The sequence below is a fragment of the Ensifer adhaerens genome (genome assembly GCF_013283195.1).
Classification (GTDB): domain Bacteria; phylum Pseudomonadota; class Alphaproteobacteria; order Rhizobiales; family Rhizobiaceae; genus Ensifer; species Ensifer adhaerens_G.
The window spans coordinates 1,196,243-1,309,750 of record NZ_JABEKT010000001.1; the positions used below are offsets into that span (position 1 = coordinate 1,196,243).

Sequence of the window (113,508 nt, forward strand, 5' to 3'; positions counted from 1 at the left end):
CGATCAGGCGGCCGCAGTGCCGCTGGTCAGTCATGTCGTGGTGACCCTGGTGTTGGCGCGTGCGGTGCGCAGTAGCAGCAGGTCACTACGGGAGATCGTTCACATTCTGACGCGCGTGACGTCGGTCGTCACGCTGAATGCGCCACTCGACGGCTTCGAGCGGGAAGTGCTGCGGCTGCTGGAAAAGTCTCCAATGGTGCCGGGCGGTCCGTTCGCCATCATCGATGCCGATCATATGTTCAACGACGATCACTTCGATGTTCACGACGGGGAGGTTCGCAAACGTCTTGTGGTGTTCTCAGGCGCCGGGGTGCATCGTGTCACCGGCAACGCCCTGCGTCGGAGAATGATCAGCGCGCTCTCGCGCGAGTTCCCGATCCTTGCCGTTGCGGAAAAACGATCGGACATTCCCTCCCTGCTGCGGATCTCCGCCGACCTGTCGCTGGAGACGGGAAAGCTTGATCGGAGGTTCGTCGCCGACTTGGTCGAGGTGTTTTATCCGGACGTGGCAATCGAGACGTTGGGCTGGCCGGCGGATGCCGATGCGCGCTGGTTGTCGCTGGAGGATCTGGTTCTTGCCTTCCGTCCGGGTCGGCACATCAGGGACGTGCTGCACGTCCTTGCGATCCTCATCGAGCGGAATCGCGGCGACTCTGAAGACGAGGACAGCGACGACGAGGAAGGCAGTGCAAGTGGCGACAACGTCTCTTCCTCCGGAACAAGGGGATCACGGACAGCTCCTTCCAATACCGAGAAGACGTCAGGTTCAGACGAAAAGCCGAAGCCCACTGACACTGAAAGCAACGGCCGCTGGAAGAAGGACAAGCCGTCTGGCGCCGAAGTGATCCAGCCGGAGCCTCCACTGAGGGCGGACGAGACTGGCCACAAGCCGCCGCTGACTGTCGAGGCTATCTCCGGATATGGCAGGGCGAAGGACTGGGCGCTCGATCTCAAAGTCGACCTCGATGACTACCGCGCGAGCATCCTATCGTGGTCGGAGATGAGCACCAAGCTGCTGCTATCAGGCCCACCCGGCACCGGCAAGACGACCTTTGCCCGGGCGCTGTGCAACAGCCTACAGGTTCCGCTGGTCGTCACCTCCGTTTCCACCTGGCTGCAAGGTGGACATCTGAACGACGTGATCGAGAAGATGGCCAAGACCTTCATCGAGGCGCGGGCCATGGCACCGGCGATCCTGTTCATCGACGAGATCGACGGTATCGGCAAGCGGCAGCCCGCTGAGCGAGAATACTCAGACTATTGGAATGCCGTCGTCAACAAGGCGCTGGAGCTGCTCGACGGTGCGGTCAAGAGCGAAGGATTGATCATCGTCGGCGCCACCAACCGGCCCGACGATATCGACGAGGCGATCAAGCGCTCCGGACGGCTGGAGACTCATATCGAAATCCCAAAGCCCGACGTCCCGACGCTTGCGGAAATCCTTGCCCATCATCTCGGTGACGATGTGAAGGCACTGATTGAGGAGCCGGAAGCCGACGCCGGCTCAGATACCGATGATGGCTTCTCACTGAAGAAGATTGTCGCCGACCATCTGAGGGATGAAGCCGAGATTGAACGGAAGGGAACAGGCCGATGACCACGACACAGCATGCCAACACGACGGACACGGATGTTGCTGGGCACGCGATCTTGCGGCGTCTCGCCACGCGGGCCATGGGCCTGACGGGTGCCGATATCGAGCGCGTCGTCCGGGAGGCGCGATTGAAGGCGCGACGCGGCAAGCGGGCGATCACCTACGTAGACATCGAAGAGGGTATCCGCGGTAATCGTCCACAGGTGCCCTACAATTTGCGTTGGCGCTGGGCGTTCCATGAAGCGGGGCACGCCGTTGTCCATCACGTGCTCGATCTTGGTCCCGTTCGCGGCCTCAATATCGACACCGGCAAGGGTGGTTATAATCTGGTGGGCTTCCATCTCTGGGCGGCCGATACCCGCGATTGGTACGAAAACATGCTGACCATGCTGATGGCCGGGCGGGCTGCTGAGCAACTCACTCTCAAGCGCATCTCCGCTGGATCCGGTGGTACCGAAGACAGCGATCTCGCACGGGCCACGCGGCTTGCCTTCGACATGGAACGCATCCTCGGCTTCGGGGCCGAGCATCCGCTGCTCTATCGTCCCCATCGCGATCCGGGCGCGGTTCTCGATGGCGATCCTGAACTGGCGGCGCGCGTTCATGCCAGGTTGGAAGCGGCGCTCGACCGGGCAGGGACGATCCTTAGGCGACGCCGGCCGACCTTCAATGCCCTCGCCAAGGCGTTGTTCGAAGCGCAGGCCATGGATGAAAGTGCGGTGCTACAAATTTTGACAGACGGTGATCCGCCGCCGTAAAGCTGGTAGTCGTCATGCGGTAGTGAGGAAAGTCGGAGGGCGGGATGGGCGTAACGGTCGTTGCCCATTGCGATTGGAGCATGGATCCGAAAAAACGCTGGATGGCTGTGGCCATCAAGCGCGGCGGACATTGGCATGTTCTGTCGCCGGAACTCGTCGGTGACACATCGAGCTTGTTCGATCGGCTGCAGCGCCGCGCGGTAGAGCCAGGCTCGCTCGTCATCGGCTTCGACTTCCCCATCGGCCTGCCGGAGTTCTATGCGCGAGCAGCGGGTCTTGGCACTTTCCGAGAGGCTCTGACATTGTTCGGCTCCGGGATTTGGTCGGATTGGTACAATGTCGCCGATCATCGCGACCGTATCTCACTGCATCGGCCGTTCTATCCCATCCGCCCTGGCGGCACAGCGCGTGCCCATCTGTTCGACGCTCTTGGGATTTCTGACGCGTCGTCGATCCTGCGCATCTGCGAGCGGGCGACCGCCGATCGGCAGGCCGCCTGCATGCTGTTTTGGACGCTTGGCGGCAATCAGGTCGGCAAAGGCGCGATCTCGGGATGGCGGGAAATCATCGTTCCGAGACTGGACGAGATTGGACTGTGGCCTTTCGACGGCAGCGTGTCCGAACTCGCCAACAGCAAGCCAGTCGTCCTCACCGAGACATATCCTGGCGACGTGTACCGTCAGATCGGTATGCCTCGAACTGGCTGGAGCAAGCGGCGTCAGGCGGACCGAATCCGAATGGGACACAGTATAAGACCTTGGCTTGCAGCACGGCCGGACCTCGATACCGATCTGCTGCAACCGTCAATCGACGATGGCTTTGGTTCGGACAAGGCAGGTGAGGATCGTTTCGATGCCGCCATCGGGCTTTTCGGCATGCTTGACGTCGTTGACGGCCGGCGGGATGAAGGCGTTCCGCCGATTGACGCTATCAGAAGGTTGGAAGGCTGGATATTCGGCCATCATCGTGATGATGTGATGTGACTTGGAATGAATTGCGGAACGTTTTCGGCAACGCACGTCAAGTCTCCGGCAACCTGAAACAAATTGCGCTCATTTGATTCTGGGTTCGACAGTTTTGATTCGGAATTCGAATATTCTGATTCACCAACGCCGTTCGCGGCTGATCGAGTCATCCTGACATGAGATGACGTGCCCGCAACTCAAGAAAAATTGCGGTCATTTGATTCAATGTTCTGAGCCATCGATTCAAAAATCGATATTTCCGATTCGGCGGAATAGGGCTTGCGCCGACACGCCGGTCCCCTGACCATTGATAACAGGTCAAGGATTGGGAGAAGGCAGCATGAACCTTAAGACAGCACGGCGGCGGCAGAAGGCACTTCGCGACGCCAACAGAATGGCCAGGCGGCCGGATAGGGACGATGTGGCCCGGGTGGCACTGTTCTGGCTGATCCGGCGGGCGATCGACAAGGGCCAGCAGGCCGAGCTTGAGAAGTTCCGGACCAAGATCGTTTCGATGTTGGTCGATCAGGGGTTCGATGAGCGCGAAAGCGACGCGGTGTTTGACGATCTGATCGCCAGATACCGAACGGGCGGCTCGCCCTTCCGCCGAAAAATTCATCTGCTCTATCCCGACGGAGCCGACCAGGAAGTCTGAGCGACACGCCCAACCTGGTCTGCCGTTGTCGAATTGGCTTGCTTGGCGGGTACAATGCACGCCTGACGGCGTTTGGCGAAATGGCGACTTCTCCCCCCATTACTTCGTAAAACGCCGTTTGATTCTGAATCGGAATTCCAGAGAAGCAGATGGGATTTGTTCTTCAGTTCGTTTAGCTCCGTCGGCCACACGATCCCGAAGGTGTTGGAAGGCAGCCTCGTTTCACAGTAGACCGGGGCGGAAATCATTTCCGCCCCGGTCTACTCACTTCTTGCGCTCGCGCGCCCACGGAGGTGGTTGATTGTTTTCGATCCACGGGAGGAGTTGCAACGGTTTCGGCTCGATGGCGGAGGTAATGATCGGATAGTGCTTCAAGGCGCTCCGCATCAACGGAAGGCCTGCTGGATTGGTGTAGCGCGTGTTTGTTTCGCTGCCCTCGCTCAACCGTCCCGAGATGTCATCAATGACGTCTGGCGAGACGCCTGCCTGCTTCAGTGTGTCCGCCATCCCATGCCGGAAAGCATGAAGCGCTCGTTTCCACATGTTTTCGCCAAGTGCTTCCTGCATCGCGGGCGTAAAGACGTCGTAGAAACGATCCCCCGGATCGTTGTCGGTCTTGTCCGAGAACAGATCTGGAAACAGTGCATCATAACCAAGCTTCTTGATCGCGTGATAGTAGTCGATGAAGCCCAAACGAACGAGTTCGTCGGGAAGGGGCAGCCATCTTTCCGACTGCACATTTTTCAGCCGACGAAGATCGTTGGTGCGAATGATGATTACGTATCCGTGCTCATCCCGCGCAATGTCCCTGACAGAGAGACCTGCAAACTCTTTTCGTCGAGCTCCGAGATAGGTGAACAACATGGGCAGGTAGTAGAGGGCGTCGTGGAAAACTTCACTGCCCGGCTCGTATCTCTTCCCCCGCAGATGGCCTTGCGCACCCGTATAGATCGGGCTGGCAAAAATCGGGGTAACGTCCTGCGGCTTCGGCTTGTATTGCTTGCCTCGGATTTCACCGGCTTTCGGCTTCCGGGGCCGGAGACCCTCGAATGTCCATTGCTCGATTTCGAACCCGTGGCCTTTCAGGTGCTTCAGGAAGTGTTGCAGGTTCCCGAAGTGTTTGCGAATTGTAGTCGAGGCCAGCCCCACCTTCGCCTTGGTGCCGGTAGCATCCGCTGCCTGGTACAGTTTCTCGCCCTCCGCGCGCAGCTCCGGCGCCGACATGCTTCTCATCCGGGCGCTTTTGCCCCAGTTGGTCGGAATGTCGTTGAAATGCTGTCGCAGCAGGCCGATGTGGTATTGCTCGATCTGCCCGGAATGCTCGACTCCATGTTCATGGAGCACCGATTTGAACATCCGTACCAGCGCCATTGCATCTCGCGCTGTTGCCGGCTCCCAATCTTCGCCCATGTTCTTGATGAGCTTTTCACACTCCTCCTCAAACTCCGATACGGCAACGACCCGTTGTTCAGCTTCCCGAGGTTTGGGTGACGCCTTCGCGGCGTTTGCGAGGCCCGGCGATAAGTCGAGGTGGGCGAATGCCGCCACCTCCGGAACATCCGGCGCGGGCGTTGCCGGTGTGCTCTCTACGGCCAGCTTCAGGGAAGCGGGGGGTGCTGGTTCGACCCTTGCAGGCTTGGCCTCGGTCAAGGATTTGTTGCCTGCGTCACCACCTGTGAATTCACTGAGGCGTCTATCGACGAGCTCGTGACGTTCATCGATGTCGAAAAATGCTTGTGCGCGGGCTTCGCAAAACTTCGTCATGGCCCGCTCCCGATTTATCGGGGTGTCAGGAATGTCGAAAGAGACCATTACGCTTCGGACCGCTTCCTGTACGGCGTGGCTTCGTACCGTATTCAATCCGTCGATATGATTTGCCCGGATTGCATCCACGTGGGAGATCGGCACGCCGCTTCTCAGCAGGTAACTCAGCCCGCTGCAGTCTCCTGCCAGGGTGAGGTCCTTGGCTGCGCCGAACTTGGCCAGAAGGCTGTAGGCCCAGCCTGCCTCCAGATCGAGTTCCATCTCGTGGACGTCACCCGCCCGACCTTTCCGCTTGGCCAGCAGACTGATGTCGTCAAGGTCCCTGAGCATGGCGTCGCGCGTATGCTCAAAAAACTTCTGAAGCTGTTCCCTGTCAGCCATGATTTCCTTCGGTTTCAATTTCATCTCGGCAAGCCGCATGTTGAGTTGCCGCGCGATCATCTGTGCTTTCTTATGATCGGAAACCTGAAGACTGAGTGAAAGCCGGCTCCCTGGGGTGCATTGGATGAAGGAGATTGGAACACGCGCGCGCCAGTAGAAGATGTTTCCGCGGCGAATGAGGTTCTCGACGTCGTGGCGGACCGCCATGAAAACTGCCCTTGCTCGCCACCGATGATGGCACGCAACTTTTCGCGTGGGCATCACCTGTGGGCATCAGTTATGGGCATCAGGTCGCCAATGATGCCAAAACGATATCCGGCACGACTGGAAAATCAAGGAATTAAGGGCTTTTTGGGAGAATTGGCTGGGGAACCTGGATTCGAACCAGGACTAACGGAGTCAGAGTCCGTGGGTCTACCGTTAACCTATTCCCCAAAGCCGCCGTCGGGGCGAAGCCCGTCGGTGTGGTTGGCGGGCTTATAAACAAATCAGCGGCCGATGCAAATACCTTTTGCAAAAAAATCGTGCATGAAGCGAAGATCGTCTCGCGGTGGTGAAGGGAACGGGACGGCTTGGCGCTGAACTTGCCTTGTTTGCGAGGGGATAGGCCGGACCGGCCGCTCGTCCGAATTGTTGTGCACAAGCCGTTTCTCAAAAAAAGTTTGGCGAATGGGGGCGGCGCTGGTACAGTCGCCCCAACGAAAAATCGAGAAAGCGCCTTGAGCGGCTGATAAAGCTTTGCGCGGCGCGATGGTTGAGACAAGTGAAAGACCCCGATCACGGCGAAAAGCCGTCCGAATCCGGGGCGTCGGCAGCAGGCCGTAGCGATGGACACAAGATGGTTCCGCGCAACGGCAAGGGCAAGCGGAAACGGCGCAAGTCGTCTGCTTCGCCGTCTGCAATTGCCAGCCAACCCGGCGGTGCCGGCATGGCAGGGCGTCCCGCAGGACCAGACGATGCGGAACCGGCGCGCAAGCGCAAACGGCGTCGTCGTTCGAAATCCGCAAAACAGCAGGCTCAGGCTGCACCCGCATCTGCGGGTAGCCGCGATGTGCAGCTTGTCGACCCGGCCATGGGCGACAGGAAAGGGCACAAGCGCAACAAGAAGGCGCGGCATCGTCGTGGCATTCAGGGGCGGCCACTCACCTCGGGCGAGCGGCAGCAGGCGCAGTCGCGCCCCAATGACGGGGCGGCCGTATCCAGGCCCGCGGCGCCTCAGCCTGGCGGACAAGCGCCGTCGCGTTCCGACCAGCCTCGCGCACCCTTCGTTGCCGCCAGCGAGCCGCCGGCGCCGCTTTATGCGGCACTGGATCTCGGCACCAACAATTGCCGTCTGCTGATTGCGCAGCCGACCCGTCCCGGCCAGTTCCGGGTGGTCGACGCCTTCTCGCGCATCGTCAGGCTGGGTGAGGGATTGGGCGCCAGCGGCCGGTTGTCCGACGACGCGATGGACCGCGCCGTCGAGGCGCTGAAGGTCTGCGCCACCAAGCTGGGCGGGCGTCTCATTCGGCGCAGCCGGTTGATCGCAACCGAAGCAGCGCGTGCGGCAGCAAACGGCGAAAGCTTCCTTGAGCGCGTTGCCAAGGAAACGGGGCTCGAGTTGGAGATCATCAACCGCGAGACGGAGGCGCGGCTTGCAGTGTCCGGCTGCTCGTCGCTGGTTGATCGCGAGACGCGCTCCGTCGTTCTCTTCGATATCGGCGGCGGATCTTCGGAGATCGCGGTCATCCGCATCGGCGACAACAGATCCAACCGTCTCGCCAACCACATCACCCACTGGACCTCGCTGCCGGTCGGCGTCGTGACCCTTTCCGAGCGCCACGGCGGCCAGCATGTGACGCCTGCAAGCTTCGAAGCCATGGTGCAGGAAGTCGAGGGCATGCTGTCGCGTTTCGACAGCCCGCCGGTCGAGGCGCTGGCAACGGGCATTGCCGGCAGCGGCTTCCACCTGATCGGCACCTCGGGCACGGTGACGACGCTTGCCGGCGTTCACCTGGATCTGCCGCGCTATGACCGTCGTCGCGTCGACGGGCTCTGGCTGTCCGACGACGAGGTCTCCGCCATGCAGGCGCGGCTTCTGTCCTGGGATTTTGATGCGCGGGCGGCAAACCCCTGCATAGGCCCCGATCGCGCCGATCTGGTGCTAGCCGGTTGCGCGATCCTCGAAGCAATCCGCCGCCGCTGGCCCTCGACGCGCATGCGCGTTGCCGATCGCGGGCTGCGGGAAGGCTTGCTCACCGACATGATGGCCGACGATGGCGCCTGGCGTCGCTCGCGGCCGCGCAGGCATCAGCGCAGCTCGACCACATAATTCCTTCAATCGGAAATCGATTTAGGCAATTGTGCGATAACATCTGCAGATACGGCAGGCCCGGCGCGTCCGAAGCGATGCGCGGCCGTCGCCGCCACGAAGGAAAAAACATATGACGAAACCTCCTGTTGGCGGCAACCGCAGCGGCCGAAAGCTTGGCCAGAAGGTCAAGAAGGGCAAGCTCAAGGCGTCGTCCCGTCGCTGGATCGAGCGCCACATCAACGATCCCTATGTCCAGCGCGCCCAGCTCGAAGGCTACCGGGCCCGCGCCGCCTTCAAGCTTCTGGAGATCGACGAGAAGCACAAGATCCTCAATGGCGCCCGCCGCATCATCGACTTGGGGGCCGCCCCCGGCAGCTGGTCGCAGATCGCCGCCAAGGTGACCAATTCGACGGATGGCGACCCGCGTGTTGCAGCGATCGACTTCCTGGAGATGGATCCGCTGCCTGGCGTGCGCATCCTGCAGATGGATTTCCTTGACCCTCAGGCGCCTGAAAAGCTGATGGAAGCGATCGGCGGCACGCCGGACCTGGTCATCTCCGACATGGCGGCGCCGACGACGGGGCACCGCCAGACGGACCATTTCCGCACCATGCATCTCTGCGAAGTCGCGGCGCATTTCGCCGTCGACGTTCTCGCCGAAGGTGGGCATTTCCTGGCAAAAACCTTCCAGGGAGGCACCGAGCGCGACCTGCTCAACATGCTCAAGCAGAACTTCCGCCAGGTCATTCACATCAAGCCGGCGTCTTCGCGCGCCGAATCGGTGGAGATGTTCCTGCTTGCCAAGGGCTTCAAGGGACGCCGTGCGACCGACGCGGATGAGCCCGCAGAAGACGAGGCGGCGGACTGAGCCATGCTGCTTTACGTGACGGTCGGCACCAACGATCTCGACGGCGCGGGCGCGTTTTACGACCCGGTTCTGGCGACGTTGGGGTACCGCCGTCAGCGGCAGGACGAGACCGAAATCGGCTATGGCGCCGACGGCGACATCAGGTGCCGGTTCTGGGTGGTGACGCCGTTCAATGGTAAGCCGGCAACCTTTGGCAACGGGGCGACGATCGCGCTCGTGGCCGAAACGCGCGCGGCGGTCGACGCCTTCCACGCGGCAGCCCTTGCCCAAGGTGGCATCGACGAGGGAGCGCCGGGCCTGCGTCCATTCCACGCCCATTTCTACGGCGCCTGGGTCCGCGATCTCGACGGCAACAAGCTGTCGGCGGTCTGCGAGCGGCCCGAATAGCCCTTAGGCCAACCCGCCCCGATATTATTTTCCTGCCGACGTTTCGATCTCGCGCACGGGCAGCCTGTGTCCGGAGACCGAGGCGCCGGCATTCTTCGCCATCGTCAGGAAAGGTATTGCTGCCAGAAGGTTGGCGATCGCAATGATCATGAACGCTGTGTGGAAGTTGTCGAGCTGCAGCGGGCCGCCGCTGAGCGACGTCTCGATTTCAAGAATCGCGCCGGCAACGGCAACCCCAAGCGCCAGACTGATCTGTTGCAGGACGGCGCTCATCGACGTTGCCTTGCTGGCGTCGGCGTCGTCGATATCGGCAAAGGACAGCGCATTGACGCTGGTGAAGAAGAACGAGCGGGCAAAACCGGCGATCAGGAGGATCGTGATCATCACAAGATAGGGCGTTGCCGGTGTGAAGAAGCCGTTGGCGAAGGTGGTGACTGCAGCAATGATGGCCGCGATGATCAGCGTCGTGCGGAAGCCGGCAAAGGCGAGCACCCGGCGCGCGTAGAACTTGGTGGTGATCGCACCGACCGCGCCGATGAAGGTGATCATGCCGGACTGGAACGGGTTGAGGCCGAAGCCGACCTGCAACATCAGCGGCATCAGGAAGGGCACGGCGCCGACGGAGATGCGGAACACCGTGCCGCCGATCTGGGCGGCGCGAAAGGCGCTGTCCTGAAACAGCTTGAGATCAAGGATCGGGTGCGGATGGCGCCTGGCATGGGCGATGTAGAGCAGGGTGGCGATCACGCCCGTGATCACCGAACCGATGCCGATGATCGGCGGCAGTGCCGGCAGGCTGATGACCGACAGGCCGAAGACGACGCCGGATGCGGCGATGCCGCCGAGCAGGAAGCCGACAATGTCGACCGGCGGCGGATTGCGTGGTTCCATGTGGGGCAGGTAGATGCCGGAGAGGATATAGCCGGCGATGCCGACGGGCACGTTGATCAGGAAGATCCAGTGCCAGGAGAAGTAGGTGGTGATGAAGCCGCCGAGCGGCGGGCCGGCAAGCGGCCCGACCAGCGCCGGGATCGTCAGGAGCGCCATCGCCGAGACGAGCTCGCTGCGCGGCGCGCTGCGCACCAGCACCAGGCGGGCGACCGGCGTCATCATCGCGCCGCCCATGCCCTGCAGGAACCGCGACAGAACGAAGGCGAGCAGGCTGTTGGAGACGGCGCAGAGGATCGAGCCGGCGATGAAGACAAGGATCGCCGCGCGAAAGATCTTCTTGGCGCCGAAGCGATCGGCCATCCAACCGCTCAAGGGAATGAAGATCGCCAGCGACACCATGTAGGCGGTCAGCGCCAGCTTGAGAGTGATCGGCCCGACGCCGATGTCGCGGGCAATGGCCGGCAGCGACGTGGAAATGACGGTGGAATCCATCTGCTCCATGAAGAGCGCGACGGCAAGGATCATCGGGACGATACGGTTCATGCGAATGTGCCTTGGGGGTGGGCGGCGTCAGCTTGGGCTCCAAGCTAGCGCTTCCGATGGCTTTGTCGGGACCAAACCGACGATTGCAGATCAAAAGCCTGTGATCCCGCCTGTCCATTGCTGTCAAGACGCTACTTCTCGCCCGGTGATAGCAAGAGGCAGTGATCGCGGGAGAAAATGATGACGAGCGACATGACGATGAAGCGCCGCACCTTGATGACGGCGGGAACAATGGGTGTATTGGCGGCACCCTCATTCATGACCGGGTTTGCCACGGCCCAGGAAAAGACGGACAGTCAGAACATGCAACCAGCCCATCCGCCCATCCGGGCGCTCAAACTCGGCGCTTTCAAGGTCGTGGTCATCTGCGATGGCACACGCACCTCTGCCAAACCGCACGAGACCTATGGCACGAACCAGTCGGAACAGGCGGTATCCGAGCTGCTAGCGCTGAACTTTCTCCCGACCGACAAGCTGGTCAACAGCTATTCACCAGTCCTTGTCGATACCGGGACAGAGGTGATCCTGTTCGACACCGGCTTGGGCGAAGCCGGGCGCGAAGCGGGATCCGGCCGTCTCATCGATGGTATCCGTGCTGCCGGCTACACGCCCGAGGGCGTCTCCGTCGTCGTCCTCACCCATATGCACGGCGATCATATCGGCGGCCTGATGGAAGGCGGAAAGCCGGCCTTTGCCAATGCCCGCTATGTCATCGGTGAAGCGGAATTTGCCTTCTGGAAGGATCCGGCCCGGGTCGGCACGCCGGCAGAAGGTGGCCACAAGGGCGTGCTGGAAAAAGTGGTGCCGCTCGCCGAAAAGGCGACGTTCATCGGCGACGGGGCGCAGGTCGCTCCGGGCATTTCGGCGATCGCCGCCTTCGGTCATTCGCCCGGCCATATGGTTTTTCGTCTGGAATCGGACGGTAAGGCGATGATGCTGACAGCCGATACCGCCAACCACTATGTCCTGTCTCTGCAGCGACCGGACTGGGAGGTCCGTTTCGACATGGACAAGGCGGCAGCTGCCGCCTCGCGCCGCAAGGTTTTCGGCATGATCGCGAGCGAAAGGTTGCCTTTCATTGGCTATCACATGCCATTCCCCGCCGTCGGCTTCGTGGAAGCGCAGGACCAGGGTTATCGGTTCGTGCCGGCAAGCTATCAGCTCGATATCTGAGCATTTGACAGCCAAAATGTTGCTCCGCAACAACAATAGGGGGAGCCCGGGACATTTCCCGGGCTTTGCTATTTTCATCCTGACATATCCGTGTTACGAGCCCTCGCCAACTTCCAAGACAAGCTTTGAAGTCACCCGGTGGGCAAATCGCAGCCCGTTTCCCGGGGATTTTCGTTATTGAAGGGAATTGGCCATGGCGCGTATCATCGAAACGGCAACCGGTCTGGAGGCTCTGACCTTCGACGACGTTCTGCTCCAGCCCGGGCATTCCGAAGTCATGCCGGGACAGACGAATATCTCGACCCGCATCGCGCAGGATATCGACCTCAACCTCCCGATCCTTTCCTCGGCCATGGACACCGTGACCGAAGGCCGCCTGGCGATCGCCATGGCGCAGGCCGGCGGCATCGGCGTCATCCACCGCAACCTGACACCGGTCGAACAGGCCGAAGAGGTTCGTCAGGTCAAGAAGTTCGAAAGCGGCATGGTGGTCAACCCGGTGACGATCGGGCCCGATGGCACGCTGGCAGATGCGCTCGGCCTGATGAAGATCCATGGCATTTCCGGCATTCCGGTCGTCGAGAACGGCGGCAACGGTGGCCAGAAGCAGGGCCGCCTCGTCGGTATCCTCACCAACCGCGACGTTCGCTTCGCGTCTGATCCGAACCAGAAGATCTACGAGTTGATGACGCGTGAAAACCTGATCACCGTCAAGGAAAGCGTCGACCAGCAGGAAGCCAAGCGCCTCTTGCACATGCACCGCATCGAGAAGCTGCTGGTCGTCGACGGCGATGGCCGCTGCGTCGGCCTCATCACCGTCAAGGACATCGAAAAGTCGCAGCTGAACCCGAATGCCTCCAAGGATGCGCAGGGTCGTCTTCGCGCCGCCGCCGCCATCTCCGTCGGCGATGATGGCTTCGAGCGCGCCGAACGTCTGATCGATGCCGGCGTCGACCTCATCGTCGTCGATACCGCCCACGGCCATTCGCAGCGCGTTCTCGACGCGGTCACCCGCGTCAAGACGCTGTCGAACTCGGTTCGCATCATGGCCGGCAACGTCGCCACCGCTGATGGCACCAAGGCGTTGATCGACGCCGGTGCTGACGCCGTTAAGGTCGGCATCGGCCCGGGCTCGATCTGCACCACGCGCATTGTCGCCGGTGTCGGCGTCCCGCAGCTGGCCGCGATCATGGCAGCCGTCGAAGCCGCTCAGGCCTCGGACATTCCGGTAATTGCCGATGGCGGCATCAAGTTCTCCGGCGACCTCGCCAAGGCGATCGCTGCCGGCGCTTCGGCCGTCATGGTCGGCTCGCTGCTCGCCGGTACTGACGAAAGCCCGGGCGAAGTGTTCCTCTACCAGGGCCGCTCGTTCAAGGCCTATCGCGGCATGGGCTCTGTCGGTGCAATGGCGCGCGGCTCGGCCGACCGCTACTTCCAGGCTGAAGTTCGCGACACGCTGAAGCTTGTGCCCGAAGGCATCGAAGGCCAGGTTCCGTACAAGGGCCCGGTCTCCGGCGTTCTGCACCAGCTCGCCGGCGGCCTGAAGGCCTCGATGGGCTACGTCGGCGGCGCGACGATCAAGGATTATCAGGAGCGCGCCACCTTCGTGCGCATCTCCGGTGCCGGCCTGCGCGAAAGCCACGCCCATGACGTCACCATCACGCGCGAAAGCCCGAACTATCCGGGTTCGCACTAAGCATCTTCTCGGGGGCGCTTCCGGCGCCCCCGTTCCTTCCTGATACGAGGCGCCGCCCGGCGCCCCTGTCTTTCCTGAGTGGATTGTTTCGAGTGGAGTAAGAGCGATGACGGGCTTCGAGATCTTCTGGCCGATGGTGGCGCATGTGCTGCTCGTTTTCGTCCTCTACGCCCTCCTGTCGTTCCGTCGCGTCGGCCTGGTGCGGGCGGGCAAGGTGCAGGTCTCGCAGTTTCGTGAGAACCGGGACGAGCCGGGCGAGAGCCTGGTCGTTCGCAACAGCATCGCCAACCAGTTCGAACTGCCGGTGTTGTTCCACGTCTGCTGCGTGCTCCTCTACATCACCGAGGCGGATAACATCGTCTCGCTGGTCCTCGCCTGGCTGTTCATTGCCTCGCGGTATCTGCATGCCTTCGTTCACGTGACCAGCAACCGCATCCGCTACCGTCGACCACTGTTTATGGCGGGCGTTGCGACGCTCGGAGGCATGTGGATCTGGCTTTCCGTCTGGATGGCGAACAGCTGACCGCTGCCTATGCCTTAGGGCCTGCGGTGTTATCGAGCGCGTGCCGATCAGGGGTTTCTGACGCAAATCTGCGACACTTTCCAAGGTGATCTTCGCGCCTTGATGCGTATCAATTGCTCGTCACTACTTTGCGGATAGTCTGGCTGTTGTTAGCGTAGCTCCGTCGTCGGCGCCCTCGTGCCCATCGACGTCGAACAGACAGCATCGGAGATCGAGATGACCGCAACGATGAAAGCCGCCGTGGTGCGCGAATTCCGCAAGCCGCTCGTGATCGAGGAAATGCCGATACCGGAGCCGGGCCCCGGCCAGGTGCTGATCAAGTTTCAGGCGACCGGCGTCTGCCACACCGACCTGCATGCGGTGAACGGCGACTGGCCGGTCAAACCCAACCCGCCGTTCATCCCGGGCCACGAAGGCGTCGGTTATGTCGCTAAGCTCGGTGCCGGCGTCAAGCGGCTGAAGGAAGGCGACCGTGTCGGCGTGCCGTGGCTGCACACCGCCTGCGGCGGCTGCACGCCGTGCCGGACCGGCTGGGAAACGCTGTGCGGCAGCCAGCAGAACACCGGCTACTCCGTCAACGGCACCTTTGCCGAGTATGGTCTCGCCGATCCTGATTACGTCGGACGCCTGCCGGACAAGCTCGAATTCGGCCCGGCAGCCCCCATCCTGTGTGCCGGCGTCACGGTCTACAAAGGCTTGAAAGAAACCGAGGTACGCCCCGGCGAATGGGCCCTGATCTCCGGCATCGGTGGCCTCGGCCACATGGCGGTTCAATATGCCAAGGCCATGGGCATGCATGTCGCCGCCGTCGATATCTTCCCCGACAAGCTGGCGCTGGCGAGAAAGCTTGGCGCCGATCTCGTCGTCGATGCCCGCGACAAGGACGCCGTCGAGCAGGTTCAGAAGGCGACCGGAGGGGTGCATGGCGCCCTGGTGACGGCGGTGGCCCCGAAGGCGATGGAGCAGGCCTTCAACATGCTGCGCTCCAAGGGAACGATGGCGCTGGTCGGCCTGCCGCCGGGCCAGATGTGCGTGCCGATCTTCGATACGGTGCTGAAGCGCATCACCATCCGCGGCTCTATTGTCGGCACCCGGCAGGATCTCGAGGAATCGCTAGAATTTGCCGGCGAGGGCAAGGTCGCCTCCCATTTCACCTGGGACAAGATCGAGAACATCAACGCCATCTTCCAGCGCATGGAGGAAGGCAAGATCGACGGCCGCATCGTGCTGGATCTCAACAGCTGAGCCTTAAGTAGCCAAGCGCGACCATGGCCGCGCATGCGCGGTAACGCAAGTTTGTATATCCGGAGCCGCCCGCTGACCTATTCTGTCGCGGGCGGTATTCCGTTGGGCTGCCGCAGAGGAAGAAACCGAAGGAGGCCGTCATGAACAAACCTGTCATCACGCAGGCAATGATCGACGCTTACGACGAATATACACACCTCAGTCTTGATCGCCGCCGGTTCATGGAAACGCTGACGGGGCTTGCCGGCTCGGCCGCGGCCGCCGCCACCATCGCGCCACTTCTTGCCGCCAGCAGCGCCAAGGCCGAGATTATCGCCGATACTGACAATCGCATCGTCGGCGAGGACATTTCCTATCCCGGTGCCGATGGCGAGATGAAGGGCTATCTGGTCCGTCCGGCCAACGTGACGGGCAAGCTGCCCGCCGTCATCGTCATCCACGAGAACCGCGGGCTCAATCCGCATATTCGCGATGTCGCCCGCCGGATGGCACTTGAAGGTTTCATCGCGCTCGCACCTGATTTCCTGTCGCCATCGGGCGGCACGCCTGTTGACGAAGACAAGGCACGCGAGATGATCGGCGCCCTCGATGCCGGCGAAACCAACGCGGATGCCGTGGCAACCGTCGCGTTTCTCGAACAGCACGCGCAGTCGACCGGCAAGGTCGGCGCCATCGGCTTCTGCTGGGGCGGCGGGCTGGTCAATCGGCTTGCGGTCAATTCACCGGATCTCAAGGCTGGCGTCGCCTACTACGGTGCCCAGGCCAAGGCCGAGGACGTGCCGAAGATCAAGGCAGCGCTTCTGCTGCATTACGCGGGCCTCGACGAGCGCATCAATGCGGGTATCGACGCCTATCGCAAGGCCCTGACGGACAATGGCAAGGACGCGACGATCTATGTCTATGACGGCGTCAACCATGCCTTCAACAACGATACGTCGGCCGCCCGCTACGACAAGGCTGCAGCCGACCTTGCCTGGAGCCGCACCGTGGAGTTCCTGAAGGCGAAGCTCGCCTGAGCGGCGCGATCGAGCAATCGGTTCGGGCCGACCGGGCAGGGATGATAATCCTCCTGCCGCCCGGACTCCGCGTTGCAACAAAAAGGCCTCGCGCCCTTGGATGCGCGGCATTGTCGTGTGCGCCGAAGTGCCTACCAGCCCGGAAGCATATGGCTCTGCCGCAGGCGCGGATAGCGCGGAAAGCCCTTGATGTCGCCATCGATGTCATCGTTGACGGTGATCGGCGTGATGTTGTCGAGGCAGGCGGTGATGTGGTTGGTGATCGCGTTCGACAGCGACGGCGAAAGGCCCGGGCGCTTCATGATGCCGATCTGTACCGGCGCAAGCGCCGGAAAGCCATCAGCGAGCGTCAGCACCTTCATGCCTGGACGGAGGGCCGATTCCGGCAGGACCGAAACCGCCATGCCGGCGAGCACGGCCGCGGCGACCACGGTCGACGACCAGCTGGTAAACAGGATCTGGTATTCCTTGCCGGTCGCGTCGAGTGCCGCACAGGCCGCCTGCCGCCACTGGCAGTCGCGTCGCCCGACCGCAAGCGGGATCGGCGCGTTTTCCGGTAGCGGATGGTTGATCGAGCTCACCCAACAGAGCGGTTCGGTGCGCACCACGTCAGACGCGCGGGCGCGCGGATTGTGCGTGACCAGCGCGATGTCGAGATCGCCCTTGGCCATCTTTTCCGCAAGGTCCACCGACGGTTCGCAGATGATGTAGAGCTCGACGTTCGGATGGGTTTTGGCAAACCGCACGATGATCTCGGGCATGTAGCGGTCGGCATAGTCATCCGGCGTGCCGATGCGCAGCGTGCCTTCCAGGCGATTGTCGTCGAAGGAGGCCATCGCCTCGTTGTTGAGGCGGATCATCCGGCGGGCGAAATTGAGCAGCCGGTCGCCCTCCACGGTCAGCCGGTTGCCGCGGCCGTCCTTCATGAACAACGGTTTGCCGATGCGCTCCTCCAGGCGCCGCATCTGCATGGATACGGCCGACTGTGTCTTGAAAACCCGGTCGGCGGCCTTGGTGAAGCTGCCCGTGTCGGCGATCGCGACAAAGGTTTGCAGCTGATCAATGTCAAGCGGTGCGGACATGGCCGTGATACATCCATAAGATTGTTTGATGAATATCATTAAAAACATTCGTTGGACTGATCAATAAGGATTTGCGATCTATCAGGGGCAAATTTCATTGATCCCGGCCGGCAGCAAGTGCTGGTTCACCCCAAGTTCCCTGGCCCACCCCTGCGCATGACCTCGCGCAGGGGACGGGTTTCTTCGTGCCTGAAAAAGGAGTCCCGTCATGCGCACGACCGACCACGTCCTCGATCTCGACCTCGTTGCAGGAAAGCAGTCCCATGCTTCCCGCGCCGCTGGCGTTGTCGGCGTGATGACGGCTGCATGGCGCATGTTCAGGAGCCGATGCGAAATCGCGCGTCTGAATGAACTGGATGACCGTCATCTGCTCGATATGGGGTTACGACGCGAAGATGTCCGCGAGGCGATCACCTCGCCCTTCTTCGACAATCCCGCCAGCTATCTGACGCGCGCTTCGCGAAACCGCGTGAGCCTCTTCTACAAGGGGATCCGTCACGACTGATTTCCCCATGGCGCATCCCGCCGCTTGAGATGCGCCAATCGAGCATGATCCGCGCAAGCTGCCGCCAACGCGGATCATGCTCCGAGTTTCGAAAGTTTCGGTGCTGCCGCTTCTATCGCGCGCCAAACGTTCCCCGCAGGGTAGAGCCAATAGACCCTGCCGCTTGGCCCGGTACATGAACCAAGACATGTACCGGGCCTTTTTCTTATCCGCGCAGTTTGAATGTGTGGGGAGTGCCTGGGCTTAGGCCTTGTTGCCGTTGCCCGACTTGTAGCTGTCGAACAGCGCCTCGATGTTCTTCTGATATTCCTTCTGCATCTCCAGTCCGCTGTCGAACATGCTGTTCATCATCTGCGAGAACTGGGCGGCGGCAGGGTTCTCCGCAGCCGGCTTGGCTGTCGCGCCTGCCCCTGGTGGCTGCATCATGTCCTGGAATGCCTTCAGGAAGGGATTATCGGCAAAGAAGTCGGGCGCCTTGGCAGCCTCTTCCTTCTTGCCGGCGCCGAAGAAGCCCTGCATTGCCTGGGTAAAGGGATTGTCGAAGGGGTTGGCCTGCGGCTCCGGCTTCCTGGCAAGACCGGACGCCTCCATCCACTGTTGCATCATCGTCGCCATCGGGTTGTTGGCAAAGGCAGCATTCGCCCCGGCAAACTGGCCGGTTGCCTGCTTGAACAGACCGCCCATCAGCGTATCGGCCATGGCTGGCAGCATCTGCTTGTAGATCTCCTGGCTGATGCCGGTGACCTGGGCCGCCTGGGCTGCGATCGCGCGCGACATTTCCTTGGAGCCGAAGAGCTGCCCGAGAATGCCGTTGCCGTCGGCCATGCCTTGCGGCGTGAACGCCTGGCTGACGTCCTCGAAATATTTGGCATAGTTGCCGCTGGACATGGCCGTCAGCAGCGCGCCGAAATCGTAAGGGTTGGTCGTGTTGCGCTTGAAGGCGGCGGAAAAGGCCGGCAGCAGTGCAGCCGTGGCCTTGGCCATCTGCTCCTGGGCAAGCCCGAATTGCCGGGCCATCAGCTCCGTGGCCTGTCCGTTCTGTGCCTGCGTGAACATGTCAAAAAGCGGTGCCATCCCCGGTTCCCTTCGGCCAAACGACGTATGTCGTTGCACTATAACGGGAAATGTGACGTGGGAAACCGCTTTTTGATCCCAGACTTACGGTCTCAGTACTGGTACTCGGCAAAGACCGGATCGACCGAGCCGTTCCAGCGGCCGTTGTAGAGCGACAGCAGATCCTCGGCGAGCGTCGCCTTCTTGGCGAGCACTTCGTCAAGCGGTGCCAGGAACTGGCTTTCGTCGATGCCGTCGCCGTTCAGCCGGTTGCGCCGCTTCAGGCCTCCACGCGAGATGAATACCGCTTCACGGGCGATATCGTAGAGGTTGCCGGTCCGGAATTTGGTGTTGAGTGCCTGGGCGGGGACCGCATCACGCAGGGTCCCGACCTCCTCGAAGGTCCAGTCGCGCGTCAGTTCTTCTGCGGCGGAGAGTGCTTCGCCGTCGTAGAGCAGGCCGACCCAGAAGGCCGGCAACGCGCAGATCCGGCGCCAGGGGCCGCCATCGGCGCCGCGCATTTCCAGGAAGCGCTTGAGGCGGACATCCGGGAAGAGCGTCGAGAGATGGTTGGTCCAATCGCCCATGTTCGGCTGCCAGTCGGCAATCTCGCCCTTGAGCGCCCCGTTCATGAACTGACGGAAGGTGACATGGGTGCAGTCGTGATAGTGACCGTCACGAACGACGAAATACATCGGCACGTCGAGCGCCCACTCGACATAGTCGATGAACCCGAAGTCTGGTCTGAAGGCTGCCGGCAGCAGGCCGGAGCGCTGGTTGTCGGTGTCGCGCCAGATGTCGCCGCGCCAGGACAGAAGCCCGTTCGGCTTGCCGTCGGTGAAGGGCGAGCTTGCAAACAAGGCGGTCGCCAGCGGCTGCAGCTTCAGCGACACCTGCATCTTGCGGCGCATGTCCTCTTCCGAGGAGAAGTCGAGGTTCACCTGGATCGTGCAGGTGCGGTACATCATGTCCAGACCCTGGGTACCGACCTTGGGCATGTAGCGGCTCATGATGCCGTAGCGCGATTTCGGCATCTGCGGCGTTTCGTCAAGCGTCCATTTCGGGCTGCCGCCGATACCGAGGAAGCGAATGCCGAGCGGCTCGGCCACTTCACGCAGGACGGCCAGATGCTGGTTCGATTCCTTGCAGGTCTGGTGCAGGTTTTCGAGCGGCGCACCGGAAAGTTCGAACTGGCCGCCCGGCTCCAGCGAGATCGCGCCATTGCCCGAATGTTCGGCGAGGCCGATGATGTTGCCCTCGTCGACGATCGGTTCCCAGCCGCTCTTTGCAGCCATGCCGTCGAGCAGCGCCTGGATGCTGGCATCGCCGAAATAGGGCACAGGGCTGTTGTCCGCCTTAAAGAAGGCGAATTTTTCATGCTCCGTTCCGATCCGGAACCGTTCCTCCGGTTTCGAGCCCGCCGCGAGGTAAGCGGTCAGGTCAGCGACAGAGGTTACCGGCGTCTGGTCGGTGGTATCTCGGGCCATGAGCGTCTTCTTTTGCTTGAGCGGTTCCGCCGCAAGGCGGAAGTGGATGGTGGCTGCTTGAACCGTAATCAGGTGCGGTGCAAGTCAATTTCTTTCAAGATCTATTCAAAAAAAGTATGTGCCGTGCTTGCTTGCAGGCGACCGGTCAATGCCAATCACCGACCGTTGCCTGTATGACGGCCATCGCCGCAACCGCTGCGGTATCGGCCCTGAGAATGCGGGGCCCGAGTGGGATGGCGGTGACGAAATCGAGGCTGCGCAGCAGGGTTCGCTCGCTGTCGGAAAAGCCGCCTTCAGGCCCGATCAGCAATGCCAGCTTCCTCTCCTTGATGCCGGTGAGGATCGGCAGTGGGTTCTGGCTGTCGCTGCCTTCGTCGCAGAAAATGATGCGACGATCCGCAGGCCACCCCTGCAGCAGGTCTTCAAGCCGCCGCGGCTCTTCCACGGTGGGAATGCCGAGCACGCCGCATTGTTCTGCGGCTTCGACGACATTGGCGCGTACCCGATCGAGATTGCCGATCTTGCCCTGGACATGTTGCGTCATCACCGGCTGCAACACGCCGGCGCCCATTTCCACCGCCTTCTGCACGAGATAGTCGAGGCGGCCGACCTTGAGCGGCGCGAAGAGATAGACGAGATCGCAAGGGGCCGGCTGCGGCCGGGTCTGCTCGACGGCGGTCAGGATCAGGCGTTTCTTGGAGGCAAGCGAAAGCTCGGCCCGCCACTCGCCGTCACGGCCGTTGAAGACGAGAATGGAGGCGCCGTCCTCGTAGCGCAGCACGTTGATCAGATAATTGAACTGTTCCTTGGTCGCCTCCTGTGTCGAGCCGGCCAGAAGCGGGTACTCAACGAAAAGACGCTGCATGCGAAAATTGGCGCGCATGGGAATACCTTCACATGAAAATGGCGGAAAGAACGAGATAGACGACGGCCGAAAGGGCGGCAGAGGCGGGAACGGTAATCACCCAGGCGGCAATGATCGTCAGGAAATGCGAGCGACGGACCAGGCGGCGACGGCGGACCTCGGCAAAGTTGGTTTCGGTCTGCTCCATGAAGTCTGCGTGTCCGGTCTTCTGGCGGACATATTCGAGCCGCCGTTTCGAGTGGCGGGTATACCATTCGCGGAAGAAGCCGACGCCGAAGACTGCCCCGACCGCCGTGTGGGTCGAGCTGATCGGCAAACCCAAGGCAGACGCGAGCAACACGGTGACCGCGGTTGCGAGCGCAACGCAGAAGGCGCGCATCGGGTTGAGGCGGGTAATTTCCTGGCCGACGACGCGGATCAGGCGCGGGCCGTAGAGCAGCAGGCCGATGGAAATGCCGATGGCGCCGATCGCCAGTTCCCAAAGCGGCGTCGGCGATGTCTGCGTGGTGATGACGCCATCAAGCGCGGAGACGATCGCTGCGAGCGGGCCGATGGCGTTGGAGACGTCGTTGGCGCCATGAGCGAAGGAGAGCAGCGCGGCCGACAGGATCAGCGGCGCACGAAACAGCTTGCGCAGCGACTGGTTGCGATTGTCCAGCCCCTCCGATTGGCGGCGGATCCAGGGCTTGCTGAGGAAGTAGGTGGCTATGCCGACGGCAACACCGAGGCCGAAGCCTGATGTCAACGAGATTGCGGCAACCTGAACCAGCGCGATCACGGCGAGATAGGTGGTGAAACTCCCGGCCGTCACGCCCAGAAGCACCGGCATCCAGCGTCGGGCCGATGCGATCTTGTCCTCGCGGTAGATGATGAATTCCTTGAGAAAGGCAAGGAAGGCGGCGGCAATGACGCCGCCGAGGATGGGAGAAATCGACCAGCTCGCGGTAATGCCGGCCAGCGGCCACCATTGCACGCTGGACACGCCGGCAGCGGCGATGCCTGCGCCGACGATGCCGCCGATGATGGAATGTGTGGTCGATACCGGCGCGCCGGAATAGGTGGCGATGTTGATCCAGACGGCCGATGAGGCGAGTGCCGCCATCATCACCCAGACGATCGTCTCAGGGCCGAGAATATGCTCGCCGTAAATAATACCCGCCTCGACGGTCAGGGTTACCTGCCGGCCGGCCAGCATGGCGCCGGCGATTTCGAAGACGGCGGCGATCGTCAGTGCCGTCACCATCGACATTGCCTTGGCGCCGACCGCCGCGCCGACGTTGTTGGTCACGTCGTTGGCGCCGATGTTCATGGCCATGTAGCCGGCGATCGCTGCTGCGGCGATGATGATCGGCGCGGTTGCCGAGTTCGTCACGAAGCTTGCGGCAAAGGCCATGCTGAGCAGCAGGAACAGGAAAGCGAGGCCAGGTGCGGCCAGACCACGCATCACTTGCTGCGACGCCTCCTCGGCAAGGCTGAACTTGTCGAGGTCCTTGTCGAGCGTCTGCTTTTCAAGGCGCATGCGCGGCTTTGCCAATGGTGATCTCCTTTGTCACAGTGGCCACTACTGCCACTGTGGGACGCATTCAAGCGGAATTGATGTTGGTCTGCAAAGCTGTGCAAAAGGCAGCGGCAAGATCGCCCGCTGGGGCTAGCCGCTGACGACCTTCGGGGCGGGCGAGGGCGGCGTCGCCATTCGGCTGCCAAAGGCCAGGATGAGATCCTTCAGCGTCGGCTCGGCGACGCGGCTAGCGGCTTCCTGGTAGGCGACCCATTCCAGTTTCCGCGTGCCTTCCTCGGGGAAGTGCTTGCAGAGGTCGTCGACCTCCAGGGCATGCACCTGGACCTTGACCGAGATCTTCAGGCCGTGATCCATGCGCTTCTTGTAGAGGTAGTGGCCGGCTGCAGCCTTCTGCACCCGACCCTTCACGCCAGCCTCTTCGTAGGCTTCACGTTCGGCCACTTCATGGGCGCGCTTGCCTCGCATCGGCCAGCCCTTGGGAATGACCCAGCGGCCGGTATCGCGGCTGGTGATCAGCAGAATCTCGAGCGCCTTGGACTTCTTGCGAACCCGGTAACAGAGCGCCGCATATTGCATGCGCGCCGGTCGACGCAGCATAAGCTGCACATCGGATGCGAGCCGGTTCAGGAAGTTCAAGGTCGTTTGCTCTCCTCTTAGCGAATCAGTGTTCCCTGGGTTTACCGGCCAGTATGCCAGCGCAGCGTTGCGTGTAAATGTCGCGCCGCATCGGCTGCCGGATATGCGGCCAGCATCGCTGCAAACTGTGGTCCCTATGCGACAGAATATGGTGCTTCCGCGCCGGCCTTGCCAGCAGGGCGGCAACCGGGCGCTGGCCAGGCTTCAGCTCGCCTGGTCGCGTTGCTGCAGCCGCAGCCTTGCAATGCGTGCCCATTCGCCGGTGCGCTCCGCCTCGCGGGTGGAAGCGGCGACGAAATCGATATGGCTTTGGGCGGCGGCCTTGGCGGCTTTCGGGTCGCCTGCCATGATCGCGTCGTAGATCGCTTCGTGCTGCGAAAGCAGCCGGTCGCGCGCGCCGGGTGCATCGAAGACCGAATTGCGGTGAAAGAAGATCCCCTGCGTCAACAGCCGATAGCAGGCGCGCAGCGTGTGCATCAGGATGATGTTGTGGGCGCTTTCGCCAATTGCCTGATGCAGCTCGACGTCTGAGGCCAGTTCGTCGTTGAAATCGCCATCGCGATGGGCGGTTCGCATGCGCTCGATGATGCGCGTGAGGATGTCGCGATCGAAATCCGTGGCGCGGGTCGCTGCCAGTTCCGCAGTCAGGCCTTCCAGTTCGCGGCGATATTCCAGATAGTCCTGCGTCGCCTTGTGGTGGCGGCCGATCAGCTCGATCAGCGGCTTGGAAAAGACTTCGCCGACGACATCGGCAATGAAGGTGCCGCCGCCGTGGCGGCTCTCGACCAGTCCACGCGTCTCCAGTTCCTTCAATGCTTCGCGCAGAATCGGCCGCGATACGTCGAAGCGCTTCGACAGTTCCCGTTCGCCTGGCAGCCGGTCGCCGTCGCGCAGGATGCCTTCGAGGATGAGAAGCTCGATCTGCTGGACCACCTCGTCCGCAGTGCGGCTGTGGCTGATGCGGGCATAGAGGTCGATCTGGTCTTCGGTCACGCTTGGGTCTCCCATGCGCCGCAATCTAGGCATCGGCAGTCAACTGGTCAATTTCCTTGTCCACTTCGCGGCCCTCACTCGCTGCGTCTGACAAAAGTCAAACTGCGGCAATGCGTCCTTTTGCTTTTGCTCATTCGGTTGATAAGAAAGTGATGATGAACGCGTGAGGGGGACAAAGCGCTTCATGGCTAAGGGAAGTTTTGCATTTCCGGTTGCGCCGATGCGAGCGCAGGCACTGGGCGAGGTCCATTCGCGGCCTTATGCCCTGGTGGCGACGCCGCGCGTGATCTTTCAGCTCGCCTTTATGACCGAGGGCGGCTCGATCGTCGATCATGCGGTTCTGTCGGAACTGTCGCGTTCGCGCGGTATCGCCCCGCCCGGACGCGATGCCAACCACCACGCCATGGCCTGGGGGCAGGGAACGCTGCGCTGGGAGCGGCATACGGAATTTTCCACCTATTTCTGGGACGGCCCGGCGCCGGACCGGTTTGGCGGCGAGGTGGCGATCCACCCGTTCGGCGATGGCTTTTCGCCCCCCGGTTCGCTCATCTCGGGCATTCGCCTCGAGATCCGCGCGGATTCGCCGGAGACCCGCGAAGCGATCAAGGCCTTCGACCCGACCAGCCTCTGTTACAGCGAGACGAAAAACGGCCAGGCGATCCTCGTCACCGATTTTCGCCAGAACGGCGACGGCCTGACACAGATCCTGGTGATCGACCGCGGCATGACCGAGGCCGGCACCGGCGCGCTGATCCAGCGTCTGCTCGATATCGAAACCTATCGCACGCTGGCGATGGTCGGCCTGCCGCTGGCGCAGTCGCTGTCACCGGAAATCCGCCGCACCGAAGACGGCCTGACGGCGATCACCCAGCGCATGAAGGAGAACGTCCGCGAAGAGGCGGACGACATGCTCGCGGAGATCACGAGGCTTGCAGCCGATCTGGAAGCAGGGGCGGCCCTCAGCCTCTATCGCTTTGGCGCAAGCCGTGCCTATTACGGCATCGTCCAGGAACGCATCCGGACGTTGGCCGAGACGGCCGTTCCCGGTTACGAGACCATCGGCACCTTTCTAGAACGCCGGCTGGCGCCGGCCATGCGCACCTGCCAGTCGGTCGAAGAGCGCCAGGCGAACCTGTCGCGCAAGCTCGCCCGCGCCACAGCCCTTTTGCGCAGCTGGGTCGATGTCGAACTGGAACGGCAGAACAGCGCGCTCTTGAACTCGATGGATCGTCGGGCAAAGTTGCAGCTGCGGCTGCAGCAGACCGTCGAGGGCCTGTCGGTCGCCGCCATTTCCTATTATGTCGTCGGGCTGTTCGGCTATCTCGCCAAGGCAGTCAGCCACGAGTTGCCGATCGATCCCGGCCTTTTGACCGGTCTTGCGGTGCCCTTCGCGGTGGCTGGCGTCTGGCTCATCGTTCGCCGTATCCGCCACCATCACGGCGACGGTGAGCACAAGTAGCGCCTACTGCTCCCAGTAGGGAACGGGCCCGTAGAGCGTGGCGAGATAATCGATGAACAGGCGCACCTTGGCCGGCAGGAACTGCCGGCTCGGGTAAACCGCCGACAGCGTCAGGTTCTTCGAACCTTCCCATTGCGGCAGCACCTGCACCAACTGGCCGCTGCGCAGCTCCGGGCCGATATCCCAGGTCGAGCGTAGCGCGATGCCGGCACCGGCGATCACCGCCGCGCGTACGATCTCCGACGAGTTGGTCACAAGCGGTCCTTCGGGATGCCAGACCAGCGAGCCTTCGGGGCCTTCGAGCTTCCAGTTGTCGTTGTTGTGGGCGGGCAGGCAGAAATGTCGGGCGAGTTCGCCGATCTCGGTCGGCGCGCCGTTGCGGGCAATGTAATCGGGCGAGGCGCAGAGCAGCCGGCGGACCGGCGCGAGCTTGCGCGCCACCAGGCTCGAATCGGTCAGTTCGCCGATGCGCACCGCCATGTCGAAGCCGTCGGCGACGATATCGGTGAAGTCGTCGGTCAGCACGATATGCAGCTTGAGGTCCAGATGGTCCTTCATGAAGCCGGTCAGATGTGGCGCGATATGCATGCGTCCGAAGGATGTGGGCGCCGAAATGCGAAGCACGCCCTGTGCCTGCGAAGAACGCCCCGAGGCATAGGCTTCCGCCTCCTCGATGCCCGTCAGGATACCAAGCACCCGGTCGTAGAAGCCCTGTCCCGCCTCGGTCAGCGAGATTTGCCGGGTGGTGCGCTGCAGGAGCCGCGTGCCCAGCCGATCTTCCAGCCGCTTGATGCGTTTGGAGATGACCGCCGGCGAAAAGCCGAGTGTCCGTCCGGCCGCCGACATGCTGCCTGTGGAAACGACGCGTGCAAAAATCTCAAGATCGCCTAAATTCGTCATCAATCGTTGCCATTGTTTCCGAAATGGAAAAACTCAATAGCATTTGCGAGGGCGCAGTCCTAGTGGTAAAGAAAATGAACCAATTGACATCCGGGCGGAGGATTTGATGGCGGAAACGATCGGCTTTCTGCAGCCAAGACCTGCCGTCATTGCCCGGCGTCGCGAGATCGCCGCCGATCTGGCTGACCTGCTGCCGGCAGGCTGTCTCATCAGCGACGAGCGCGGGTTGAAGCCGTTCGAGACCGATGCCTTCATCGCCTATCGCCGCATGCCGCTTCTTGTCGCCTTGCCCGAGACGACCGAACAGGTCGCAGCAGTGCTCAAATATTGCAGCCGCTACAACATTCCCGTCGTGCCGCGCGGTGCGGGCACGTCGCTTTCCGGCGGCGCCATCCCGCAGGAAGACGCTGTCGTGATCGGGCTGTCGAAGATGTCGCGGATCCTCGACGTCGACTTCTTCAATCGCACCGCGACGGTCCAGGCGGGCGTCACCAATCTCAACATTTCCGAAGCCGTTTCCGCCGACGGCTTCTTCTACGCGCCCGATCCGAGTTCGCAGCTCGCCTGCACCATCGGCGGCAATATCGGCATGAATTCCGGCGGCGCCCATTGCCTGAAATACGGCGTCACCACCAACAATCTGCTCGGCGTGAAGCTGGTGCTGTTCGACGGCACGATCGTCGACCTCGGCGGCAAGGCGCTCGATGCGGCAGGCTATGATCTGCTCGGGCTCGTCTGCGGCTCGGAAGGCCAACTCGGCATCGTGACCGAAGCAACCGTGCGGCTGATCGCCAAGCCCGAAGGCGCCCGCCCGGTGCTGTTCGGATTTGCCTCGTCGGAAGCGGCCGGCGCCTGCGTCGCCGACGTCATCGGTTCGGGCATCGTTCCGGTCGCCATCGAGTTCATGGACAAGCCGGCGATCGAGATCTGCGAAGCCTTTGCCCATGCCGGCTATCCCCTCGATGTCGAGGCGCTGCTGATCGTCGAGGTGGAGGGCTCGGAAGCCGAGATGGATGCGATGCTTGTCAGCATCATAGAGGTTGCCCGTCGCCATGGCGTCACCACCATCAAGGAAAGCCAGTCGGCGCTCGAGGCGGCGCTGATCTGGAAGGGGCGCAAGTCGGCATTCGGCGCGACCGGACGCATCGCCGATTACATCTGCATGGACGGCACGGTGCCGCTCAGCCAGCTGTCCCACGTTCTGCGCCGCACCGGCGAGATTGTCGCCTCCTATGGCCTGCGCGTCGCCAATGTCTTTCATGCCGGCGACGGCAACATGCACCCGCTGATCCTCTACAACATCAACGACCCGGAGGATGCGGCGCACGCCGAAAGTGCGGGCAACGATATCCTGAAGCTCTGCGTTGACGCCGGCGGGTGCCTTACTGGCGAACATGGCGTCGGTATCGAGAAGCGCGATCTCATGCTGCATCAGTTCACCCAGACCGATCTCGACCAGCAGATGGCGGCGCGCGCCGCTTTCGATCCGCAATGGATCCTGAACCCATCCAAGGTCTTTCCGCTCGAAGGGCGCCCCGCCGCATGATCGTGCATTTCGAACCCGCGAGCGAAGAGGGGATCGCGACAGTCGTTCGGGCGATGGCCGCTGACAGGGCGTCGCTTGCCGTCATCGGCGGCGGTACGCGATCCGGCCTCGGCAATCCCGTGCGTGCCGATCGGGTGCTGTCCACCCGTCGCCTCTCCGGCATCGTCAGTTACAATCCGGCGGAGATGACCGTCAGCGCGCTTGCCGGCACACCACTCTCCGAGATTGAGGCGGCACTCGCCGAAAACCGGCAGATGCTGTCCTTCGAGCCGATGGACCATCGCCCGGTCTTTGCAACGACCGGCGAGCCGACGATCGGCGGGGTCTTTGCGGCCAATGTCTCCGGGCCGCGGCGGATTATCGCCGGCGCGGCCCGCGACAGCCTGCTCGGCGTGCGCTTCGTCAATGGCAGCGGCGATGCGATCAAGGCTGGCGGCCGGGTGATGAAGAACGTCACCGGCCTCGATCTGGTCAAGCTTCTGGCCGGCTCGCACGGCACGCTCGGCATTCTGACCGAGGTGACATTTCGCGTGCTGCCGAAGCCGCCGGCCTCAGAGACCGTCGTGGTCTCCGGCTTGAACGATGCGGAGGCTGCGGCCGTGATGGCGGAAGCCATGGCGCAGACGGTCGAGGTTTCGGGGGCTGCGCATCTGGCCGAAAGCGTGCGCGGCCGGTTCATCGGCGGTGGCCTGCCGGATGGCGCCGCGACCGTGCTTCGGCTCGAGGGTTTGCCGGCGTCTGTCTCGATCCGCGCCGAAAAACTGGCAAAGGCGCTCGAAAGGTTTGGCGCGGTCACGCGGCTCGACGGGGAACGGACGGCGGTGCTCTGGTCGGAGATCCGTGATGTGAAACCCTATGCCGACGGTACGGACCGACCCCTCTGGCGCGTCTCGGTGGCGCCCTCGGCAGGCCATCAGCTGGTGGCCGCCTTGCGGCTGCAAACCGGGGTCGATGCCTTCTACGACTGGCAGGGCGGACTTGTGTGGTTGCGCATGGAAGCCGATCCCGAGGCGGCGCTGGTGCGCCGCTACATCAAGGCACTCGGCGGCGGCCATGCGACCCTCGTTCGCGCGAACGACGGTTTCCGCGCGGCCATCCCATCGTTCGAGCCGCAGCCGGCGCCCGTCGCGCTCTTGAGCGAACGCGTGCGAGAGAAATTCGACCCGCAGCGGATCTTCAATCCCGGCCGGATGCAGGCCGTCTCCTGAAAAACCGACACTTGAGCAGACAGGGAGGTATCGATGAGTGACAATGGTCCGCAGGCTCCGCTTCCCAGAGAGACCGACCGCTGGCTGGAGCCCGGAAAGATCAACGTCCAGGTCATCTATGTGCTCTACCTCGTCGCTTTTGCCGTCGGGATCACGGCCATCATCGGTGTGGTTATCGCCTATCTCAATCGCGGCAAGGGGGCGCCCTGGGTCCAGACGCATTATACCTGGGCGATCCGGACGTTCTGGATCGCAGTGCTGTTCAGCGTCATCTCGGCTCTGTTGATGGTCTTGCTGATCGGGTTCCTGGGGTTTATCGCCACCGCCGTGTGGATCGTCGTGCGCTGTGTTGTCGGGCTGCAACGCGCCGCCCGCGAAGAGCCGATCAGCAATCCCGAAAGCTGGATGGTCTAATCGCGCGCCGCGCGGAACCAGTGCCGCCTTGCGAGAACGGCACGCGAATACAAGAGCTTGAAGCCGCAAACGATCTCCGGGGGATCGCGATGCGCATCAGGGGCAGGGCCCCGACATTGGAGTAAGCGTTTGCAGACCAATTTTACGCCCGCGCAGCTTGCCGATCCGCATGTGGCCGAATCCGAGGCCATCCTGCGCAAGTGCGTACATTGCGGTTTTTGCACCGCCACCTGTCCCACCTATGTGACGCTCGGCGACGAGCTCGACAGCCCGCGCGGTCGCATCTACCTCATCAAGGACATGCTGGAAAACGGCCGGGCCGCCGACACCGAGACCGTGACCCATATCGATCGCTGTCTGTCCTGTCTCGCCTGCACGACAACGTGCCCGTCGGGTGTCGACTACATGCATCTGGTCGATCACGCCCGCGTTCACATTGAAAAGACCTACAAGCGGCCGTTGAAGGACAGGCTGGCCCGCGCGGTTCTGGCGCAGGTTCTGCCTTACCCCTCGCGCTTTCGCTTCGCATTGAAGGCGGCGGCTCTTGGAAGGCCCTTTGCCAGTGTCCTGAAACGAGTGGCGGCGCTCAAGACCTTTGGCGTGATGCTCGATCTGGCGCCGAAGGCGGTGCCGGAGCCTTCGATAACTGCGGTACCGGGCACGCATGCCGCCAGCGGCAAGCGCGTCGGCCGCGTCGCGCTTTTGAACGGTTGCGCCCAGCCGGTGTTGAAGCCGGAGATCAACGAGGCAACCATCCGTCTCCTCACCCGTCTCGGCATCGAGGTGGTCGTCTCTCCCGGGGAGGGCTGTTGCGGTGCGCTGGTGCATCACATGGGGCGGGAAGGCCAGGCGCTCGCTGCCGCCCGGCGCAATGTCGATGCCTGGCTGAGTGTGGCGGAGGAGGGTGGTCTCGATGCGATCATCATCACCGCCTCCGGCTGCGGCACGACGATCAAGGACTACTGCCACATGCTGCGCCTCGACCCCGCCTATGCGGAAAAGGCGGCACGGGTCTCGGCCATGGCGAAGGACATCACCGAATATCTGGCGACGCTCGACCTGCCGGCGCAAGACCCGCGCGGCATGACGGTCACCTATCATTCCGCCTGTTCGATGCAGCACGGCCAGAAGATCACCATGGCACCGAAGCAACTGTTGAAGCAGGCGGGATTCGTCGTGCGCGATCCGGCCGAAGGCCATCTCTGTTGCGGCTCGGCCGGCACCTACAACATCCTGCAGCCGGAGATCTCTGAAAAGCTGAAAGCCCGCAAGGTGAAAAACCTTGCGGCGACCAAGCCCGATGTGATCGCCACCGGCAACATCGGCTGCATCACTCAGATCGCCACCGGTACGTCCATCCCCATCGTCCACACGGTGGAACTGCTCGACTGGGCCTATGGCGGCGCCAAGCCAGCCGGATTGTAAAACGAAAAATGCCGGCGCCATGCGCCGGCATTCGTGTCTCAGGCAAGCGGATCAGCCGCCGAAGATCTGGCGAAAGATGTCGACGCCGCGGTCGTTGAAGTAGGTATCGCCGGTCTTGCTGCCAGGCCCGATAACGATGACCTTGGTGCCGACGTCGGCGCGCTCATAGAGGTGCTCGACGTCGTCGTTCATCATGCGGATGCAGCCGGAAGACATGTTCTGGCCGATCGTCCACGGCTGGTTGGTGCCATGGATGCGGAAGATCGTGTCGCGGCCGCCCTTGTAGAGATACATGGCGCGCGCGCCGAGCGGGTTGTCGATGCCGCCCTCCTGGGTGACCGGCAGGATGCGGCCCTTGGCCGCTTCGCGTACACGCATTTCCTTTGGCGGCGTCCAGGTCGGCCATTCCGCCTTGCGACCCACTTTCACCACGCCCGACCAGCCGAAGCCTTCCCGGCCGACGCCGATGCCGTAGCGGGTCGCGCGGTTCGGCCCGTCGATGTAGTAGAGAAACTTGTTGTTGGTATCGACAATGATCGTGCCCGGAGCTTCGTCGGTGCTGAAGCGAACCTTTGTGCGCCAGAACTGTTTCGGCGGCTTTTTCTGTGCCGCGACAAGAACGACATCGCTGCTCTTGGGAGTGCTTGAGGATGTCGGCGCTGGCGTGAAAGCCTGGGCATTGGCGGCGGCAAGAATAGTGCTGGTCGCGATGACGATCGCGACCAAATTGCTGGCATGACGTTTCATATATGATTCCCTCTGAGCCCTCGTTACATCAAGGCTATGCAAAACGACCCGAAGTGCAAGTCCGGGACACAACCGATAGATCAAACGTGATCACGGATTTTGTATCTTGGGCCTCGCCTGTTGCCTGAAGATCACGAACAGACAACAGCAAGACGTGCGGAGCGGGGGGAATATTCTATGGTCGGTGTCAATTATATGACGATAACCTTCGTGCCGACATTCACCCGTTCATAGAGATCGACCACATCCTCGTTGCGCATGCGGATGCAGCCTGACGAAACGGCGTAACCGATCGTCCAGGGCGCATTGGTGCCGTGGATGCGGTAGAGCGTCGAGCCGAGATACATGGCGCGGGCGCCAAGCGGATTTTCCGGGCCGCCGTCCATGCGTGCCGGCAGGTAGTGACCTTTGGCCGCTTCGCGCGAAATCATTTCCTTCGGCGGCGTCCAGCTCGGCCATTCCGCCTTGCGGGTAACCTTGTGGGCGCCGGCCCATTCGAAGCCCGGCTTGCCGACGCCGACACCGTAACGGCGCGCCTGGCCGTTGCCGGTGACGAGATAGAGGAAGCGATTGTTGGTATCGATGACGATCGTGCCGGCTTTTTCCTTGCCGTCATAGGCGACGGTCTGAGGCAGGTATTGCGGATCGAATTTCGACTTCACCGGGCGCTGGGCAGCGCGGGTGGCGTTGACCGGCTGGACCAGCGGCGCGCCGATGCGGCGCTTTGCCTGCGGCTGCACCGTCTGGCCCTGATAAAACTGTTTTCGGGTGGTTGCCGGAATCTGCTGGCGGTAGAGGACCCGGCGCGCCTGCTGTGGCTGGCCGCCGAGCTGCATGACCCACGGAGCGGTCAGGTCGGGGCTGACGATCACCGGCGGCCGGTTTTGGTACCGGTCCTGGGCTTCCACCTGGCCCGCGACGAGGATGAGCATGGATGCGGCTACAAGAAGGGATTTTTTCAACATCGGACGGACTCGCTACCTTTCGCCGAAACGTATCAAAATGGCGCGGCCAGCCGGAGAACGGGTCTCCTGGACGGTCGGCATGCGCCTTGGCAATGCGGCGATCGTGTCATCGCGGCGCCACGGAATGGTAAACGGCAGCCTGTCAAAGGGGCGAAGCGCCGATAAAGCTTTGGGTAGGGTTATCCGTCGCTTTAGGAATCTGGTTTGTGAATGGTAAATGGGCAGGAACAGGATGAAACGGGGCGGATGATGACGACCAAGGGCATAATGATCGGCGAAGACGGCCTTGGGCGCTGCGCCTGGCAGAGCAATCTCGACGACTACAGGCGTTATCACGACGAGGAGTGGGGACGGCCGGTGACGGACGACCGACGCCTGTTCGAGAAGATCTGCCTCGAAGGCTTTCAATCCGGCCTCTCCTGGCTGACGATCCTCAGGAAGCGCGAGGCGTTTCGCGCCGCCTTCGCCGGCTTCGACTTCGATGAGGTCGCGACCTTCGGCGACGCCGACATCGAGCGCTGCCTTGGCGATACCGGCATCGTGCGCCATCGCGGCAAGATCGTTTCGACCATCAACAACGCCCGGCGCGCCCAGGCGCTCAAAGCCGAATTCGGCTCGCTTGCCGCCTATTTCTGGTCGCACGAACCGGGTGTCGACGAGCGGCCCGCATTTGTCAGCTACGAGGTGATCGCCGCCAACCCGACGACACCGACCTCGACGCGCATCTCCAAGGATCTGAAGAAGCGCGGCTGGACCTTTGTCGGCCCGACGACGATCTATGCCTTCATGCAGGCCATGGGCCTCGTCAACGATCACATCGAAGGCTGCCATTGCCGTGGCGTGGTCGAGGGCCTGAGGCAGGGCCTCTCGCGGCCGGTGCCGCAACTGGCTTGAGTATTCTTGGTCGCGGCTCGCAAAGATACGCGAGCAGGGTCGAAGGCGCAGGCAAGAAGGCGCTTTGCGCCGCGCTAACCCTTGCCGCCCATGCCTCGATCCGGTAGGGAAAGCTCCAAACCCGCTGACAGCCCGGAATGCTCCCCATGACCGAGAAACAAAAGAAACCGCAGAAGCTCAAGGCGCGCCTGCCGCGCGGCTTCGTCGATCGTTCGGCCAACGATATTCGCGCCACCGACAAGATGATCGTCAAGATCCGCGAAGTCTACGAGCGGTACGGTTTCGATCCGGTCGAAACGCCGCTGTTCGAATACACCGACGCGCTCGGCAAGTTCCTGCCCGACAGCGACCGCCCGAACGAGGGCGTGTTCTCGCTGACCGATGACGACGACCAGTGGATGTCGCTGCGCTACGACCTGACGGCGCCGCTTGCGCGTCACGTTGCCGAGAACTTCAACGAGATCCAGCTGCCCTTCCGCACCTATCGTGCCGGCTATGTTTTCCGCAACGAAAAGCCAGGCCCGGGCCGGTTCCGTCAGTTCATGCAGTTCGATGCCGACACGGTCGGTGCCGCCGGCGTCCAGGCGGACGCCGAAATGTGCATGATGATGGCCGATACCATGGAAGCGCTCGGCATCAAGCGCGGCGACTACGTGATCCGCGTCAACAACCGCAAGGTTCTCGACGGCGTCATGGAGGCGATCGGGCTTGGCGGCGACGACAAGGCTAATGATCGCCTGACGGTGCTGCGCGCCATCGACAAGCTCGACAAGTTCGGCCCCGAAGGTGTGCGCCTGCTGCTCGGCGAGGGCCGCAAGGACGAAAGCGGCGACTTCACCAAGGGTGCAGGACTGAGCAGCGAGCAGATCGACAAGGTCCTGTTCTTTGTCGGCATCCAGAACTATGCCGAAAGCGCCGACGACCTCGCAGCACTCGTGTCAGGCACCGCCAAGGGCGGCGAGGGTGTCCAGGAACTCAACACCATCCGCAGCCTGGTTGTCAGCGCCGGCTATGAGGCCGACCGCATCAAGATTGACCCTTCGGTCGTTCGCGGCCTCGAATATTACACCGGCCCGGTTTTCGAGGCCGAGCTGCAGTTTGCCGTCACCAACGAGAAGGGCGAAAAGGTCGTCTTCGGTTCGGTCGGCGGCGGCGGTCGTTACGACGGTCTCGTCTCGCGCTTCATGGGCCAGCCGGTTCCGGCCACAGGGTTCTCGATCGGCGTCTCGCGCCTGATGACCGCGCTCAAGAACCTCGGCAAGCTTGGCGCGTCGGAAGTCGTGGCACCTGTCGTCGTCTGCGTCATGGACCGTGACATCGACAGCATGGGCCACTACCAGCGCTTCGTGCAGCAGCTTCGCCATGCCGGCATTCGCGCCGAGATGTACCAGGGCAACAAGAAGAATTTCGGTGACCAGCTGAAATATGCCGACCGTCGCGGTGCGCCGCTGGCGATCATCCAGGGTGGCGACGAGCGCGCTGCCGGTCTGGTGCAGATCAAGGACCTGATCGAGGGCAAGCGCCTGTCGGGCGAGATCGAGGACAATGCGGCCTGGCGCGAGGCGCGGGTCGCGCAGGTCTCGGTGCCGACGGGCGATCTTGTCGAAAAGGTGCGTGAAATGCTCGCGGCACAGGCCGAGGACCGGGCAAGGGCTGGCTGACGGCGATGCCTCTGATCAACCTTCCCGCCTTCTCCGCTGACCTGCTTGCCGATTTCGAAAGCCTCGGCACGCTTCGGGTCGACACGCCGGTGATCCAGCCGGCCGAGCCGTTTCTCGCCATGGCCGGCGAGGATCTTCGCCGCCGCATCTTCATGACCGAGAGCGAGACCGGCGAGAGCCTCTGCCTGCGGCCGGAATTCACCATTCCCGTCTGCCTTCGCCACATCGAAACGGCGACGGGCACGCCCAAGCGCTATGCCTATCTTGGCGAAGTGTTCCGCCAGCGCCGCGAAGGCGGCAATGAATTCTATCAGGCCGGCATCGAGGATCTCGGCGATACCGATATCGCCGCTTCCGACGCGCGTGCGGTCGGCAATGCCATGCGGGTGGTTGCCAATCGGCTTCCCGGCCGCAGCCTGACGGTAACGCTCGGCGACCAGGCGGTGTTCGAAGCGGTCGTTGGTGCCTGCGGCCTTCCCGGCGGTTGGCAGAAGCGGTTGATTCACGCCTTCGGCGATCAGAAACATCTGCAAAAGCTGCTGGCCGAGCTTGCCGATCCTAAAGCCGCTGGCGTCTTCGGGCCCGAAGTCGAGCGACTGGCGATCAATGGCATGCTCGATGACGAGGCGCGGCTTGTCGCTCATATCGGCGAAACCATGGAGGCAACTGGCTATTCGACCAATGCCAGCCGCTCTCCGCAGGACATTGCCCGCCGGCTCAAGGAAAAGATGGAGCTGGCCAATACAAGGCTCGATCCGGAAACGCTGGACCTCGTGCGTGAATTCCTGGCGCTCGACATGCCGCTCGCAGAAGCGCCGGCCGCCCTTTTCCGCTTTGCCGAGAAGACCGGCCTGACGCTCGACGGCGCACTCTCGCGTTTCGACGCCCGGGTGGCAGCGCTTGCCGCTGTCGGTGCCGACGTCTCCGTCATTCGCTACCGCGCCGCCTTTGGCCGCCCGCTCGATTATTACACTGGTCTCGTCTTCGAAGTCGAAGTCGAGGGCACGCCGGCCGTGCTTGCCGGTGGCGGGCGCTTCGACCGGCTTCTGACCCTGTTGGGCGCGCAGGAGCATATCCCCGCCGTCGGCTTCTCGCTCTGGCTCGACCGGATCGAAGCGGCAATCGCTGCCAGCGGAGGTGCCGCATGACCATCACCATCGCTCTACCGTCCAAGGGGCGGATGAAGGACGACGCCTCGGCGATCTTCGAGCGCGCCGGCATGAAGATCGTCGCCGTTGGCAACGACCGCTCCTATCGCGGTCGCGTCGAAGGCTGGGATGATGTCGAGATCGCCTTCCTGTCCGCCTCCGAGATCTCGCGCGAACTCGGCAACGGCTCGATCGATTTCGGCGTTACGGGAGAGGACCTTGTGCGTGAGGGCCTTGCCAATGCCGACGCCCGCGTCGAATTCTGCGCCCGCCTCGGCTTCGGCCATGCCGACGTCGTCGTCGCCGTTCCGGAGATCTGGTACGACGTCGACACCATGGCCGATCTCGGCGACGTCGCCGCCGACTTCCGCGCCCGCCATGGCCGGCGCCTGGCGATCGCCACCAAATACTGGCGGCTGACGCAAAACCATTTCTCCGGCAGTCACGGCATCCAGCTCTACCGGATCGTCGAAAGCCTCGGCGCGACCGAGGGCGCGCCGGCGTCCGGCTCGGCCGATATCATCGTCGACATCACCTCGACCGGCTCGACCCTCGTTGCCAACCACCTGAAGATCCTGACCGACGGCGTCATCCTCCGGTCGGAAGCCTGCCTGGTGCGTGCCCGCAAGCCGGCGCATGATAGTGACCCGGTCGTCGGCCGCATTCTTTCGGCCGTGCGCGACGCGCTTTGAACTCTGAAACGCGCCGCGCCGGTATGCTTCCGGGCGGCAGCTATCAGCCTTTGGAGACGTGCACCCAGCCGCCGGTCTCGCCGGCGAGCACGCCCTGGTCGGCGGGCGCCGGGCGCTGCATGGCCTTGAACAGGGTTTCGGTCGCCGTCCAGTAGGGCACGTACCACTCGCGATCGATGTCCATCACCAGCACGCGGTCGTGCGTCGCATCGTAGGCGCCAATCGGCGAGACATGCGGGCCATCCCAGTCGCCGGTGACCACACCCTGGTTGAAGTAGACGACGATCATGTCGTTTGCCGACTTTTCGTTTTCGGCAAGCGCCTTGCGGAAGGCGTCGAGTGTGGCGTTCGCATCGGGACCGACATGGTTGGCGGAAACGGTCGCCTTGATGTCGAATGCCCTGAGGCTTGCATCCGTCTGCGCGACAAGCTCTGAGAAAAGAACGCCGTCACCGTCCTCCTTCGTCTGCTCACGCCATTTGCGGCTGTCGACGGCTTCCAGCAATCCCTCCTGAGTGACCAGATTGTCTTGCGACCCGCCGGGCAGGCCGCGCAACGCGTTCGTCAGCATCGCAAGCGAGGCGAGTGAACAGGCACTCGATGTCTGCTGCGGCACGTAGAAGGATGCCATCGCCCAATAGTCGGGGGCCGCCGACATCCGCAGATGGCCGTTGTCGACGGTAACCGGCACGGCCATGGGGCCGAACTTCGGCTTTTTCGTCTCCTCGGCGTGAAGCGGTTGGGCAAGCGCCATCAGGCTGATAAGGGCAAGCCACCGGGTGGACTTTTCTAGCATGTTTTCCTCGTTGATCGCCGCCCGCGAGCGCGGGCCGTATCGTCCTCGTCCGGACGAGGCGATTAACGCAGCGCAGTAAATTTTGCCTCACCGGCTGACAAATGCGCATGAATGACCTTATCTACGCGGCGCAAGCGGCGGGCGCCGCCTGCGCCGTTCGTTTCGAGGAGCATTTGATGGCCGATCTTTCCGCCTTTCCGATCACCAAGCGTTGGCCCGCGAAGAACCCTGGTATCGTCCAGCTTTATTCCTTGCCGACGCCGAACGGCGTGAAAATCTCGATTGCGCTTGAAGAACTGGGATTGCCCTATGAGCCGCATCGGATTTCCTTCGACACCAACGACCAGAAATCGGCCGAATTCCTGTCGCTCAATCCGAACGGACGCATTCCGGCGATCATCGACCCGAACGGCCCTGGCGGTAAGCCGATCGGCCTCTTCGAGTCCGGAGCCATCCTTCTCTATCTTGCGGAAAAGACAGGGAAACTTCTGCCTTCGGATGCGGCCGCTCGCTATGAGACGATCTGCTGGGTGATGTTCCAGATGGGCGGCGTCGGCCCGATGCTCGGGCAGTTCGGCCACTTCTTCAAATTCGCTGCCGACAAGGTCGCCAACAATTCTTATCCGGTCGAGCGCTACCGCGATGAATCGAAGCGGCTGCTGAGCGTTCTAGAGGGCAGGCTTCAGGGACGGCAATGGCTGATGGGTGAGGAGTATACCATCGCCGATATCGCCACCTATCCCTGGGTGGAGGGCGCGCGCCGGTTTTATGGTGGCGCCGACGAACTCGATTACAGGAGTTTCCCCAACGTGATGGCCTGGGTCGAGCGTGGTCTGGCGCGTCCTGCGGCGCAAAAGGGCATGGAAATCCCCGCCAAGGGTTGAGCGATCGGTGGGCATGGCCGTTCGTACGAGTTGACGAGGCTCGGGCGGAAAGGCTACGCCTTGTTGTACGGACGGATAAATGACGGGTGAGAGCGTGACCAGAAGGCTTGTTGTAATCGGTGGTGGTCAGGCCGCCTTTGCGTTGGTCGCCAAACTGCGGGCTTTGAAGGACGAAAGGCCGATCACCATCGTCGCGTCCGAGGCTAGTCTGCCCTATCAGCGTCCACCGTTGTCCAAGAAATTCCTGCTTCGCGAGATGAGCCTCGACCGGCTGCTCTATCGGCCTGAGGCCTGGTACGGCGAGCACAATGTCGACGTCAGGCTATCGACCACTGTAACGGAACTCGACCGCGTCGCCCGCCGCGTGACACTGAGCGACGGAACGTCGCTTGACTACGAGACGCTGGCATTTGCAACCGGCGCCACCCCACGCCGTTTGCCGGCCTCGGTCGGCGGCGACCTGGACGGTGTTTTCACAGTCCGCGATTTCAGGGATGCCGATCTCCTGGCCGAAGAGATGAAGCCCGGCAAGCGGGCGCTCGTCGTCGGCGGCGGCTATATTGGCCTCGAGGCTGCCGCGGTCGCGCGTACGCTCGGGCTCGAGGTGACGGTCATCGAGATGGCCGACCGCATCCTGCAACGCGTTGCGTCCGCCGCGACGTCGGGCATCGTGCGCGAAATTCATCGGTCGCGCGGTGTCGACATCCGCGAGGCAACGGGCCTGAACCGGCTGATCGGCGAAAATGGCCGCGTGACCAGCGTCGAATTGTCCGATGGCTCGGTGCTGCCGGTCGATCTCGTCATCGTCGGCATCGGCGTCACCGCTAACGATCACCTTGCGCATGGCGCCGGCCTCGAAACCGCTGGCGGCATCGTTGTCGACAGCCATGGGCGGACCGCCGACCCGGCGATTTTCGCAATGGGCGATTGCGCCGTCCAGCCCTGGGACACCATGCGTATCCGCCTGGAATCGGTGCAGAATGCCGTGGATCAGGCCGAGGCTGTTGCCGCCGTGATTGCCGGCGGGACGGAGCCCTATGCGCCAAAACCCTGGTTCTGGTCGGACCAGTATGACGTGAAACTGCAGATTGCCGGTTTTGGCCTCGGTCACGACGAAACCATCGTTCGCCCCGGCCAGCGCGAAGGCAGTGTTTCCGTCTGGTATTTCCGCGAGGGAAAGCTCATCGCCGTCGACGCCATCAACGATGCCAAGGCCTATGTCACCGGCAAGAAGCTGCTGGAAACGGGGATCCATCCGGACAGGGCCGTCATTGCCGATCCGCAGTCGGATCTGAAGGCGCTTTTGGCACAGGCCTAGCCGCACGACCGTCACGGTCTCATTGAGCCGGTTTGAGATGCTCAACTACAAGGCGGTGGCGTTTCAACCTTCGTTAAGGACGAAAGCATCGTCCCGTTTCCAAACGGTGGTTGCGTGCTGACTTTCACCATTCCTTAAATGGCAGGACGCCAACAGAAGCGATGAACCGGAAGTGGGAATGCACTTTCGGACCAGAAGTTTCATTTAGGCGTTTGGCGATGTTCAAGGTTCTCACATGCCTCGTGGTCGAGCATGATCTCAAGCTGGTCGTGCTCGCCGCCCTCATCTGCTTCCTCTCAAGCTACGGTGCCGTGACCTTGCTGCAGCGAGGGCGTGCATCTGCAGGCAGGGCGAGGGCGATCTGGGCGGTGGCTGCCGGCATAGCCAGCGGCTTCGGCATCTGGGCAACCCACTTCATCGCCATGCTTGCCTATGATCCGGGCGTCGTGCTCGGCTATCAGATCGATCTGACGGCCCTGTCGCTGGCCGTCGCGGTCGTTCTGACGACGATGGCGCTTCTGATCGCCACCTATGCGCAGGGGGCTGTCTCCTGGATCGTCGGCGGCATCGTTCTCGGCTTCGGTGTGGCCTGCATGCATTTCCTCGGCATGGCAGCACTCGATGTTCCCGGTCGCATCCGCTGGGACTGGACGCTGGTTGTTGCCTCGATCGTGGCCGGTTCGCTGTTCGATATCGGCGCACTGCGGACCATCGCGTTCGTCGGTCGACCGCTGAAGGCCAAGGTTCTGGCGACGCTGTTCATGACGCTCGGCATCGTCGCCTTGCACTTTACCGCGATGGGCGCCGTGACGATCGAGGCCGATTTTCTGCTGGCGCCACCGCAAGGCATGATACAGCCGCATTTTCTGGCCTTCGTCATCGCCGGAACCGCCTTCTTCTTACTGACGACGGTTTTGCTTGCCGCCGGCTTCGCACACCATGCCGAGCTTTCGGCCGCCGCTTCCGAACGCGAATTCGCCCGTTTCGTGCGCAGCGTCAAGGATTACGCCATCTACATGCTCGACGTGAAAGGCAACGTTGCGAGCTGGAATGCCGGAGCCGAAGCCAACAAGGGCTATACTGCCGACGAAATCATCGGCCTGAATTTCGCATGTTTCTATTCGCCTGAAGACCAGCGGGTAGGGCTGCCGCAGCGGGCACTCGACGAAGCCTGCGCCAACGGCAAGTTCGAGTGCGAAGGCTGGCGCTACCGCAAGGACGGCACCCGGTTCTGGGCGCATGTGGTGCTCGACCCGTTCCTGCACGACGATGGGACCCATGCGGGTTTCATCAAGATCGTCAAGGACATCACCAAGCAAAGGGCCGATGCGGATCACATCGCCGAAGTGAGCAAGAACCTCGACATCGCGCTCGAGAACATGTCGCAGGGCATCTGCCTCTTCGACAGCGGCGACCGTCTGTTGCTGTCCAATCGGCGCTGCCGCGAGATCTTCGGCTTCACTGAAACGCTCGCCGGAAAGGGACTGACGTTCCATCAGATTCTGGATGAGGTCTTTGCCCGGACATACTCCGATCCGGCAATCGCGCGGGCCAAGTCCGACGAACTCTATCAGAAGCATCGCGTCGATATGGTCGGCAAGGGCGGTGGCGACATCGTCGAAAAGCTGCCCAATGGACGCTCGATCCTGACCAAGCACCGCACCCTTGCCGATGGCGGCTGGGTCAGCACCTACGAGGACATCACCGAGCGCCTCGACAGCGAGGAACAGATTTCGTTCCTTGCCCGCCACGACAGCCTGACTGGCCTTCCGAACCGCTTGCAGTTCAGCAGCTACCTCGAAGAAGAACTCGGCGCGGCTGCCTGGTTCTCACGCAAGGTTGCCGTCATCGGCCTCGACCTCAACAAGTTCAAGGAAGTGAACGACCTGCACGGCCATGCCGCCGGCGACTTTGTGCTTGTCACGATCGCACAGCGAATGAAGTCGCTGCTCCAGGAGGGCGAATTCGTGGCGCGCTTCGGCGGCGACGAGTTTGCTGCCGTCAAGCGCTTCGAGGAGCTGTCGGAGCTCAACGACTTCGTCCGTCGCATCGAAAAGAGCCTGCATGAGGAAATGCGCTTCGGCGATTTCGAGTTGAAGTCCGGTGGTAGCATGGGTGTCGCCATCTATCCGCAGGACGCCGAGACGGCGGAAACGCTGATCAACAATGCCGACCTTGCGATGTACCGCGCCAAGGCGGCGCTCAACCAGACCGTCTGCTTCTACGAGGTGTCGATGGATGAGGCGGCGCGCCAAAGGCGCAGCCTTGCCAACGATCTGTGGGATGCGATCGAGAAGAGGCAGCTGGCACTGCATTATCAGGTGCAGAAGTCGGTGATGTCAGGCGACGTCATCGGTTATGAAGTGCTGTTGCGCTGGAACCATCCGGAGCGCGGCATGGTGCCACCGAACGAGTTCATTCCGCTTGCCGAAGAGTGCGGCGCGATCCTGCCGATCGGCGAGTGGGTTCTGCGTGAGGCCTGCCGAGAAGCGGCAGGATGGCAAAGTGCCCACAAGATCGCCGTCAATCTCTCACCGGTCCAGCTCGCCAACGGCGACATTGTCAGCCTGGTGGAAGCGGTTCTTTCCGAGACCGGCCTCGACCCGAAGCGGCTCGAACTCGAGATCACCGAATCGACGATCATCGACGACAAGGAGCGTGCGCTGCTCACCCTGCGCCAGATCAAGGAACTGGGCGTCACGATCGCGATCGACGACTTCGGCACAGGCTATTCGTCGCTCGAGACGCTGAGGGCCTTCCCGTTTGACAAGATCAAGCTCGACAAGAGCTTCATGTGGGAAGTCGAGGCAAGCCCGCAGGCAAAGGCAATTGTCCGTGCCATCCTCGCGCTCGGACAGAGCCTCTCCGTTCCTGTTCTGGCCGAAGGCGTCGAGACACAGACGCAGCTCGACATCCTGCAGGCGGAAGGCTGTGACGAAGCGCAAGGCTACCTGCTCGGCCGGCCGGCGCCGATCTCAAGCCTCGTTTCCGGCAAGTCCAAGGTCGCGGCGGCCTGAGGGGACGCCATTGCGCCTTACCCTCGGGGATGCCGCTCCCGCGGTTGCCAACCGTGCGAAAATGACGAGGCGCGCCTACTGGCGCAGCAGAGCCTTGCCGGCGCCTTCGACGAGGAAGCGTGGAAAGAAGAAGATGCCGTGGATCGTGCCTGAGTAGCGCTCCTCGAGGCCGGAGGATTCGCCGATACAGAACACCGGCTGCTTGTGGCCGGTTTCGAGGCTGATCGTCGTGGAAAAGCAGAACGACGAGCAACTGGTTGCCGCCTGCTCGAAAAGCTCGAGCACGTGATTGCGGTCGGCGGGGTCGTAGCAGCGAACGAAGTTGAGCAGCCCGCACTCGCTCTCGTTGAGACCGTGGATCGCGGACGCCTTTTCGCCGAGCCGGAACAGGCCCGTCGACAGATCACCCGACCAGCCCTCGGACACACAGAACTGTTCCAGGAATTCCTGATGCGGAAGTCCGGAATGCATCTGTCCCGGGACACCGAGGGGAACTGAATTTGTTCTCGTGATCTTAAACACGGTCTACCCCAGCACGGCCCCTGGCGACTGTCGTTGTTCGACCAGGCGGGCACATCCCCACTATACAACCCTCGCCAACCATCAACCCATAGGAAGAAGAACACGCACGATAAGTCGTTTGCGTCTTTCTGTACGGAAAGGTCACCAAACTGTGACGTAGCTCGCCAAGCGAAATGATTTCGCAGGAAAGGCCGGCTTAATTTGCGATTAAATACTTATATGCTTTGCGTGATATTCTCAAAGAGAGCTTGGACACACAGTTAATATGAAAAGTTTGAGCTATTTTTCGCTCTCTTTAGGCCCGCCATCCAGTCTCTCGTGAATCTCTGTCCACTTGGGGCGTTGTTATAGTTCGTTTTTTTTCGACTTCAACGCTTTTTTAGTGCCGCTACAGCCGCCGGGTAATTTTTCGTACGGACAGCTTAGGCGTGCGCATCCGATGCGGCCCGCGGATTGCCCGCAAAACAAGAAAGGGCGACCCGAGGGTCGCCCTTTCCGATCCGGATGGATCATCGTGGATCTGCTTGAACAGGTCCGCGACAGAGCTTTCGCCCTATCACATCATGTCCATGCCGCCCGTTCAGCGCGCTTGACGCGCTGAACCGCTCTTAGTGCATGGGCGAAACTTTATGGACAGTGCTGCGATTGGGCTGGCGCCCTATCACATCATGTCCATGCCGCCCATGCCGCCCATGCCGCCCGGCATTGCCGGAGCGTCCTTCTTCGGCAGTTCGGCAATCATGGCTTCCGTCGTGACGAGGAGGCCAGCAACCGAAGCTGCGTCCTGAAGGGCGGTGCGAACGACCTTGACCGGGTCGATGATGCCCATGGCAATCATGTCGCCGTATTCGCCGGTCTGGGCGTTGTAGCCGAAGTTGTCCTGGTCCTTGTCGAGGATCTTGCCGACAACGATCGAAGCTTCGTCACCAGCGTTCTCAGCGATCTGGCGAGCCGGAGCCTGCAGAGCGCGACGAACGATGTTGATGCCGGCTTCCTGGTCGTCGTTCACACCCTTGACAGTGATCTTGACGGAGGAACGCAGCAGGGCAACGCCGCCGCCCGGTACGATGCCTTCCTGAACAGCAGCGCGCGTCGCGTTGAGGGCGTCGTCGATGCGGTCCTTCTTTTCCTTCACTTCAACTTCCGTCGAGCCGCCAACGCGGATCACGGCAACGCCGCCAGCGAGCTTGGCAAGACGTTCCTGCAGCTTCTCGCGGTCGTAGTCGGAGGTGGTGTCTTCGATCTGAGCCTTGATCTGGGCAACGCGGCCTTCGATGTCGCTCTTCTGGCCAGCACCATCGACGATCGTGGTGTTTTCCTTGGAGATCGAAACCTTCTTCGCACGGCCGAGCATGTCGAGCGTGACGCTTTCGAGCTTGATGCCGAGGTCTTCCGAGATCACGGTACCACCGGTCAGGATGGCGATGTCTTCGAGCATGGCCTTGCGGCGATCGCCGAAGCCCGGAGCCTTGACGGCAGCAATCTTCAGGCCGCCGCGCAGCTTGTTGACGACGAGCGTTGCAAGAGCTTCGCCTTCGACGTCTTCAGCGATGATCAGGAGCGGCTTGCCGGTCTGAACGACAGCTTCGAGAACCGGGAGCATGGCCTGGAGGTTCGAGAGCTTCTTCTCGTGGAGGAGAACGAAGACGTCGTCGAGGTCAGCGACCATCTTTTCCGGGTTGGTGACGAAGTAGGGGCTCAGGTAGCCGCGGTCGAACTGCATGCCTTCGACGACTTCGAGTTCGGTTTCGGCGGTCTTGGCTTCTTCAACCGTGATGACGCCTTCGTTGCCGACCTTCTGCATCGCTTCTGCGATGTCGAGGCCAATCTGACGCTCGCCGTTGGCCGAGATCGTGCCGACCTGTGCAACTTCTTCCGAAGTGTTGATCTTCTTGGCCTTGGCCTGGAGATCCTTGACGACTTCGCCGACAGCGAGGTCGATGCCGCGCTTCAGGTCCATCGGGTTCATGCCGGCAGCAACTGCCTTGGCGCCTTCGCGAACGATCGCCTGGGCGAGAACCGTTGCAGTCGTGGTGCCGTCGCCGGCGATGTCGTTGGTCTTCGAAGCAACTTCGCGGACCATCTGGGCGCCCATGTTTTCGAACTTGTCTTCGAGTTCGATTTCCTTGGCGACCGATACACCGTCCTTGGTGATGCGCGGAGCGCCGAAGGACTTGTCGATGATGACGTTACGACCCTTCGGGCCGAGCGTGACCTTTACGGCGTCAGCGAGGATGTCCACGCCACGCAGCATCTTTTCGCGCGCGGTGCGGCCGAATTTAATTTCTTTTGCAGCCATTTGAGAAAACTCCCGGGCTCATTGCCCATTGGTTGTCATGGAAAAGTGTGGACGACGGCTGATCAGCCGATGATGCCCATGATGTCGGCTTCCTTCATGATGAGAAGGTCTTCGCCGTTGATCTTGACTTCGGTGCCCGACCACTTGCCGAACAGAACGCGGTCGCCAGCCTTGACGTCGAGCGCGACAACCTTGCCGCTTTCGTCACGGGCGCCCGAGCCAACAGCGACGATTTCGCCTTCCTGCGGCTTTTCCTTTGCGGTGTCCGGAATGATGATGCCGCCCTTTGTCTTTTCCTCAGACTCGACGCGGCGGACGACAACGCGGTCGTGCAGCGGGCGGAAATTGGTGCTTGCCATTAGTCTAATCCCTCGATCAAATGACATTACGGATCGCTCATCGACCCGATGGATGGGTGTTAGCACTCTCATTTGTCGAGTGCTAGCGAGGCCGAGATAAGGCTGGGTCCGAGGCGAGTCAAGGATTGGCCGTTCAAAAAATTTCAGGCGACATGGTTATCGGCGGCGCAGGAAAGGCAACGAACGGCGGCCGAGCCGGAAGGTTGGCTTGCATACGGCATGAAGCAGTCGGAATTTGGGCAGGCCGGTCCAGGAGGCTTTGCCAGGCACCGAGGTTCGGTCCGGTGGCCTTCGCGATGCTTTGGATCGGCGATTTCTGGTTGTTGTGAAGCAGTTCGCATTCGATGTCTGGCGGGCTGCGAGCGGCCTTCTCGGCGCGAGCGGCGATCGCGTGTCGAATCCTTGGGAATGGCAGCGTTTTTCGTGAGGCGAGGCTTGTATTCTCGGCCCTTCCTTGCCATGCAAGCCGGAAACCGAGTTTGCAGGAAGCCCGCATGGCCGCAAGGATCAACAGTTTTCGGGAAATCGCAGGGCGTTATGACGTCGTGCTCTGTGACGTCTGGGGTGTTCTCCACAATGGCGTCCAGGCGTTTGCGTCCGCATGCGAAGCCCTGGCGGAGGCGCGTGCGGCCGGGCTGACGGTCGTGCTCATCACCAACTCGCCGAGGCCCAGCCCAGGCGTCAAGGTGCAGATCCGCGGACTTGGCGTTCCCGATGAAGCCTATGACCGCATCGTCACGTCGGGCGATGTGACGCGCGCGTTGATCGCCGCTGCCGACAAGAAGATCTTCTTCATCGGCGCCGAACGCGATCTGCCGCTGCTCGAAGGGCTCGGTACAGAGATCGTCTCGTCGGAAGATGCCAAGACCGTCGTCTGCGCCGGCTTCTATGACGATGAAACCGAAACGCCGGAACACTACCGTGCGACGCTGACCGGCCTTGCCAAGCGCAAGATCCCCTTCATCTGCGCCAACCCTGATCTGGTGGTCGAGCGCGGACATCGGCTGATCCCCTGCGCCGGCGCCATTGCCAAGCTCTATGAAGAACTGGGCGGCGAAGCCCGCATCGCCGGAAAGCCGTACATCGCCATCTATCGCGCGGCTCTGACGGAGGCCAAGGCCGTTCGCGGCGGGCTCGATCTGACGCGTGTCATTGCCATCGGTGACGGCATGCCGACCGATGTCAAGGGCGCCCAGGATGCTGGCTTCGACCTGCTCTACATCAGTGCCGGCATTCACGCGCAGGAATATATGAACGAAAGCCGGACCGACGAGGCGAAGCTTGCAGCCTTCCTGAAAAAGGAAGGCGCCTCGCCGAAATGGTGGATGCCCAGGCTCGCCTGACGGGAAGATTGAGATGACGGTTTTTCATCGCAACGAAACCCGCGACCCGCTGCCCGAGCGTCTGCGCGGCGGCGTTGTCGCCATCGGCAATTTTGATGGCGTGCATCGCGGCCACCAATCGGTGCTGGAACGGGCGCTGGAAGAGGCGAAGGCCCGCGGCGTGCCCGCGCTGGTGTTGACCTTCGAGCCGCATCCGCGCACCGTCTTTCGCCCGGATACGCCGGTGTTCCGGCTGACGCCCGCGCCGCTCAAAGCCCGTATCCTTGAAGGCATGGGGTTCGGCGCCGTCATCGAATATCCGTTCGACCGCACCTTCTCCGAATTGTCCGCCTCCGATTTCATCCATCGGGTCCTGTTGGAATGGCTGCATGCCTCGCATGTCGTCACCGGCTTCGACTTTCATTTCGGCAAGGGGCGCGAAGGCGGCCCGGCCTTCCTGATGGCGGCGGGCGGCGACAATGGTTTTGGCGTCACGCTGGTCGATGCCTTCCGCGACGAGAACGCCTCGGTGATCTCCTCGAGCTTCATCCGCTCGCTGCTCGGGCAGGGTGACGTTTCCCATGCGGCCGGTCTGCTTGGCTATCGCTACACGGTCGAGGCGGAGGTGATTGACGGCAAGAAGCTCGGACGGACCCTCGGCTATCCCACGGCCAACATGCGGTTGCCACCCGAGGTCGAGCTTAGGGCTGGCATCTATGCCGTGCGCTTCCGCAGGGTCGACGGCTCGCTTCATGACGGCGTTGCCAGCTTCGGCCGGCGCCCCACCGTCGACAGTGACGGCGAAGCGCTGCTCGAGACCTTCGTCTTCGACTTCTCCGGTGACCTCTATGGCGAAATCTGTTCGGTTTCGTTCTTTGGTCACCTGCGCGACGAACTGAAGTTCGACGGGCTCGATCCGCTGGTGGCGCAGATCCGGCAGGACGAGGAAGAGGCTAGGGCCCTGCTCTCCGGCGTTGCGCCCTTGAGCGACATCGATCGTCGGATCAACTTTGCTTGAAAGAAATCCGCCGTGCCGAAGCGGCGGACCTTTTCAAAAGGCCGAAAACGCCTTAAACAACCGGCCACCATGACCCGGCACCGTCGACTGACCATCGATCAGCGAATTATTGGCCCGGCTTTCCGCGCGCTCTAGGCCGCCGGAAGGTCCGGGATTTTGGCGTTTCCAACGCCCCAGTCATCTCTAGAGCGCCGCGCGTCTCCTGGGCGCGCCAAGTCGCTCTAACACTTTGAAGCTGCGCATGATCCTTTCCGAAGATCGATCCCGATTTCCGGGTCATGCGCCAGATACCACCCTTTCGCATGCGCGATGATCCGCGCGGAAAAGATGATTGCAAAGACCATGACAGAGACCGCTGAGAAGATCGACTATTCCTCCACCCTCTACCTGCCGCAGACGGAGTTTCCGATGCGCGCCGGCCTGCCGCAGAAGGAGCCGGAAACGGTTGCCCGCTGGCAGAAGATGGGCCTCTACAAGAAGCTGCGTGCCTCGGCCGCCGGTCGCGAGAAATTCGTGCTGCACGACGGCCCTCCCTATGCCAACGGCAACATCCATATCGGCCACGCGCTGAACAAGATCCTCAAGGACGTCATCAACCGTTCGTTCCAGATGCGCGGTTTCGATGCCAATTACGTGCCCGGCTGGGACTGCCACGGCCTTCCGATCGAATGGAAGATCGAGGAAAAGTATCGCGAGAAGGGCCAGAACAAGGACGAGGTCCCGGTCAACGAATTCCGCAGGGAATGCCGCGACTTTGCCGCTGGCTGGATCCAGATCCAGGCGGAAGAGTTCAAGCGTCTCGGTATCGAGGGCGACTTCGACAATCCCTACACCACGATGAACTTCCACGCGGAAGCCCGCATCGCCGGCGAACTGATGAAGATCGCCAAGATGGGCCAGCTCTATCGCGGCTCCAAGCCGGTGATGTGGTCGGTCGTCGAACGCACGGCGCTGGCCGAAGCCGAAGTCGAGTATGCCGACGTCGAGAGCGACATGATCTGGGTGAAGTTCCCGGTCACTGAAGGTGCGGCAGATCTCGCCGGCACCTTCGTCGTGATCTGGACGACCACGCCCTGGACCATCCCCGGCAACCGCGCGATCGCCTTCTCCTCGCGTTACGCCTACGGGCTCTATGAGGTTGCGACCGCCGAAAACGACTTCGGTCCGCAGCCCGGCGAAAAGCTGATCTTCGCCAAGCGTCTGGCAGACGAGTCTGCCGCCAAGGCCAAGCTCACCTTCACTTTCGTCCGCGATATCGAAGGCGATGAACTGGCCGCTGTTACCTGCGCGCATCCGCTGCATGGCCTGGGTGGTGGTTACGCCTTCAAGGTGCCGCTGCTCGACGGTGACCATGTCACCGACGATGCCGGCACCGGCTTCGTGCACACGGCGCCCAGCCACGGTCGCGAGGACTTTGACGCCTGGATGGATAACGCGCGCGCGCTCGAAGCACGCGGCATCTCCTCGGCAATCCCCTTCACCGTCGACGACGCCGGCTACTTCACCGCCGACGCCCACGGCTTCGGCCCGGACGCCGAAGGCGGTGCCGGTCGCGTGCTCGACGACAAGGGCAAGAAGGGCGACGCCAATGATCGCGTCATCAAGGCGCTCATCGGCCGTCACGCCCTGTTTGCGCGTGGCCGCCTGAAGCACTCCTACCCGCATTCCTGGCGCTCCAAGAAGCCGGTGATCTTCCGCAACACGCCGCAGTGGTTCGTCTACATGGACAAGGGTTTCGGCGACGGCACGACGCTGCGTTCGCGCGCGCTGTCTGCCATCGACGATACCCGCTTCGTTCCCGGCGCCGGCCAGAACCGCCTGCGCGCGATGATCGAGGGACGTCCGGACTGGGTACTGTCGCGCCAGCGCGCCTGGGGCGTGCCGATCGCGATCTTTGCCGACGACCAGGGCGAAATCCTCGTCGACGAAGCCGTCAACGCCCGCATCCTCGAAGCCTTCGAGCAGGAAGGTGCGGACGCCTGGTTCGCTGATGGTGCCAAGGACCGCTTCCTCGGCAACGACCATGACCACGAAAAGTGGCACCAGGTCATGGACATTCTCGACGTCTGGTTCGACTCGGGCTCAACGCACACCTTCACGCTCGAAGATCGTCCGGATTTGAAGTGGCCGGCCGACGTCTACCTCGAAGGCTCCGACCAGCATCGCGGCTGGTTCCACTCGTCGCTGCTCGAATCCTGCGCGACGCGCGGTCGTGCGCCCTACAACGCCGTTGTCACCCATGGTTTCACCATGGACGAGAAGGGCGAGAAGATGTCGAAGTCGAAGGGCAACACCGTCACACCGCAAGAGGTGATGAAGGATGCCGGCGCCGATATTCTGCGTCTCTGGGTGATGACCACGGACTACTGGGAAGACCAGCGTCTCGGCAAGACGATCATCCAGACCAACATCGACGCCTATCGCAAGCTGCGCAACACCATCCGCTGGATGCTGGGCACGCTGGCGCACGACCAGGGCGAGGAGATCGCATACGCCGAACTGCCCGAGCTGGAAAAGCTGATGCTGCACCGCCTGGCCGAGCTCGATCGGGTCGTTCGCGAAGGCTACGATGCTTTCGACTTCAAGCGGATCGCCCGCTCGCTGATCGATTTCTCGAACGTCGAGCTTTCCGCCTTCTATTTCGACGTGCGCAAGGACGCGCTCTATTGCGACGCACCCTCGAGCCTTCGTCGCCGCTCGGCGCTCGCCGTCATCCGCAAGCTGTTCGATAGCCTCGTGCTGTGGCTGGCGCCGATGTTGCCATTCACCTGCGAAGAAGCCTGGCTGTCGCGCAAGCCCGATGCGGTTTCGGTTCATCTCGAGCAGTTCCCGGCGATCCCGGCGGAATGGAAGAACGACGCTCTCGAGGCGAAGTGGGAAAAGATCCGCGCTGTCCGTACGGTCGTCACGGGTGCGCTGGAAATCGAACGTCGCGAAAAGCGCATCGGTTCGTCGCTTGAGGCGGCTCCCGTCGTCTACATCGCCGACCCGGAGCTGTTGAAGGCGCTCGAAGGCGAAGATTTCGCCGAGATCTGCATCACCTCGTCAATCACGGTGGAAGTGGGCGAGGGCCCTGCCGACGCCTTCCGTCTGCCTGAGGTCGCCAAGGTCAGCGTCCTGCCGAAGTCGGCCGTCGGCCGCAAGTGCGCCCGCTCCTGGCGGATCACGACCGATGTCGGTTCGGACGCACTCTACCCTGAGGTGTCTGCCCGTGATGCTGCCGCACTTCGGGAACTTGGCTTCAAGGCTTAAGGGATCATTTACCGGATGAATTGCGCTTACTGCATTCATCCGGTAAAACCTGCCCGAAATTTGGCGGATTTCTCCGCCATGGGCGCTGAGTGGCCGCGCAGGTGACGGTGGCCGGCTGGAAGGAATCTCATGGAAATGACGCGAGAGTTGCGACTGTTTGCTAGCGTTGCCGCCATCATGGCGAGCGGCCTGGTGCTTTCCGGCTGCATCGGCGGCCCGACCTACGGCACCGACAAGACCGCCGGCGAGCAGCTGATGGACGATCTCGGAAGCGCTGTGAGCATTGCTCCCAAGAGCGGTGCTCCGGTCAAGTATCAGCCCCGCCCTGGCTTGGTGCTGCCGCCGTCCGGCCAGCAGACGGCCCTCGTGGAGCCGCAGAAATCGCTTGCCACCCGCGAAGCGAATCCGGAGTGGGTCGAGTCTCCGGAAGAAGCACGCAACCGCCTGCGCGAAGAAGCCGACGCCAACAAGAATAACCCGAACTATGTTTCGCCGCTCGCCAAGGCCAGCGCCAATGGTCGCCGTCTTTCGGCCAAGGAGCAGCAGGAGGCCTATCGCGAGGCCCGCAAGATCGAGATGGGCGCCTATTCCGACAAGCGCCGCTTCCTGAGCGACCCGCCGCTTGAATACCGCCGTCTGCCGGAAGGCTCGGAGGCCGATCTGGGCGAGCCGGAGAAGACCAAGGAACGCCGTCGCAAGAAGGAAGCCCAGGTCAAGGATTCCGGCAGCAAGTGGTACTGGCCCTTCTAAGCCATGACGATCAGCATTCGCGACGCCCGCCCGGAAGACGCCGAAACCATTCTGCGCTTCATCACCGAACTTGCCATCTACGAGAAGGAACCGGACGCGGTCGAAGCGACCGTCGAATTGATACAGGCCTCGCTTTTTGGTCCAGGTGCGCTCACCCGCGCAGTGATCTGCGAGAAGGACGGTAAGCCGGCCGGTTTCGCCATGTGGTTCTACAACTATTCCACCTGGCAGGCCCGCAAGGGGCTCTATCTCGAAGACCTGTATGTCACACCGGATTGCCGCGGCTCCGGCGCCGGCAAGATGCTTTTGAAGCATCTCGCCAAGATCGCCGTCGAGGAAGGGTGTGGCCGATTCGAGTGGAGCGTTCTCGATTGGAACGAGCCAGCAATCCGCGTTTACGAGGCTGTTGGCGCCGAGCCGATGTCGGAGTGGACGCGCTATCGGCTCGCAGGCCCGGCACTGGAAGCCTTTGCGGCCGGCTGAGAGGTTCGCTCGCCTCAGCGTTTCGCGGCAAAGAAATCCCTGAGAATGTCCGCGGCTTCGCGCTCTGCCAGCCCGGAATAGACGTCGGGGACGTGATGGCATGTCGGCGAGCCATAAAAGCGCACACCGCTGTCGACAGCACCGCCCTTGGGGTCTTCAGCGCCATAATAGAGGCGACGGATGCGGGCAAAGGAGATTGCCGCCGCGCACATCGTGCATGGCTCCAGGGTGACATAGAGGTCGGCGCCGGACAGCCGCTCATCGTCGAGCACGATGGATGCTTCGCGGATGGCAACGACCTCGGCATGGGCGGTTACATCGTTGAGTTCCCGGGTCCGATTTCCGGCGCGCGCGATGATCTCGCCATCGAAAACGATGACGGCGCCGATCGGCACTTCGCCGCGCTGGCCCGCCTTTTTGGCCTCTTCGAGGGCCGCATCCATGAAGCGTGTCGTATCAGCCATCGCTCAAACAATAATTTCTCTTAACCCACGGGCTTTGACCTGATAGGACAGCCGCAAAAGGCAGGCAACACAAATGACATCCAAAGACAAGCCCACACGGCCTGGCGGCAAGCCCGCCGGCCGGGACAAGAAACCTCACTTCGCTGGCAAGAAGGCGGCAGCGCCTCAGGCCGGAGCTTCGCGTCCGCCCAAGGCTGCTCCGAAGACCGCCGCCGCAAGCGCCGACGAACCGCAGCGCATCTCCAAGATCCTGGCGCGCGCCGGCGTAGCGTCCCGCCGCGATATCGAGCGCATGATCATGGAAGGTCGGGTCAGTCTCAACGGGGTTGTCCTCGACACACCCGTCGTCAATGCGACGCTTGCCGACCATATCGAAGTGGATGGACACGCGATCCGCGGCATCGAGCGTACACGCCTGTGGCTCTACCACAAGCCGGCCGGACTGGTGACCACCAATGCCGATCCGGAAGGCCGCCCGACGGTCTTTGACAATTTGCCGGACGAGTTGCCGCGCGTGCTGTCGATCGGCCGCCTCGACATCAATACCGAAGGCCTGTTGCTGCTGACGAATGACGGCGGGCTTGCCCGCGTGCTCGAACTTCCCTCGACCGGTTGGCTGCGCCGCTATCGCGTGCGCGCCCATGGCGAAATCGACCAGGACGAACTGGACAAGCTGAAGGACGGCATTGCCGTCGACGGCGTGCTTTACGGCGGCATCGAAGCGACCCTCGACCGTGTGCAGGGTTCCAATGTCTGGATCACGATGGGCCTGCGCGAAGGCAAGAACCGCGAAATCAAGAACGTGCTCGGCGCGCTCGGCCTCGACGTCAATCGCCTCATTCGCATCTCCTACGGCCCGTTCCAGCTCGGCGAATTGCCCGAAGGACACGTGCAGGAAATCCGTGGTCGGACGCTGCGTGACCAGCTCGGACCTCGCCTGATCGAAGACGCCAAGGCGAACTTCGACGCGCCGCTCTATAATGATCCGTCCGCAACCGTCGCGAACGAAGCGTCGGAAAGCGAAGCCGCCGACACGCGCAAGCCCGAACGTGCCAATCGCTGGGAAAAGCCGGAAGACAAGCGTGAGCGTGCGCTTTCGAAGCTCGACACCCGTCGTGACGACCGCCGCGACGGTGGCCGCGGCAAGGATGCGCCCCGTGGCAAGGGTGGCCCGCGCGACGACCGTAGCGACGCCAAGTTCGAAGACCGGCCGAAGCGTACCCCGGCGCAGCGCGCCCGCACGGCCAATGTCTGGATGGCGCCCGGCGCGCGTCCGCTGGCCGAGAAGAAGCCGAAATCGGCGGAAGGCGATGCTTCGGCAAAGCCGGCCCGTCGCGAGCGCCCCGAAGGCGCCCCGAACACCAAGCGCTATGGCCGGACCAAGGACGGCTTTGCAACGAAGTCGTCAGGCAAGTTCGACCCCGACCGCAAGGGCGGTGCGCCCAGGGACTTTGACCGTCCTGCGTCCTCCGCACCGGTCAAACGCCGGGACGAAGAAGGCGAGTGGATCAGCGCCAGCGAACCCGCACGTCGCGGCAAGGATGAAGGCCGCGATGGCGGTTTCGGCCGACGCAAGTCGGGCGACGCCGGCGACCGCAGGTCGCGCGACCACGGTGACCGTCCTGCCCGCCGCGAAGGCGGAGACCGGCCGGCCCGTTCCGAAGGCGGCCCGCGCAACTTCTCCGACAAGCCGCGGTTCCCGCGCGCCGACGGCGACCGCCCAGCGCGTCGCGAAGGTGGCGACCGCCCGCGTGGCGATCGGCCGGCTCGCGTCGAAGGCGGCCCGCGCAGTTATTCCGACAAGCCGAGGGCTCCGCGCGCCGAGGGTGACCGTCCGCCGCGCCGCGAGGGGGGCGACCGCCCGTTTGGTGATCGGCCGGCCCGCGCCGAAGGTGGCCCGCGCAGCTATTCCGACAAGCCGAGAGCCCCGCGCGCCGAGGGCGATCGTCCGCCGCGCCGCGAAGGCGGTGACCGGCCGTTCGGCGACAAGCCCCGCGGCAAGTCCTTCGGTGGCAAACCGTCCGGCGGCAAGTCTTTTGGCGAACGCTCCGGCGGTCCGCGTGGCGGTAAGCCCGGTGGCGGCAAGCCGGCTGGCGGCGGCCGTCCTGGTGGCGGTGGACGTCCGGCTGGTGGCAAGCCGCGTGGCAGAGGAAACTAAGCGGTCGTGCGCATTGTCGGCGGAGAGTTCCGTGGCCGCAGTCTGGCCACGCCCAAGTCGAATGATATCCGCCCGACGACCGATCGGACGCGCGAGAGCCTGTTCAACATCCTGAGCCATTCCTATCCGGAGGCTCTCGATGGCACCCGTGTGCTGGACCTCTTTGCCGGCACCGGCGCCGTCGGGCTCGAAGCTCTGTCGCGGGGGTGCCGCCAGGCGCTCTTCGTCGAGCAGGGCGTCGAGGGCAGGGGCCTGCTGCAGAACAATATCGAGGCGTTCGGCCTTCAGGGCCGTGCCAAGGTCTTCCGCAGGGATGCGACCAGCCTCGGTTCCGTCGGCACGATGGAGCCGTTCCACCTGGTTTTTGCGGATCCGCCCTATGCAAAGGGGCTGGGAGAAAAGGCGCTGGAATCGGCGGCTCTCGGCAACTGGCTGGTTCCGGATGCTTTGGTGGTGCTGGAGGAACGTGCAGACGTTCAGCCGGCGCCAACAGCCGTTTTCGAGCGGCTGGACGTCAGGGTATTCGGCGACACACGCATGCACTTCTACCGCTTCCGTGGCGCCTGACGTCACACTTTTGATTCGCTTGCACAGTTAGACTGCCGATTGAACTGAGGCGCACGTCGATGAAGCAGGACGTATCCACCGTGAATGTTTCGCCGGCAAGCGCGAGCGAGCCGTCGGTCGCGTTGGCACTCGGTGGCGGCGGTGCCCGTGGGCTCGCCCATATCCATGTCATCGAGGCTTTCGACGAGTTGGGCATCCGCCCTGTTGTTATCGCCGGTTCGTCGATCGGCGCCATCATGGGTGCCGGCATGGCGGCGGGCGTTAGCGGCAAAGAAATCCGCGAGCACACGCTGGCGACGGTTGGCCACCGCCGCGAAATCGTCAATCGCTTGTGGCAGTTGCGACCGGCAACTTGGTCGGAAGCGATGACCAACGGTTTCCGTTTCGGACAGTTCAACGTCGAGCGTGTCTTGAAGGCGTTCCTGCCTGAAGCCATCCCTGCGACGTTTTCGGAATTGGACGTGCCGCTCAAGGTCGTCGTCACCGACTATTACGGCCAGACGGAGCACGTTTGCGAGACGGGCGATCTGCAGAAGGCTCTGGCCGCATCGGCGGCGCTGCCGGCGGTCTTCATGCCGGTGAAGATCGAAGGACGGGTGATGATCGATGGCGGTATCTACAACCCCATTCCCTTCGATCATCTGCGCGGCCTTGCCGAGATCGTCGTCGGCGTCGACGTCGTCGGCGGCCCGGACGGTGACGGCAAGACGATCCCGAGCCGTATCGACAGCCTATTCGGGGCGAGCCAGCTGATGATGCAGTCGATCATTGCGATGAAGCTGAAGGAGGGCGCGCCGGATATCCTGCTGCGGCCCGATGTCGGCCGCTACCGGGTGATGGATTTTCTGCGTGCAAAAGAGATCCTGGCGGCGACCGCTGGCATCAAGGATCAGTTCAAGCGCACGCTTGAAGAGCGAATGAAGGTGGTGAGCGTCTCTGGCTGAGGCCGCTGCACTGCTTAGGTACTGATACCCGCGTTTCCGGCCGAGAACCTCGCGTTCAAAAGAACGTACGCGTTGTTTTCACGCATTTTCCGGACCGGGAACCACGTCTCGCTTTTCCTGGAAATGCTCCTATGCACTTTCCCGCAGATCGGCAGGCAGCCCCGGCAGGATGCTCTCGCCGGTTTCCGAGGAATGATCGACATCGCGCTTGGGCTTGACCAGCGGTTCGGGACGCACGGGCTGCGAATGCAGCATGTCGCGGCCGGCGGTAATGCCTTCGGCCTCCTGCAGAACGAGACGCGCTTCGTCGCGCCTGCGGATATCGTCCATGATGGCGAGCGCTTCGTCGTTGCCTACGCCCAGTGCCTCCAGCGTCTTTCGGCCGAACAGCAGGCCGGACTCGAAGGTCTCGCGCAGTTCGTAGTCGACGCCCTTTGCCCGCAGTTCAAGGGTGTGCAGCCGGTCATAGGAACGGGCGAAGATACGGGCGTCCGGATATTCAGCCTGCACCAGATCGACGATCCGGTCGGTCGTTTCCTTCTTCTGGGTGCAGATGGCGATGAGTTTTGCCCGCTCGATGCCGGCGGCGCGCAGCACGTCGAGCCGGTGGCCGTCACCGAAGTAGATCCGGAAGCCGAAGGTCGCCGCCTGGCGAACACGGGCGGCGGAGTGATCGATGATCGTCACGTCACGACCGCCGGCCAGCAGGATCTGGGCTGCGATCTGGCCGAAGCGCGAAAAGCCGATCATCAGAACGTCGGCGTCGGCACCTTCGAAATCTTCTTCCATTTCGTCGACCATTTCGTCCTGTTCGCGCATCAGCCGCGGCGCAAGCATGGAGGCGATCGGCGTCAGCGCCATCGACAGCGTGACGATGGCAACGAGCAGCGAGGCGTTGCCCTGGGAGAAGACGCCTGCGGTGGCCGCCGCCGTGAACAGCACGAAGCCGAACTCGCCGCCCTGCGGCAAGAGCAGGCAGACGCGCACAGCATCGTTGTGATGGGAGCCTGCCAGCCGGCAGAGCCAGTAGAGCACGAAGCTCTTCACCAGCATCAACAGCGGCACGGCGATGATGATGACAAGGTATTTGTCGATGATCACGTCGAGCTGCAGAGACAGGCCGACGGCCATGAAGAACAGCGCCTGCAGGATACCGCGAAAAGGCTCGATATCGGCCTCGAGCTCGTGGCGATAGGAGGATTCCGCCAGGAGCACGCCGGCGAGAAAAGCGCCCATCGCCATGGAAAGGCCGGCCAGCTGCATCAGCGTTGCCGCTCCCATGACCACCAGAAGGGCCGCGGCAATCATCACATCGCGCGCACCGGTGCGTGCGATGATCTGAAACAGCGGGTTCAGCAGATAGCGGCCCGCGGCGAAGAGGACGGCGATCGCGGCAATCGCGATGGCGAAATCTTCGAGCGGTGGCGTTGTATCTTCCGGCGCCTGCGCTGCCAGAAGTGGGATCAGGGCGAGCAGCGGCACGATCGCCAGGTCCTGCAGCAAGAGGATCGAGAAAGCGCGCTGGCCGAAGCGCGTGTTGCGGTCGTTGCCCTCGTCGAGGATCTGCATGGCGAAGGCGGTAGAGGAAAGGGCGAGGCCGAATCCGGCGACGATGCTCCCGCCCCAGTCGAGCAGGCCGGAAAAGGCGATCACGTAGGAAAGGATGATGCCGGTCAGCATGACCTGTGCGGTGCCGAGACCGAAGATGTCGCGCCGCATCTGCCAGAGCCGTGACGGTTTCAGTTCCAATCCGATGATGAACAGCAGGAAGACGACGCCCAGTTCCGACACATGCAGGATTTCTTCCCCCTCGGTGATCCTCTGGGCAACGGGGCCGATAAGGATGCCGGCTGCGAGATAGCCGAGGATCGTGCCGAGCCCGAGGCGCTTGAAAATCGGTGCCGCCAGCACGGCGCCACCGAGCAGCATCAGCGCCTGGGTGTAGAGGATCGGGGTCGTCGTCATGCGTGCGGCTTTCGATATCGCCTCGTCCTGCCCGGGGGCAGACGAGCGTTTCGGCGGGAGTAACATTACGGTGTCTGGGCGGGAATCATGCCAATGCCCTTGATGCATGCTTCAGTGCACAATAAATGGGGCAGGAATGAAAGGCCACATCATGTCAGAAACGATCGATTCCGCCTCCCTCGAAAAACGCGCCGCCGAACTGGTGGATCTTGCCCGCAAGGCAGGCGCCGATGCGGCTGACGCCGTCGTCGTTCGCGGCCGCTCCCGCTCTGTCTCGGTTCGCCTCGGAAAGGTCGAGGCGACCGAAGCATCCGAAAGCGACGATTTCTCGCTGCGCGTCTTCGTCGGCAACCGTGTCGCCAGCGTATCGGCCAATCCCGGTTTCGACCTGAAGGTACTCGCGGAGCGGGCCGTGGCGATGGCAAAGGCCTCGCCGGAAGACCCCTTCGCTTCGCTCGCCGATCCGGATCGGCTGGCGAAATCCTACCCGGATCTCGAACTCTTCGATGATCGCGAGGTTTCGACGGACGCCCTGACGGAAGCGGCGCTGGCCGCCGAAGAAGCGGCGCTGGCGGTGTCTGGCGTCACCAATTCCAGCGGCGCGGGTGCGTCGGCGGGCATGGGCGGGCTGGTGCTCGTCACCTCGCAGGGCTTCTCCGGTTCCTACATGGCCACCCGCTTCGGCCGCTCCGTCAGTGCGATTGCCGGCGAGGGCACCAAGATGGAGCGCGACTACGATTACGACAGCCGCATCTATTTCGACGAGTTGCGGGCGGCCGATGATATCGGCCGGGTTGCCGGCGAACGCGCGGTTGCGCGCATCAACCCTCGCCAGGTGCCGACCGCCAAGAACGTCACCGTCGTTTTCGATCCGCGCATGGCGCGCGGCTTCGTCGGCCATCTCGCCGGTGCGATCAACGGTGCTTCCGTCGCGCGCAAGACCAGCTTTCTGCGCGACATGATGGGCAAGCAGATCATGAAGGCCGGTCTGTCGGTGACCGACGATCCCCTGATCGTGCGCGGCTCGTCTTCGCGTCCGTTCGATGGCGAGGGTGTCAGCGGGTCCAAACTGACGATGGTCGAGGATGGCGTGCTGAACCATTGGTTCCTGTCGACCTCGGCTGCGCGCGAACTCGGCCTTGAGACCAACGGTCGCGGTGTGCGCGGTGGCCCGACGGTCAATCCCGCCTCGACCAATCTCGCGCTCGAGCCGGGCTCCATTTCGCGCGAGGATCTGATCCGTGGTGTGGGAACCGGCTTCTACGTGACCGAGCTCATTGGCCAGGGCGTCAACATGGTGACCGGCGAATATAGCCGCGGCGCCTCGGGCTTCTGGATCGAAAACGGCGAATTGTCTTTTGCCGTGTCCGAAGTCACGATCGCGTCGAACCTCAAGCAGATGTTCATGGCCATCACGCCGGCCGACGATATCGACCGGAAGTTCGGCGTTGCCGCGCCGACGCTCGCCATCGAAGGCATGACGCTCGCCGGCCTGTAAGCCGTGCACGTCAATGCCATGACAAAAGCGTTCGGCGATATGCCGTCGCGTAAGGATTGGAATGTCACACAAAGCACCATCGATCGCGACGTGGAGGGAGGATCTGGACTTGATCCTGTCTGCCGCGATTGCCGCGGGCGAAACCGCACTCCGCTACTTTCGCAACAAGCCCGATGTGCGCTGGAAGAACGAAGGACGCTCGCCGGTCAGCGAGGCCGATATCGCCGCCAACGACATTCTGAAGGAGCGTCTGCTTCTCGCCCGTCCGAACTATGGCTGGCTTTCGGAAGAGACCGACGACGATCAGAGCCGCCTGTCCTGCGAGACGGTCTTCGTCGTGGATCCTATCGACGGCACGCGCGCCTTCATCGCCGGCAAGGATCTCTGGTGCGTGAGTGTCGCGGTCGTCCACCGAGGTCTGCCTGTCGCCGGCGTGCTCTATGCGCCGGCGCTCGACGAGATCTACGAGGCAACGGTGGATGGCCCGGCGCTGAAGAACGGTGCGAGCATCCGTGTGCGTGACGCCCAGGACGGCGACGCCCTGCACGTGGCGGTCGCCGAAGACATCGTTTCGAGCCTGGCGCCTTCCTACCGCAACGGTATCGTTCGGGTGCCGCATGTACCGTCGCTCGCCTACCGGCTGGCAATGGTTGCCGATGGGCGGATCGACGGCACCGTGGTCAAGAAGAACTCCCATGATTGGGATCTCGCCGCTGCCGATCTCATCCTTGAGAGGGCGGGCGGAGGGCTCAATACACTTCAATCCCAAGCTCTGTCCTACAATCGCCCCAATGTGGTTCATGGCCTACTTTGCGCGGCGTCGAAGGCGGCGTTGCCGGGATTGCTCGCCGCGTCCAGGACCCTTGAGGGCCATTGACCTTTCAGGCCGAATGCCGCAAACCAACGCCCATATCCTATAAGAAAATGGAACTCCAATGGCTCACGACTCCGAGAAGAAACAACGTCTGCATTTGGTCTTTGGTGGTGAACTGACCACGCTCACCGATGTTCATTTCCGTGACCTGGACAAGCTCGATATCGTCGGCATTTTTCCTGATTACGAAAGCGCGCACATTGCCTGGAAGTCGAAGGCGCAGATGACCGTCGACAACGCGCATATGCGGTATTTCATCGTTCATATGCATCGCCTGCTCGATCCGGAAAACGATTGATGCCGATGCCGAGGGCATGCGTGGCGCGTTTCCGCGCGCTCGCTGCGTCTGACCTTCGCCCGAGCTTTGCATCGGGCGGGAGACTGAAGCCATGAGCAGCTTTCGCGCCCGGCTGGCGCTTTCGAGCTACCGCTGGATCGGTTCGGCGATCTATCCGTTCGTGTGGTCCTATCTTGCTCTGCGCGCCGCGAAGGGCAAGGAGGACCCGGCCCGTCGCCGTGAGCGCTACGGTTATGCCAGCGTGCCGCGGCCGCAGGGGCCTCTCGTCTGGTTCCATGCCGCAAGCGTCGGCGAGACGAATGCGGTCATCCCACTGATCAAGGAAATCCATCGCCGCGGCATCAACGTCGTCCTGACGACCGGCACGACGACCTCGGCACGGGTCGCGGCCGGACGTCTGGGTTCGGCGGTCATTCACCAGTACGTGCCGCTCGATTTCAAGCCGGCGGTCAACCGCTTCCTCGAATACTGGCAACCGGATCTGGCAATCATCGCCGAGTCCGAGATCTGGCCGATGACGATCCTCGAACTCGGGCGGCGCCACATCCCGCAGGTTCTGGTCAACGGACGGCTTTCCGACCGGACATTCGCCCGCTGGAAGAAGCGGCCGGCGCTTGCCGACGCGCTGTTTGAGAACCTCGCGCTGGTCATCGCTCAATCCGATGTCGATGCCGAGCGCTTTCGCACGCTGGGCGCCCTGCCGGTGATGGTCTCGGGCAACCTGAAGGTCGATACCGACGCACCGCCGCACGATCCGCAGGCGTTGAAGGAATATCGCCAGCAGATCGGCACGCGCAAAACCTGGGCGGCGATCTCGACCTTCGACGGCGAGGAAGCGGCTGCCGGCGTCGTGCATCGGGCGCTGAAGGAACGCACCGGCCTTTTGACGATCATCGTGCCGCGGCACCCCGAGCGCAGCGATGCGATCGAGGCGGCGCTGACGGCCAAGGGGCTGAAAGTCGCGCGCCGGACCCGCCGCGATCCGCTGACACCGGATGTCGATATCTTCCTCGGCGATACGATCGGCGAGATGGGGCTCTATCTGCGCCTGACCGAGGTTGCCTTTGTCGGCCGTTCGCTGTTTGCCGAAGGCGGCCAGAACCCGCTCGAGCCGGCCATGCTCGGCTGTGCCGTTCTTTCGGGCGGCAACGTCCAGAACTTTCGCGAGACCTATCAGATGCTGGCCAAGAACGGCAGCGCCAAGATCGTCCGCGATGTCGAGATGCTGGCCAAGGGCGTCAACTATCTGCTCGCCAACGACGACATGCGTCGCTCGATGATCGATGCCGGCCTTGAAACCGTGCAAGAGATGCGCGGAGCGCTTTCGGCGACGATGAAGGGGCTCGAGCCTTATATCAATCCGCTCGTCGTCAAGGCACGGCTCGAGCCGCGCAACGACCTCTGACCGCACCGGGAGACTTGAGATCACCATGAGCGCACCGACAGCCATCGCCGGCATCCTGTTCGACAAGGACGGGACGCTGCTCGACTATGCCAAGAGCTGGGTGCCGGTGAACTATGAGCTGGCAAAGATCGCCGCCAAGGGTGACGAGGCTCTGGCCCGCACGCTGCTCAGGGCAGGCGGCATGGATGCGGATACCGGCCATGTGCTGCCCGACAGCCTGCTTGCCGCCGGTAACACGGTCGAGATCGCAACCGGGTTCGTTGCCGCCGGTGCGCCCTTTTCCGTGGAAGCGTTGACGACGCTGTTTGATGGGTTGTTTGCCCGCTCCGCCGAATATGCGGTACCGGTCACCGACCTCGGCTCGTTCTTCGCAGACCTGCATGCCAAGGGCTACCGTCTTGGTGTCGCCTCCAGCGACAACGAGCGCTCGATCCGCGAGACCGCCCGGCGCTTTGGCTTCGACGGTTATCTGCATTACGTCGCCGGCTACGACAGCGGCTATGGCGTCAAGCCGGAGCCCGGTATGGTGCTCGGCTTCTGCGCCGCCACCGGGCTCGATCCGCGGCAGGTCGTCGTCGTCGGCGACAACAATCACGACATGCACATGGGCCGCAACGCTGGCGTCGGCCTGACGGTCGCGGTGCTCACGGGCACCGGCTCGCGCCAGTCGCTTGCCGCCGCCTCCGACCATTGCCTGGCGGATATCACCGAGCTCGAAGCCGTCCTTTAGGTTTCCCGCCGAGCCGCAATTCGTCCATTGCAGCCGTCACGGGGGGGCAATCACGGATGCCAGACGGCCGCTAGTGACAAGGCCGACAGATAGAGCCCCAAACCGAAGACGGCGTGCGTAACCAGGCTGCGCAGCCGTGCAACATTCGGGGCCGGCGTTTTCGAGGCGGCGATGCCGGCACCCATGCCCGGCTGCATCAGGAAGAACGGCGCGGCCACCGTCGCGAGACCGACAATCAGTGCCGGGGCAAGCGTCGGCAGCATCGCCCAGCCCTGGCCCCAGATCGACAGAAGAAGACCGGCGAAGACAATCCCGATCGCATAGTGGGCGCTCCAGCCGATCAGGCGTTCGCCCGAAACCGGCGCCGCTGCTGCGATCCGCTGGTGCCGGAAGCGGCCTTGCGGAAAATGGCCGATCCAGCGTCCGACCATGGCGTAGTCCAGCGAAGGTATGCCGAGAAAGCGTTTCAGCGCCACGGCCCAGAGATCCATGGTTATGGTCGCGCCGATCCCGATGAGGACGGCTCGCAACACCAAAGTCGTTTCCATGTTCTTATCCCTTCACATCATGTTCATGGCCGCACGTCGGCAGATTGCACAGTGCGGGCATTCGATCCGTCATCGGCAGGTCAAAATATCATTCAATTGATTCATTGAATGATTGATGGAGAAATGCTAGGCTCCTGTCAATGACCGATGTTCAGCTTCATGTCTTCGAAGAATTCGCCGACCTCGCCCGCACGCTGGCGAGCGCTCATCGCCTGCTCCTGCTCGAGCATATCGCTCAGGGCGAGCGCTCGGTGGAGCGCCTCGCCGAGCTGTCCGGCCTCAGCATTGCCAATGCGTCGCAGCATCTGCAGCAGTTGCGGCGCGCCGGTTTCGTCGAAACCAGACGGGACGGCAAGCGCGTGCTCTATCGGCTGGGGACAGGCCCGGTGATCGGGCTGCTTTCGGCGCTGCGCCAACATGCCGAGCACAATCGCGCCCAGATCCAGGGTCTGGTTGCCGATCGTCTGCATCGACCTGACCGCCTCGAAGCGATTTCGCGCGAGGAACTGCTGCTGCGGCTGCGCGGAGGAGGCGTTACGTTGCTCGACGTGCGGCCTGAGGAGGAGTTCGCCTCCGGTCATCTTCCCGGTGCGATCAACATTCCGATCGAAGAGCTTGACCGACGCCTTGCAGAACTGCCTGCCGGAGGCGAAATCGTCGCCTATTGCCGCGGCCCCTATTGCGCCTTGTCGTTTGATGCGGTGACGGTCCTGCATGGCAGGGGCTTTGCTGTCCGCCGGCTCGAGAGCGGATTTCCGGATTGGAAGGCAGCGGGCCTTGCTGTTGAGAACAGCACCCTGAGTTAGGCGAGACGTCTGACGGAACCGCACATTGTCTTGTGCCGCTTGCCTTTTTCAGCGTTCTGACGTTTTTTGTCGGCCAACAATGCCGTCGCCGTTTTTTTGGGCAGCGACAGTCAAGATGTGCATCGTCCTTCGCGGAAGGACCAGACGGGGTTACGGAAAGAACTATGGTATCGGAAGCGCCGCCGTTCTGGTGGACCAAGGCGGATTGGCGTGCCCGGGCTTTGTGGCCGTTTTCCTGGATCTATGGACGTGTTGCCGGCTTGCGCATGGATCGCGCCCGTCGCGCTTCCGTGCCGGTGCCGATCATCTGCATCGGCAACTTCACGGTCGGCGGTGCCGGCAAGACGCCGACGGCGATCGCACTTGCGCGCGCCGTCAAGGCGAAGGGGCTGAAGCCCGGATTCCTCAGTCGCGGTTATGGCGGTTCCCTCGATGTGACGACGGTCGTCGAACCCGAGCACCACAGGGCACGCGATGTCGGCGACGAGCCACTGCTGCTGTCGCGCGAGGCGTTGACGGTCGTCTGCCGTCGCCGCGTCGATGGCGCCCGCCGGCTGGTCGCCGAGGGTGTCGACATCATCATCATGGACGATGGTTTCCAGAGCGCGCGTCTCGCCTTCGACTTTGCCCTGCTGGTCATCGATTCCCGCCGCGGCATCGGCAACGGGTACCTCGTGCCGTCGGGGCCCGTGCGGGCACCCATCTCCAACCAGCTGCGCCATGCGACGGCCCTGTTGAAGATCGGAGGCGGCGCCGAAGCCGACGCCTTGATCCGCCGTGCCGCGCGGGCAGGCAAGCAGATCTACGAAGCGGAGGTCGTGCGCCTCGACGACGGCTCGCTGAACGGCGTCAAGGTGCTGGCCTGGGCCGGCATCGCCGACCCGGAGAAATTCTATCGCACCGTGCGCGAAACCGGTGCCGTGATCGAGGAAACCCGAAGTTTCCCCGACCATCATCATTTCTCGGAGGACGAGATATCGGACCTGCTCGACCGCGCCGCGGCACTCGGCTGCACCCTCGTGACGACCGCCAAGGACATGGTTCGTCTTGAGCCGGGCCAGGGCCGGGCGGCGGAGCTGGCGGCAGCCAGTCGGGTGATCGAAATCGACGTGCGCTTCGACGATCCGACGGCACCGTCAAAGATCGTCACGTCAGCGCTCTCGGCGGCGCGCGCCCGAAAGCTGCGGGAAGCGGAGCAGAAGTAAGCTGGGGACAGAGGCACAAGGCAACTTCGCCTTGACCAGAGTTGCGGCAAGGTTCGATCGCCGGAGTGATACTTATGTCCCGATGGAACGTCGCCTCGCCCGCCGGGGTTTCAGAAGAATGGACCAGGGGCGCTCCAGCATTGTGATGCTGGCGCTTTTGAAAGCGGGATGCTCTAGTTTTTTCCGGCGAAGTCTTAGCGGCGCTGGTTCGGCAGGGCGCCGGCGCGCTTCTCGGCTTCGAGCGATGCTTCCGCATCGATGTAGGGCTCCTGGCGTGCGACGCTCCAGTAGCGCAGTTCGTCGACCGGAATGGTCTTGCCGGTCATCGCGCAGATGACGTGCGAGCCGGCAAGAACGATCTGGAAGTCACCGTCGAGATAACGGATCTTCGCTTCGCGCGAGGCGCTTCCTTCAAACCGGTTCATCATCGTCTATGCCCATTCCGTCTGCTTGGTCTGGTCTCTGATCTAGCCCGGCGTTCGGCAAAATGCCAGCGTATTTCGCCTTGCCGATCGTTCGGGTCAGCTCCTGCCGAACAGCCGCTCGATGTCGGAGAGCTTCAATTCGATATAGGTCGGTCGGCCGTGATTGCACTGGCCGGAGCCAGGTGTTGCTTCCATCTGGCGCAGGAGCGCGTTCATTTCCTCGGTGCGCATCCGGCGGCCCGACCGGACCGAGCCGTGGCAGGCCATCGTTGCGGCGAGATATTCAAGACGGCTTGAAAGCCCGTTGGCCGTATCCCATTCGGCAATCTCGTCGGCGAGCTGGCGCACGAGGCCCGCGGCATCCATCTCGCCCAGCATCGCCGGCGTTTCCCTGACTGCGATAGCACCTGGCCCGAAGCGCTCAATGCCGAGACCGAGGCGACCCAGTTCGTCTGCATGCGTCATCAGCCGGTCGCAATCGTCTTCCGAAAGATCGACGATTTCCGGGATCAGCAACGACTGGGCGGCAACCGGCTTTGAATGAAGCGCCGTTCGCATTGTTTCGAACACGAGACGTTCGTGCGCGGCATGCTGGTCGACGATGACAAGGCCGTCCTGGGTCTGCGCGACGATGTAGTTTTCGTGAAGCTGGGCGCGCACGGCACCAAGCGGAAACGATTGCGGCGCGGGCGCGTCCGCGACGGTCCGTTGAGGTTCGGGTGAAAGTGATGCCGTGCGGGCCGACGGGGCGGAGAAGGCGGCAAAGCTCGCCTGCGGTGTCTCCGACAAGCCGCGAAGCATGGTATCGAAATGCGTCGGCCGAGAAGGAGAGGTCTCCGCGCTCCAGGGCTGCTGCGGCCGGTACTGCCCGGAGCGGAACGCTTGCATCATTCCGCTCGCGCCCGTCGTCGACGCCCGGTCGCCCTCGCGCGCCAGAGCCTGGCGGATCGCGCCGATGATCAGCCCTCGGATGAGGCCCGGATCGCGGAAGCGGACATCTGATTTTGCCGGATGCACGTTGACGTCGACGAGCGCCGGGTCAAGCGTGATCGACAGAACCGCCACGGGATAGCGGCCATGCGGGATCGTTTCGGAATAGGCCGCGCGAATGGCAGACAGCAGTTGCTTGTCCTGGACCGGGCGCCCGTTGACGAAGACATACTGCTGCAGCGAGTTGCCGCGGTTGTAGGTCGGCACGCCTGTAAAGCCTGTCAGCTTTATGTCCTCGCGCTCGGCGTCGATCTCGATGGCGTTGTCGCGAAAGTCCTTGCCGAGCACTTGCGCCATGCGCGCGAGCCGGTCTTCGCCGGTTGCCGGAAACTCCAGCGTCGTTCGATCCGACCCGGACAGCACGAAGCGCACCTTCGGAAAGGCAATCGCCATGCGCCGCACGACGTCAGAGATCGCCGATGCCTCGGCCTTTTCCGACTTCATGAACTTGAGCCGGGCAGGTGTCGCAAAGAACAGGTCGCGGACTTCGACGACCGTGCCGGTATTGGCAGGCGACGGACGAACAGGATCCGTCCTGCCGCCGGCGATGGTGATGACGGCGCCCTCGGCCGCACCGGCCGTTCTGGTGGTGATCGAAAGCCGCGAGACCGACCCGATCGAGGGCAGGGCCTCGCCGCGAAAGCCGAGCGTGCGGATATCGAACAGGTTGTCATCCAGCTTCGAGGTGCAGTGCCGCTTGACGGCCAGCTCCAGATCCGCGGGCTGCATGCCGGCGCCATTGTCGGTCACGCGCAGCAGCGTCTTGCCGCCGCCGGCGGTGGCGATCTCGATCCTGGTCGCACCGGCGTCGAGCGCGTTCTCGATCAGCTCCTTGGCGGCACTGGCCGGACGTTCGATGACTTCGCCGGCGGCGATCTGATTGATGAGGGTTTCGGAGAGCTGCTTGATGGCCATCGCCTATTTTCCCGGATTCGGCGACGGAACGGAAGCGAAAATAAAGGTCTGTCCCCGTCCGCTTGCCCGGATCTCCGGGCTTTGGTTGTGCAACCACTTGGTGCACCCAAAAATGAGGTGAGGATTTAATTGCCCCTTAATATTCTGCTGCGATTTTCCACAACAACCTGAATGATCACGGGTTTTGTCTTCGAAGCACTGCGGCGTTGCTGGACGTCGTGTCACCCCGCTCGAAGGCCTGCCTTCCCAGGCAATCCCAGCATGTCCCGAACTGAAACCGCCGCAGGGGCGAGTGAGGACAGCGCAATGAACGATGGGGCGCCGAACGGCGCGGACATCAACAGGATCATTCTCGAGTCGAGCTGCGATGCGCTCGGCTTTGCGATGCTTGTCTGCGGTCGGGACGACACCATCCTTTTTGCCAGCCGCACGATGCTGCAGTATTTTCCCGTTCCATCCGAGATGCTGCTGCCGGGAACGCGACTGCGCGATTTCCTCGGCGCCGTTTACGACACCGGCGTTCGCCCCGGCACCGTTCCGGAAAACAGCCGTCGCCGGACGAACCGCGAGGATTGGATTGCCGAGCATATGGCGCTGCATTGGCGCGAGCGCTACGAGAATGTCGAGAGGGCCGGTCGCACGCGCTGGGTATCGATGCGCAAGCGGCGTCTCTCCAGCGGTATCGGCATCCTGTCGATTACCGACGTCTCCGATCAGAAGAAGCGCGACGAGCAGCTGCAGACCGATCTCGAAAGGGTCGAGCTGACGGAAGAAATCCTCGACGCTCAGCCCAATCCGATCTGCGTCAAGGATCGCAACCTTAACTATATCGCCGTCAACAAGGCGTTCTGCCTGATCCACGATCTTTCACAGGACGCGATCCTCGGGCGTTCGGCCTGGGATCTGGTTGAAAGCGATCTTGCCGAACGGTTCGAGCAGTCCGATCGGCACGTGCTTGAAACCGGCAAGCCGCATTCCGAAGCGGAGCATATCGTGCGCGCCGATGGCAGCGATCTCTGGGTTCTCACCCGCAAGTATCGCGTCGGCATGCCCGGCCGTCATTTCGTCGTCACCTGCATGAACGACGTGACCGATATCGCCGGCTGGTACAATGGTTCGGAGGACGGCTCCGTTGCCGCGGGCGGTCTCCAGATCAGCGACTACAGCATTTTCGCGCCCGCTCAGAATTTCTACGATCCCTTTCGCGCGCTGAACGTGCAGCAGCTGGTGGAGGCGGGCTCGATGATCGAGACGCTTCCCGCGCGGGGCTTGCGTGTTCTGCTTGCGACGGCCGATCGGCTGACGGAAGATCGCCTGGTGACGCGCCTGCGCGGCTCTGGCCTGGAAGCGTGCGCTGTGCGCAATCTCGACGAATTGACCGCCTTCGGCATGGCGTCCGAGAGCGCCGGCCTGAAGCTCGACGTTCTGCTTCTCGACGGTGCTTTTCCAGATGGTCAGCATGTGCCCACCGCCTGGCGCAACTGCCCCGTACTTGCGATCGAAGCCGATCAGGACGCTGCCGCAGTGCTGGCCGAAGTGTTCCGCGTTTGCGCCGAGCGCCCGCAAGCTTCGCCGCTGTTGCAGCCGGACTGGTCGCTGTCGTTTGAGGACGAGGGCGCCGCGACCGTGCCTGTGTCGCAGGTCGATGTCCTCGTTGCCGAGGACAACCAGATCAATCAGTTCGTCTTCACCCAGATCCTTGAAGGCCTGGGGGTCTCGCACCGCATCGCCGCCAATGGGCGTGAGGCGGTCGAACTCTGGCACGAGCTGCAACCGTCGCTGATCCTCATGGATGTGTCCATGCCTGTCATGAACGGTTTCGATGCGGCGGTGGCCATTCGCGCCGCTGAAAAGACCAAGGGACAGAAGACCCCGATCATCGCGGTGACCGCGCAGGCCCTCGATATCGACCTGCAGCAATGCAAGGCATCGGGCATGGACGATCACATCATGAAGCCGGTCAGCCCGGATATGATCGAGGCGGTGTTGCGAAAATTCATGCCGGTAAAGGCCATGCGAACGACAGGTTGAGCGAAAATCGTGTCAACTCGCTAGAATTGGGGATGTCGATGGCAGATGTTGGAGCAAGGCGATATCGGATTGTTAACTCCCGATTGCGATCTTCTGCACCGAATTGCCCGAAAGCGTAGAGCCCCACCGTAATGCATCGCAGCCCCTCAGCCGTCCAAGCCCATACCCTGCCGGAGGCGCATTTCCGCTCCGCAGGTCTGAGCGTGGCGTCGGCTAAAGTGTTCGGTCGCTCGCCTCGCTCGCTTTCTGTTCGGGTGGCCGGCAAATGATGTCAGGCGAAACCCCTTATCATCGTGTCGGCAAGGAGCCACCGGCTGTCGCAAGCTCGGTCGATCCGTTGACGGGGCTTGGAAATGCGCGCCAACTCCGCAAGACCGTTTGCGACCTGGCTGAAGAGCGCGCCAGCGATCCTGCTCCCTTTACGATCGGCCTTGCCAATATCGACGGCTTCAAGCCGATCAACGACCTGTTCGGCCCGCGAGCCGGAGACGAGATCCTCTGCCAGGTTGCGCACCGGTTGCAAGCCTGCGCGCCGGAAGGCGCCACGATCATCCGCTCGGAGAGCGACGAGTTCGCCTTCGTCCTGCCGCTCGTCTTCGAGCGCAAGGGAGCCGAGAAAGTCGGCCAGATGCTGAAGGAGGTGCTTTCGGCACCGTTCGATCTCGGCGATCGCAACGTTCGCCTCTCGGCCTCGTTCGGCTTTGCTGTTTATCCCTTTGCCGGCGAAGTCTTCGAAGATCTGCTGAAGAGCGCGGACACGGCCCTCTATCGTTCCAAGCGCCGCGGTCGCGGCCAGATCACCGTCTATTCCCAGGAAATCGCCCAGGAAATGAAGCGGGCGACGCAGCTCGAGCAGGCTCTGCGCAATGCCATCATCGCCAACGAGGTCGATGTGCATTTCCAGCCGATCGTCGACCTGCGCAACGACGCAGTCGTTGGCTTCGAAGCCTTGGCCCGGTGGTGCGACGCCGATCTCGGCTATGTGTCGCCAGCCGTGTTCGTGCCCTTGGCGGAGGAGCGCGGCTTCATCGAATCGCTGGCCGAGACATTGTTGCGCAAGGCGGCCCACGCGGCACTCTCCTGGCCGAAGGAGCTGTTCCTGTCGTTCAACCTGTCGTCGGCGCAATTGATGGATCCGGCGACCAGCTCGCGGCTTTTGACGATCATCAACCAGATCGGCCTCGACCCGCGACGGCTGGAACTGGAGATCACCGAAACCGCCGTTATGGCCGACGCGGAAATCGCCCAGAAGATCGTGACCGAGCTGCGGGCGGCGGGCGTTCGCGTCTCCCTCGACGACTTCGGCACGGGACAGTCGAGCCTTGGGCGCCTTCGTGATTTCTCGTTCGACAAGGTCAAGATCGACCGGGCCTTCGTGTCGCGGATCTCGGTCGATCGGGCGTCCGAGCATATCATCAAGGCGATTGTTTCGATGTGCGAAGGTCTGGAGCTTCAGGTCGTCGCCGAAGGTATCGAGGATTTTTCCGAAGCCTTGAAACTGAAGGCGCTCGGCTGCGGCATGGGCCAGGGCTATTTCTACGGCAAGCCGGCCGATGCCGTTGCCACCATGCGCTACCTCTCGGACCGCTATCGCGGCGTCGCAGCCCAGCTTTAGGTACTGCTCGGGGCATTTCCGGGAAAAGCGTGAAGCGGCTCCTGCCAGGGAATGCTTGAATACAGAGAGATAGAGCGCTTCTGCGGCACCACCCAAAGCGGAAACGACGTCATGTCGGATTCAGTTCTTGGCGCTCTCCACCAGGTTTCGTGTGCCTTCCGCCAGCAGCCAATCCCTCACGCGTCGCGCCTGGTTATTGAGCTCGCGCGAGCGCGGCCAGACGACGTAGAACGCCAGTCCGGTCTTCAGCACGTGATTGCCAACCGGCACAAGGGCGCCGGAGCGCACCTGCGGATCGGTCAGATGTTCCCAGCCGAGCGCCACGCCTTCGCCCGATAGCACCGCCTGGATCACCAGGACATAGTCGTTGATCGCAAGCCGTCGCGCCTGTGGCGGATAGGCGAGGCCGGCGCTGGCAAACCATTCGGTCCAGTCGCAGGCGCGGCGCACCGGTTCTTCCAGGTGAATGAGGTTGTGGCGCAGCAGATCGGCCGGCGTGGCGGGCAGCCCATGCTGCTCGATATAGGCAGGCGTCGCCACCGCGTTGACGACCTCGTCGGCCAGAAGGGCTGCATGATAGCGCGGCCAGTGGCTGGGATCGCCGCCGCGTATGCCGAGCGGGATCGGCTCCTCATCGAGGTCGAGATCGCGCACGCTCGTCTGGATCCGCAAGTCGATCTCCGGCAGATCCTCGCGCATGCGGTTGAGCCGCGGCAGCATCCACATCGAGGCAAAGGCGGTCGAGGCCGCAAGCGTCACATTGGTCTCGCGCCCCTTGGAGCGGATGTCTTCTGCGGATTTCTGTATACGAGACAGGCCGACGGACACGTCGGCATGGAATTTCTCTCCCGCCTCGGTCAACTCGACGGCACGGTGCACGCGGTGGAAGAGCGGCACGCCCAGCTGTTCCTCCAGTCCGCGGATGGCGTAGGAGACGGCGGCCTGGGTCATGCCGAGCTCGTTGGCGGCACGGGTGAAGTTCTGGTGGCGGCCGGCGGCCTCGAACACGATGAGGCTTGCTGCCGACGGAAGCAGGCGGCGTAGATTTTCCATAACTCAGGCTTATCGCATGGCTCAATTTTTTCCAGCGTTACAACGCAATTTTTCGCCAATACCATCATCTCAAATGATGGGAGAACGGCAATGGAAATGGCAGCTGTGGCAGCGGGTGAAGCGCCGAGACGGACGCGAGGGTCAAGGCCGCAGCGCGGTGGTGTCGGTGCCAAGGGCCTTGGCGTGCCCTATATCATGCGCAACATTCCGACCTACGATATCCTGAGCGAGGAAAACCTGCTGCGAATCGAGGCGATTGCCGATCGCATCCTCGCCGAAGTCGGCATCGAGTTTCGCGACGATCCCGCGGTCCTCGATCACTGGAAACGCGCCGGCGCCAAACTCGATGGCCTCCGGGTGACGTTCGAACCGGGCATGCTGAAGGAGATCGTTCGCTCTGCACCGCGCCAGTTCACCCAGCATGCCCGCAATCCCGCCCGCAGCGTCGAGATCGGCGGCAACAACGTCGTGTTCTCGCCGGCCTATGGCTCGCCGTTCGTCACGGATCTCGACAACGGCCGGCGCTACGGCACGATCGAAGACTTTCGCAACCTGATCAAGCTGGCGCAGTCGAGCCCGTGGCTGCACCATTCGGGCGGTACGATCTGCGAACCGGTCGATGTGCCGGTAAACAAACGCCACCTGGACATGGTCTACAGCCACATCAAATACTCCGACCGGGCCTTCATGGGCTCGATCACCGCGGAGGATCGCGCCGAAGACTCGATCGACATGGCGCGCATTCTCTTCGGTCGCGATTTCGTCGATGCCAATTGCGTCATCCTTGGCAACGTCAACGTCAATTCGCCGCTCGTCTGGGACGGCACGATGACGAAGTCGTTGCGCGCCTATGCCCGGGCAAACCAGGCGGCAGTCATCGTGCCCTTCATCCTCGGCGGCGCCATGGGGCCGGTCACCAACGCCGGAGCGATTGCGCAGTCCTATGCCGAGACGCTAGCCGGCTGCGCCTTGACCCAATTGGAGCGCAAGGGCGCGCCTGTCATCTTCGGCAACTTCCTGTCCTCCATGTCGCTTCGCTCAGGCTCGCCGACCTTTGGGACGCCGGAGCCGGCGATCGGCAGCATGGTCATCGGCCAGTTGGCACGCCGTCTCGGCCTGCCGCTACGCTGTGCCGGTAATTTTTCCAATTCCAAGCTGCCGGACGCCCAGGCGATGCAGGAAGGCGTCATGTCGATGCTGTCGGCGGTTCATTGCGGCGCAAACTTCATCCTGCACTCGGCCGGCTTCGTCGACGGGCTGCTGGCGATGTCTTACGAGAAATTTGTCATGGACACGGACTTCTGCGGCGCGCTGCATTCCTATCTCGCCGGCGTCGTCGTCGACGACAACACGCTCGCCATGGACGCCTTCCTTCAGGTCGGGCCCGGCAGCCATTTCCTCGGCTGCGACCACACCATGCGCAACTACCAGACGGCCTTCTGGGATTCAGGCCTGTCTGACAACGAGCCGTTCGAGAAATGGACGGAGGAGGGCGGCACTGACATGGCGACGCGTGCCAACCGCAGCTGGAAGAAGACGCTCGCCGAATACGAAGCGCCGCCGCTGGACGTGGCAATTGATGACGCTTTGGCCGACTATGTCACTCGCCGCAAGAACGACATGGCGGACGCCTGGTACTAAGCTGCCGTGAGCTTGCCGGAATACAAAGAACAAGAATGATGCAGTGTCCCCGGTCCGCCTCAGCGGACAGGCGGCGCTCAAGGGAACAGAAATGACGCTGCCGAAAGACCCGCTGCTCCAACCCTACAGCTTGAAACACCTGACGCTCAAGAACCGGATCATGTCGACGGCCCATGAGCCGGCCTATTCCGAAGACGGCATGCCGAAGGATCGCTATCGCCTCTACCACCTTGAAAAGGCCAAGGGCGGCATGGCGCTGACCATGACGGCCGGCTCCGCCATCGTTTCGGAGGATTCACCGCCGGCCTTCGGCAATCTCCATGCCTATTCCGACGAGATTGTGCCGTGGCTGAAGAAGATCGCCGACGACTGTCATGAGCATGATTGCGCGGTGATGATCCAGCTGACCCATCTCGGTCGCCGCACCGGCTGGAACAAGGGCGACTGGCTGCCGGTTCTTTCCGCCTCTCCTGTTCGCGAAGCCGCGCACCGTTCCTTCCCCAAGGAGATCGAGGACTGGGATATCGAGCGCATCGTCGCCGACTATGCGGCAGCGGCCGCCCGCATGCAGGCAGCCGGCCTCGACGGCATCGAGCTCGAGGCCTACGGCCACCTGATGGACGGCTTCTGGTCGCCGGCGACCAACCAGCGCGACGACGACTTCGGCGGCTCGCTCGACAACCGCCTGCGTTTTACCCACATGGTGCTCGACGCGATCCGCACATCCGTCGGCCCGGATTTCATCGTCGGCATGCGCATGGTCGCGGACGAGGATTGGGACAAGGGGCTTTCCAAAGAAGAAGGCATCGAGATCGCCCGCCGCATGGCAGATTCCGGCAAGGTGGATTTTCTCAACATCATCCGCGGGCATATCGATCACGATGCGCCGCTCACCAAGGTCATCCCGATCCAGGGCATGGCCGCCTCGCCGCATCTCGATTTTGCCGGTGAAGTCAGGGCGGCGACGAAATTTCCCGTGTTCCATGCGGCCCGCATCGCCGATGTCGCGACTGCCCGCCACGCGATCGCCGAAGGCAAGCTCGACATGGTCGGCATGACCCGCGCCCATATCGCCGACCCGCACATCGTCAGGAAGATCAAGGAGGGCAGGGCGGCCGAGATCCGCCCCTGCGTCGGCGCGACCTACTGTCTCGATCGCATCTATGAGGGCGGCGGCGCGCTGTGCATTCACAATGCGGCGACCGGCCGTGAGGCGATCGTGCCGCATGTGATTTCCAGAAGCTCCGGGCCGAAGCGAAAGGCTGTGGTTGTTGGCGCCGGGCCGGCCGGTCTCGAAGTGGCGCGCGTGCTTGCCGAGCGCGGCCACAGTGTCGAGATCCTTGAGGCCACCGGCCAGGCCGGCGGGCAGATCCTGCTTGCCCAGCGCAATCCGAGGCGCCGGGAGCTGATCGGCATCGTCGACTGGCGGCTGTCGGAGCTGGAGCGGCTCGGCGTGCCCGTCCACTACAATGTTTTTGCGGGCGTCGACGACATTCAGGAGCGTTCGCCCGATCTCGTCGTCGTCGCTACCGGCGGCATTGCACAAAACCCGGCTCTGGAGGCCGGGGACGATCTGGTCGTTTCGAGTTGGGATATCATTGCCGGTGCGGTCAAGCCGGAAGGACCGGTGCTGCTCTACGACGACAACGGCGCCCATAGCGGCATGACGGCAGCCGAGCTCATTGCGCGCGCCGGCGTCGAGCTGGAGATCGTGTCGCCCGAGCGGATGTTTGCGCCCGAAGTCGGCGGCATGAACCACGTGCCCTATGCCAAGACCTTCGCGGATCACAATGTGCGTGTAACGATCAATACCCGTCTGAAATCGGTTCGGCGGGACGGCAATGGGCTGGTCGCGACGCTCGGGTCCGATTTTTCGGACACCGCATTAAGCGAGCGGCGGGTGGCGCAGGTGGTGGTCGAGCATGGCACCGTGCCGATGGACGATCTCTATCGCGAATTGAAGCCGCTTTCCCGCAATCTGGGCGCCGTCGACTATAAGGCGCTGCTTCGCGGTGAAAATCCGATCGCGCTTCGCAATCCCGACAGCAGCTTCGACATGTTCCGTATTGGTGACGCGGTTGCAAGCCGCAACATCCATGCCGGCATTTACGATGCACTGCGTTATGGCGTTCTGATCTAGAGCGTTTCATCTTTAAACGGAAGCGATTCTGTTGGCTCAAAACGGCCGTTCCACACGAAGGATGGCGCAGAGCGATGCGGACCCATCGGTCAAGCCATCCGACACAGTGGACGGCCGTTTTCAGCCAACCCGAAGGGCCGGATGAATTTCGGCCATTACCGGCGGCGTCCGTCTCGACCGCAGCTTCTGCTGCGCTCTTCGCCAGCCGACTTGGTTCTGGCCGAAATTCCTTCCGGCAGAATGTTTCCGTTTAAAGATGAAGCGCTCTAACAAAGAAAAGCGGCGGTGAAAGCACCGCCGCTCCATCTCCTGGTCGTCTCTTGATCCAGCTTACTGCTGGGTACCCTCAGCCGGTGCCGGCTCAATCGCTGTCGCCGGTGCCGTTCCGGTGGTCGAGGAGGTCGTCGAGGTGTCAACCGGCTGGTTGGCGTTCTGCTCGGCGACCTGCTGCGCCTTGGTCTTGAACTCCGGGGCCGCCTTCAAGGTTTCGGCGGTTTCCGTCGTCGTCAGCTTCAGGGCATCCGTATTGGCCTGTTCGGAAATCTGAATGCGATCGAACGGGACCGCAACATTCTTCTCGCCGAGACCCAGGAAGCCACCGACACCGATCACCGCGGCTTCGACACCGCCGTCCTTCTTGATGATCAGGTCGTTGATCTCGCCGACCTTTTCATCGCCGGCGTTGTAAACGGTCTGGCCGACATAGGTGCTGGTCGCGATCTGGTCGGCGGCCTGCTCGGTTATGTAGGTGCCGTCAGACTGCGCCATGTCGGCAGGCGCTTCGGTGGTCGCGGGCGGTGTCGTCTGCGCCTGGTCGGCAGGCGTTTCGGTGCCCGGAGCCGGCTGGATTTCCATCGCCTGCGGCTCGGCCGGCTTAGGCTGAGCAGCGTCCTGGGCGAAGGCCATCGGAGCGAACGCAACACTTGCGATAAGCGCACCGGCCGCAACGGAAGATACAAGTTTCTTGGTCATGTCAAAATGCCTTTCCTTGACGTTGTCGATCAAGGCGCGGTCCTGAAAGAGCCAGGGTTCCACCGCACCGGTGATATCAAAGCAACGCTTGGCTGCAGAGACGGTTCCAAAAAAAATGAATTGATCACATTGGAATTCCGGTAGTCCTGCGCCAGCTTTCGATGGCCGCAGATCAATATCTCCGGAGACCGTTGTCGTTCGTTCGGCCGATAGCTGATGCCATCATTCAAACTTTGTATTTTAGTGATTTATTGATTGCTTCTTTACATTCACTCAATCTTGAGTGTTCTTGGCGATACTTGGCGAAGGCGGGAAACGGATCATATCGTGGATAGTCCATCCTGCTGATCTGGACGGTTCCCAATGTTTCTGCCGCGGCGATTTCTCTCCGTTTCCCTGCTTTCTGTTTTGGTGATGGTCTGCCTTGTCGGCATTGAGCGCAGCCTGTTCGGCGTGCGCTATTTCTCGGAGCGAATGCCGCGGGTCGAGCCCTATAATCTATGGCATGCATGGGTCGCGCTCAGCCTTTCGCTTGCGGCCATTCAAGGCTTTACGCGTGATGCCTCCTGGCTGGGCGCGCCTATGCTTCGAGCGGCTTCGCGCCGCGAACTGTCGATCTGCATCGCCACATTGGTCCTTGCGGCCGCCGCCGCCCTGCTTTTCAGCGTCGATGCCGTGACTTTCAGCGCCCTGGCCCGCGAGGACAACATCTTCGAGTGGCTTTCTGCTCTATTGATCTTCGCTTCGAGTGTGTTCTTCGCGCTGGTGGCGACAGGTCAATTGCGTGCGGCGCGCGGGGAGGCCGGCCGCGATGCATGGCTTGCAACTGGCGCCGCCACATCTTTCAGCCTTGTCTTCTTCGTTGTCGGTATGGAGGAGATATCCTGGATGCAGCGCGTTTTCGGCCTTGCCACGCCTGACGCATTGCTGGGGCTGAACAAGCAGCAGGAACTGAACCTGCACAACATCTCCACCGGCTTTTCCGAGTTGCTCTACTACACCGGCAGCTTCGTGTTGCTGACGCTCATGCCTTTTATCTGGCTCTATCTTCGCAAGGGCTTTGCGCTCGGACGGCTGGAAGCTTTCGTACCCAGCGTGCTGGTGCTGGCGGCAAGCGCACCGATGGCGGCCTTCAACAGCGACAACTGGAGCATGCTGCCGACGCAGATGATGGTGATGATGACGGTGATCATCCTCTTGGTGATCGCCGATCTCGCTCTGCGGGGTGGACTGTGGCGGGAGTTCGTCCTGCTGACCGCAACCGCCATTTTGATCGTCGCGATCCAGGAACTGTTCGTGCTGCAGGCACACGACCTCGTGCGCATCTGGGATCCGACCGAATACAAGGAACTCTTCATTGCGGTCGGTCTTGCCATTTATGGCTACGAGACCTGGTCGCGCCTGCGCTCGTCGGCGCCGGTCGGCGAGGTTCGGATCGGGCGGCGACCAATGGCGGGATGAAGAAAACCCCGCCGAAACGGCGGGGCTCGTACTGCAGTACCGTTTGATGCGACGGCAGTCTCAGTGGCTTTCGCGAAGAACCTCGCTGCCGCTGCCGCCAACGAGGAAATCGAGGTCCGCGCCCTTGTCGGCCTGTAGCACCGTGTCCTGGTAGAGCTTGTAGTAGCCGCGGGTCCATTTCTGCTCCGGCGGCTGCCAGGCGGCAATGCGGGAGGCAAACTCTTCGTCACTGATCATCAGGTTGAGTTCCCCCTTCAGCGCATCAAGGCGGATGCGGTCGCCGGTTCTGACGATCGCCAGCGGTCCGCCGGCGTTCGATTCCGGGCTGACATGCAGCACGACGGTTCCAAAGGCCGTGCCAGACATGCGGGCGTCCGACACGCGCACCATGTCGCGCACGCCCTTTTCGACCAGGCGGCGCGGGATCGGCATGTTGCCGACTTCCGCCATGCCGGGATAGCCCTTGGGGCCGCAACCCTTGAGCACGAGGATCGTATCTTCCGTCACCGGCAGGTCCGGATCGTCGATCTTGGCCTTCAGGTCTTCGATCGTCTCGAACACATAGGCGGGCCCCTCGTGCGCCAGCAGATGCTCACTGGCGGCAGACGGCTTGATGACCGCACCGTTTGGCGCAAGGTTGCCCTTGAGCACGCGAATGCCGGCTGCGGCCCTGAGCGGGTTGTCGAGCGGGCGGATGACGTCGTCGTTGAAGACTTCGGCGTCTTCCCAGTATCGGCTGATCGGCATGCCGAAAACGGTCGGCGCATCCGGATGCAGCAGATGCTGGATGCGGTTCATGACGGCAGGCAGGCCGCCGGCATAGGCGAGATCCTCGATCAGATACTTGCCTGACGGCATGCAATTGACGATGCAGGGCACCTGGCTGCCGACGCGGTCGAAGTCCTCGAGACAGAGATCGACACCGGCGCGGCCGGCGATCGCCAGCATATGCACGACCGCATTGGTCGAGCCGCCGACGGCCGCGTTGGCGATGATGCCATTTTCAAAATTCTTCTTGGTCAGGATCTTCGACAGGCGCAGGTCCTCATGCACCATTTCGACAATGCGCTTGCCGGTCATGTGCGACAGCGCCATACGGCGGGCGTCGACAGCGGGAAGGGCGGCGTTGGTCGGCAGCGACAGGCCCATCGCCTCGACGATCGAAGCCATGGTGGTGGCGGTGCCCATGGTCATGCAGACACCGGGCGAACGCGACATGCCGCTTTCGGCCGCCATGAATTCCTGAACGCTCATCTCGCCGGCGCGCACCGCTTCTGAAAACTTCCAGACGTCGGTGCCGGAGCCGATGTCCTTGCCCTTCCACTTGCCGTTCAGCATCGGCCCGGAGGAAACGACGATGGTCGGCAGGTCCACGGACGCAGCCCCCATCAGCTGGCCGGGGGTGGTCTTGTCGCAGCCGCCGAGCAGCACGACGCCGTCGATGCCATAGGCGCGGATCGCCTCCTCGACGTCCATGGCGAGCAGATTGCGAAACAGCATTGCCGTCGGCCGCATCTGCGTTTCGCCGAGCGAGGACACAGGAAACTCGACCGGAAAGCCGCCGGCCTCCCACACGCCACGCTTCACGCCCTCCGCCAGAATGCGCAGATGGCTGTTGCAAGGCGTCAGTTCCGACCAAGTGTTGCAGATGCCGATGATCGGACGCCCGTCGAAGACGTGATCCGGGAAACCCTGGTTCTTCATCCACGAGCGGTGGATGAAGCCGTCCTTGTGGGTGCCGCCGTACCAGTGGCGACTGCGCAGTTCTTTCTTCTTGTCGCTCATGCGAGCTTCCTCCTCACCATGCGTTTGATCGCGTGGATGAATTGTATGACTTTTTATTGGCGTTCCGCCAACACTTTCCGATCAGAGACGGAACGACGGTTCGAAACGACCCTTGACGCTGACGCCGAGTTCGAAGGTCTTGCCGGCATGTGGATCGGCCGTGCGCGCGGTGTCATCGAGATCCTGCCAGGCAGATGTCACCAGCATGCGGTCGGCCTTGGGGCCGATGAAGGCCGTGCAGCTCGGCTGCGTCGTCGGCATCGCGTAGCGCGCGATCCGCAAGCCGTCTGGGCGGTAGACGTCGACCGTGCCGCTTCCCCAGCGGGCGTTCCAGATCAGGCCGTCGGCATCGCAGACCGAGCCGTCGATGCCGCCTTTCTCGCCACTGCCGTCGACGAGCAGGCTGGGCTCGCCCTTCGGCAACCCCGTCTCGGCATCGATGTCGACGCGCATCAGGTGGTTGATGTCGGTGTCGACGAAATAGGCAACGGTTCCATCAGGCGAAAAGCAGATGCTGTTGGGGATGGTGACCCGATCATAGAGCTTGGTTACCTTTGTCCCGGCGACGTGATAGATCGCGCCCGCGCCCTTTTCCGCGCTGCGGCCCATGGTTCCGATCCACAGCGAACCGGAGGCGTGAACGCGGCCGTCATTCGAGCGGTTGCCGGGCTTGTCTTCAAGCGTCGTCAGCAGGCTGAACGCGCCCGTCTGCGTATCCCTGATAAAGAGCCCCTGATCGGAGGCGATCAGTTGCCGGGACGGATCGATAACGGCAAGGACGCTGCCGAGGAACGGAAGGTCATGCACGGTCTTGCGACCGGATTCCAGATGCAGCTCATGCAGCTCCTGACCCTTGATGTTGAACCACCAGGCTGTGCCGGTGCCGGGGTCATAGGTCGGGCCTTCTCCGAGGATCGAGGCCGATTGGCAGAGGATGCTGCCGGAAAAGGGAAGGGTATCGCTCATCAGCGTGCTCCATAGACGGCGTCGTAGGCTTTGATCGTCGCGATGGCCCGCTTGCCGACGTCTGCAGCAGTCATGCCTGGCTTGTAGAGGCTCGATCCGAGCCCGAAGCTTCTGATGCCGATCCTGGCGTAGTCTGCGAAATTCTCCTCCGACACGCCACCGACGGCCGCCACTTCGACGTCGGTCGGCAGCACGGTGCGGATCGCGGCGATGCCGGATGGGCCAAGCACGCTTGCCGGGAAGAACTTGAGGCCGGTGGCACCCGCCGCGGCAGCGGCAAGTGCTTCCGTCGGGGTGAAGACGCCGGGCATGGTCACCATACCCTTTTGCGCCGCCAGCCGAATGACCGCCGGTTCGACATTCGGGCTGACCATCAGCTTTCCGCCGACATCGGCAAGCTGTTCGACCTGCTCTGTCGTCAGCACCGTGCCGGCGCCGATCAGGCAGCCTTGCGGCGCCATCTTCACCGCTGTTTCGATCGAGCGGAACGGGTCGGGCGAATTGAGCGGGATCTCGATCGCGGTGAAGCCGGCCTCGATCAGCGTGCCGACGACGCCTTCAGTTTCTTCAGGCTTCAAGCCGCGCAGAATGGCGACCAGCGGGTATTTCATCGGTGGAAAGGGGATACGGTTCATCTCAGCAGTCTTTCGGTCAGAGGGGCCAGATTGCCTGAGCGGCAGTCGAAAGGCCGGCGCGCACGGCCTCGTCGGCATCGACGATCCGCGGGCTAAGGTTGAGGCTTGTTAGTGCTGCGCGGTAGAGCGCGCCGAGTGAGCCGGAGGCAACGAGGCAGACGCTGTCGACCGCACCGGCTGCTGCGAGTGCCCCGGCAATCTCAAGCCCGATCAGCGTGCCCGAGAGCGTCGCCTTGGCGTCGGTCGCCGTCGCGCCGTGAAGCAATTGACCGGCGCGGACGCCGAACGTCAGGTTGGTGGCGAGCGCCGGGTTGGCGCAGGCCGCTGCAACGGCTGCGAGGAACGCCGGATGCTCGCCAGAAAAGACCTGCGCATCCGCGATCGAGTGGCTGAGGATCGAATGCTTGGAGATCACATCGAACAATTCTCCGGTCATGAAGGTCGAGAAACCTGTGACCTTGCCGCCCTCGAGGCGCACCCATTTGCTGTGGGTTCCGGGCATGCAGACGAGATGCCGGCCGTCGCCGAGGCTGGTCGCGGCACCGAGCAGTTGCGTTTCCTCGCCGCGCATCACGTCGGGATGCTGCGGATCGCGCTGAGCGAGACCCGGAAGAATGCGAATGTCGCGGTCGATATCAGGCACCGCGACGGCACCTGCGGCAATCGTCGAGAGGGCGGCGGGGGTGTCGAGATAGCCGGCCTCCACCCAACCCTGCTTGGCGCCCGCCATCCCGCAGATGATCACCGGCAGGTGCGCAGGCGCAGCCACCGCGGCCAGATGCGCCTCCAGGACGGTCGAAAAGCCGGTCTTGGCAGCTGTGGTCATGCCTTCACCGCTGCGTCGTTCGGCAAGCACCGCGCCGTCCTCGGCAATGATCCAGAGCCGAAAGCTCGTGGTTCCCCAGTCGACTGCGGCATAATAGGCTGCGGTCATCAAAGTGCGCCTCCATCAATGATCATCGTTTGGGCCGTCATGCCCGTGGAACAGTTCGAAGCCAGGTAGAGGCAAGGGCCCACGAGGTCGTCTGCGGTCAGGCTTCGTTTCAGGCACTGCTTCTCCAGCATCGCCATGATCGCCGCTTCGTCCAGCCAGAGCTTTTTTTGCCGCTCGGTGACAATCATGCCGGGAAGGATCGCATTGACGCGGATATTGTCGGGGCCGAGCTTGCCGGCGAGCGACTTCGTCAATCCGACAATGCCGGCCTTGGCCGTCGCATAGGCCGGGATTTCCGCCATGTTCAGCAGGAAGGCGATCGACGAGAAATTGATGATCGATCCGCCGCCGGCCTGCCGCATGTGCGGCGCCACCGCCTGACTCATGAAAAACAGGTGCCTGAGATTGACCGCCTGGCTTTCGTCCCAGCTTTCTTCGGTGACATCTTCGAGTGGCTGTCGGTCGTCGCGGGCCGCATTGTTGACGAGCACGTGGAGCGCGCCGAGCGTCGCCGCAGTCGTTTCGACGGCCCGTCTCACCGCGTCGATATCGCGCAGATCGGCATGAATGAAGAGCGGTCTGTATCCGGTCTCGGCCGAGAGCCTGTCGGCGAGCTCCAAGCTTGCCGTCGCGTCGATGTCGACGAAGGCGACCTGCGCACCCTGACGAACGAAACCTTCGACGAGTGCCGCACCGATGCCGGCGCCACCGCCGGTGACAAGGACACGGCGATCCCTGAGATCGTGAAATTGGGCCGCAGGCAACGGCATCTGATCGGCACTCCCGTTCGCGCCGCTTTGGCACGTTTGTCGATCTTAATGTTCCGATATGTGGAACGCGATTTTATTATATGGAATTATCGGGCGGCAACGGTTATTTTGTCAAGATCGGATTGGCGGACCCAGAGCTGTATGGGCGGGAATGAAACGGGCGACATGAGCGTGGAACTCACAGGAATTGCGCACGGCGAGGCGGCCGGCACCGGTACGCTTGGCAAGGCCGTGGCCGTTCTTGAAGCGGTGGTCATGGCGGACGGGCCACAGCGGTTCACCGATATTCTGGCGAGATCCGGCCAGCCGCGCGGTACCTTGCATCGGCTGCTCAGCCACCTCGTCGAGGAAGGGCTGCTCGTGCAGCGCCGCGATCTCTCCTATGAGCCCGGCCTTCGCCTGTTGACGCTCGCCTCTCGCTCCTGGGCCGGCAATCGTTTTCGCGATGTTGCCGAGCCGCATCTTCGCAGCCTGCACGAGCTGACCGGAGAAACCGTGCATCTCGGCATCCTCAGGGAAACCGAAATCGTCTATGTCGACAAGGTCGAAAGCCGGCAAACGGTGCGCATGAGTTCGCAGATCGGCAAGGCCTCTCCCGTCTATTGCACCGGCATTGGCAAGGCGGCGCTGTCGCTGTTGCCGCAACCGGAACTTGAGCGGCTTGTGGCGAAAATGGCCTTTCACGCCTTCACTCCGCATACCCATCGCTCAGCCGAAACGCTGCTGGCGGAGATTGCGGACATCCGCCGCGACGGACACGCTTTCGATCGGGAAGAACATGAGATAGAGATCCGTTGCGTCGCTGCGCCGATCCGTGTGTCGGGCAGCGATCTGACAGCTGGAATCTCGGTTACGGGGCCGGCCTACAGGGTGAGCATGGAGCAGTTGATCGCCTGGTCGGGGGCGGTGCGGGCGGCGGCGGCGGCGATCGGGGAGGAGGCCGCGATTCGCCTCGGTCCGGGCCGCGGTGGACCTTGAGTTCACTTTACGGTAAATTAGAAACTTCGACTGGACGTGGTGTTCCAACCTCGATAACGTTAATATATCAGGTTAGCTTTGCGGTTGACCGCGACCAGGTTTGATTTTGTCATTAAGAATAATTTTGACGTAATCTTCATGCGGCGTCAGCGGCCGTGCTCCTCCCCGGAGCCGGATGTGGAGAAGGGCGGAAGATGATCGATTTCAGCGCGAATATGGCGTCGTTGATGCTCCCCGACGGGCGGTCCGTGAGGGGGCCTATCTGTTGCGAGGATGATATCAGACGGGTGATCGGGCAGGTTGCGGACGCCTACGGCTTCCGTGGCTTCCTTGTGCTCGCCGTTCCGGATACCGGCTGCAATAGCCTTGAGGCCAACGCGATCATGACGACCTATCCGGTCGAGTTCCTGAAAGGTTACGACAGCGCTGGCCTGATCAATGGCAGCCCTGTGATCCAGCGCCTGCGCCGCAGCACCATACCCTTCACCTATGACGCCCACCAGCTGGCGCGCCGGCGCGCCGATGGCAAGGGCGACGCGGCGATCTGCGTCTTCGAGCAGGCGGGCATGCCGCGCGGGATTTACCTTCCGGTGCACGACGCCGGTGGCCACCGCGCTGCCATTGCCTTTGGCGGCGATCGCCCCGTCGTGTCGAACGATGAAATGCAAGAACTCAATCTGTGGGCCGGCATCCTCTTCAGCAAGCTGGTCGAGGTGCGCGAGCGCGATCGGCGCGGGTCGGGAAGCCTGTCGCGCCGTGAGGTGGAATGCCTGCGCTGGGCCGCTGCCGGCAAGACCACGAGCGAGATGGCGCGGATCCTTGCGCTATCCGAATACACAGTGAACCACTATCTCAACCGAGCGACGCGAAAGCTGGATTCGGTCAACCGCGTGCAGACGGTCGCCAAGGCCATGCGCGCCGGTTTGATCAACTGAGAACTGGCACTTTCTGCACATCAAAGCTGGATGCTGCGGCATGGCGCAGTTCGCTTGCAGGGAAATACACAGGCTTTTGGGCGCGTAGGGCAGGGAATCTCGATCATCTGTTGGCATTGGCCTGCGGGTCGGTCTATTTGATAATTGATGAATGCCATGGAACGCGCGAATGCAGGATACGATGACCACCGGGACGACTGACGCAGATCTGCCCCGGGGCGGTGATTTCGCGTCCGAGATCGCAAAACTGGAGACCCAGTTCGATATCATCCGCTATATGCGGCGGGTCACGCAGATGTTTGGCTTCAAAACCTTTCTCATCTGCTCGATCCCGTCCATCGACGTGGACCGCCTGGCTGCAACCACCGTTATATCCAACATGCCTGCCGAGCTGCTGAACAAGTATGACAGCCTGTCGATGCTGCGCTTCAGCACCGGCGTCAAACGGCTGCGGGAAACGACGACACCTTTCCAGGTGACGCTCGAAGCCTGGGAAGGCGAGGGTGGCAAACCCGATTCGGCCAGCGAATACATTGCCATGCTGCGCGACAACGGCATCTTCCAGGCGAGCTATTTCCCGGTGCACGACGCAGAAGGTGGTCGCGGCGCGGTGATCCTGATGGGGCCGGAAGCCGAACTGCCGATGACCGTGACCATGGAATTGCAGATGATCGCAATCCATATCTACAACCGGCTGGCAGAGATCGGCTCGGTCTGGAAGAACGCCAGTGCGTCCCTTTCCGAGCGCGAGATCCAGTGCCTCAGCTGGACGGCGGCTGGAAAGACCAGCGCCGAGATCGCCGGCATCCTCGGCCTCTCCGAGCACACCGTGAACCACTACCTCAACCACGTCACCAAAAAGCTCGATGCGGTGAACCGCACGCAGGCCGTCGTCAAGGCGATGAAGAAGGGCTACATCAGCTAGCCTTAAAGCGCGTCGCGATCTTTCAGATTCGCGTGGCGCGCTTTAAGTTCTTGTTTTTGCGCATGTCGTTATCGCAAAACCGCGGCACACTTCTGCGCGGCATTCTTCAGTTCTGGAGCGGCGCCCAAGATTTGGTGCACCGATGCAAATGCTGCCATCCTGTGCGATTTTGAGATCATTGCTCATAAACTGGGCAGATGCTCTCGCGGGCGTCGACGTGCAGTAATTCCGTTATCTTACTGAAAACATTATAGGTTCAGTTCAGTTTGAATCTGGCACGCATCCTGCATTGCTATTGGCATGTCCAGAGGGGACTAAAACAAGACAGCGCCCAAGAAGGTCGCGACAAAAAGGGCCGCCACCTTATTCCACTGTGATCCCGGATGTACGGACACAAGGGATAAGTGGCGGCTCTGCTTTTTCCGTTATGTCGCATTGGCGAAGCGCCCGGCCTCGATTATCTAAGAGGACAGTAGAATGAGAGGACGCGATGCCGGAAGTCACCAGAGACGTGGTACTTGATAAGCTGCGAACCGTGCGCGGTCCGGATATGGAAGGAAACATCGTCGAGCTTGGGCTCGTGTCGGATGTCTTCATTTCGGATGGCAAGGCCTATTTTTCGATCACCGTGCCGGCCGACCGCGCCAAGGAGCTGGAGCCGATGCGGGCTGCAGCCGAGCGCGTGGTGCGCGAAATCCCTGGCATCAGCGCCGCAATGGTTGCCTTGACCGCGGACCGCAAGGCGGCACCTGCGGCTGCCCCGGTGCAGCGCCCGCAACCGGCCGGCGCTCATGCCGGCCACGCGCATGGTCAGCGTCCGGCAGGCGGCGCGCCTGCAAAGGCCGGCATTCCCGGCGTCGGCGCCATCATCGCCGTCGCCTCCGGCAAGGGCGGTGTCGGCAAGTCCACCACATCGGTCAACCTGGCGCTGGCGCTGAAGGCCAACGGCCTGAAGGTCGGCCTGCTCGACGCCGACATCTATGGCCCGTCCATGCCGCGCCTCCTGAAGATTTCGGGTCGGCCGCAGCAGATCGAAGGACGAATGATCCGCCCGATGGAAAACTACGGCCTCAAGGTCATGTCCATGGGCTTCCTCGTCGACGAGGAAGTGGCGATGATCTGGCGCGGCCCGATGATCCAGTCGGCATTGCTGCAGATGCTGCGCGAAGTCGCCTGGGGCGATCTCGATGTTCTGGTGGTCGACATGCCTCCGGGCACCGGCGACGCACAGTTGACCATGGCGCAGCAGGTTCCGCTCGCCGGCGCGGTGATCGTCTCGACGCCGCAGGACCTGGCGCTCATCGACGCCCGCAAGGGGCTGGCGATGTTCCGCAAGGTCGAAGTACCAGTGCTCGGCATCATCGAGAACATGAGCTATTTCGTCGCCCCGGACACTGGCAAGCGCTACGATATCTTCGGCCATGGCGGTGCGCGCAAGGAAGCCGAGCGTATCGGCGTGCCGTTCCTCGGCGAAGTGCCGTTGACCATGGGCATTCGGGAAACCTCCGATGCCGGTACGCCGCTGGTCGTTTCCGATCCGGAGGGGGAAATCGCCCGCATCTATCGTGAGATCGCGACGAAGGTCTGGCGCGAAGTCTCGGCAGCACGAGACGACAAGAGCCGCGCGATGCCGAATATCGTCTTCGAATAGGCCGTCGTCCGCGGCCTGTTCGATCGGGTCGACCCGTCACGCGACACAGGCCGGGTCGGCTCCGAAGCCCTGCGAATAGCGGCACAATTTTGTCCGAAACCCGATTTCGATTCGGCGAAACATGCAGTAGGGTGGCGCCGGAACGGTAGACGGCGCCTGTGTCATGTATCGAGGGGGCATTGATTTTGCGTCTGTGTTGCGCCATATGCCGTGCCGCACTTGCGAAGGTGCCCAACTTAGCGCCCTCTCGCCGGAGACCTTGTCCTCCCGCGATGACCGAGTTGAGGATTTTGTCCTGACTGGGAACGCTTCATCCGATGGATTTCGATAGTGGGAATAATGTGGCGCCAATGCGGTTGCTCACTTTCGCGCGGGCTCGCATCTCCACCCGGGACCGCAGCCGCGGGAAGGGCGCCTGAATGATCACGGGCTATTGCTCCAACGGAGAGATCGTCTCCCTGTCGGTGGCGGACGAGCCGGTTGCGCTGCGTCCCGACATCGTCTGGGTCGATCTCGTCGAGCCGAGCAAATCCGAGGATCTGATGATGGAGAAGCTCCTGGGCATCTCCATTCCGACACGCGAGGACCTGAAGGACATCGAGCCGTCGAGCCGGCTCTATTCCGAGGCTGATGCGGTTTTCATGACGGCGTCGCTGGTCTACCGCTCCGAAACCGATATTCCAGATCTGACTGACGTTGCCTTCATCCTGCATGGCGGACGGCTGGTGACCATTCGCTACGCCGAACCACGCGCTTTCGCCCTCTTCAAGGCGGCGATGCACCGGATTCCCGGCGGCTGCCCGAACGGCGTCGTGATGTTGACGCGGCTGCTCGAAACGATCGCCGACCGCACAGCCGAAATCCTCGAGCAGGCCGTCGGCAAGATCGACGATCTGTCGCTGCAGGTCTTTGGCGACAAGGCGGTCGTCAAGCGCCGGCCGCCGCACTTCCTCGAGGCGCGCCTGCGCGACGTGGCCGGTCATCACCGTCTGGTCGCCAAGACCCGCGACAGTCTTGCCTCGCTCTCGCGCCTTTTGACCTTCGTCTACACCGTTCCCGAAGTCCAGGCGGACAAGGACAGCCGCGAACTCTGCCGCTCGATCTCGCGCGACATCCAGACATTGTCGGAGCATGCCTCGTTCATCTCCGGCAACATCACCTTTTTGCTCGACGCCTCGCTCGGCCTCATCAATGTCGAGCAGAATGCCATCATCAAGATCTTCTCGATCGCTTCGGTGGTATTGTTGCCGCCAACGCTGGTCGCTTCCGTCTACGGCATGAACTTTCGCGTGATGCCGGAACTCGAATGGCAGCTCGGCTATCCCTTCGCGCTGGCCGCCATGGTGATATCCGCCGTGATACCCTTTTTCTTCTTTCGCTGGAAAGGCTGGCTCTAACAGCCAGTAGGACACGCATGACCCAATCGCATGCCCCTTCCACACAAGGGTCGAAAGACCTGCGCCGGCTGCTCGTCCTCGGCCTCGGCTCCATCGGCGTGGTCTACGGCGATATCGGCACCAGCCCGCTCTACGCGTTTCGCGAAGCGCTGCGCCCGGTGTCCCACGACGGCGTGACCGATGTCGAAATCATTGGTCTGATCTCGCTGATGATCTGGACCCTGACGATCATCGTCACCATCAAATATGTGCTGTTTCTGCTGCGCGCCGACAACCAGGGGGAGGGCGGCACGCTCTCGCTGCTGGCGCTGTTGATGAAGACCGGGAATGGCCACACGGCGATCCTGTTCTTCATGGGCATTGCCGGTGCCGCACTCTTTATTGGCGATGCGATGATCACGCCGGCCCTATCCGTGCTTTCGGCCGTCGAGGGTCTGAAGCTCGTGACCCCGGCGCTGTCGGACTACGTCGTCCCCATTGCCGTCGTCATTCTATTGCTGATGTTTGCGGTGCAGTCGAAGGGAACGGCAGCCGTCTCCAACTTCTTCGGCCCGATCACGCTCGTCTGGTTCCTGGTCATGGGCGGTATCGGCGTCATCCACATTTCCGACGACCTGTCGATCTTCAAGGCCTTCAATCCCTATTATGCCGCCAGCTTCATGTTCAATGAGGGCTATGTCGGCATCATCGTGCTCGGCGCCGTTTTCCTGACGGTGACCGGCGCGGAGGCGCTCTATGCGGACCTTGGCCATTTCGGCCGCCGCCCGATCCAGTGGGCCTGGTTCCTGGTGGTCTTTCCGGCACTGACACTCAACTATCTCGGCCAGGGCGCTTTCGTCCTGAAAAACCCCGAGGCGATGTCGGACCCGTTCTTCCTGATGTTCCCGAAATGGGCGCTGCTGCCAGTCGTCATCCTCGCGACGTTCGCGACGATCATTGCCAGCCAGGCGGTGATAACCGGTGCGTTTTCGCTGACGCGGCAGGCGATCCACCTCGGCTTCCTGCCGCGCATGGCGATCTTCCACACTTCGGAAACCCATACCGGCCAGATCTATCTGCCCAACGTCAACACCCTGCTGATGTTCGGCGTCATGGCGCTGGTCTTCGTCTTCGGCTCGTCGGAATCGCTTGCCACCGCCTACGGCATCTCGGTGACCGGCGCGATGGTGGTGACGACAGTTCTCTCCTTCGAGTTCCTGCGCGCGCGCTGGAACTGGTCGGCGCTTTGGGCCGGCGCCGTGCTTTTGCCGCTGTTTGCACTGGAGTTCGTGTTCCTCGGTGCCAACATGCTGAAGATCCACGATGGCGGCTACGTGCCCGTGCTGATCGCCGCCACTTTCATCGTCATCATGTGGACCTGGAAGCGCGGTACCGAAATCCTCCATGCCAAGACCCGGCATATCGACATTCCGCTGGCAAGCTTCGTCAAGTCCATTGAGCGCAAGAGCGAGCACGCCCCGGTTTCTGTACCCGGCACCGCGGTGTTCCTGACCAGCGACCCGGAATCGACACCGGCGGCCCTGCTGCACAACATCAAGCACAATCACGTGCTGCATCAGCAGAACTTCATTCTGACGATCCGCACCGCCAACACGCCGAAGGTTCCCAAGACAGAACGCGTCAGCGTACAGCCGCTGTCGGAGCGTTTCACCCTGCTCGAAATGCGCTTCGGCTTCATGGAGACGCAGAACGTCTCGCAGGCGCTTGGCCTGTTCCGCAAGTCTGGGCTGAAGTTCGACATCATGTCGACGTCGTTCTATCTCGGAAGGCGCAAGCTCGTTCCGGACGCGCAGTCGGGCATGCCGCATTGGCAGGACCGCCTGTTCATCGCGCTTGCCAACGCGGCGATCGACCCTTCCGACTATTTCCGCCTGCCGACCAACCGCGTTGTCGAACTCGGCTCGCACGTCATCATCTAACGTCACCGATTGCGAAAGCCGCTGGCGGGTCAAAAGTCCGCCACCACTGTCTTTCAGTGAACACGCATTAACCAAACATCAAGGTTAATGCTTCATTTTCAAGGCTCGAACGAAGCGTTGCCGGCCATGCGTCCGGCAGCTTCATTGTCCTAGCGTCCCCGCGCGGAATCTGTCCGCTGGCCCATCGCCGGCGAGGGCAGCGCCGTGCCTTCGATCAGCGTTGCGTGGAGTGGGTTGGTGCGTAAGAGTCAAAAACTGCGTCGCGAATCTCGTGTGAACGTCTCCGCCTGGCTGGCTCCGGCTCTCATCGGACTAGCGGTCTATATCGGCTTCCCCACGGTCGCCGCCTATTCCGACCTGGCGACCTTCCTCTCCGGTATAAATCGTGGCGGCGAACGCTGGCGGATGTACATGACGCCGTCGCCGGCGGGATCGATCCACGACGTCGAGATGGTCTTTGCCGACCCGATCACGACGAGCGCGCTCGATGGCGGGGCCGGTATCGAACTTCCCGATGGCAGCCGCGTCGCGTTGACCGCGGAAAGCAAGCACGCCGGCACGCCGGACGAAGACCGCGTCAACCGCCGGGGCAAGAAGGGCCGTATCGTCGCCGTCACCCCCGTCACGCCGCCGAAGGATTTCACCGCCGGCTCGATCCTGCAGCGCACGAGTTCACTGATGGAGCCCGGTTTCGAGGGCGCCGAAAAGATGGTCTTTGCCAAGCCGAAGATCAAAGGCAAGGAGATCGAGATCGCCACGGCCTTCTACAAGAAGAAGCCGCCGAAGATCGAGCCCGGCCTCTCGCCGATGCTGGCCAAGCTTGTGACCAACGACAAGCCCGACATTCTTGCGACTGCCTATGTCCGGCCCGAGCCGGACTATGCGCGTGAATCGCCCTTCGATTCGATCCTGAGAGAAGACAAGAACGCCGGGCGCTTCATTCCCGACATCGCCCCGGAAGATCATGCCTGGGCCGCGACCCCCCTTCCAGCTGAGGTCTTCAGCAAGGAAGAGCAGACCTGCCTTGCCGAAGGCATCTATTTCGAGGCGCGCAGCGAACCCCTGAAGGGGCAGGCGGCCGTCGCGCAGGTGATTCTCAACCGTGTGCGCAATCCGACCTATCCGAAGACGATCTGCGGCGTCGTCTATCAGAACAAGGCCTGGCGCAACCGCTGCCAATTTTCCTTCGCCTGCGACATGATCCGCGACCTGGTCTATTCGAGGTCGCACTGGAATGAAGCCAAGGATGTCGCGATGGCCGTCACCGCCGGCAAGATCTGGCTGCCGGAAGTCGGCTCGGCGACCCACTACCACGCCACCTACGTCAACCCCGCCTGGGCGAAGACGATGAAGCGGGTCGGCAAGATCGGCCTGCACATCTTCTACCGGACCTATGGCGGCGGCTGGAGCTGACGCCAGTCGGCCTTCATCCTGCAGCGTTTGGAGCATTGATCGCGGGCCGGAGATTCTGGCCCGCGATCTGCCGATTCCTGCCTTTGTCTGCCAGCCGCGGGCGCGGGACGCGGTCAAGATGATGAAATCATTGCGAAATATTGTCCACGTCGAAGCGCTGAGCACGCCTTGACTATGCGAATGCCTAAAACTATGTTGCGCGCGACTTCAAATGGGGCTGAAACGTGGCTTGAACAGCAGCCTTTGGTGTGACCGAAATCACGGTCGTGACCGTGTAGGGTAACAATGGGAGAGCCACGTGACGGAGAAACCCGAGGAAAGTCTGGAAGCGCGGCTGAAGCAGCTCGGCGAAAAGATTGAGTCCAAGCGACCCAGTCAGCCGGATGGTGCCGAGGCCAGAGCCGCCGAAAGCCGCAAAGGCTATGCGGCGGCAATGAAGCTCTCCAGCGAGTTCATCGCTGGCATCGTGGTTGGGGCGTTTCTGGGCTATCTTTTGGACCACTTTGCGGGTACAGGGCCGTGGGGCATGATCATTTTCCTGCTCCTTGGCTTTTGCGCCGGTGTGTTGAATGTACTGCGTTCGGCTGGGATGGTGGCAACACTCGACTCGGTAAAGCGCAGTTCGGGAAATGACAAGACGGACGGAGATGGCGCCTGAGGCGTCGCCCGGAAAACACGGTATCCGCTCTAAAGGCGGGCAGAACGAAAGAGAAGCACGGTGTCAAACGATCCGACCCACCAGTTCCTGGTCAACAAGATTGTCCCGATCGAGATTGGCGGAATTGACTTTTCCTTCACCAACGCGTCGCTGTTCATGGTTGCGACCGTGGGTGCTGCGGCCGGTTTCCTCTACCTGACGACATCGCAGCGCGGGCTGGTCCCGACGCGCCTGCAGTCGGTTTCGGAAATGTCCTATGAATTCATCGCTTCCATGCTGCGCGAAGGCGCTGGCAACGGCGGCATGAAGTTCTTCCCGATGGTGTTCTCGCTGTTCATGTTCATCCTGACGGCGAACCTGCTCGGCATGTTCCCTTATTTCTTCACCATCACCAGCCAGATCATCGTCACCTTCGCCTTGGCGCTCTTCGTCATCGGCACGGTGCTGTTCTATGGTTTCTACAAGCATGGTTTTGGCTTCCTGAAGCTCTTCGTGCCACACGGCGTGCCGGGGGTGCTTCTGCCGCTGGTCGTGTCGATCGAAATCATCTCGTTCCTTTCCCGTCCCATCAGCCTTTCGGTCCGTCTCTTCGCCAACATGTTGGCCGGCCACATCACGCTGAAGGTTTTCGCTGGCTTCGTTACCTCCCTGAGCGCGCTTGGTGCGCTCGGTATCGGTGGTGCGATCCTGCCGCTCATCATGACCGTCGCTATCACCGGTCTTGAATTCCTCGTCTGCTTCCTCCAGGCCTATGTCTTCGCGGTACTGACCTGCATGTACCTCAACGACGCTGTCCATCCCGGAAGCCACTAAGGAATACAGTCGCTTGCTTCCGGCCGGTCCTCCGCCGGAAGCGCAATCCTAAGCCGCAACACCATTCGAAGGAGTTCAATCATGGAAGCGGAAGCAGCAAAGTACATCGGCGCAGGTCTGGCTTGCCTCGGTATGGCCGGCACGGCTCTCGGCCTCGGCAACATCTTCGGCAGCTACCTCTCTGGCGCGCTGCGCAACCCGTCGGCTGCTGACGGCCAGTTCGGCCGCCTCGTATTCGGCTTCGCCGTTACGGAAGCTCTGGGCATCTTCTCGCTGCTCGTAGCCCTGCTCCTCCTCTTCGCCGTCTAATAACGGCTGGAGTTTCGGCCGCGACCCGTAAAGGGTCGCGGCCGCGCATATTCTTGAGTGCACCTGGAGGTGAGCATGTTTGTGACCGCGGCCTATGCCCAGCAGTCAACCACCACTGAAGGCGCCGAAGCACACGATGCCGCTGCGGCCGGTGAGGTGCACACCGAAACGGGTGTGGCCCACGAAGGCGAGGCTGGCTCCGGCGTGTTCCCGCCCTTTGATTCGACCCATTTCGCATCGCAGCTGCTTTGGCTCGCGATCACGTTTGGCCTCTTCTATCTCCTGATGTCGAAGGTCATCATTCCGCGCATCGGCGGAATTCTGGAAACCCGTCACGACCGGATCGCTCAGGATCTCGACGAAGCGTCGCGCCTTAAGGGCGAAGCTGACGCTGCCATCGCATCCTATGAGCAGGAATTGGCAACCGCCAAGGCCAAGGGTCATCAGATTGCCGACGGTGCGCGTGAAGCCGCCAAGTCCAAGGCTGTCGCCGACCGCAACGCTGTCGAGGCCGATCTTTCCAAGAAGATCGCCGCTGCGGAAGACCGTATCGCCGATATCAAGACCAAGGCACTTGCAGACGTCGGCGCAATCGCCGAGGAAACTGCAACCGCTGTCGTCAAGCAGCTCATCGGTGGCACCGTCACCAAGGCTGAGATCGTCGCTGCCGTCAAGGCATCGGGTAACTGAGGAGCACTGAACCATGCATCTTGATGCGACCTTCTATGCCCTCGTCGGCTTGATCCTGTTCTTCGTCCTGATTGCCTATCTCAAGGTTCCGGGCATGATGGGCAAGGCGCTTGACGCCCGCGCCGACAAGATCACCAACGAACTGGCAGAAGCCAAGCGCCTGCGCGAAGAAGCCCAGGCTCTCGTTGCCGAATACCAGCGCAAGCGCAAGGACGCCGAAGCGGAAGCGGCCGGCATCGTTGCCGCCGCTCAGCGCGAAGCCGAAATGCTGACCGCTGAAGCCAAGCAGAAGACGGAAGAATTCGTCGCCCGCCGGACCGCGCTGTCGGAGCAGAAGATCAAGCAGGCTGAAAGCGACGCGATCAACGCCGTTCGTTCGGCTGCCGTCGATCTGGCCATCAGCGCTGCCGAAAAGGTTGTTGCTGCCAAGGCCGACGCTGGTGCGCAGAACGAACTGTTCAAGAAGGCACTTGGCGAAGTCAAGTCGCGCCTGAACTAAGCTTCGGCTGCAAGCTACGATTTGAAAGCCCCGCCTCGTGCGGGGCTTTTTCGTTTTCGAGGCCACATTGTTGTGGCAAGCAAAGTTCGGGCTGGAAGGCGGCGCAGGAGGGCCAGGGTTATGGTTTGGGCCCGGTTCCGGCATAAGGCGTTCGCCTCAGGTAGGCTCGATGGAGCATGACAAGGTGACAGGCGGAAGGTAAATGCGCGGCTGAACGACTTCGCCAGGGTATCCCGGTTTCAAGTGACATCACGGAAGCGGACAAGATGCTCTAAAAACAAGCGCTCGGGCGTCCGTGGTGCATTCTTCCGAACGCACGGCGCTCCAAGCATCGCCAGGAGAGTGCGGGAGTGGCTTTTCGTCCGAGCAGGCGCAAGTGCTGAACGCTAGCGCCTCTCTGCGGCTCCGGCTGCAGGGGACGCGCTCCAGATCTCCGGCGGACAACTAGGCAAGGCGCTGTAGCCCCTCGCTCTTCCGGCCCCTGATTGGGGCACAGTTGCAAGCGGGTGTCGAGCGCTTGCACGTCGTAGGCCGGTACCTGCGGCAGTCCAGATCGCCGGGCTTCGGCGATGCCGACCGTCAATCCTTGCGCAGTGGGCGGAAGCTCATGCGATGCAGCGGGCAGGGGCCTTTGGCATCGATCGCCTTGCGATGCACCACTGTTGCGTAACCGGCATGGACCGCAAAGCCGTAGCCGGGGTGAGCGACATCGGCACGTTCCATCATGCGGTCGCGCGTCACCTTGGCGACGATCGATGCTGCCGCGATCGAAAGCGAGCGGGCGTCGCCCTTGACCACCGCCTTGGCGTGACAGCCAAGGCCGGGCGGCACATCACGGCCGTCGACCAGGACGAAGCGGGCCGCAAGCGACAGACCGTCGACGGCGCGGCGCATCGCTTCAAGGCTCGCCTTGCGAATGTCGATGGTATCGATGGTCGCGGCAGAGGAAGAGGCGATGGAAACCGTGGCGGTTGCCAGGATCTCGTCGAACAGCTTTTCGCGCTGAGCTGCGCTCAGCTTCTTGCTGTCGTTCAGACCTTCGGGGATCGCATCGGGATCCAGGATGACGGCAGCCGCAACGACGGGGCCGGCAAGCGGTCCGCGTCCGGCTTCGTCGGCGCCGGCGACAGGCCAGGCGCCTTCCTTTCTGGCAGCCAGTTCGAAGCTGAAATCAGGTCCGAGGAGAAGATCCGGGAAAAGGGGAGAATCGGTCGATCTGCGATGTGACATGCGGCGAAACTCGCATGATCGACCGATTCTCTTCAAGTCCCCCGATCTGAGTGCGGCAGCAGCCGGGGGGTATGCCAGCGTCATCCTGAGGCACAAAGGAGACGCCGGAATTCACTAAAGTCATCTCGCGCCGGCAATGACGCGGCACGCATGCCTTTGCCCGCGCCGGTGGCATCTGCGCCACCCAGCTCGACATTGATCAAAAGGTGCAAGCCCTAACACCTAAGCGCGGGGTTGCAGCGGCCTTGTCCGGTCGGCCAATGAGGTCATCGGGGCTGCCGGCCCACCTCCCACTCCATGACGTCTTCAATCCAAGAACCTCCGTCCCCAGCGACATACGCAAGACTTGTTGCCGCTAGAGCAGCGAAAGCTGGACGCCGGTCCCAAGCGGCGGGACGAAGATGTCGTCGCGCAGCTGTCGGCGGTTGAGGTTGAGGCCGAGGCGTTTGGCCGCAAGTTCGAACCTTCGGCCAATCTGCCAGGCATAGGGCCCGGCACCCTTCATGCGCTTGCCGAACTCGGCGTCGTAATCCTTGCCGCCGCGCATCGAGCGGATGAGCGACATCACATGCCGGTAGCGGTCGGGATAGTTGCGCAGCAGCCAGTCGCGAAAGAGCGGGCTGACCTCAAGCGGCAGGCGCAACAGCACATAGGTCGCCTCCAGCGCACCTGCTGCCCGCGCAGCTTCCAGCACCCGCTCTATCTCGTGGTCGTTCAGGGCCGGGATGATCGGGGAGACCAGGACACCGGTCGGAATGCCGGCTTCAGTGAGCGAGCGTATCGCCTCAAGCCGCTTGGTCGGCGTCGAAGCGCGCGGCTCCATCGTGCGCGCCAGCTTCCGGTCGAGCGTCGTTACCGAAATACCGACCCGCGCTAGTCCCTTTTCAGCCATGGGGGCAAGCAGGTCGATGTCGCGCGTCACCATCGCCGACTTCGTCACGATCATGACAGGATGGTTGGCCGCCTGCAGTACTTCGAGGATCTGGCGCATGATCCGCCATTCCTTTTCGATTGGCTGATAGGGATCGGTATTGGTGCCGATCGCGATCGGCCGCACCTTGTAGTCCGAGCGGGCGAGTTCGCGTTCCAGCAGGCGCGGTGCGTCCGGCTTGGCGAAGAGTTTCGCCTCGAAATCAAGTCCGGCCGAAAGCCCCATAAAGGCGTGCGTCGGGCGGGCAAAACAATAGATGCATCCGTGCTCACAGCCGCGATAGGGATTGATCGAGCGGTCGAAGGAGATATCAGGAGAATCGTTGCGGCTGATGACCGAGCGCGGCTTTTCCACCTGCACTTCGGTCTTGAAAGGCGGTAGATCCTCCAGGCTCTCCCAGCCGTCGTCGAAAGCCTCGCGCGCCTGCTGTTCGAACCGGCCCGACATGTTCAGCCCGGCGCCACGTCCGCGGCGGCGATCAACCTCGATCCTGAGACCGGTTCCGCTCATCAAAGCTTCGGCAACCTCTGCCGTGTTGGCGGGTGCAAGCGCACCCTGCCTGATCTGAGACAGCTCGTTCATCGGAATCTCCGAGGGATCAGATGTTTGATCCCGTTTTGTTCTGATTATTTTCCTAACGCGAAAGCGGGAACAATTCAAGAACAAAAATTCACCCGCCCTGTATTCGGAACGAAAGCCATCGGACGGAACACGAGCCGGACGAGGGTGGTCATGCCATAGGGTTGTAGCATTTTACGCTGCAATGCGGTAGGAACAGCTATGCTGACGATCATCATGGAAACACGCGATAACGAGGCTGAACTGGCGCAGACGCTATCGGTGCTCGTGGCGGGTGCCGTGGAGGGCCTCGTCAGCGATGTCATCATCCTCGATTACGGCTCCAAGGATGGCTCGGTGCGTGTCGCCGATGCCGCCGGCTGCCGCTTCTGTGTCGATTGGGATCTGGGCGAAATCGTGCGTTCGGCACGGGGCGAATGGTTGATGCTGCTTGAACCGGGCGCGCGGCCGATCGGCCGCTGGGTGGACGAACTCGTCGAATATGTGTCCCTTCACAAGGGGCCAGCCCGTTTCTCGCCGTCCCGGATGCATCGCAAGCCGCTGCTGCATCGCCTGGCGCGGCGGGTGAAGCCGCTGGAGGCTGGTTTCCTCGTGCGCAAGGGCGACGCTCTCGCGGTCGCACGCGGGAAGATGCAGCTGAGCGAGATGGCGAATGTCCGCAGCGTTCGAAAGCTGGCAACCGAGTTGGTGCCGGCCTGGGTTGCCGTCGACAACAGGCAGGATGCCTGAAGCCTGTTGCGCCGAAGTTTGCGGCAACGACATTCGAAAGAACAACATCGTAAGGTCCGCCAAGCGGATCTGAACGAGCGCGACGCGCTCCAGGGCATGTTCGGCGCCAACAAAAAAGGTGCCAGTCCTGCGGACGGCACCTCCAAGCGGCTACCAAATATCCTTGCTAGCAAATTCGTATCCGAGCGACCGGGCGAGCCGCGCGTCGTATGTTTGATTTCCCCTCGCCGGGGGGACATCGGCGATGGGCTCGTCTTTGCTCCGTTCGAAGGATTTGCTCGGGTCTCATTGCGACCCTTCGAAGCGGGCTGACGGATGAAGCTTTAGCAGACCGGCAGGTGCTTGCCAGTTCCCCAGGGAACAGGCTTGGGGCACGGTGCGGCCAGGATCATCGATTGCCGCGCGTCTCGCGGAATCTTTCAAAGCATGCCAGCTGTCGATTACTTGGCCGCTCAGCCCCGTTTCAGATGCTCGTCGAGCCGCGGCATGATCTCGACGAAATTGCACGGCATGTGCCGATAGTCGAGCTGCTGCTTGAGAATGCCGTCCCACGCGTCCTTGCAGGCCCCTGGCGAACCCGGCAGGACGAAGATGAAGGTGGCGTTGGCGACGCCGCCGGTCGCGCGCGACTGGATCGTCGATGTGCCGATCTTCTCGTAGGAGATCCGGTGAAAGACTTCCGAGAAGCCATCCATCCGTTTCTCGAACAGCGGCTCGAGCGCCTCGGGCGTCACGTCGCGGCCGGTAAAGCCGGTTCCGCCTGTCGTGATCACCACGTCGATCGTGTCGTCAAGCGTCCAGGCTTCCACCTGGTCGCGGATCTTTTGGCGATCGTCAGGCACGATCGTGCGTGCTTCGAGACGATGGCCGGCGTCGCGGACGCGCGCCTCAAGCGTATCGCCGGATTTATCGTCGGCCAGCGTGCGCGTGTCGGAGACTGTCAGAATGGCGATGCCGACGGGGACGAAGGGGCGATTGTCATTGATCCCGGCCATACTAATTCCCTCTGCCCACGGTTCTTGCGGCGAGAACGTACCATTCTGGGTGGGCGGCAGAAAGAGTGTGTGCAGCGTGCTGTGCGCTTTCGTCGCTATCGAACAAGCCGAAGCAGGTGGCGCCCGAACCGGACATCCGAACCAGCGCGGCGCCGGCCGTTGCGAGCGCGCCGGAAACGTCGGCGATAACAGGCTGCAACAGGCGCGCCGGCGGCTCCAGGTCGTTGCGCATGGTGGCCATGGCCGTAAGCCAGGCAGCGGCGGATAAGGGGCCGGCCGGCATGGCAAGCGGCGGGTTGGTCTTCTTCTCCAATGTCCGGAAGATCACCGGCGTCGAGACGGCGACCAGGGGATTGACCAGCACGATTGGAAAAGCGGGAAGCTCCGGGGCGGGGGTGATCTCCTCGCCGATGCCGCGGGCAACAAGCGGCCACCCGTCGAGACACATCGGCACGTCGGCACCAAGCTTGAGCGCCAAGGTGGCGAGCAGCAGATGGTCGATCCGGGCGTGCCAAAGATCGAGCAATCCGCGCAGTGTTGCGGCCGCGTCGGCGGATCCGCCACCGATTCCCGAAGCAATGGGCAGGTTCTTTTCGAGATGAATATGGACCGGGGTGGTGTCGACGCCCTCTAATGCGAGCGTCCGGCGCAGCAGGTCCCGCGCCCTGAGCACGAGATTACCGCCTTGATCATCGCCCGCCACTGAAAGTTCGGCGGCAAATGGCCCGGAGAGGGTGAACCGGTCCTCGCTCGACGGCGCGAGGCCGATGCGGTCGCCCCGATCGGCAAAGGTAACGAGACTTTCGAGGAGATGGTGGCCGTCGGCCCGTTGGCCGACGACATGCAGTGCCAGATTGATCTTGGCGGGCGCCGCCCGTGTTAACGCGAAGCCCGCGATCTCGCCTTCAGGCATGCTGGTATCAGGACTTCTTGTCCGGTGCAGGTGCTTCCGGGGTGACCTTCTTCGGCGCGGTTTCCTTGGCGTCGGCGGAGGCCGGAACCTCTTCCTTCAGCGCCGGCAGACCGTTTTCGATCTTGGCCTTGATCTTCGGGATCTCGGCTTCCTCGGGTTTCAGCTCAAGCGTCTGCGTCCATTGGAACACGGCTTCCAGCTTGCGACCGACGCGCCAATAGGCATCGCCGAGATGGTCGTTGATCGTCGGATCGCCGGCCATCAGCTCGGCTGCCTTTTCAAGCTCGACCACCGCATCGTCGAAGCGGTTCATGCGGAAGTAGGCCCAGCCGAGCGAATCGACGATGTATCCGTCATCCGGCTTCAGCTCGACCGCCTTGCGGATCATGTCGAGCCCTTCTTCCAGGTTGATGTTCATGTCGACCCAGGAATAGCCGAGGTAGTTCAGCACCTGCGGCTGGTCCGGGTTGAGCTCCAGCGCCTTGCGGAAGCTCGGCTCGGCCTTGTCCCAAAGCTTCTGACGCTCATAGGCGATGCCGCGCTGGAAGAACACGGTCCAGTCGCTGCGCTTCGGCACGGGTCCGATCTGGTCAACGGCCCGGTCGTAAAGCTCGCCCATCTCCTTGTAATCCTTGGCATCGGAAAGCACGCTGCCATAGGCAAGATAGTTGCGGATGTTCTTCGGATCGACGTCGATCAGCGCCTTCAGGTGCTTTTTGGCTTCATCCACCTTGCCGATGCTGGCAAGGCTGAGGCCGAGCTGCAGCTCGGAAAGCCTGCGCATCGGCGAGGCTTCGGGCACGCTCTGGTAAAGCTCGATTGCTTCCTTCGGCTTCTTGAGGTTTTCGGCGATGCCGGCCAGCATAACCAGGATGTCGGCACTTTCCGGGTCGAGACGACGGGCCGTCTGGAGATAGAGCGAGACGATGTCTTCGGCGCCGTCACGGTTGAGCGCGCCGCCGATGGAAAAGAGCACGGCTGCCGCACCCTGCGATGCGTTCTTGACCTGCTGCTCCTGAGGTATGCCGGCCTCGATATTCTTCCTGAGCGCCTCGAGTGGCGTGTAGTTGTTGACCATGTTCTCGCCGACGGCGATCGTGTCCAGGGCCTTCTGCTTGTTGTTTTCACGCGCCTCGAAACGCGCCAGGGCCTCGACCGCACGCATGAACGTGTCGGGCGCAGCACTGCCGCCTTCGCGATCGAGGATAGCGTCGTTGAGCTTGGCGCGTGCGGTGTCCTTGTCGCCGGAAGCGATCGCAATCGCGCCGGCGTGGTAGTTCTTGAACACGCGGAACCACTCCGGCCCTTCAAGGCCGTTGACCTGCGCCAGCGCTTCCTTGGGCTTGCCCTGCCCGAATTTGGCCCAGGCGGAAAGCAGGCCGTTCATCAGCCGGTCGAGATCGTTCGGCCCCTCGTAGTTGAGGAGTTTCTGCGCGTTGCGGTACTCGCGCTTGCGGATCGCCTCGATCGCCCGGATCACGGTAGTGATGCGCTCGACGGCCGGATCGGACTTCAGCTGCTCGGCAATCTTGGCGCCCTCGTCAAACTTGCCGGCCATCAGCAGCGTGATCATCAGGCGCTGCTTGACTTCGTTGTTGTTCGGCTCGAACTGCAGGGCGATGCGGTAAAGTTCGTTGGCCGCGGCAAAGTCACGGTCCGTATCTGCCGTGCGGGCGGCAAGGAATGCGCCGGCAAAGGTGTTGACGGTCGTGATGTCGAAAGGCTCGGTCTCCTCGACGGCGGCCTTTTCCTCGGCGAAAGCCTGGTAGCTGCCGCCGACGGTGGCAAGAGCCATCAGTGCAGCGCCGCTCAGAAGGCGGAGGATCGTCTTTTGCCGCATGTCAAACCTTTCATTGCCGATCTCTCGGCCTTGCGCACGACTGAGGGTTGTTCTGGAATCAGCCACGTGTTGCCCGGCACAACTCTTGAGGAACAGAATGGCTTTTTTGGCGCAACGCGGCAAGAAATTCCTCTTGGATGTCCCGGTTCGGCCGAAGGTCGCGTCAGCTCACCCGGTCGATGCAGAAGTCGATGACCTCTACCAGTGCCGATTTCCACGGCGAAACCGGGAGCGGTGCCAGGGCATCGCGTGCGATCGTGCCGTAGTGCTGGGCGCGGGCGATGGTATCGCTCAAGCCGCCATAACGCTTGATCAGGCCGAGCGCCCTTTCGAGGTTCGCATCGCTGCTGTCGCCGCCTTCGATCGCCTCACGCCAGAAGGCGCGATCCTCCGGCGTACCGCGGCGATAGGACAGGATCACCGGCAGGGTGATCTTGCCTTCACGGAAATCGTCGCCGACGTTCTTGCCGAGGTCGCTGGCCGAGCCGCCATAGTCAAGCACGTCATCGACAAGCTGGAAGGCGAGGCCGAGGTTCATGCCGTAGGATTTTAGCGCATTGCGGTCGGACTTGCTGGTCTGGGCGACGATCGGGCCGACTTCGGCGGCCGCAGCAAAGAGCGCTGCGGTCTTGGCGCGGATGACCTGGAGATAGTCGTCTTCGGTCGTCTCCATGTTCTTGGCGACGGAAAGCTGCAGCACTTCGCCCTCGGCGATCACCGAGGCTGCGGTCGAAAGCACGTCGAGCGCATCGAGCGAGCCGACATCGACCATCATGCGGAAGGCCTGGCCGAGCAGGAAGTCGCCGACAAGAACGCTTGCCTGGTTGCCCCAGATCGTGCGGGCGGTGGACTTGCCGCGGCGCAGATCGCTTTCATCCACGACATCGTCATGCAGCAGTGTTGCCGTGTGCATGAACTCGACGCTGGTGGCGAGCTTGACGTGAGCGTCGCCCTCGTAGCCGAACATGGCGGCGGAGGCGAGCGTCAGCATCGGCCGCAGGCGCTTGCCACCCGACGAGATCAGGTGGTTGGCAACCTCGGGAATCATCTGGACGTCGGAGCCGGCCCTCGACAGGATGAGCTGGTTGACGCGTTCCATGTCGGGAGACGTCAGGTCAACGAGCGGCTTTACGGACGCCTGTTTGTTTTTGCTGTCTTCCAGCGGTATCACTACGCCCAACACCGGGACTCCTGTTTTCATTGTCGCTTTCGACAATAGGAAGGGGGGGCACGTGCGGCAAGAGGCGAATTGTCCCGCTTGCTGAAATAGGACAGGAAAAACCGCTGGATGAAGGAATTGATCCGCACCAACGACGTCGTTCTGCTCTCTTTTGCCGAGAGCCTGATGAAGGACGCCGGTATTAACAGCCTGATCGCCGATCAGGGCATGAGTATTCTAGAGGGGTCCTTGGGCCTGCTGCCGCGCCGTTTCCTGGTGCCGGACGACGATGCCGATGCCGCGCGCCGCATTCTCGTCGAAGCGGGGTTGGAAGCGGAGTTGCGGGCATGATCGCCGACGTGTTGGCAGTCATTTGGAACGATCAGCCATGAGCGAAGGACAGATCGCGCTTGTCGAGTCCGAGACCGTCGACGCGTTCCACCGCGGCAGGTTTCATGTCGTGCAGCCGCTGGGGCAGGGTCATCGTTCCGGCATGGATGCGATGATGCTCGCCTCGTTGGTCGCTTCCGACCGTGCCTGCCGTGTAGCCGATCTTGGTGCGGGTGCGGGTGCCGCCGGCATGGCGGTTGCCTCGCGGCTGGATCTGGCCGACGTGGTTCTGGTGGAGCGCTCGCCGACTATGGCGGAGTTCGCGCGCCGAAGCCTCGCGCTTCCGGAAAACGGGCGTTTCGCCGCGCGGGTTTCGGTGATCGAGGCCGACGTTTCGCTTGCCGGGCGGGCGCGCCGCGCCGCCGGTTTGCCCGATGATGCCTTCGATCACGTGATCATGAACCCGCCGTTCAACGATGCGTCCGACCGGCGCACGCCTGATAGCCTGAAGGCTGAGGCGCACGCGATGAGCGATGACCTCTTCGAGGTCTGGATCAAGACGGCGGGCGCGATCACGAAGCCGGGTGGGCAATTGTCGCTGATCGCCCGGCCGGAATCGATCGCCGATATCATCGCCGCCTGCGGGCGTCGTTTCGGCGGCATCGAGATAACGCCGCTGCATCCACGCATCGGTGAAAACGCCGTACGCATCCTCGTCACCGCGATCAAGCAGAGCCGCAAGCGGCTGGTGCTGCGGGCGCCGCTGATCGTGCACGAGGAGGGCGCACATCGCTTTTCCAGAGATGTCGACGACCTCAACAACGGGCGCGATGCCTATCGGCGCCGCTGATTTACCGTATGCGGCATTGCGTTTGGGCGACCAGTGCATACATGCAGGAACAAGAGTCGGTATTGCAGGAGTTGAGATGGCTGGGTTCTTCAAAAGGCTGATGCCGAAGCGTTTTCGGCGGGATGGCATTGCGATCCCTGTCGTGCGGCTGCACGGCGCCATTATGGCCGGTGGCGGCCAGTTTCGCCCGGCGCTCAACCTCGCATCGGCTGCTCCGCTGCTGGAGAAAGCCTTCGCCGTCAAGGAAGCGCCGGCCGTTGCAATTTCGATCAACTCCCCCGGTGGCTCTCCGGTGCAATCGCGGTTGATCTACCAGCGCATCCGTGATCTCGCCCAGGAAAAGAAGAAGCGCGTGCTCATCTTCGTCGAGGACGTGGCCGCTTCAGGCGGCTACATGATCGCGCTTGCCGGCGACGACATCATTGCCGATCCGACGTCGATCGTCGGCTCCATCGGCGTGGTCTCTGGCGGCTTCGGTTTCCCGGAATTGCTGAAGAAGATCGGCGTCGAGCGGCGCGTCTACACTGCCGGCGAAAACAAGGTGATGCTCGACCCCTTCCAGCCGGAGAAAGAGCGCGACATCGAGTTCCTCAAAAGCCTGCAACTCGATATCCACGACACCTTCATTCAAATGGTGAAGGCTCGCCGCGGCCAATTGCTGGCCGACCACCCCGACGTCTTCTCCGGTCTTTTCTGGACGGGCCGACGGGGATTGGAACTCGGCCTGATCGATGGCCTTGGCGATCTGCGCGGCGAGGTGAAAAAGCGTTATGGCGAGAAGGCGCGGCTCGAACTGATCCAGCCGGCGCGCAGTCTTTTCGGGCGCCGTCAGGCCGGCGCTTCGATTGCTGGCGATATCGCCGCGCCGATCGCCGCATCTGCGATGGCAGGTCTTGCCGAAGCAGTGGAGGAAAGGGCATTGTGGGCGCGTTTCGGGCTTTGAGGGAGGAAAAATGCCGCAGCTTATCCTGCTCCTGATCGCAGGCTTCGTTCTATGGATCGGTTACCGCAAGTTCATCGCGGACGCCCAGAAACTGACGCGTCAACGCGATCAGACGCGCCGCGAGCAGCAGACCGGCGCCAGCGGAACCCTCGTCAAGGATCCCGAGACCGGTGAATACAGGCTGAAGCGCGAAGACGACTGAGATTTTTCGCGCCCTTTTGCGTGCACGCAGGTCGCCTTGAGCGCTTGACCCCTGCCGCCCGGCGTGGCACCTGTCCGGCTCTCATTTCATGAAGAATTCGGACGTTCCCCATGACCACCGCCTCGCTGCCCGACCATATGAACCCCAAGCGCTCGTTCCAGGCCCTGATCCTGACGCTGCACAACTATTGGGCCGACAAGGGTTGCGCGGTGCTGCAGCCCTACGACATGGAAGTGGGCGCCGGCACATTCCATCCGGCAACGACGCTGCGTGCGCTTGGCCCCCGCCCATGGCGCGCGGCCTACGTTCAGCCTTCCCGCCGCCCGACCGACGGCCGCTATGGTGAGAACCCGAACCGTCTTCAGCACTACTATCAGTATCAGGTGATCCTGAAGCCGAACCCGTCCAACCTGCAGGAGCTCTATCTCGGCTCGCTGGAGGCGATCGGCCTCGATCCGCTGCTGCACGACATCCGCTTTGTCGAGGACGATTGGGAAAGCCCGACGCTCGGCGCCTGGGGCCTCGGCTGGGAATGCTGGTGCGACGGCATGGAAGTGTCGCAGTTCACCTATTTCCAGCAGGTCTGCGGCATCGAATGCTCGCCGGTTTCCGGGGAGCTGACCTATGGTCTCGAGCGTCTGGCGATGTATGTCCAGGGCGTCGACAATGTCTACGATTTGAACTTCAACGGCCGCGAAGGCGCCGAGAAGATCAGCTATGGCGACGTTTTCCTGCAGGCGGAACAGGAATATTCCCGCTTCAATTTCGAGTACGCCAACACTGCCATGCTGCACCAGCACTTCATCGACGCGGAAACGGAATGCCAGGCGTTGCTGGCCGCCGGCGCGCCTGACGACGGCACCAACAACCAGCTGCACAAGTGCGTATTCCCTGCCTATGACCAGTGCATCAAGGCGAGCCACGTCTTCAACCTGCTCGATGCGCGCGGGGTGATTTCGGTGACGGAACGCCAGAGCTACATTCTGCGCGTGCGCACGCTCGCCAAGGCGTGCGGCGAGGCGTTCCTCTTGACCGACGCCGGCGGCGCGAACCTCAACCGGGACGCCGCTTGATCGCCGAGCCAGCCAGCCTCATCGTTCATATCAATGGCTGGCCGGGCACCGGGAAGCTCACCATCGCGCGCCATCTCGCCGGCCATCTCGGCGCGAGGCTTGCCGACAATCACACGCTGATCAATCCCGCCGAGGCGCTGTTTGCGAGGGGCACGCCGCTCTATCGGTCGCTACGGGCGACCGTCAGGGCGGCTGTGCTCGATCACGTGCGCCGGGCTGATGCCGCGCAATCCTTCCTCTTCACCGATGCACTGTCGGATGATGCATTCGACAGTCGGGCGTTTGACGATTATGCGACGCTCGCTGCCGATCGCGGCGCCCGTTTCGTTGCGGTCGTTCTCGATTGTTCGATGGAGGAAAATCTGAAGCGGTTGACGCGTGCCGGTCGTGCCAAGGCGCACAAGCTGACGGATCCGCAGGTGCTGATAGATCTTAGGGGTCGGCACGTCCTGTTGAAGGGAAAAAGCGATCAGCTGGTCGAGCTCGACGTCACCAGCCTTGGCGCCGACGAAGCGGCGCGCGAGATTGCAGCGCGGATGGCTTGACGTCAGGCTTCAGCGGTATCGCGCGGGCATCCGCTCTTCTTCGTTATCTGCTCAAGTGTGGGGTAGGCGCCATCGTGAGACTGGCTGGAGTAGGTCTGCAGCGCGCGGCGGACGCCTGAGGGCCTTTCGATCGAGGTGACGCTCGCATAGGCAACGAACAGCGCCGAAAAGGCGACTAGGTTGGTGAGGGTTGCGAGCGTTTTCATGGTCTTCACTTCGTCTTCGGGGTTATTCGATATCCCGACTATCGTCCATCATCCGGATCCTCGCCGTTCCCGATGGAACAGGAATCGATGTGTTTTGACGTTGGGACGGGCCGCGGCTGTGAACAGAGCGTTCACCGCCTTCGGCCGGCATTTCGGGAGGGGTGTTTTTCTCCGTCCGGATGCTGCAGAAAGAGCTTTGAAGCTGGAGAGCCGATCTTGCAGCGCCGCGCATGGAACATGGCGGGTCAAGGACGCTGTAACGCTTTAAACTTGCTGCATAATTTTGCGCCTAAATCGATTCCGATTTAAGAATTTATGCAGTAATCTCTGCCGAGCTTTTTTGGAGGGTGTCCCATGATTGGTCTGGCCATCGGCGTTGCCGTTATCCTGTATCTGGTTTTCGTCTATAACGGCCTCGTCAAGGCGCGGCAGATCGCCGAGGAAGCCTGGTCGGGCATCGATGTGCAACTGAAGCGGCGCGCCGACCTCATCCCCAACCTGATCGAGACCGTGAAGGGCTATGCCGCGCACGAGAAGTCGACGCTTGAGGAAGTCATCGCGATGCGCAATCGCGCCCAGGCCGTGCCATCAGGCGATGTCGAGGGACGGGCGGCGGCCGAAGGGGCCCTGTCGCAGGCACTCGGAAAACTCTTTGCTCTTGCCGAAGCCTATCCGGATCTGAAGGCCAACGAGAATTTTGCCGAACTGCAGCGCTCGCTGGAAACCATCGAGGGCGAGATCCAGATGTCTCGCCGCTATTACAACGGCGCGGCGCGCGATCTGAATGTCAAGGTCGAGAGCTTCCCGTCGAACCTCATAGCCAACGCGTTCCGCTTCGTGAAGGCCGGCTATTTCGAGATCGCCAACGAGGCGGACCGTGCGGTGCCGCAAGTTAAATTCTGATCGGGACGTTACCCGAGACCGCAATCAGATGATATGAGACCTGCCGAAGCCGAGAGCGCGGCGTTATTTGCATCAAGAGACCTAAGCATGAGTGATACCGTGAAGAAGCTGATCATCCTGCCGACCGACCATCCCCTGCGCGGTCACGTCCGCCCGCCGGGTTCGAAGTCGATCACCAATCGGGCGCTGCTTCTTGCGGGTCTTGCCAAGGGCACGAGCCGGTTGACCGGGGCGCTGAAGAGCGACGACACGCGCTATATGGCCGATGCGCTGCGCGCGATGGGCGTCCAAGTCGATGAGCCGGACGACACCACATTCGTCGTTACCGGAAACGGTCGGCTGGCATCTCCGTCGGCACCGCTGTTCCTCGGCAATGCGGGAACCGCGACACGCTTCCTGACGGCGGCTGCCGCTCTCGTCGACGGCCCGGTGGTCGTCGATGGCGACCAGCACATGCGCAAGCGTCCGATTAAGCCGCTTGTCGACGCGCTCCGTACGCTTGGCGTCGAGGTGACGTCGGAAACAGGTTGCCCGCCGGTCACCGTCAACGGCAAGGGCGGTTTCCCTGCCGGCCGTATCGAAATCGACGCGGGCCTTTCCAGCCAATACGTGTCGGCGCTGCTGATGGCGGCCCCCGGCGCCAAAGGCCCTGTCCGCATCGAGCTTGCCGGCGACGAGATCGGCGCGCGTGGCTATATCGATCTGACCGTTGCGGCGATGCGCGCCTTCGGCGCCGAGGTCGAGCAATTGAGCCCATCCGTCTGGCAGGTTGCGCCGACGGGCTATCGCGCCGCCGATTTCGCTATCGAGCCGGACGCATCGGCGGCGACCTATCTCTGGGCGGCGGAAGTGCTGACGGGCGGTGCCATCGACCTCGGCGTGCCGGCGTCGGTTTTTTCGCAGCCCGATGCCCGCGCCCACGACGTCATCTCCCAGTTCCCGCATCTTCCTGCCGTCATCGACGGATCGCAGATGCAGGACGCGATCCCGACGATTGCGGTTCTTGCCGCATTCAACGAGACACCGGTGCGTTTCGTCGGCCTTGCCAATCTACGGGTAAAGGAATGCGACCGCGTTCGCGCTCTGTCGCTGGGCCTGACCGCCATCCGGCCGGGACTGGCGCACGAGGAGGGGGACGATCTGATCGTCTCTTCCGATCCGGGACTCGCCGGACAGACGTTGCCGGCGTCGATCGACACGTTTGCCGACCACCGCATTGCCATGAGCTTTGCCCTTGCCGGGCTGAAGATCCACGGCATTGCCATTGAGGACCCCGGCTGCGTCGCCAAGACCTATCCGGCCTATTGGGACGCGCTGGCATCGCTCGGCGTCGCCTACACCGGTGACCGTCCTTGATATCGCGCCTCAAGCCTTTTCAGGAAAGGTGCGAAGCGGTTTTCCGTCAGGAAATGCGAAAAACCATGAAATCGTCCCTCCAGATCGATCGAAAGGTCTGAGACCGTATGGCCCGTTTCGTCGCCCTGCTTGGCATGTTGTTGTTCCTGCTGGCGACGGCGGGTGCCGGGCGTGCGGACGAAGTGTTCTCGTCCTATCATTCGGTGATCGATGTCGCCAAGGACGGCACGCTGACGGTGACGGAGACGATCACGGCCAATGCCGAAGGCAACCAGATCCGGCGGGGGATCTTTCGTGACCTGCCGTTGACCTTTACCGACGCCAAGGGTCGCCGCAGCAAGGTGGATTTCAAGCTGCTTTCGGTCGAGCGCGACGGCGAGGAGGAGCCTTACCGCACTGAATCGATCTCGGGCGGCATCCGTATCTACACCGGCTCGGCGGAGATATTTCTGCCGCACGGCGAGCACACGTTCCAATTCACCTATGAGACCAGCCGGCAGATCCGCTTCTTCGAGGATCACGACGAACTCTACTGGAACGTGACAGGCACCGAATGGGCGTTCCCGATCGATGAGGCGAGCGCCACCGTCAATCTGCCGGAGGGTGTGCGACCCGAGGCGCTTGACGTTTTCACCGGTGGCTACGGCGCGACCGGCAAGGATGCGCGGGCTTCCGAGGAAGGCAGCGAGATTTTCTTTGCGACCACCCGGCGGTTGGAGCCGAAGCAGGGGCTGACCATTGCGGTCAAGATGCCGAAAGGCAGCATCGAGC

The 113,508-nt window shown here is 62.3% G+C and carries 102 protein-coding genes and 1 tRNA gene (2 of these 103 only partly in view); 67 read left to right on the top strand and 36 right to left on the bottom strand.

Annotation, left to right across the window (positions count from 1 at the left end; translation table 11 throughout):
* From LPJGGPFB_RS05580 to LPJGGPFB_RS05595, 4 genes are all read left to right on the top strand, one after another.
* Positions 1-1,597: the 3' portion of an AAA family ATPase gene (locus LPJGGPFB_RS05580; protein ID WP_173419095.1), read on the top strand. 407 nt of this gene lie to the left of the window's left edge; 1,597 of the gene's 2,004 nt are visible here — the last part of the coding sequence; its start codon lies off the left edge, out of view; its stop codon occupies positions 1,595-1,597.
* Positions 1,594-2,352: an ATP-dependent metallopeptidase FtsH/Yme1/Tma family protein gene (locus LPJGGPFB_RS05585; RefSeq protein WP_173419096.1), complete on the top strand. Its 759-nt coding sequence runs from the start codon at positions 1,594-1,596 to the stop codon at positions 2,350-2,352. The genes LPJGGPFB_RS05580 and LPJGGPFB_RS05585 overlap by 4 nt, the downstream gene beginning before the upstream one ends.
* Before the next feature lie 44 nt (positions 2,353-2,396).
* The gene (locus tag LPJGGPFB_RS05590) at positions 2,397-3,335 is read left to right on the top strand and encodes a DUF429 domain-containing protein (RefSeq protein WP_173419097.1); all 939 of its coding nucleotides are present in this window, start codon (positions 2,397-2,399) and stop codon (positions 3,333-3,335) included.
* A 322-nt stretch (positions 3,336-3,657) separates the two neighbouring features.
* Positions 3,658-3,972 carry a hypothetical protein gene (locus tag LPJGGPFB_RS05595; RefSeq protein WP_173419098.1) on the top strand — a complete coding sequence of 105 codons (315 nt, stop codon included), beginning with the start codon at positions 3,658-3,660 and terminating at the stop codon, positions 3,970-3,972.
* Positions 3,973-4,236: 264 nt separating this feature from the next.
* Here the strand turns inward: LPJGGPFB_RS05595 and LPJGGPFB_RS05600 are convergent, their stop codons facing one another.
* Both LPJGGPFB_RS05600 and LPJGGPFB_RS05605 read right to left on the bottom strand, forming a co-directional pair.
* Positions 4,237-6,324, bottom strand: a complete 2,088-nt coding sequence (locus LPJGGPFB_RS05600) for a DUF6538 domain-containing protein (RefSeq protein WP_173419099.1) — start codon at positions 6,322-6,324, stop codon at positions 4,237-4,239.
* Positions 6,325-6,478: 154 nt separating this feature from the next.
* Positions 6,479-6,552, bottom strand: a tRNA-Gln gene (locus tag LPJGGPFB_RS05605).
* 328 nt (positions 6,553-6,880) lie between these two features.
* On the opposite strand from LPJGGPFB_RS05605, the gene LPJGGPFB_RS05610 reads away from it, so the two are divergent.
* The 3 genes from LPJGGPFB_RS05610 to LPJGGPFB_RS05620 all read left to right on the top strand — a co-directional run bounded on the left by LPJGGPFB_RS05610 (position 6,881) and on the right by LPJGGPFB_RS05620 (position 9,665).
* The gene (locus tag LPJGGPFB_RS05610) at positions 6,881-8,428 is read left to right on the top strand and encodes a Ppx/GppA phosphatase family protein (protein WP_173419100.1); all 1,548 of its coding nucleotides are present in this window, start codon (positions 6,881-6,883) and stop codon (positions 8,426-8,428) included.
* Between the two features lie 112 nt (positions 8,429-8,540).
* The gene (locus LPJGGPFB_RS05615; protein WP_173419101.1) at positions 8,541-9,278 is read left to right on the top strand and encodes an RlmE family RNA methyltransferase; all 738 of its coding nucleotides are present in this window, start codon (positions 8,541-8,543) and stop codon (positions 9,276-9,278) included.
* A 3-nt stretch (positions 9,279-9,281) separates the two neighbouring features.
* Positions 9,282-9,665 (top strand): VOC family protein, encoded by a 384-nt coding sequence (locus tag LPJGGPFB_RS05620; protein WP_173419102.1) that lies wholly within the window; start codon positions 9,282-9,284, stop codon positions 9,663-9,665.
* A gap of 24 nt (positions 9,666-9,689) precedes the next feature.
* Here LPJGGPFB_RS05620 and LPJGGPFB_RS05625 read toward each other — a convergent pair whose 3' ends face one another.
* Positions 9,690-11,099: a DHA2 family efflux MFS transporter permease subunit gene (locus tag LPJGGPFB_RS05625; protein WP_173419103.1), complete on the bottom strand. Its 1,410-nt coding sequence runs from the start codon at positions 11,097-11,099 to the stop codon at positions 9,690-9,692.
* A gap of 180 nt (positions 11,100-11,279) precedes the next feature.
* Between LPJGGPFB_RS05625 and LPJGGPFB_RS05630 the strand changes: the two genes are divergently transcribed.
* From LPJGGPFB_RS05630 to LPJGGPFB_RS05650, 5 genes are all read left to right on the top strand, one after another.
* A complete protein-coding gene (locus LPJGGPFB_RS05630; RefSeq protein ID WP_173419104.1) occupies positions 11,280-12,272 on the top strand; it encodes an MBL fold metallo-hydrolase in 993 nt (330 codons plus the stop codon).
* Between the two features lie 193 nt (positions 12,273-12,465).
* Complete coding sequence (gene guaB / locus LPJGGPFB_RS05635) at positions 12,466-13,968, top strand: IMP dehydrogenase (RefSeq protein ID WP_173419105.1); 1,503 nt, start codon at positions 12,466-12,468, stop codon at positions 13,966-13,968.
* Positions 13,969-14,074: 106 nt separating this feature from the next.
* On the top strand, positions 14,075-14,491 hold the full coding sequence (locus LPJGGPFB_RS05640) for an MAPEG family protein (RefSeq protein WP_173419106.1): 417 nt from the start codon (positions 14,075-14,077) through the stop codon (positions 14,489-14,491).
* Positions 14,492-14,707: 216 nt separating this feature from the next.
* Positions 14,708-15,736 (top strand): alcohol dehydrogenase AdhP, encoded by a 1,029-nt coding sequence (gene adhP / locus LPJGGPFB_RS05645; RefSeq protein ID WP_077504248.1) that lies wholly within the window; start codon positions 14,708-14,710, stop codon positions 15,734-15,736.
* A gap of 140 nt (positions 15,737-15,876) precedes the next feature.
* Complete coding sequence (locus LPJGGPFB_RS05650) at positions 15,877-16,752, top strand: dienelactone hydrolase family protein (RefSeq protein ID WP_173419107.1); 876 nt, start codon at positions 15,877-15,879, stop codon at positions 16,750-16,752.
* A 131-nt stretch (positions 16,753-16,883) separates the two neighbouring features.
* Here LPJGGPFB_RS05650 and LPJGGPFB_RS05655 read toward each other — a convergent pair whose 3' ends face one another.
* Positions 16,884-17,834: a LysR substrate-binding domain-containing protein gene (locus LPJGGPFB_RS05655; RefSeq protein ID WP_025426032.1), complete on the bottom strand. Its 951-nt coding sequence runs from the start codon at positions 17,832-17,834 to the stop codon at positions 16,884-16,886.
* A gap of 208 nt (positions 17,835-18,042) precedes the next feature.
* Here LPJGGPFB_RS05655 and LPJGGPFB_RS05660 point away from each other — a divergent pair, with 208 nt between their 5' ends.
* Positions 18,043-18,339 (top strand): YjiS-like domain-containing protein, encoded by a 297-nt coding sequence (locus tag LPJGGPFB_RS05660; protein WP_173419108.1) that lies wholly within the window; start codon positions 18,043-18,045, stop codon positions 18,337-18,339.
* Positions 18,340-18,582: 243 nt separating this feature from the next.
* On the opposite strand, the gene LPJGGPFB_RS05665 is transcribed toward LPJGGPFB_RS05660, so the two are convergent.
* The 6 genes from LPJGGPFB_RS05665 to LPJGGPFB_RS05690 form a co-directional block, all read right to left on the bottom strand.
* Positions 18,583-19,413, bottom strand: a complete 831-nt coding sequence (locus tag LPJGGPFB_RS05665) for a DUF937 domain-containing protein (protein WP_173419109.1) — start codon at positions 19,411-19,413, stop codon at positions 18,583-18,585.
* Positions 19,414-19,505: 92 nt separating this feature from the next.
* Positions 19,506-20,879, bottom strand: coding sequence for a glutamate--cysteine ligase (locus tag LPJGGPFB_RS05670; protein ID WP_173419110.1), 1,374 nt, complete (start codon positions 20,877-20,879; stop codon positions 19,506-19,508).
* 145 nt (positions 20,880-21,024) lie between these two features.
* Positions 21,025-21,762 (bottom strand): 16S rRNA (uracil(1498)-N(3))-methyltransferase, encoded by a 738-nt coding sequence (locus LPJGGPFB_RS05675; protein WP_173419111.1) that lies wholly within the window; start codon positions 21,760-21,762, stop codon positions 21,025-21,027.
* Positions 21,763-21,772: 10 nt separating this feature from the next.
* Entirely contained in the window at positions 21,773-23,278 is a 1,506-nt protein-coding gene (locus LPJGGPFB_RS05680) for an inorganic phosphate transporter (protein ID WP_173419112.1), read from the bottom strand.
* 114 nt (positions 23,279-23,392) lie between these two features.
* On the bottom strand, positions 23,393-23,899 hold the full coding sequence (locus tag LPJGGPFB_RS05685; protein ID WP_173419113.1) for an NUDIX hydrolase: 507 nt from the start codon (positions 23,897-23,899) through the stop codon (positions 23,393-23,395).
* A gap of 204 nt (positions 23,900-24,103) precedes the next feature.
* The gene (locus LPJGGPFB_RS05690; RefSeq protein WP_327795805.1) at positions 24,104-24,892 is read right to left on the bottom strand and encodes a FadR/GntR family transcriptional regulator; all 789 of its coding nucleotides are present in this window, start codon (positions 24,890-24,892) and stop codon (positions 24,104-24,106) included.
* Positions 24,893-25,076: 184 nt separating this feature from the next.
* On the opposite strand from LPJGGPFB_RS05690, the gene LPJGGPFB_RS05695 reads away from it, so the two are divergent.
* Entirely contained in the window at positions 25,077-26,351 is a 1,275-nt protein-coding gene (locus tag LPJGGPFB_RS05695) for a DUF3422 family protein (protein ID WP_173419115.1), read from the top strand.
* Between the two features lie 3 nt (positions 26,352-26,354).
* On the opposite strand, the gene LPJGGPFB_RS05700 is transcribed toward LPJGGPFB_RS05695, so the two are convergent.
* Positions 26,355-27,251 carry a LysR family transcriptional regulator gene (locus LPJGGPFB_RS05700; RefSeq protein WP_173419116.1) on the bottom strand — a complete coding sequence of 299 codons (897 nt, stop codon included), beginning with the start codon at positions 27,249-27,251 and terminating at the stop codon, positions 26,355-26,357.
* Between the two features lie 106 nt (positions 27,252-27,357).
* Here LPJGGPFB_RS05700 and LPJGGPFB_RS05705 point away from each other — a divergent pair, with 106 nt between their 5' ends.
* From LPJGGPFB_RS05705 to glcF, 4 genes are all read left to right on the top strand, one after another.
* Positions 27,358-28,797 (top strand): FAD-linked oxidase C-terminal domain-containing protein, encoded by a 1,440-nt coding sequence (locus LPJGGPFB_RS05705; RefSeq protein WP_173419117.1) that lies wholly within the window; start codon positions 27,358-27,360, stop codon positions 28,795-28,797.
* On the top strand, positions 28,794-30,005 hold the full coding sequence (gene glcE / locus LPJGGPFB_RS05710) for a glycolate oxidase subunit GlcE (protein WP_173419118.1): 1,212 nt from the start codon (positions 28,794-28,796) through the stop codon (positions 30,003-30,005). The genes LPJGGPFB_RS05705 and glcE overlap by 4 nt, the downstream gene beginning before the upstream one ends.
* Positions 30,006-30,038: 33 nt before the next feature.
* Complete coding sequence (locus LPJGGPFB_RS05715) at positions 30,039-30,419, top strand: DUF4870 family protein (protein WP_173419119.1); 381 nt, start codon at positions 30,039-30,041, stop codon at positions 30,417-30,419.
* A 129-nt stretch (positions 30,420-30,548) separates the two neighbouring features.
* A complete protein-coding gene (gene glcF, locus LPJGGPFB_RS05720) occupies positions 30,549-31,844 on the top strand; it encodes a glycolate oxidase subunit GlcF (protein ID WP_173419120.1) in 1,296 nt (431 codons plus the stop codon).
* 51 nt (positions 31,845-31,895) lie between these two features.
* Here the strand turns inward: glcF and LPJGGPFB_RS05725 are convergent, their stop codons facing one another.
* Positions 31,896-32,591: a L,D-transpeptidase gene (locus LPJGGPFB_RS05725; protein WP_173419121.1), complete on the bottom strand. Its 696-nt coding sequence runs from the start codon at positions 32,589-32,591 to the stop codon at positions 31,896-31,898.
* A 191-nt stretch (positions 32,592-32,782) separates the two neighbouring features.
* On the bottom strand, positions 32,783-33,556 hold the full coding sequence (locus LPJGGPFB_RS05730; protein WP_173419122.1) for a L,D-transpeptidase: 774 nt from the start codon (positions 33,554-33,556) through the stop codon (positions 32,783-32,785).
* A gap of 249 nt (positions 33,557-33,805) precedes the next feature.
* On the opposite strand from LPJGGPFB_RS05730, the gene LPJGGPFB_RS05735 reads away from it, so the two are divergent.
* From LPJGGPFB_RS05735 to hisG, 4 genes are all read left to right on the top strand, one after another.
* Entirely contained in the window at positions 33,806-34,450 is a 645-nt protein-coding gene (locus LPJGGPFB_RS05735; protein ID WP_173420956.1) for a DNA-3-methyladenine glycosylase I, read from the top strand.
* 146 nt (positions 34,451-34,596) lie between these two features.
* Entirely contained in the window at positions 34,597-36,111 is a 1,515-nt protein-coding gene (hisS, locus tag LPJGGPFB_RS05740; RefSeq protein ID WP_173419123.1) for a histidine--tRNA ligase, read from the top strand.
* 5 nt (positions 36,112-36,116) lie between these two features.
* Positions 36,117-37,259, top strand: a complete 1,143-nt coding sequence (locus LPJGGPFB_RS05745; protein ID WP_173419124.1) for an ATP phosphoribosyltransferase regulatory subunit — start codon at positions 36,117-36,119, stop codon at positions 37,257-37,259.
* A complete protein-coding gene (gene hisG, locus LPJGGPFB_RS05750) occupies positions 37,256-37,951 on the top strand; it encodes an ATP phosphoribosyltransferase (RefSeq protein ID WP_173419125.1) in 696 nt (231 codons plus the stop codon). The genes LPJGGPFB_RS05745 and hisG overlap by 4 nt, the downstream gene beginning before the upstream one ends.
* Positions 37,952-37,994: 43 nt before the next feature.
* On the opposite strand, the gene LPJGGPFB_RS05755 is transcribed toward hisG, so the two are convergent.
* A complete protein-coding gene (locus LPJGGPFB_RS05755; RefSeq protein WP_173419126.1) occupies positions 37,995-38,747 on the bottom strand; it encodes a phytochelatin synthase family protein in 753 nt (250 codons plus the stop codon).
* A gap of 176 nt (positions 38,748-38,923) precedes the next feature.
* Here LPJGGPFB_RS05755 and LPJGGPFB_RS05760 point away from each other — a divergent pair, with 176 nt between their 5' ends.
* The 3 genes from LPJGGPFB_RS05760 (at position 38,924) to LPJGGPFB_RS05770 (ending at position 43,966) form a co-directional block, all read left to right on the top strand.
* Entirely contained in the window at positions 38,924-39,631 is a 708-nt protein-coding gene (locus tag LPJGGPFB_RS05760; protein ID WP_173420957.1) for a glutathione binding-like protein, read from the top strand.
* Positions 39,632-39,725: 94 nt separating this feature from the next.
* A complete protein-coding gene (locus LPJGGPFB_RS05765; RefSeq protein WP_345790975.1) occupies positions 39,726-40,949 on the top strand; it encodes an NAD(P)/FAD-dependent oxidoreductase in 1,224 nt (407 codons plus the stop codon).
* Between the two features lie 218 nt (positions 40,950-41,167).
* The gene (locus LPJGGPFB_RS05770; RefSeq protein WP_173419128.1) at positions 41,168-43,966 is read left to right on the top strand and encodes a bifunctional diguanylate cyclase/phosphodiesterase; all 2,799 of its coding nucleotides are present in this window, start codon (positions 41,168-41,170) and stop codon (positions 43,964-43,966) included.
* A gap of 75 nt (positions 43,967-44,041) precedes the next feature.
* Here the strand turns inward: LPJGGPFB_RS05770 and LPJGGPFB_RS05775 are convergent, their stop codons facing one another.
* The 3 genes from LPJGGPFB_RS05775 to groES form a co-directional block, all read right to left on the bottom strand.
* Entirely contained in the window at positions 44,042-44,488 is a 447-nt protein-coding gene (locus LPJGGPFB_RS05775; RefSeq protein ID WP_173419129.1) for a hypothetical protein, read from the bottom strand.
* Positions 44,489-45,149: 661 nt separating this feature from the next.
* Positions 45,150-46,787, bottom strand: a complete 1,638-nt coding sequence (groL, locus tag LPJGGPFB_RS05780) for a chaperonin GroEL (protein WP_173419130.1) — start codon at positions 46,785-46,787, stop codon at positions 45,150-45,152.
* Between the two features lie 62 nt (positions 46,788-46,849).
* A complete protein-coding gene (gene groES, locus LPJGGPFB_RS05785) occupies positions 46,850-47,146 on the bottom strand; it encodes a co-chaperone GroES (protein ID WP_004675403.1) in 297 nt (98 codons plus the stop codon).
* Between the two features lie 494 nt (positions 47,147-47,640).
* On the opposite strand from groES, the gene LPJGGPFB_RS05790 reads away from it, so the two are divergent.
* The 5 genes from LPJGGPFB_RS05790 (at position 47,641) to LPJGGPFB_RS05810 (ending at position 53,971) form a co-directional block, all read left to right on the top strand.
* Positions 47,641-48,489, top strand: a complete 849-nt coding sequence (locus LPJGGPFB_RS05790) for a TIGR01459 family HAD-type hydrolase (protein ID WP_173419131.1) — start codon at positions 47,641-47,643, stop codon at positions 48,487-48,489.
* Between the two features lie 13 nt (positions 48,490-48,502).
* Positions 48,503-49,486 carry a bifunctional riboflavin kinase/FAD synthetase gene (locus LPJGGPFB_RS05795; RefSeq protein ID WP_173419132.1) on the top strand — a complete coding sequence of 328 codons (984 nt, stop codon included), beginning with the start codon at positions 48,503-48,505 and terminating at the stop codon, positions 49,484-49,486.
* A 342-nt stretch (positions 49,487-49,828) separates the two neighbouring features.
* Positions 49,829-52,738: an isoleucine--tRNA ligase gene (gene ileS, locus LPJGGPFB_RS05800; RefSeq protein WP_173419133.1), complete on the top strand. Its 2,910-nt coding sequence runs from the start codon at positions 49,829-49,831 to the stop codon at positions 52,736-52,738.
* A 129-nt stretch (positions 52,739-52,867) separates the two neighbouring features.
* Positions 52,868-53,488 (top strand): hypothetical protein, encoded by a 621-nt coding sequence (locus LPJGGPFB_RS05805; protein WP_173419134.1) that lies wholly within the window; start codon positions 52,868-52,870, stop codon positions 53,486-53,488.
* 3 nt (positions 53,489-53,491) lie between these two features.
* Positions 53,492-53,971 carry a GNAT family N-acetyltransferase gene (locus LPJGGPFB_RS05810; RefSeq protein ID WP_173419135.1) on the top strand — a complete coding sequence of 160 codons (480 nt, stop codon included), beginning with the start codon at positions 53,492-53,494 and terminating at the stop codon, positions 53,969-53,971.
* A 14-nt stretch (positions 53,972-53,985) separates the two neighbouring features.
* On the opposite strand, the gene LPJGGPFB_RS05815 is transcribed toward LPJGGPFB_RS05810, so the two are convergent.
* Positions 53,986-54,435 carry a nucleoside deaminase gene (locus LPJGGPFB_RS05815; RefSeq protein ID WP_173419136.1) on the bottom strand — a complete coding sequence of 150 codons (450 nt, stop codon included), beginning with the start codon at positions 54,433-54,435 and terminating at the stop codon, positions 53,986-53,988.
* Between the two features lie 73 nt (positions 54,436-54,508).
* Here LPJGGPFB_RS05815 and LPJGGPFB_RS05820 point away from each other — a divergent pair, with 73 nt between their 5' ends.
* The 3 genes from LPJGGPFB_RS05820 to LPJGGPFB_RS05830 are packed head-to-tail and all read left to right on the top strand — an operon-like array spanning position 54,509 to position 58,104.
* Entirely contained in the window at positions 54,509-56,593 is a 2,085-nt protein-coding gene (locus LPJGGPFB_RS05820; protein WP_173419137.1) for a pseudouridine synthase, read from the top strand.
* A 6-nt stretch (positions 56,594-56,599) separates the two neighbouring features.
* Positions 56,600-57,160 carry a 16S rRNA (guanine(966)-N(2))-methyltransferase RsmD gene (gene rsmD, locus LPJGGPFB_RS05825; RefSeq protein WP_077504218.1) on the top strand — a complete coding sequence of 187 codons (561 nt, stop codon included), beginning with the start codon at positions 56,600-56,602 and terminating at the stop codon, positions 57,158-57,160.
* 59 nt (positions 57,161-57,219) lie between these two features.
* The gene (locus LPJGGPFB_RS05830) at positions 57,220-58,104 is read left to right on the top strand and encodes a patatin-like phospholipase family protein (RefSeq protein ID WP_173419138.1); all 885 of its coding nucleotides are present in this window, start codon (positions 57,220-57,222) and stop codon (positions 58,102-58,104) included.
* 129 nt (positions 58,105-58,233) lie between these two features.
* On the opposite strand, the gene LPJGGPFB_RS05835 is transcribed toward LPJGGPFB_RS05830, so the two are convergent.
* Complete coding sequence (locus LPJGGPFB_RS05835; protein ID WP_173419139.1) at positions 58,234-60,069, bottom strand: monovalent cation:proton antiporter-2 (CPA2) family protein; 1,836 nt, start codon at positions 60,067-60,069, stop codon at positions 58,234-58,236.
* 151 nt (positions 60,070-60,220) lie between these two features.
* Here LPJGGPFB_RS05835 and LPJGGPFB_RS05840 point away from each other — a divergent pair, with 151 nt between their 5' ends.
* The 5 genes from LPJGGPFB_RS05840 (at position 60,221) to LPJGGPFB_RS05860 (ending at position 64,874) form a co-directional block, all read left to right on the top strand.
* Positions 60,221-61,567, top strand: coding sequence for a TldD/PmbA family protein (locus LPJGGPFB_RS05840; RefSeq protein ID WP_173419140.1), 1,347 nt, complete (start codon positions 60,221-60,223; stop codon positions 61,565-61,567).
* Between the two features lie 61 nt (positions 61,568-61,628).
* Entirely contained in the window at positions 61,629-62,444 is an 816-nt protein-coding gene (locus LPJGGPFB_RS05845) for a 3'(2'),5'-bisphosphate nucleotidase CysQ (protein WP_173419141.1), read from the top strand.
* A 58-nt stretch (positions 62,445-62,502) separates the two neighbouring features.
* Complete coding sequence (locus LPJGGPFB_RS05850) at positions 62,503-62,739, top strand: DUF4170 domain-containing protein (RefSeq protein WP_077504213.1); 237 nt, start codon at positions 62,503-62,505, stop codon at positions 62,737-62,739.
* 91 nt (positions 62,740-62,830) lie between these two features.
* Positions 62,831-64,144, top strand: coding sequence for a lipid IV(A) 3-deoxy-D-manno-octulosonic acid transferase (gene waaA / locus LPJGGPFB_RS05855; RefSeq protein WP_173419142.1), 1,314 nt, complete (start codon positions 62,831-62,833; stop codon positions 64,142-64,144).
* Between the two features lie 25 nt (positions 64,145-64,169).
* Positions 64,170-64,874, top strand: a complete 705-nt coding sequence (locus tag LPJGGPFB_RS05860; RefSeq protein WP_173419143.1) for an HAD family hydrolase — start codon at positions 64,170-64,172, stop codon at positions 64,872-64,874.
* A 50-nt stretch (positions 64,875-64,924) separates the two neighbouring features.
* Here the strand turns inward: LPJGGPFB_RS05860 and LPJGGPFB_RS05865 are convergent, their stop codons facing one another.
* Positions 64,925-65,422 carry a DUF2938 domain-containing protein gene (locus tag LPJGGPFB_RS05865; RefSeq protein ID WP_173419144.1) on the bottom strand — a complete coding sequence of 166 codons (498 nt, stop codon included), beginning with the start codon at positions 65,420-65,422 and terminating at the stop codon, positions 64,925-64,927.
* A 140-nt stretch (positions 65,423-65,562) separates the two neighbouring features.
* On the opposite strand from LPJGGPFB_RS05865, the gene LPJGGPFB_RS05870 reads away from it, so the two are divergent.
* A complete protein-coding gene (locus LPJGGPFB_RS05870) occupies positions 65,563-66,228 on the top strand; it encodes an ArsR/SmtB family transcription factor (protein ID WP_173419145.1) in 666 nt (221 codons plus the stop codon).
* Between the two features lie 164 nt (positions 66,229-66,392).
* Positions 66,393-67,433 (top strand): tetraacyldisaccharide 4'-kinase, encoded by a 1,041-nt coding sequence (gene lpxK / locus LPJGGPFB_RS05875; protein ID WP_173419146.1) that lies wholly within the window; start codon positions 66,393-66,395, stop codon positions 67,431-67,433.
* Positions 67,434-67,627: 194 nt separating this feature from the next.
* Here the strand turns inward: lpxK and LPJGGPFB_RS05880 are convergent, their stop codons facing one another.
* Both LPJGGPFB_RS05880 and mutL read right to left on the bottom strand, forming a co-directional pair.
* Positions 67,628-67,861, bottom strand: a complete 234-nt coding sequence (locus LPJGGPFB_RS05880; RefSeq protein ID WP_077504207.1) for a DUF2093 domain-containing protein — start codon at positions 67,859-67,861, stop codon at positions 67,628-67,630.
* A 93-nt stretch (positions 67,862-67,954) separates the two neighbouring features.
* Positions 67,955-69,763: a DNA mismatch repair endonuclease MutL gene (gene mutL, locus LPJGGPFB_RS05885; RefSeq protein WP_173419147.1), complete on the bottom strand. Its 1,809-nt coding sequence runs from the start codon at positions 69,761-69,763 to the stop codon at positions 67,955-67,957.
* A gap of 306 nt (positions 69,764-70,069) precedes the next feature.
* On the opposite strand from mutL, the gene LPJGGPFB_RS05890 reads away from it, so the two are divergent.
* Positions 70,070-71,794: a response regulator gene (locus LPJGGPFB_RS05890; protein ID WP_173419148.1), complete on the top strand. Its 1,725-nt coding sequence runs from the start codon at positions 70,070-70,072 to the stop codon at positions 71,792-71,794.
* 268 nt (positions 71,795-72,062) lie between these two features.
* The gene (locus tag LPJGGPFB_RS05895; RefSeq protein ID WP_234902852.1) at positions 72,063-73,409 is read left to right on the top strand and encodes a putative bifunctional diguanylate cyclase/phosphodiesterase; all 1,347 of its coding nucleotides are present in this window, start codon (positions 72,063-72,065) and stop codon (positions 73,407-73,409) included.
* Positions 73,410-73,529: 120 nt separating this feature from the next.
* On the opposite strand, the gene LPJGGPFB_RS05900 is transcribed toward LPJGGPFB_RS05895, so the two are convergent.
* Positions 73,530-74,462, bottom strand: coding sequence for a LysR substrate-binding domain-containing protein (locus LPJGGPFB_RS05900; RefSeq protein ID WP_173419150.1), 933 nt, complete (start codon positions 74,460-74,462; stop codon positions 73,530-73,532).
* A gap of 90 nt (positions 74,463-74,552) precedes the next feature.
* Between LPJGGPFB_RS05900 and LPJGGPFB_RS05905 the strand changes: the two genes are divergently transcribed.
* Together LPJGGPFB_RS05905 and LPJGGPFB_RS05910 are read left to right on the top strand one after the other, a co-directional pair.
* Positions 74,553-76,103 (top strand): trimethylamine methyltransferase family protein, encoded by a 1,551-nt coding sequence (locus LPJGGPFB_RS05905; RefSeq protein ID WP_173419151.1) that lies wholly within the window; start codon positions 74,553-74,555, stop codon positions 76,101-76,103.
* 91 nt (positions 76,104-76,194) lie between these two features.
* Positions 76,195-78,243 (top strand): NADH:flavin oxidoreductase, encoded by a 2,049-nt coding sequence (locus LPJGGPFB_RS05910; RefSeq protein ID WP_282437973.1) that lies wholly within the window; start codon positions 76,195-76,197, stop codon positions 78,241-78,243.
* A 330-nt stretch (positions 78,244-78,573) separates the two neighbouring features.
* On the opposite strand, the gene LPJGGPFB_RS05915 is transcribed toward LPJGGPFB_RS05910, so the two are convergent.
* On the bottom strand, positions 78,574-79,215 hold the full coding sequence (locus LPJGGPFB_RS05915; protein WP_173419152.1) for a PRC-barrel domain-containing protein: 642 nt from the start codon (positions 79,213-79,215) through the stop codon (positions 78,574-78,576).
* A gap of 363 nt (positions 79,216-79,578) precedes the next feature.
* On the opposite strand from LPJGGPFB_RS05915, the gene LPJGGPFB_RS05920 reads away from it, so the two are divergent.
* Positions 79,579-80,676: a hypothetical protein gene (locus tag LPJGGPFB_RS05920; RefSeq protein ID WP_173419153.1), complete on the top strand. Its 1,098-nt coding sequence runs from the start codon at positions 79,579-79,581 to the stop codon at positions 80,674-80,676.
* A gap of 60 nt (positions 80,677-80,736) precedes the next feature.
* Here LPJGGPFB_RS05920 and LPJGGPFB_RS05925 read toward each other — a convergent pair whose 3' ends face one another.
* From LPJGGPFB_RS05925 to LPJGGPFB_RS05945, 5 genes are all read right to left on the bottom strand, one after another.
* Positions 80,737-82,461 carry an IlvD/Edd family dehydratase gene (locus LPJGGPFB_RS05925; protein WP_173419154.1) on the bottom strand — a complete coding sequence of 575 codons (1,725 nt, stop codon included), beginning with the start codon at positions 82,459-82,461 and terminating at the stop codon, positions 80,737-80,739.
* 81 nt (positions 82,462-82,542) lie between these two features.
* Entirely contained in the window at positions 82,543-83,427 is an 885-nt protein-coding gene (locus LPJGGPFB_RS05930; protein ID WP_173419155.1) for an SMP-30/gluconolactonase/LRE family protein, read from the bottom strand.
* A complete protein-coding gene (locus tag LPJGGPFB_RS05935; protein WP_173419156.1) occupies positions 83,427-84,062 on the bottom strand; it encodes a 2-dehydro-3-deoxy-6-phosphogalactonate aldolase in 636 nt (211 codons plus the stop codon). Before LPJGGPFB_RS05935 ends, LPJGGPFB_RS05930 begins: the two co-directional genes overlap by 1 nt.
* Positions 84,063-84,078: 16 nt before the next feature.
* Positions 84,079-84,999, bottom strand: a complete 921-nt coding sequence (locus LPJGGPFB_RS05940) for a 2-dehydro-3-deoxygalactonokinase (RefSeq protein ID WP_234902773.1) — start codon at positions 84,997-84,999, stop codon at positions 84,079-84,081.
* Positions 84,996-85,766, bottom strand: coding sequence for an SDR family NAD(P)-dependent oxidoreductase (locus tag LPJGGPFB_RS05945; RefSeq protein WP_173419158.1), 771 nt, complete (start codon positions 85,764-85,766; stop codon positions 84,996-84,998). Before LPJGGPFB_RS05945 ends, LPJGGPFB_RS05940 begins: the two co-directional genes overlap by 4 nt.
* 165 nt (positions 85,767-85,931) lie before the next feature.
* Here LPJGGPFB_RS05945 and LPJGGPFB_RS05950 point away from each other — a divergent pair, with 165 nt between their 5' ends.
* From LPJGGPFB_RS05950 to LPJGGPFB_RS06005, 12 genes are all read left to right on the top strand, one after another.
* Positions 85,932-86,744 (top strand): IclR family transcriptional regulator, encoded by an 813-nt coding sequence (locus LPJGGPFB_RS05950; RefSeq protein ID WP_210264355.1) that lies wholly within the window; start codon positions 85,932-85,934, stop codon positions 86,742-86,744.
* A 194-nt stretch (positions 86,745-86,938) separates the two neighbouring features.
* The gene (locus LPJGGPFB_RS05955) at positions 86,939-87,679 is read left to right on the top strand and encodes a helix-turn-helix transcriptional regulator (RefSeq protein WP_077504194.1); all 741 of its coding nucleotides are present in this window, start codon (positions 86,939-86,941) and stop codon (positions 87,677-87,679) included.
* Positions 87,680-87,848: 169 nt separating this feature from the next.
* On the top strand, positions 87,849-88,604 hold the full coding sequence (locus tag LPJGGPFB_RS05960; RefSeq protein WP_077504193.1) for a LuxR family transcriptional regulator: 756 nt from the start codon (positions 87,849-87,851) through the stop codon (positions 88,602-88,604).
* A gap of 490 nt (positions 88,605-89,094) precedes the next feature.
* Positions 89,095-90,255, top strand: coding sequence for an iron-sulfur cluster carrier protein ApbC (apbC, locus tag LPJGGPFB_RS05965; RefSeq protein ID WP_173419160.1), 1,161 nt, complete (start codon positions 89,095-89,097; stop codon positions 90,253-90,255).
* Positions 90,256-90,674: 419 nt separating this feature from the next.
* Positions 90,675-91,652, top strand: a complete 978-nt coding sequence (locus LPJGGPFB_RS05970) for a magnesium transporter CorA family protein (protein ID WP_173419161.1) — start codon at positions 90,675-90,677, stop codon at positions 91,650-91,652.
* 17 nt (positions 91,653-91,669) lie between these two features.
* Positions 91,670-93,571 (top strand): potassium transporter Kup, encoded by a 1,902-nt coding sequence (locus tag LPJGGPFB_RS05975; RefSeq protein WP_173419162.1) that lies wholly within the window; start codon positions 91,670-91,672, stop codon positions 93,569-93,571.
* 237 nt (positions 93,572-93,808) lie between these two features.
* Positions 93,809-94,984 carry a cell wall hydrolase gene (locus tag LPJGGPFB_RS05980; protein WP_173419163.1) on the top strand — a complete coding sequence of 392 codons (1,176 nt, stop codon included), beginning with the start codon at positions 93,809-93,811 and terminating at the stop codon, positions 94,982-94,984.
* Positions 94,985-95,282: 298 nt separating this feature from the next.
* Positions 95,283-95,642, top strand: a complete 360-nt coding sequence (locus tag LPJGGPFB_RS05985; protein ID WP_077504188.1) for an AtpZ/AtpI family protein — start codon at positions 95,283-95,285, stop codon at positions 95,640-95,642.
* Positions 95,643-95,702: 60 nt separating this feature from the next.
* A complete protein-coding gene (locus LPJGGPFB_RS05990) occupies positions 95,703-96,455 on the top strand; it encodes a F0F1 ATP synthase subunit A (RefSeq protein WP_173419164.1) in 753 nt (250 codons plus the stop codon).
* A gap of 81 nt (positions 96,456-96,536) precedes the next feature.
* Positions 96,537-96,764 (top strand): F0F1 ATP synthase subunit C, encoded by a 228-nt coding sequence (locus tag LPJGGPFB_RS05995; protein WP_025426100.1) that lies wholly within the window; start codon positions 96,537-96,539, stop codon positions 96,762-96,764.
* 75 nt (positions 96,765-96,839) lie between these two features.
* Positions 96,840-97,454, top strand: coding sequence for a F0F1 ATP synthase subunit B (locus tag LPJGGPFB_RS06000; RefSeq protein ID WP_173419165.1), 615 nt, complete (start codon positions 96,840-96,842; stop codon positions 97,452-97,454).
* 13 nt (positions 97,455-97,467) lie between these two features.
* Positions 97,468-97,953, top strand: a complete 486-nt coding sequence (locus tag LPJGGPFB_RS06005; protein ID WP_112808705.1) for a F0F1 ATP synthase subunit B — start codon at positions 97,468-97,470, stop codon at positions 97,951-97,953.
* Between the two features lie 579 nt (positions 97,954-98,532).
* Here LPJGGPFB_RS06005 and LPJGGPFB_RS06010 read toward each other — a convergent pair.
* Both LPJGGPFB_RS06010 and LPJGGPFB_RS06015 read right to left on the bottom strand, forming a co-directional pair.
* The gene (locus tag LPJGGPFB_RS06010; RefSeq protein WP_173419166.1) at positions 98,533-99,183 is read right to left on the bottom strand and encodes a ribonuclease HII; all 651 of its coding nucleotides are present in this window, start codon (positions 99,181-99,183) and stop codon (positions 98,533-98,535) included.
* Positions 99,184-99,538: 355 nt separating this feature from the next.
* Positions 99,539-100,696 carry a PA0069 family radical SAM protein gene (locus tag LPJGGPFB_RS06015; RefSeq protein ID WP_173419167.1) on the bottom strand — a complete coding sequence of 386 codons (1,158 nt, stop codon included), beginning with the start codon at positions 100,694-100,696 and terminating at the stop codon, positions 99,539-99,541.
* Between the two features lie 198 nt (positions 100,697-100,894).
* Here LPJGGPFB_RS06015 and LPJGGPFB_RS06020 point away from each other — a divergent pair, with 198 nt between their 5' ends.
* On the top strand, positions 100,895-101,422 hold the full coding sequence (locus LPJGGPFB_RS06020; RefSeq protein ID WP_173419168.1) for a glycosyltransferase family protein: 528 nt from the start codon (positions 100,895-100,897) through the stop codon (positions 101,420-101,422).
* Between the two features lie 452 nt (positions 101,423-101,874).
* Here LPJGGPFB_RS06020 and moaB read toward each other — a convergent pair whose 3' ends face one another.
* From moaB to LPJGGPFB_RS06040, 4 genes are all read right to left on the bottom strand, one after another.
* Positions 101,875-102,417: a molybdenum cofactor biosynthesis protein B gene (gene moaB / locus LPJGGPFB_RS06025; protein WP_173419169.1), complete on the bottom strand. Its 543-nt coding sequence runs from the start codon at positions 102,415-102,417 to the stop codon at positions 101,875-101,877.
* A 1-nt stretch (position 102,418) separates the two neighbouring features.
* Complete coding sequence (locus LPJGGPFB_RS06030) at positions 102,419-103,330, bottom strand: 4-(cytidine 5'-diphospho)-2-C-methyl-D-erythritol kinase (RefSeq protein ID WP_173419170.1); 912 nt, start codon at positions 103,328-103,330, stop codon at positions 102,419-102,421.
* A 7-nt stretch (positions 103,331-103,337) separates the two neighbouring features.
* Entirely contained in the window at positions 103,338-105,170 is a 1,833-nt protein-coding gene (locus tag LPJGGPFB_RS06035; RefSeq protein ID WP_173419171.1) for a tetratricopeptide repeat protein, read from the bottom strand.
* Between the two features lie 163 nt (positions 105,171-105,333).
* Positions 105,334-106,350: a polyprenyl synthetase family protein gene (locus tag LPJGGPFB_RS06040; protein WP_173420959.1), complete on the bottom strand. Its 1,017-nt coding sequence runs from the start codon at positions 106,348-106,350 to the stop codon at positions 105,334-105,336.
* 108 nt (positions 106,351-106,458) lie between these two features.
* Between LPJGGPFB_RS06040 and LPJGGPFB_RS06045 the strand changes: the two genes are divergently transcribed.
* From LPJGGPFB_RS06045 to LPJGGPFB_RS06070, 6 genes are all read left to right on the top strand, one after another.
* Positions 106,459-106,680 carry a putative signal transducing protein gene (locus LPJGGPFB_RS06045; protein ID WP_025426110.1) on the top strand — a complete coding sequence of 74 codons (222 nt, stop codon included), beginning with the start codon at positions 106,459-106,461 and terminating at the stop codon, positions 106,678-106,680.
* 37 nt (positions 106,681-106,717) lie between these two features.
* Entirely contained in the window at positions 106,718-107,509 is a 792-nt protein-coding gene (locus LPJGGPFB_RS06050; RefSeq protein WP_173419172.1) for a tRNA1(Val) (adenine(37)-N6)-methyltransferase, read from the top strand.
* A gap of 76 nt (positions 107,510-107,585) precedes the next feature.
* Positions 107,586-108,452, top strand: a complete 867-nt coding sequence (locus LPJGGPFB_RS06055) for a S49 family peptidase (protein ID WP_173419173.1) — start codon at positions 107,586-107,588, stop codon at positions 108,450-108,452.
* Between the two features lie 10 nt (positions 108,453-108,462).
* Entirely contained in the window at positions 108,463-108,654 is a 192-nt protein-coding gene (locus LPJGGPFB_RS06060) for a membrane protein (RefSeq protein WP_025426113.1), read from the top strand.
* A 110-nt stretch (positions 108,655-108,764) separates the two neighbouring features.
* Positions 108,765-109,727: a glycine--tRNA ligase subunit alpha gene (locus LPJGGPFB_RS06065; RefSeq protein WP_173419174.1), complete on the top strand. Its 963-nt coding sequence runs from the start codon at positions 108,765-108,767 to the stop codon at positions 109,725-109,727.
* A complete protein-coding gene (locus tag LPJGGPFB_RS06070; RefSeq protein WP_173419175.1) occupies positions 109,724-110,272 on the top strand; it encodes an AAA family ATPase in 549 nt (182 codons plus the stop codon). The genes LPJGGPFB_RS06065 and LPJGGPFB_RS06070 overlap by 4 nt, the downstream gene beginning before the upstream one ends.
* Positions 110,273-110,274: 2 nt before the next feature.
* Here LPJGGPFB_RS06070 and LPJGGPFB_RS06075 read toward each other — a convergent pair whose 3' ends face one another.
* Positions 110,275-110,478, bottom strand: a complete 204-nt coding sequence (locus LPJGGPFB_RS06075) for a hypothetical protein (RefSeq protein ID WP_173419176.1) — start codon at positions 110,476-110,478, stop codon at positions 110,275-110,277.
* Between the two features lie 354 nt (positions 110,479-110,832).
* On the opposite strand from LPJGGPFB_RS06075, the gene LPJGGPFB_RS06080 reads away from it, so the two are divergent.
* The 3 genes from LPJGGPFB_RS06080 to LPJGGPFB_RS06090 all read left to right on the top strand — a co-directional run.
* Positions 110,833-111,381, top strand: coding sequence for a LemA family protein (locus tag LPJGGPFB_RS06080; RefSeq protein WP_077504170.1), 549 nt, complete (start codon positions 110,833-110,835; stop codon positions 111,379-111,381).
* Positions 111,382-111,468: 87 nt separating this feature from the next.
* Entirely contained in the window at positions 111,469-112,737 is a 1,269-nt protein-coding gene (locus LPJGGPFB_RS06085) for a 3-phosphoshikimate 1-carboxyvinyltransferase (protein WP_173419177.1), read from the top strand.
* A gap of 107 nt (positions 112,738-112,844) precedes the next feature.
* Positions 112,845-113,508, top strand: the beginning of a protein-coding gene (locus LPJGGPFB_RS06090) for a DUF2207 domain-containing protein (protein ID WP_173419178.1). 1,277 nt of this gene lie beyond the right edge of the window; the window shows 664 of its 1,941 coding nt (coding positions 1-664); its start codon is at positions 112,845-112,847; its stop codon lies off the right edge, out of view.

Bases quoted from the DNA above. Each gene is read 5' to 3' on its own strand.
- LPJGGPFB_RS05585 (WP_173419096.1), top strand. From the start codon at position 1,594: ATGACCACGACACAGCATGCCAACACGACGGACACGGATGTTGCTGGG.
- LPJGGPFB_RS05590 (WP_173419097.1), top strand. From the start codon at position 2,397: ATGGGCGTAACGGTCGTTGCCCATTGCGATTGGAGCATGGATCCGAAA.
- LPJGGPFB_RS05595 (WP_173419098.1), top strand. From the start codon at position 3,658: ATGAACCTTAAGACAGCACGGCGGCGGCAGAAGGCACTTCGCGACGCC.
- LPJGGPFB_RS05600 (WP_173419099.1), bottom strand. From the start codon at position 6,324: ATGGCGGTCCGCCACGACGTCGAGAACCTCATTCGCCGCGGAAACATC.
- LPJGGPFB_RS05615 (WP_173419101.1), top strand. From the start codon at position 8,541: ATGACGAAACCTCCTGTTGGCGGCAACCGCAGCGGCCGAAAGCTTGGC.
- LPJGGPFB_RS05620 (WP_173419102.1), top strand. From the start codon at position 9,282: ATGCTGCTTTACGTGACGGTCGGCACCAACGATCTCGACGGCGCGGGC.
- LPJGGPFB_RS05625 (WP_173419103.1), bottom strand. From the start codon at position 11,099: ATGAACCGTATCGTCCCGATGATCCTTGCCGTCGCGCTCTTCATGGAG.
- LPJGGPFB_RS05630 (WP_173419104.1), top strand. From the start codon at position 11,280: ATGACGAGCGACATGACGATGAAGCGCCGCACCTTGATGACGGCGGGA.
- guaB (WP_173419105.1), top strand. From the start codon at position 12,466: ATGGCGCGTATCATCGAAACGGCAACCGGTCTGGAGGCTCTGACCTTC.
- LPJGGPFB_RS05640 (WP_173419106.1), top strand. From the start codon at position 14,075: ATGACGGGCTTCGAGATCTTCTGGCCGATGGTGGCGCATGTGCTGCTC.
- adhP (WP_077504248.1), top strand. From the start codon at position 14,708: ATGACCGCAACGATGAAAGCCGCCGTGGTGCGCGAATTCCGCAAGCCG.
- LPJGGPFB_RS05650 (WP_173419107.1), top strand. From the start codon at position 15,877: ATGAACAAACCTGTCATCACGCAGGCAATGATCGACGCTTACGACGAA.
- LPJGGPFB_RS05655 (WP_025426032.1), bottom strand. From the start codon at position 17,834: ATGTCCGCACCGCTTGACATTGATCAGCTGCAAACCTTTGTCGCGATC.
- LPJGGPFB_RS05660 (WP_173419108.1), top strand. From the start codon at position 18,043: ATGCGCACGACCGACCACGTCCTCGATCTCGACCTCGTTGCAGGAAAG.
- LPJGGPFB_RS05665 (WP_173419109.1), bottom strand. From the start codon at position 19,413: ATGGCACCGCTTTTTGACATGTTCACGCAGGCACAGAACGGACAGGCC.
- LPJGGPFB_RS05670 (WP_173419110.1), bottom strand. From the start codon at position 20,879: ATGGCCCGAGATACCACCGACCAGACGCCGGTAACCTCTGTCGCTGAC.
- LPJGGPFB_RS05675 (WP_173419111.1), bottom strand. From the start codon at position 21,762: ATGCGCGCCAATTTTCGCATGCAGCGTCTTTTCGTTGAGTACCCGCTT.
- LPJGGPFB_RS05695 (WP_173419115.1), top strand. From the start codon at position 25,077: ATGGCTAAGGGAAGTTTTGCATTTCCGGTTGCGCCGATGCGAGCGCAG.
- LPJGGPFB_RS05700 (WP_173419116.1), bottom strand. From the start codon at position 27,251: ATGACGAATTTAGGCGATCTTGAGATTTTTGCACGCGTCGTTTCCACA.
- LPJGGPFB_RS05705 (WP_173419117.1), top strand. From the start codon at position 27,358: ATGGCGGAAACGATCGGCTTTCTGCAGCCAAGACCTGCCGTCATTGCC.
- glcE (WP_173419118.1), top strand. From the start codon at position 28,794: ATGATCGTGCATTTCGAACCCGCGAGCGAAGAGGGGATCGCGACAGTC.
- LPJGGPFB_RS05715 (WP_173419119.1), top strand. From the start codon at position 30,039: ATGAGTGACAATGGTCCGCAGGCTCCGCTTCCCAGAGAGACCGACCGC.
- LPJGGPFB_RS05725 (WP_173419121.1), bottom strand. From the start codon at position 32,591: ATGAAACGTCATGCCAGCAATTTGGTCGCGATCGTCATCGCGACCAGC.
- LPJGGPFB_RS05730 (WP_173419122.1), bottom strand. From the start codon at position 33,556: ATGTTGAAAAAATCCCTTCTTGTAGCCGCATCCATGCTCATCCTCGTC.
- LPJGGPFB_RS05735 (WP_173420956.1), top strand. From the start codon at position 33,806: ATGACGACCAAGGGCATAATGATCGGCGAAGACGGCCTTGGGCGCTGC.
- hisS (WP_173419123.1), top strand. From the start codon at position 34,597: ATGACCGAGAAACAAAAGAAACCGCAGAAGCTCAAGGCGCGCCTGCCG.
- LPJGGPFB_RS05745 (WP_173419124.1), top strand. From the start codon at position 36,117: ATGCCTCTGATCAACCTTCCCGCCTTCTCCGCTGACCTGCTTGCCGAT.
- hisG (WP_173419125.1), top strand. From the start codon at position 37,256: ATGACCATCACCATCGCTCTACCGTCCAAGGGGCGGATGAAGGACGAC.
- LPJGGPFB_RS05755 (WP_173419126.1), bottom strand. From the start codon at position 38,747: ATGCTAGAAAAGTCCACCCGGTGGCTTGCCCTTATCAGCCTGATGGCG.
- LPJGGPFB_RS05760 (WP_173420957.1), top strand. From the start codon at position 38,924: ATGGCCGATCTTTCCGCCTTTCCGATCACCAAGCGTTGGCCCGCGAAG.
- LPJGGPFB_RS05770 (WP_173419128.1), top strand. From the start codon at position 41,168: ATGTTCAAGGTTCTCACATGCCTCGTGGTCGAGCATGATCTCAAGCTG.
- groL (WP_173419130.1), bottom strand. From the start codon at position 46,787: ATGGCTGCAAAAGAAATTAAATTCGGCCGCACCGCGCGCGAAAAGATG.
- groES (WP_004675403.1), bottom strand. From the start codon at position 47,146: ATGGCAAGCACCAATTTCCGCCCGCTGCACGACCGCGTTGTCGTCCGC.
- LPJGGPFB_RS05790 (WP_173419131.1), top strand. From the start codon at position 47,641: ATGGCCGCAAGGATCAACAGTTTTCGGGAAATCGCAGGGCGTTATGAC.
- LPJGGPFB_RS05795 (WP_173419132.1), top strand. From the start codon at position 48,503: ATGACGGTTTTTCATCGCAACGAAACCCGCGACCCGCTGCCCGAGCGT.
- ileS (WP_173419133.1), top strand. From the start codon at position 49,829: ATGACAGAGACCGCTGAGAAGATCGACTATTCCTCCACCCTCTACCTG.
- LPJGGPFB_RS05805 (WP_173419134.1), top strand. From the start codon at position 52,868: ATGGAAATGACGCGAGAGTTGCGACTGTTTGCTAGCGTTGCCGCCATC.
- LPJGGPFB_RS05810 (WP_173419135.1), top strand. From the start codon at position 53,492: ATGACGATCAGCATTCGCGACGCCCGCCCGGAAGACGCCGAAACCATT.
- LPJGGPFB_RS05815 (WP_173419136.1), bottom strand. From the start codon at position 54,435: ATGGCTGATACGACACGCTTCATGGATGCGGCCCTCGAAGAGGCCAAA.
- LPJGGPFB_RS05820 (WP_173419137.1), top strand. From the start codon at position 54,509: ATGACATCCAAAGACAAGCCCACACGGCCTGGCGGCAAGCCCGCCGGC.
- LPJGGPFB_RS05830 (WP_173419138.1), top strand. From the start codon at position 57,220: ATGAAGCAGGACGTATCCACCGTGAATGTTTCGCCGGCAAGCGCGAGC.
- LPJGGPFB_RS05835 (WP_173419139.1), bottom strand. From the start codon at position 60,069: ATGACGACGACCCCGATCCTCTACACCCAGGCGCTGATGCTGCTCGGT.
- LPJGGPFB_RS05840 (WP_173419140.1), top strand. From the start codon at position 60,221: ATGTCAGAAACGATCGATTCCGCCTCCCTCGAAAAACGCGCCGCCGAA.
- LPJGGPFB_RS05845 (WP_173419141.1), top strand. From the start codon at position 61,629: ATGTCACACAAAGCACCATCGATCGCGACGTGGAGGGAGGATCTGGAC.
- LPJGGPFB_RS05850 (WP_077504213.1), top strand. From the start codon at position 62,503: ATGGCTCACGACTCCGAGAAGAAACAACGTCTGCATTTGGTCTTTGGT.
- waaA (WP_173419142.1), top strand. From the start codon at position 62,831: ATGAGCAGCTTTCGCGCCCGGCTGGCGCTTTCGAGCTACCGCTGGATC.
- LPJGGPFB_RS05860 (WP_173419143.1), top strand. From the start codon at position 64,170: ATGAGCGCACCGACAGCCATCGCCGGCATCCTGTTCGACAAGGACGGG.
- LPJGGPFB_RS05865 (WP_173419144.1), bottom strand. From the start codon at position 65,422: ATGGAAACGACTTTGGTGTTGCGAGCCGTCCTCATCGGGATCGGCGCG.
- LPJGGPFB_RS05870 (WP_173419145.1), top strand. From the start codon at position 65,563: ATGACCGATGTTCAGCTTCATGTCTTCGAAGAATTCGCCGACCTCGCC.
- lpxK (WP_173419146.1), top strand. From the start codon at position 66,393: ATGGTATCGGAAGCGCCGCCGTTCTGGTGGACCAAGGCGGATTGGCGT.
- LPJGGPFB_RS05880 (WP_077504207.1), bottom strand. From the start codon at position 67,861: ATGATGAACCGGTTTGAAGGAAGCGCCTCGCGCGAAGCGAAGATCCGT.
- mutL (WP_173419147.1), bottom strand. From the start codon at position 69,763: ATGGCCATCAAGCAGCTCTCCGAAACCCTCATCAATCAGATCGCCGCC.
- LPJGGPFB_RS05890 (WP_173419148.1), top strand. From the start codon at position 70,070: ATGAACGATGGGGCGCCGAACGGCGCGGACATCAACAGGATCATTCTC.
- LPJGGPFB_RS05895 (WP_234902852.1), top strand. From the start codon at position 72,063: ATGTCAGGCGAAACCCCTTATCATCGTGTCGGCAAGGAGCCACCGGCT.
- LPJGGPFB_RS05900 (WP_173419150.1), bottom strand. From the start codon at position 74,462: ATGGAAAATCTACGCCGCCTGCTTCCGTCGGCAGCAAGCCTCATCGTG.
- LPJGGPFB_RS05905 (WP_173419151.1), top strand. From the start codon at position 74,553: ATGGAAATGGCAGCTGTGGCAGCGGGTGAAGCGCCGAGACGGACGCGA.
- LPJGGPFB_RS05910 (WP_282437973.1), top strand. From the start codon at position 76,195: ATGACGCTGCCGAAAGACCCGCTGCTCCAACCCTACAGCTTGAAACAC.
- LPJGGPFB_RS05915 (WP_173419152.1), bottom strand. From the start codon at position 79,215: ATGACCAAGAAACTTGTATCTTCCGTTGCGGCCGGTGCGCTTATCGCA.
- LPJGGPFB_RS05920 (WP_173419153.1), top strand. From the start codon at position 79,579: ATGTTTCTGCCGCGGCGATTTCTCTCCGTTTCCCTGCTTTCTGTTTTG.
- LPJGGPFB_RS05925 (WP_173419154.1), bottom strand. From the start codon at position 82,461: ATGAGCGACAAGAAGAAAGAACTGCGCAGTCGCCACTGGTACGGCGGC.
- LPJGGPFB_RS05930 (WP_173419155.1), bottom strand. From the start codon at position 83,427: ATGAGCGATACCCTTCCCTTTTCCGGCAGCATCCTCTGCCAATCGGCC.
- LPJGGPFB_RS05935 (WP_173419156.1), bottom strand. From the start codon at position 84,062: ATGAACCGTATCCCCTTTCCACCGATGAAATACCCGCTGGTCGCCATT.
- LPJGGPFB_RS05945 (WP_173419158.1), bottom strand. From the start codon at position 85,766: ATGCCGTTGCCTGCGGCCCAATTTCACGATCTCAGGGATCGCCGTGTC.
- LPJGGPFB_RS05950 (WP_210264355.1), top strand. From the start codon at position 85,932: ATGAGCGTGGAACTCACAGGAATTGCGCACGGCGAGGCGGCCGGCACC.
- LPJGGPFB_RS05955 (WP_077504194.1), top strand. From the start codon at position 86,939: ATGATCGATTTCAGCGCGAATATGGCGTCGTTGATGCTCCCCGACGGG.
- LPJGGPFB_RS05960 (WP_077504193.1), top strand. From the start codon at position 87,849: ATGCAGGATACGATGACCACCGGGACGACTGACGCAGATCTGCCCCGG.
- apbC (WP_173419160.1), top strand. From the start codon at position 89,095: ATGCCGGAAGTCACCAGAGACGTGGTACTTGATAAGCTGCGAACCGTG.
- LPJGGPFB_RS05970 (WP_173419161.1), top strand. From the start codon at position 90,675: ATGATCACGGGCTATTGCTCCAACGGAGAGATCGTCTCCCTGTCGGTG.
- LPJGGPFB_RS05975 (WP_173419162.1), top strand. From the start codon at position 91,670: ATGACCCAATCGCATGCCCCTTCCACACAAGGGTCGAAAGACCTGCGC.
- LPJGGPFB_RS05995 (WP_025426100.1), top strand. From the start codon at position 96,537: ATGGAAGCGGAAGCAGCAAAGTACATCGGCGCAGGTCTGGCTTGCCTC.
- LPJGGPFB_RS06000 (WP_173419165.1), top strand. From the start codon at position 96,840: ATGTTTGTGACCGCGGCCTATGCCCAGCAGTCAACCACCACTGAAGGC.
- LPJGGPFB_RS06005 (WP_112808705.1), top strand. From the start codon at position 97,468: ATGCATCTTGATGCGACCTTCTATGCCCTCGTCGGCTTGATCCTGTTC.
- LPJGGPFB_RS06010 (WP_173419166.1), bottom strand. From the start codon at position 99,183: ATGTCACATCGCAGATCGACCGATTCTCCCCTTTTCCCGGATCTTCTC.
- LPJGGPFB_RS06015 (WP_173419167.1), bottom strand. From the start codon at position 100,696: ATGAACGAGCTGTCTCAGATCAGGCAGGGTGCGCTTGCACCCGCCAAC.
- LPJGGPFB_RS06020 (WP_173419168.1), top strand. From the start codon at position 100,895: ATGCTGACGATCATCATGGAAACACGCGATAACGAGGCTGAACTGGCG.
- moaB (WP_173419169.1), bottom strand. From the start codon at position 102,417: ATGGCCGGGATCAATGACAATCGCCCCTTCGTCCCCGTCGGCATCGCC.
- LPJGGPFB_RS06030 (WP_173419170.1), bottom strand. From the start codon at position 103,330: ATGCCTGAAGGCGAGATCGCGGGCTTCGCGTTAACACGGGCGGCGCCC.
- LPJGGPFB_RS06035 (WP_173419171.1), bottom strand. From the start codon at position 105,170: ATGCGGCAAAAGACGATCCTCCGCCTTCTGAGCGGCGCTGCACTGATG.
- LPJGGPFB_RS06045 (WP_025426110.1), top strand. From the start codon at position 106,459: ATGAAGGAATTGATCCGCACCAACGACGTCGTTCTGCTCTCTTTTGCC.
- LPJGGPFB_RS06050 (WP_173419172.1), top strand. From the start codon at position 106,718: ATGAGCGAAGGACAGATCGCGCTTGTCGAGTCCGAGACCGTCGACGCG.
- LPJGGPFB_RS06055 (WP_173419173.1), top strand. From the start codon at position 107,586: ATGGCTGGGTTCTTCAAAAGGCTGATGCCGAAGCGTTTTCGGCGGGAT.
- LPJGGPFB_RS06060 (WP_025426113.1), top strand. From the start codon at position 108,463: ATGCCGCAGCTTATCCTGCTCCTGATCGCAGGCTTCGTTCTATGGATC.
- LPJGGPFB_RS06065 (WP_173419174.1), top strand. From the start codon at position 108,765: ATGACCACCGCCTCGCTGCCCGACCATATGAACCCCAAGCGCTCGTTC.
- LPJGGPFB_RS06075 (WP_173419176.1), bottom strand. From the start codon at position 110,478: ATGAAAACGCTCGCAACCCTCACCAACCTAGTCGCCTTTTCGGCGCTG.
- LPJGGPFB_RS06080 (WP_077504170.1), top strand. From the start codon at position 110,833: ATGATTGGTCTGGCCATCGGCGTTGCCGTTATCCTGTATCTGGTTTTC.
- LPJGGPFB_RS06085 (WP_173419177.1), top strand. From the start codon at position 111,469: ATGAGTGATACCGTGAAGAAGCTGATCATCCTGCCGACCGACCATCCC.